Origin of the sequence: Streptomyces sp. NPDC002742, assembly GCF_042888885.1 — a bacterium.
In the GTDB taxonomy this organism is placed as follows: Bacteria; Actinomycetota; Actinomycetes; order Streptomycetales; family Streptomycetaceae; genus Streptomyces.
Map to the genome: position 1 here is coordinate 289,258 of NZ_JBIAQF010000007.1, position 114,784 is coordinate 404,041.

The 114,784-nt window shown below is 69.6% G+C and carries 100 protein-coding genes and 5 pseudogenes (2 of these 105 running past the window's edge); 48 read left to right on the forward strand and 57 right to left on the reverse strand.

Going from position 1 to position 114,784, the window contains the following annotated elements:
- The 5 genes from ACFYW8_RS15065 to ACFYW8_RS15085 form a co-directional block, all read right to left on the reverse strand.
- Positions 1-59 carry the beginning of a hypothetical protein gene (locus ACFYW8_RS15065; RefSeq protein ID WP_389073441.1) on the reverse strand. The gene continues 262 nt to the left of window position 1, outside the view, so the window shows 59 of its 321 coding nt (coding positions 1-59); its start codon is at positions 57-59; its stop codon lies off the left edge, out of view.
- Positions 60-82: 23 nt separating this feature from the next.
- Positions 83-661 carry a hypothetical protein gene (locus ACFYW8_RS15070; RefSeq protein ID WP_389073445.1) on the reverse strand — a complete coding sequence of 193 codons (579 nt, stop codon included), beginning with the start codon at positions 659-661 and terminating at the stop codon, positions 83-85.
- Positions 662-680: 19 nt separating this feature from the next.
- Entirely contained in the window at positions 681-1,100 is a 420-nt protein-coding gene (locus ACFYW8_RS15075) for a hypothetical protein (protein WP_389073449.1), read from the reverse strand.
- Between the two features lie 123 nt (positions 1,101-1,223).
- A complete protein-coding gene (locus ACFYW8_RS15080) occupies positions 1,224-7,715 on the reverse strand; it encodes an RHS repeat-associated core domain-containing protein (RefSeq protein WP_389074000.1) in 6,492 nt (2,163 codons plus the stop codon).
- 150 nt (positions 7,716-7,865) lie between these two features.
- Positions 7,866-11,459, reverse strand: coding sequence for a LamG-like jellyroll fold domain-containing protein (locus ACFYW8_RS15085; protein WP_389074005.1), 3,594 nt, complete (start codon positions 11,457-11,459; stop codon positions 7,866-7,868).
- A 651-nt stretch (positions 11,460-12,110) separates the two neighbouring features.
- Between ACFYW8_RS15085 and ACFYW8_RS15090 the strand changes: the two are divergent.
- Positions 12,111-13,145: pseudogene (locus tag ACFYW8_RS15090) on the forward strand (IS701 family transposase); the annotation flags it as partial.
- 124 nt (positions 13,146-13,269) lie between these two features.
- Here ACFYW8_RS15090 and ACFYW8_RS15095 read toward each other — a convergent pair.
- Together ACFYW8_RS15095 and ACFYW8_RS15100 are read right to left on the reverse strand one after the other, a co-directional pair.
- Entirely contained in the window at positions 13,270-13,599 is a 330-nt protein-coding gene (locus ACFYW8_RS15095) for a hypothetical protein (RefSeq protein ID WP_389073454.1), read from the reverse strand.
- Positions 13,600-14,007: 408 nt separating this feature from the next.
- A complete protein-coding gene (locus ACFYW8_RS15100; protein WP_389073458.1) occupies positions 14,008-14,703 on the reverse strand; it encodes a DUF5753 domain-containing protein in 696 nt (231 codons plus the stop codon).
- Positions 14,704-14,822: 119 nt separating this feature from the next.
- Between ACFYW8_RS15100 and ACFYW8_RS15105 the strand changes: the two genes are divergently transcribed.
- The 6 genes from ACFYW8_RS15105 to ACFYW8_RS15130 all read left to right on the forward strand — a co-directional run bounded on the left by ACFYW8_RS15105 (position 14,823) and on the right by ACFYW8_RS15130 (position 17,800).
- Positions 14,823-15,014 carry a hypothetical protein gene (locus tag ACFYW8_RS15105; RefSeq protein WP_389073463.1) on the forward strand — a complete coding sequence of 64 codons (192 nt, stop codon included), beginning with the start codon at positions 14,823-14,825 and terminating at the stop codon, positions 15,012-15,014.
- Between the two features lie 152 nt (positions 15,015-15,166).
- Positions 15,167-15,505 carry an Lsr2 family protein gene (locus ACFYW8_RS15110; RefSeq protein WP_389073467.1) on the forward strand — a complete coding sequence of 113 codons (339 nt, stop codon included), beginning with the start codon at positions 15,167-15,169 and terminating at the stop codon, positions 15,503-15,505.
- 24 nt (positions 15,506-15,529) lie between these two features.
- Positions 15,530-15,820 (forward strand): hypothetical protein, encoded by a 291-nt coding sequence (locus ACFYW8_RS15115; RefSeq protein WP_389073472.1) that lies wholly within the window; start codon positions 15,530-15,532, stop codon positions 15,818-15,820.
- 639 nt (positions 15,821-16,459) lie between these two features.
- The gene (locus tag ACFYW8_RS15120; protein WP_101400446.1) at positions 16,460-17,002 is read left to right on the forward strand and encodes a hypothetical protein; all 543 of its coding nucleotides are present in this window, start codon (positions 16,460-16,462) and stop codon (positions 17,000-17,002) included.
- Between the two features lie 272 nt (positions 17,003-17,274).
- Positions 17,275-17,544, forward strand: a complete 270-nt coding sequence (locus ACFYW8_RS15125; RefSeq protein ID WP_389073479.1) for a type II toxin-antitoxin system Phd/YefM family antitoxin — start codon at positions 17,275-17,277, stop codon at positions 17,542-17,544.
- On the forward strand, positions 17,537-17,800 hold the full coding sequence (locus ACFYW8_RS15130) for a type II toxin-antitoxin system RelE/ParE family toxin (protein ID WP_356781123.1): 264 nt from the start codon (positions 17,537-17,539) through the stop codon (positions 17,798-17,800). Before ACFYW8_RS15125 ends, ACFYW8_RS15130 begins: the two co-directional genes overlap by 8 nt.
- Before the next feature lie 201 nt (positions 17,801-18,001).
- On the opposite strand, the gene ACFYW8_RS15135 is transcribed toward ACFYW8_RS15130, so the two are convergent.
- Both ACFYW8_RS15135 and ACFYW8_RS15140 read right to left on the reverse strand, forming a co-directional pair.
- Positions 18,002-19,210: a tyrosine-type recombinase/integrase gene (locus tag ACFYW8_RS15135; RefSeq protein ID WP_389073484.1), complete on the reverse strand. Its 1,209-nt coding sequence runs from the start codon at positions 19,208-19,210 to the stop codon at positions 18,002-18,004.
- A 96-nt stretch (positions 19,211-19,306) separates the two neighbouring features.
- A complete protein-coding gene (locus ACFYW8_RS15140; RefSeq protein ID WP_389073488.1) occupies positions 19,307-19,492 on the reverse strand; it encodes a helix-turn-helix domain-containing protein in 186 nt (61 codons plus the stop codon).
- A 259-nt stretch (positions 19,493-19,751) separates the two neighbouring features.
- Here ACFYW8_RS15140 and ACFYW8_RS15145 point away from each other — a divergent pair, with 259 nt between their 5' ends.
- The 6 genes from ACFYW8_RS15145 to ACFYW8_RS15170 all read left to right on the forward strand — a co-directional run bounded on the left by ACFYW8_RS15145 (position 19,752) and on the right by ACFYW8_RS15170 (position 25,266).
- Positions 19,752-20,105, forward strand: a complete 354-nt coding sequence (locus ACFYW8_RS15145; RefSeq protein ID WP_389073493.1) for a hypothetical protein — start codon at positions 19,752-19,754, stop codon at positions 20,103-20,105.
- 276 nt (positions 20,106-20,381) lie between these two features.
- Entirely contained in the window at positions 20,382-20,618 is a 237-nt protein-coding gene (locus ACFYW8_RS15150; RefSeq protein ID WP_389073497.1) for a hypothetical protein, read from the forward strand.
- 527 nt (positions 20,619-21,145) lie between these two features.
- Positions 21,146-21,451, forward strand: coding sequence for a hypothetical protein (locus tag ACFYW8_RS15155; protein WP_389073502.1), 306 nt, complete (start codon positions 21,146-21,148; stop codon positions 21,449-21,451).
- A gap of 743 nt (positions 21,452-22,194) precedes the next feature.
- Entirely contained in the window at positions 22,195-23,427 is a 1,233-nt protein-coding gene (locus tag ACFYW8_RS15160) for a phage major capsid protein (protein WP_389073507.1), read from the forward strand.
- A 651-nt stretch (positions 23,428-24,078) separates the two neighbouring features.
- Complete coding sequence (locus ACFYW8_RS15165; protein WP_389074010.1) at positions 24,079-24,795, forward strand: helix-turn-helix domain-containing protein; 717 nt, start codon at positions 24,079-24,081, stop codon at positions 24,793-24,795.
- Positions 24,796-25,266: an NUDIX hydrolase gene (locus ACFYW8_RS15170; protein ID WP_389073512.1), complete on the forward strand. Its 471-nt coding sequence runs from the start codon at positions 24,796-24,798 to the stop codon at positions 25,264-25,266.
- A 286-nt stretch (positions 25,267-25,552) separates the two neighbouring features.
- On the opposite strand, the gene ACFYW8_RS15175 is transcribed toward ACFYW8_RS15170, so the two are convergent.
- Together ACFYW8_RS15175 and ychF are read right to left on the reverse strand one after the other, a co-directional pair.
- Complete coding sequence (locus ACFYW8_RS15175) at positions 25,553-26,491, reverse strand: hypothetical protein (protein WP_389073517.1); 939 nt, start codon at positions 26,489-26,491, stop codon at positions 25,553-25,555.
- Between the two features lie 403 nt (positions 26,492-26,894).
- The gene (ychF, locus tag ACFYW8_RS15180) at positions 26,895-27,983 is read right to left on the reverse strand and encodes a redox-regulated ATPase YchF (protein ID WP_365877997.1); all 1,089 of its coding nucleotides are present in this window, start codon (positions 27,981-27,983) and stop codon (positions 26,895-26,897) included.
- A gap of 305 nt (positions 27,984-28,288) precedes the next feature.
- On the opposite strand from ychF, the gene ACFYW8_RS15185 reads away from it, so the two are divergent.
- On the forward strand, positions 28,289-28,759 hold the full coding sequence (locus ACFYW8_RS15185) for a DUF6542 domain-containing protein (RefSeq protein ID WP_389073524.1): 471 nt from the start codon (positions 28,289-28,291) through the stop codon (positions 28,757-28,759).
- Between the two features lie 57 nt (positions 28,760-28,816).
- Here ACFYW8_RS15185 and ppgK read toward each other — a convergent pair whose 3' ends face one another.
- Together ppgK and ACFYW8_RS15195 are read right to left on the reverse strand one after the other, a co-directional pair.
- Positions 28,817-29,566 carry a polyphosphate--glucose phosphotransferase gene (ppgK, locus tag ACFYW8_RS15190; protein ID WP_389073528.1) on the reverse strand — a complete coding sequence of 250 codons (750 nt, stop codon included), beginning with the start codon at positions 29,564-29,566 and terminating at the stop codon, positions 28,817-28,819.
- Positions 29,567-29,595: 29 nt separating this feature from the next.
- Positions 29,596-30,609, reverse strand: a complete 1,014-nt coding sequence (locus tag ACFYW8_RS15195) for a 4-hydroxy-3-methylbut-2-enyl diphosphate reductase (protein WP_365877991.1) — start codon at positions 30,607-30,609, stop codon at positions 29,596-29,598.
- Positions 30,610-30,717: 108 nt separating this feature from the next.
- Here ACFYW8_RS15195 and xseA point away from each other — a divergent pair, with 108 nt between their 5' ends.
- The 3 genes from xseA to ACFYW8_RS15210 all read left to right on the forward strand — a co-directional run bounded on the left by xseA (position 30,718) and on the right by ACFYW8_RS15210 (position 33,038).
- Positions 30,718-31,926, forward strand: a complete 1,209-nt coding sequence (gene xseA, locus ACFYW8_RS15200) for an exodeoxyribonuclease VII large subunit (RefSeq protein ID WP_365877989.1) — start codon at positions 30,718-30,720, stop codon at positions 31,924-31,926.
- Positions 31,927-31,935: 9 nt separating this feature from the next.
- Complete coding sequence (locus tag ACFYW8_RS15205; RefSeq protein ID WP_365877987.1) at positions 31,936-32,175, forward strand: exodeoxyribonuclease VII small subunit; 240 nt, start codon at positions 31,936-31,938, stop codon at positions 32,173-32,175.
- Positions 32,176-32,447: 272 nt separating this feature from the next.
- Positions 32,448-33,038 (forward strand): malonic semialdehyde reductase, encoded by a 591-nt coding sequence (locus ACFYW8_RS15210; RefSeq protein WP_365877985.1) that lies wholly within the window; start codon positions 32,448-32,450, stop codon positions 33,036-33,038.
- A 188-nt stretch (positions 33,039-33,226) separates the two neighbouring features.
- Here the strand turns inward: ACFYW8_RS15210 and ACFYW8_RS15215 are convergent, their stop codons facing one another.
- Positions 33,227-33,745: a DUF4245 domain-containing protein gene (locus ACFYW8_RS15215; RefSeq protein WP_365877983.1), complete on the reverse strand. Its 519-nt coding sequence runs from the start codon at positions 33,743-33,745 to the stop codon at positions 33,227-33,229.
- 126 nt (positions 33,746-33,871) lie between these two features.
- Between ACFYW8_RS15215 and glpX the strand changes: the two genes are divergently transcribed.
- Entirely contained in the window at positions 33,872-34,903 is a 1,032-nt protein-coding gene (gene glpX, locus ACFYW8_RS15220; RefSeq protein ID WP_365877981.1) for a class II fructose-bisphosphatase, read from the forward strand.
- A gap of 423 nt (positions 34,904-35,326) precedes the next feature.
- Here glpX and ACFYW8_RS15225 read toward each other — a convergent pair whose 3' ends face one another.
- Entirely contained in the window at positions 35,327-35,698 is a 372-nt protein-coding gene (locus ACFYW8_RS15225) for a WhiB family transcriptional regulator (RefSeq protein WP_355847696.1), read from the reverse strand.
- 258 nt (positions 35,699-35,956) lie between these two features.
- Positions 35,957-36,685, reverse strand: coding sequence for a DUF1707 domain-containing protein (locus ACFYW8_RS15230; RefSeq protein ID WP_389073550.1), 729 nt, complete (start codon positions 36,683-36,685; stop codon positions 35,957-35,959).
- A 248-nt stretch (positions 36,686-36,933) separates the two neighbouring features.
- Between ACFYW8_RS15230 and ACFYW8_RS15235 the strand changes: the two genes are divergently transcribed.
- The 5 genes from ACFYW8_RS15235 (at position 36,934) to ACFYW8_RS15255 (ending at position 45,394) form a co-directional block, all read left to right on the forward strand.
- Positions 36,934-38,601 (forward strand): fumarate hydratase, encoded by a 1,668-nt coding sequence (locus ACFYW8_RS15235; protein ID WP_389073555.1) that lies wholly within the window; start codon positions 36,934-36,936, stop codon positions 38,599-38,601.
- Between the two features lie 270 nt (positions 38,602-38,871).
- Complete coding sequence (locus tag ACFYW8_RS15240; protein ID WP_389073558.1) at positions 38,872-40,275, forward strand: class II fumarate hydratase; 1,404 nt, start codon at positions 38,872-38,874, stop codon at positions 40,273-40,275.
- 115 nt (positions 40,276-40,390) lie between these two features.
- The gene (locus ACFYW8_RS15245; protein ID WP_389073563.1) at positions 40,391-41,083 is read left to right on the forward strand and encodes a DUF402 domain-containing protein; all 693 of its coding nucleotides are present in this window, start codon (positions 40,391-40,393) and stop codon (positions 41,081-41,083) included.
- Positions 41,084-41,480: 397 nt separating this feature from the next.
- The gene (locus ACFYW8_RS15250; protein WP_365877971.1) at positions 41,481-43,652 is read left to right on the forward strand and encodes a SpoIIE family protein phosphatase; all 2,172 of its coding nucleotides are present in this window, start codon (positions 41,481-41,483) and stop codon (positions 43,650-43,652) included.
- 278 nt (positions 43,653-43,930) lie between these two features.
- Positions 43,931-45,394 carry a catalase gene (locus ACFYW8_RS15255; protein ID WP_389073569.1) on the forward strand — a complete coding sequence of 488 codons (1,464 nt, stop codon included), beginning with the start codon at positions 43,931-43,933 and terminating at the stop codon, positions 45,392-45,394.
- 126 nt (positions 45,395-45,520) lie between these two features.
- Here the strand turns inward: ACFYW8_RS15255 and ACFYW8_RS15260 are convergent, their stop codons facing one another.
- Positions 45,521-47,842, reverse strand: coding sequence for a transglycosylase domain-containing protein (locus tag ACFYW8_RS15260; RefSeq protein ID WP_389073573.1), 2,322 nt, complete (start codon positions 47,840-47,842; stop codon positions 45,521-45,523).
- A gap of 250 nt (positions 47,843-48,092) precedes the next feature.
- Here ACFYW8_RS15260 and ACFYW8_RS15265 point away from each other — a divergent pair, with 250 nt between their 5' ends.
- The 5 genes from ACFYW8_RS15265 to ACFYW8_RS15285 all read left to right on the forward strand — a co-directional run bounded on the left by ACFYW8_RS15265 (position 48,093) and on the right by ACFYW8_RS15285 (position 52,413).
- On the forward strand, positions 48,093-48,320 hold the full coding sequence (locus tag ACFYW8_RS15265; RefSeq protein ID WP_389073576.1) for a hypothetical protein: 228 nt from the start codon (positions 48,093-48,095) through the stop codon (positions 48,318-48,320).
- Positions 48,317-48,595 carry a hypothetical protein gene (locus ACFYW8_RS15270; RefSeq protein WP_389073580.1) on the forward strand — a complete coding sequence of 93 codons (279 nt, stop codon included), beginning with the start codon at positions 48,317-48,319 and terminating at the stop codon, positions 48,593-48,595. The genes ACFYW8_RS15265 and ACFYW8_RS15270 overlap by 4 nt, the downstream gene beginning before the upstream one ends.
- A gap of 265 nt (positions 48,596-48,860) precedes the next feature.
- Positions 48,861-49,388: a PadR family transcriptional regulator gene (locus ACFYW8_RS15275; protein WP_389073583.1), complete on the forward strand. Its 528-nt coding sequence runs from the start codon at positions 48,861-48,863 to the stop codon at positions 49,386-49,388.
- Entirely contained in the window at positions 49,385-50,083 is a 699-nt protein-coding gene (locus ACFYW8_RS15280) for an ABC transporter ATP-binding protein (protein ID WP_389073587.1), read from the forward strand. Before ACFYW8_RS15275 ends, ACFYW8_RS15280 begins: the two co-directional genes overlap by 4 nt.
- A complete protein-coding gene (locus ACFYW8_RS15285) occupies positions 50,080-52,413 on the forward strand; it encodes an ABC transporter permease (RefSeq protein ID WP_389073592.1) in 2,334 nt (777 codons plus the stop codon). Before ACFYW8_RS15280 ends, ACFYW8_RS15285 begins: the two co-directional genes overlap by 4 nt.
- 93 nt (positions 52,414-52,506) lie before the next feature.
- On the opposite strand, the gene ACFYW8_RS15290 is transcribed toward ACFYW8_RS15285, so the two are convergent.
- The 4 genes from ACFYW8_RS15290 to ACFYW8_RS15305 form a co-directional block, all read right to left on the reverse strand.
- Positions 52,507-52,935 (reverse strand): hypothetical protein, encoded by a 429-nt coding sequence (locus ACFYW8_RS15290; RefSeq protein ID WP_365877957.1) that lies wholly within the window; start codon positions 52,933-52,935, stop codon positions 52,507-52,509.
- 4 nt (positions 52,936-52,939) lie between these two features.
- On the reverse strand, positions 52,940-53,392 hold the full coding sequence (locus ACFYW8_RS15295; protein ID WP_389073600.1) for a roadblock/LC7 domain-containing protein: 453 nt from the start codon (positions 53,390-53,392) through the stop codon (positions 52,940-52,942).
- Positions 53,393-53,445: 53 nt separating this feature from the next.
- Positions 53,446-54,510, reverse strand: coding sequence for a MarR family transcriptional regulator (locus ACFYW8_RS15300; RefSeq protein ID WP_365877953.1), 1,065 nt, complete (start codon positions 54,508-54,510; stop codon positions 53,446-53,448).
- A 178-nt stretch (positions 54,511-54,688) separates the two neighbouring features.
- The gene (locus tag ACFYW8_RS15305; protein WP_389073608.1) at positions 54,689-55,663 is read right to left on the reverse strand and encodes a LysR substrate-binding domain-containing protein; all 975 of its coding nucleotides are present in this window, start codon (positions 55,661-55,663) and stop codon (positions 54,689-54,691) included.
- 210 nt (positions 55,664-55,873) lie between these two features.
- Here ACFYW8_RS15305 and ACFYW8_RS15310 point away from each other — a divergent pair, with 210 nt between their 5' ends.
- Both ACFYW8_RS15310 and ACFYW8_RS15315 read left to right on the forward strand, forming a co-directional pair.
- A complete protein-coding gene (locus tag ACFYW8_RS15310) occupies positions 55,874-56,428 on the forward strand; it encodes a peroxiredoxin (protein WP_365877949.1) in 555 nt (184 codons plus the stop codon).
- Positions 56,429-56,434: 6 nt separating this feature from the next.
- A complete protein-coding gene (locus tag ACFYW8_RS15315; protein ID WP_365877947.1) occupies positions 56,435-56,968 on the forward strand; it encodes an alkyl hydroperoxide reductase in 534 nt (177 codons plus the stop codon).
- Between the two features lie 156 nt (positions 56,969-57,124).
- Here the strand turns inward: ACFYW8_RS15315 and ACFYW8_RS15320 are convergent, their stop codons facing one another.
- The 4 genes from ACFYW8_RS15320 to ACFYW8_RS15335 all read right to left on the reverse strand — a co-directional run bounded on the left by ACFYW8_RS15320 (position 57,125) and on the right by ACFYW8_RS15335 (position 62,223).
- Positions 57,125-58,540 carry an AI-2E family transporter gene (locus ACFYW8_RS15320; RefSeq protein WP_365877945.1) on the reverse strand — a complete coding sequence of 472 codons (1,416 nt, stop codon included), beginning with the start codon at positions 58,538-58,540 and terminating at the stop codon, positions 57,125-57,127.
- 136 nt (positions 58,541-58,676) lie between these two features.
- A complete protein-coding gene (locus tag ACFYW8_RS15325) occupies positions 58,677-59,375 on the reverse strand; it encodes a lytic transglycosylase domain-containing protein (protein WP_389073621.1) in 699 nt (232 codons plus the stop codon).
- A gap of 428 nt (positions 59,376-59,803) precedes the next feature.
- Positions 59,804-61,129, reverse strand: a complete 1,326-nt coding sequence (locus ACFYW8_RS15330; RefSeq protein WP_365877941.1) for a PhoH family protein — start codon at positions 61,127-61,129, stop codon at positions 59,804-59,806.
- A gap of 320 nt (positions 61,130-61,449) precedes the next feature.
- Positions 61,450-62,223, reverse strand: coding sequence for an isoprenyl transferase (locus ACFYW8_RS15335; RefSeq protein WP_261702254.1), 774 nt, complete (start codon positions 62,221-62,223; stop codon positions 61,450-61,452).
- 143 nt (positions 62,224-62,366) lie between these two features.
- Between ACFYW8_RS15335 and mgrA the strand changes: the two genes are divergently transcribed.
- The 3 genes from mgrA to ACFYW8_RS15350 all read left to right on the forward strand — a co-directional run bounded on the left by mgrA (position 62,367) and on the right by ACFYW8_RS15350 (position 65,291).
- Positions 62,367-63,404 (forward strand): L-glyceraldehyde 3-phosphate reductase, encoded by a 1,038-nt coding sequence (gene mgrA / locus ACFYW8_RS15340; protein ID WP_389073628.1) that lies wholly within the window; start codon positions 62,367-62,369, stop codon positions 63,402-63,404.
- A gap of 409 nt (positions 63,405-63,813) precedes the next feature.
- Positions 63,814-64,158, forward strand: a complete 345-nt coding sequence (locus ACFYW8_RS15345) for a DUF192 domain-containing protein (protein WP_389073632.1) — start codon at positions 63,814-63,816, stop codon at positions 64,156-64,158.
- A gap of 359 nt (positions 64,159-64,517) precedes the next feature.
- Positions 64,518-65,291 (forward strand): DNA glycosylase AlkZ-like family protein, encoded by a 774-nt coding sequence (locus ACFYW8_RS15350; protein WP_389073636.1) that lies wholly within the window; start codon positions 64,518-64,520, stop codon positions 65,289-65,291.
- 280 nt (positions 65,292-65,571) lie between these two features.
- Here ACFYW8_RS15350 and ACFYW8_RS15355 read toward each other — a convergent pair whose 3' ends face one another.
- Complete coding sequence (locus ACFYW8_RS15355; RefSeq protein ID WP_389073641.1) at positions 65,572-66,360, reverse strand: class I SAM-dependent methyltransferase; 789 nt, start codon at positions 66,358-66,360, stop codon at positions 65,572-65,574.
- 85 nt (positions 66,361-66,445) lie between these two features.
- Here ACFYW8_RS15355 and ACFYW8_RS15360 point away from each other — a divergent pair, with 85 nt between their 5' ends.
- Positions 66,446-66,958, forward strand: a complete 513-nt coding sequence (locus tag ACFYW8_RS15360; RefSeq protein WP_389073645.1) for a DinB family protein — start codon at positions 66,446-66,448, stop codon at positions 66,956-66,958.
- Positions 66,959-66,984: 26 nt separating this feature from the next.
- Here the strand turns inward: ACFYW8_RS15360 and ACFYW8_RS15365 are convergent.
- The 14 genes and pseudogenes from ACFYW8_RS15365 to ACFYW8_RS15430 form a co-directional block, all read right to left on the reverse strand.
- Positions 66,985-67,650, reverse strand: a pseudogene (locus tag ACFYW8_RS15365) (LLM class flavin-dependent oxidoreductase); the annotation flags it as partial.
- A gap of 81 nt (positions 67,651-67,731) precedes the next feature.
- Positions 67,732-68,379 (reverse strand): OmpA family protein, encoded by a 648-nt coding sequence (locus tag ACFYW8_RS15370; protein WP_389073650.1) that lies wholly within the window; start codon positions 68,377-68,379, stop codon positions 67,732-67,734.
- Positions 68,380-68,382: 3 nt separating this feature from the next.
- A complete protein-coding gene (locus ACFYW8_RS15375; protein ID WP_389073655.1) occupies positions 68,383-68,976 on the reverse strand; it encodes a hypothetical protein in 594 nt (197 codons plus the stop codon).
- A gap of 15 nt (positions 68,977-68,991) precedes the next feature.
- Entirely contained in the window at positions 68,992-69,597 is a 606-nt protein-coding gene (locus tag ACFYW8_RS15380; RefSeq protein WP_389074015.1) for a pilus assembly protein TadG-related protein, read from the reverse strand.
- Positions 69,594-69,797 carry a hypothetical protein gene (locus ACFYW8_RS15385; RefSeq protein WP_389073660.1) on the reverse strand — a complete coding sequence of 68 codons (204 nt, stop codon included), beginning with the start codon at positions 69,795-69,797 and terminating at the stop codon, positions 69,594-69,596. The genes ACFYW8_RS15380 and ACFYW8_RS15385 overlap by 4 nt, the downstream gene beginning before the upstream one ends.
- Before the next feature lie 102 nt (positions 69,798-69,899).
- Positions 69,900-70,631: a response regulator gene (locus ACFYW8_RS15390; protein ID WP_389073665.1), complete on the reverse strand. Its 732-nt coding sequence runs from the start codon at positions 70,629-70,631 to the stop codon at positions 69,900-69,902.
- Positions 70,624-72,006: a sensor histidine kinase gene (locus ACFYW8_RS15395; protein WP_389073669.1), complete on the reverse strand. Its 1,383-nt coding sequence runs from the start codon at positions 72,004-72,006 to the stop codon at positions 70,624-70,626. The genes ACFYW8_RS15390 and ACFYW8_RS15395 overlap by 8 nt, the downstream gene beginning before the upstream one ends.
- Complete coding sequence (locus ACFYW8_RS15400; RefSeq protein ID WP_261702241.1) at positions 72,006-72,896, reverse strand: type II secretion system F family protein; 891 nt, start codon at positions 72,894-72,896, stop codon at positions 72,006-72,008. The genes ACFYW8_RS15395 and ACFYW8_RS15400 overlap by 1 nt, the downstream gene beginning before the upstream one ends.
- Before the next feature lie 13 nt (positions 72,897-72,909).
- Entirely contained in the window at positions 72,910-73,851 is a 942-nt protein-coding gene (locus tag ACFYW8_RS15405; protein WP_389073674.1) for a type II secretion system F family protein, read from the reverse strand.
- Between the two features lie 178 nt (positions 73,852-74,029).
- Entirely contained in the window at positions 74,030-75,367 is a 1,338-nt protein-coding gene (locus ACFYW8_RS15410) for a CpaF family protein (RefSeq protein ID WP_365877918.1), read from the reverse strand.
- 18 nt (positions 75,368-75,385) lie between these two features.
- Entirely contained in the window at positions 75,386-75,949 is a 564-nt protein-coding gene (locus ACFYW8_RS15415; protein WP_389073682.1) for a TadE/TadG family type IV pilus assembly protein, read from the reverse strand.
- On the reverse strand, positions 75,946-77,565 hold the full coding sequence (locus ACFYW8_RS15420) for a CpaE family protein (RefSeq protein ID WP_389073687.1): 1,620 nt from the start codon (positions 77,563-77,565) through the stop codon (positions 75,946-75,948). Before ACFYW8_RS15420 ends, ACFYW8_RS15415 begins: the two co-directional genes overlap by 4 nt.
- A gap of 363 nt (positions 77,566-77,928) precedes the next feature.
- Positions 77,929-78,642 (reverse strand): Flp pilus assembly protein CpaB, encoded by a 714-nt coding sequence (cpaB, locus tag ACFYW8_RS15425; RefSeq protein ID WP_389073691.1) that lies wholly within the window; start codon positions 78,640-78,642, stop codon positions 77,929-77,931.
- 169 nt (positions 78,643-78,811) lie between these two features.
- Complete coding sequence (locus tag ACFYW8_RS15430) at positions 78,812-79,693, reverse strand: hypothetical protein (RefSeq protein ID WP_365877910.1); 882 nt, start codon at positions 79,691-79,693, stop codon at positions 78,812-78,814.
- Positions 79,694-80,071: 378 nt separating this feature from the next.
- On the opposite strand from ACFYW8_RS15430, the gene ACFYW8_RS15435 reads away from it, so the two are divergent.
- Together ACFYW8_RS15435 and ACFYW8_RS15440 are read left to right on the forward strand one after the other, a co-directional pair.
- On the forward strand, positions 80,072-81,757 hold the full coding sequence (locus tag ACFYW8_RS15435) for a chitinase (RefSeq protein ID WP_389074024.1): 1,686 nt from the start codon (positions 80,072-80,074) through the stop codon (positions 81,755-81,757).
- A gap of 254 nt (positions 81,758-82,011) precedes the next feature.
- Entirely contained in the window at positions 82,012-83,382 is a 1,371-nt protein-coding gene (locus tag ACFYW8_RS15440) for a M14 family metallopeptidase (RefSeq protein ID WP_365877908.1), read from the forward strand.
- Positions 83,383-83,463: 81 nt separating this feature from the next.
- Here ACFYW8_RS15440 and ACFYW8_RS15445 read toward each other — a convergent pair whose 3' ends face one another.
- The 5 genes from ACFYW8_RS15445 to ACFYW8_RS15465 form a co-directional block, all read right to left on the reverse strand.
- A complete protein-coding gene (locus ACFYW8_RS15445) occupies positions 83,464-84,315 on the reverse strand; it encodes a hypothetical protein (RefSeq protein WP_389073699.1) in 852 nt (283 codons plus the stop codon).
- Positions 84,316-84,481: 166 nt separating this feature from the next.
- Entirely contained in the window at positions 84,482-86,005 is a 1,524-nt protein-coding gene (locus ACFYW8_RS15450) for an SLC13 family permease (RefSeq protein WP_365877904.1), read from the reverse strand.
- Between the two features lie 223 nt (positions 86,006-86,228).
- Positions 86,229-86,639, reverse strand: coding sequence for a RidA family protein (locus ACFYW8_RS15455; protein ID WP_389073706.1), 411 nt, complete (start codon positions 86,637-86,639; stop codon positions 86,229-86,231).
- 7 nt (positions 86,640-86,646) lie between these two features.
- Positions 86,647-87,414: an IclR family transcriptional regulator gene (locus ACFYW8_RS15460; protein WP_389073711.1), complete on the reverse strand. Its 768-nt coding sequence runs from the start codon at positions 87,412-87,414 to the stop codon at positions 86,647-86,649.
- On the reverse strand, positions 87,411-88,421 hold the full coding sequence (locus ACFYW8_RS15465) for a sugar kinase (protein WP_389074029.1): 1,011 nt from the start codon (positions 88,419-88,421) through the stop codon (positions 87,411-87,413). Before ACFYW8_RS15465 ends, ACFYW8_RS15460 begins: the two co-directional genes overlap by 4 nt.
- Positions 88,422-88,778: 357 nt before the next feature.
- Between ACFYW8_RS15465 and ACFYW8_RS15470 the strand changes: the two genes are divergently transcribed.
- Together ACFYW8_RS15470 and ACFYW8_RS15475 are read left to right on the forward strand one after the other, a co-directional pair.
- Positions 88,779-90,056, forward strand: coding sequence for an amino acid deaminase (locus ACFYW8_RS15470; protein WP_389073716.1), 1,278 nt, complete (start codon positions 88,779-88,781; stop codon positions 90,054-90,056).
- Positions 90,057-90,123: 67 nt separating this feature from the next.
- Complete coding sequence (locus ACFYW8_RS15475; RefSeq protein WP_389073719.1) at positions 90,124-91,752, forward strand: amidohydrolase family protein; 1,629 nt, start codon at positions 90,124-90,126, stop codon at positions 91,750-91,752.
- Between the two features lie 20 nt (positions 91,753-91,772).
- On the opposite strand, the gene ACFYW8_RS15480 is transcribed toward ACFYW8_RS15475, so the two are convergent.
- From ACFYW8_RS15480 to ACFYW8_RS15490, 3 genes are all read right to left on the reverse strand, one after another.
- Positions 91,773-92,660, reverse strand: coding sequence for a serine protease (locus ACFYW8_RS15480; RefSeq protein ID WP_389073723.1), 888 nt, complete (start codon positions 92,658-92,660; stop codon positions 91,773-91,775).
- 136 nt (positions 92,661-92,796) lie between these two features.
- Positions 92,797-94,575 carry a P-loop NTPase fold protein gene (locus ACFYW8_RS15485; protein ID WP_389073728.1) on the reverse strand — a complete coding sequence of 593 codons (1,779 nt, stop codon included), beginning with the start codon at positions 94,573-94,575 and terminating at the stop codon, positions 92,797-92,799.
- Positions 94,576-94,621: 46 nt separating this feature from the next.
- Positions 94,622-95,278, reverse strand: a complete 657-nt coding sequence (locus tag ACFYW8_RS15490; protein ID WP_389073732.1) for a hypothetical protein — start codon at positions 95,276-95,278, stop codon at positions 94,622-94,624.
- A gap of 126 nt (positions 95,279-95,404) precedes the next feature.
- Here ACFYW8_RS15490 and ACFYW8_RS15495 point away from each other — a divergent pair, with 126 nt between their 5' ends.
- The 6 genes and pseudogenes from ACFYW8_RS15495 (at position 95,405) to ACFYW8_RS15520 (ending at position 99,243) form a co-directional block, all read left to right on the forward strand.
- A complete protein-coding gene (locus tag ACFYW8_RS15495) occupies positions 95,405-96,616 on the forward strand; it encodes a pyridoxal phosphate-dependent aminotransferase (protein WP_365877888.1) in 1,212 nt (403 codons plus the stop codon).
- 123 nt (positions 96,617-96,739) lie between these two features.
- The gene (locus ACFYW8_RS15500) at positions 96,740-97,168 is read left to right on the forward strand and encodes a hypothetical protein (RefSeq protein ID WP_389073739.1); all 429 of its coding nucleotides are present in this window, start codon (positions 96,740-96,742) and stop codon (positions 97,166-97,168) included.
- 235 nt (positions 97,169-97,403) lie between these two features.
- Positions 97,404-97,595, forward strand: a pseudogene (locus tag ACFYW8_RS15505) (hypothetical protein); the annotation flags it as partial.
- Positions 97,595-97,864, forward strand: a pseudogene (locus tag ACFYW8_RS15510) (toxic anion resistance protein); the annotation flags it as partial. The pseudogenes ACFYW8_RS15505 and ACFYW8_RS15510, both read left to right, overlap by 1 nt.
- Positions 97,839-98,591, forward strand: a pseudogene (locus ACFYW8_RS15515) (VWA domain-containing protein); the annotation flags it as partial. The pseudogenes ACFYW8_RS15510 and ACFYW8_RS15515, both read left to right, overlap by 26 nt.
- Positions 98,578-99,243 carry a hypothetical protein gene (locus tag ACFYW8_RS15520; RefSeq protein WP_389073743.1) on the forward strand — a complete coding sequence of 222 codons (666 nt, stop codon included), beginning with the start codon at positions 98,578-98,580 and terminating at the stop codon, positions 99,241-99,243. The pseudogene ACFYW8_RS15515 and the gene ACFYW8_RS15520, both read left to right, overlap by 14 nt.
- 59 nt (positions 99,244-99,302) lie before the next feature.
- Here the strand turns inward: ACFYW8_RS15520 and ACFYW8_RS15525 are convergent, their stop codons facing one another.
- The 7 genes from ACFYW8_RS15525 to ACFYW8_RS15555 form a co-directional block, all read right to left on the reverse strand.
- Positions 99,303-100,463: a hypothetical protein gene (locus ACFYW8_RS15525; protein WP_365877884.1), complete on the reverse strand. Its 1,161-nt coding sequence runs from the start codon at positions 100,461-100,463 to the stop codon at positions 99,303-99,305.
- Positions 100,460-101,266: a PP2C family serine/threonine-protein phosphatase gene (locus ACFYW8_RS15530; RefSeq protein ID WP_389073749.1), complete on the reverse strand. Its 807-nt coding sequence runs from the start codon at positions 101,264-101,266 to the stop codon at positions 100,460-100,462. Before ACFYW8_RS15530 ends, ACFYW8_RS15525 begins: the two co-directional genes overlap by 4 nt.
- Before the next feature lie 27 nt (positions 101,267-101,293).
- Positions 101,294-102,055, reverse strand: coding sequence for a hypothetical protein (locus ACFYW8_RS15535; RefSeq protein ID WP_365877880.1), 762 nt, complete (start codon positions 102,053-102,055; stop codon positions 101,294-101,296).
- 17 nt (positions 102,056-102,072) lie between these two features.
- On the reverse strand, positions 102,073-103,263 hold the full coding sequence (locus ACFYW8_RS15540; protein ID WP_389073754.1) for a hypothetical protein: 1,191 nt from the start codon (positions 103,261-103,263) through the stop codon (positions 102,073-102,075).
- Positions 103,264-103,377: 114 nt separating this feature from the next.
- Positions 103,378-103,842: a hypothetical protein gene (locus ACFYW8_RS15545; RefSeq protein ID WP_365877876.1), complete on the reverse strand. Its 465-nt coding sequence runs from the start codon at positions 103,840-103,842 to the stop codon at positions 103,378-103,380.
- Complete coding sequence (locus ACFYW8_RS15550) at positions 103,829-104,791, reverse strand: serine/threonine-protein kinase (protein WP_365877874.1); 963 nt, start codon at positions 104,789-104,791, stop codon at positions 103,829-103,831. The genes ACFYW8_RS15545 and ACFYW8_RS15550 overlap by 14 nt, the downstream gene beginning before the upstream one ends.
- 246 nt (positions 104,792-105,037) lie before the next feature.
- The gene (locus ACFYW8_RS15555; protein ID WP_389073763.1) at positions 105,038-106,876 is read right to left on the reverse strand and encodes a phosphoenolpyruvate carboxykinase (GTP); all 1,839 of its coding nucleotides are present in this window, start codon (positions 106,874-106,876) and stop codon (positions 105,038-105,040) included.
- 322 nt (positions 106,877-107,198) lie between these two features.
- Between ACFYW8_RS15555 and ACFYW8_RS15560 the strand changes: the two genes are divergently transcribed.
- The 4 genes from ACFYW8_RS15560 (at position 107,199) to ACFYW8_RS15575 (ending at position 111,062) form a co-directional block, all read left to right on the forward strand.
- Positions 107,199-107,912: a hemolysin III family protein gene (locus ACFYW8_RS15560; protein WP_355847522.1), complete on the forward strand. Its 714-nt coding sequence runs from the start codon at positions 107,199-107,201 to the stop codon at positions 107,910-107,912.
- Between the two features lie 186 nt (positions 107,913-108,098).
- Positions 108,099-109,664, forward strand: a complete 1,566-nt coding sequence (locus ACFYW8_RS15565; protein ID WP_389073769.1) for an MFS transporter — start codon at positions 108,099-108,101, stop codon at positions 109,662-109,664.
- A 5-nt stretch (positions 109,665-109,669) separates the two neighbouring features.
- Positions 109,670-110,332 carry a TetR family transcriptional regulator gene (locus ACFYW8_RS15570; RefSeq protein WP_365877867.1) on the forward strand — a complete coding sequence of 221 codons (663 nt, stop codon included), beginning with the start codon at positions 109,670-109,672 and terminating at the stop codon, positions 110,330-110,332.
- Positions 110,333-110,336: 4 nt separating this feature from the next.
- Entirely contained in the window at positions 110,337-111,062 is a 726-nt protein-coding gene (locus ACFYW8_RS15575) for a Mut7-C RNAse domain-containing protein (protein WP_389073775.1), read from the forward strand.
- 151 nt (positions 111,063-111,213) lie between these two features.
- On the opposite strand, the gene ACFYW8_RS15580 is transcribed toward ACFYW8_RS15575, so the two are convergent.
- Positions 111,214-113,478 (reverse strand): galactose oxidase-like domain-containing protein, encoded by a 2,265-nt coding sequence (locus ACFYW8_RS15580; RefSeq protein WP_389074034.1) that lies wholly within the window; start codon positions 113,476-113,478, stop codon positions 111,214-111,216.
- A 143-nt stretch (positions 113,479-113,621) separates the two neighbouring features.
- On the reverse strand, positions 113,622-114,784 hold the 3' portion of the coding sequence (locus ACFYW8_RS15585; protein ID WP_365877863.1) for a glycosyltransferase family 2 protein. The gene runs 43 nt beyond the window's last position; 1,163 of the gene's 1,206 nt are visible here — the last part of the coding sequence; the start codon falls outside the window, past its right edge; it ends in the stop codon at positions 113,622-113,624.

The following is a 114,784-nucleotide window of genomic DNA, read 5'->3' on the forward strand; positions in this document are numbered from 1 at the left end:
GCCTGCGCGGACAGGGCTTTCGGCAGGCGCAGGGCCCCGGTCGACGTCATCGAGTGCACGCGGGCTCGTGATCGCTCAAGGATCACGCGAGCTTGACGACGATCCCGATGTAGAGGGAAACGGAGATCGTCAGCGAGAGAAAGGCGGTCACGGTGTGGACTGTGCGATGCCATCCTTCCCCGAGACCGAGATGAGCGCGGGCGGCCGCGGTGACGTGCGGGCCGCCCCGCGCTTCACCGCCCGCGCTGTGCAGGGCGCGTACCAGAGCCCGTTGGCTCTTGGCCGAGGTGAGGCCGAGGCGCACACCGTCGCTGTCGCGCACCACGACTGCGCGAGAGGGACCGTTGTAGCTGAAGGTGGTGAGCAGCCGGACATCTTCGATGCGCTTGAGATCCACCGACCGCTCACCGATCAGCGTCCGGGCGGTCACGCGGGACATCGAACAGCGGACCAGACTGGTTTCCCGGCACAGCTCCGATATCAGCAGGAAACCGGCGGGTCCGCCGATCAGGGCGCAGATCACCGACGCACCGCCCGGAATCAGACCCGCCAGCGCCATCAGCCGCGCCACGAAAGGCGAAAGGATGAGGAAGACGGCCGCGGAGGCCGCGATCCGCGCGCGTAAACGGGCCGCAGCCGGGGCTGTCTCGGTGGAGTTCACGGGCACAGCGTAGAGCGGGTCAGGTCCTGGTCCGCCGTGAGCCCCCTGCCCGCTTCGCCCGGTGGGCCGCCAGCACCCCGAGGTCGGAGCGCATGTGCGGCGGTACGACGAACTTGGGGGCGTTGAACAGGACGACACTCACTTCGCACAGCAAGCAGAGAAGCACCGTGACCAGCGCCACGGCGAAGAGGGCGATCAGGGGGCCGGACAAGTCGACGTCCAGGAGGCCCAGGAAGAACAGGACCGTGACCCCCCAGAGGGAGACGACGGTGAGGGCGAGGGATCGTACCTCTCCTCGCTTGACCTCCGTGCCGAACGGCATGAAGGAAAAGGTCGCCATGAAGTGCTCGACCAGGTCGGCGTTGCCCCACAGTTGGGTGACCTTCCAGGTCATGAACGCGGACCCGGTCACGAAGAAGAGTCCGATGAAGTAATACATTGCGCGGTCCTTCCATGAGTCGCTGATACTCGGCTCCCTGCCGGGAGGGAGCCGCCGGGCGGGCTCGGAGGTAGGTCCTCGTCCTCCGAGCCCGCCCGGCGCCTGCTCACTCCGGTCCAGCGGTCAGTCGAAGAAGCCCTTGAACCTACCCCAGTTGTTCTTCATGGCGTTGTTGATCGGGCCCGATGCCATGACGCCGAAGAGGGCTCCCGCACCCGCCCCGATGATTCCGCCGACGAGCGTGCCCCCACCGGGCCCCCCGAGGAAGGTCCCGATCGTCCCTCCGATCGTGGCGCCCAGCTTGGTGCTCCCCAGGACCACGGCCGTGTCGACCGTGGTCTCGGCTGCCGTCAGGGGGACGTCACCGCCGGTGCCCTGGTAGTTGGAATAGGCGGTGAACGCGATACCGCCCACCAGCAACCCCTTGCCGGCGACCCCCATCCACTTGCTGCTCCCGATGGCTCCTATGCGCGCGAGACCGGGCCTGTCCCGCATCGCTTGCAGGATCTGGGAGGACTGCCTGGTGGACCGCATCGCGGCCTTGGCACCGGTGGTCATCTGGCCCGCCTGGGTGAAGGCCGACTGGAGGTACGAGCCCGAGGTCATGAGTCCGTTGCCCGTGTTGCAGACGAAGTTCTGCACCTTCGACGAGATCGAGCAGTTGGCCGAGAAGGTCCACACCGGAACCGGGTCGGGGCCCATGAGCAGCGGCGGCTGGGAGGGCGGCCCGTATACCGGACCGCTGCAGGCCGCCATCGGAGGCGCACCGCAGGTGGGCGGGCCGTAGACCCCGCCACCGCCCGTGCCGCCACCGCCGTTGCCACCGCCACCGCCGCCACCGCCACCGCCACCGCCGTTACTGTTGCCGCCGCCACCGCCGTATTCCGGGCACTGCGGATTGGTCAGGCTGGGGCAGGGTGCCGGCTGGTTCCCACCGGTGCTGATGGGGACGCCGTTGCGGCACGGGATGGAGCCGTCCCTGCATTCGGGGACGCCTTCACCGGTCGGGTCGGCGAACGTGGCGGGATTGTTGTTGGAGTAGGAGTACCCGTTCAGGGACTGACCCTGATCCTCGCTGAGTTTCGGGTCGACGCTGATGAACTGGCCGATCTTGGGATCGTACTCCCGTGCCTCGACGTGCGTGAGGCCCGTGTTGGCGTCGTTGGTCTTGCCCAGGAAGCCCTTGTCGTTCGGCCAGGCGCCGCCGGTGGTCGCGTTGCGGTCCGCGCCGAACACCGTCATCCGGCGCTTGGTGACCGTCTGGGCGCTGTCCGCGGACACCGCCAGGTTCTGGGTCCCCTGATCGTCTCCGGCGAGATAGCTGAGCTTGTTGGTCCCGGACTCGTTGCTCCGGATCGCGAGGGTCATGCTGCCCGAGGAGTAGGTGCGCTGGGCCCAGGTGCTGCCGTTCGCCCTCACATGGAGTTCGGTGTTGCCCGTGTACAGGACGCGTTCGCCGCCTTCCGTGCTCCGGATCAGGAGCTTGCCGTCGGCGTCGTAGACGTAGTCGGTCTTCTTGCCGTTCTCGGTGAGCTGGGAGAGCCGCCCCTCCGGCGACCAGACCAGGTCCTGCTTGGCCGTCGGGCCGGGCCGGGAGGTGGTGTTGCCCGAGGTGTCGTAGCCGTACGCGGTGTCGGGCGCGGTGCAGTTCGCCGTCTTGCTGGTGCCCGACAGGACGTGCGGCCTTCCCTCCTTGTAGCAGTACGTGTTCGTGGTGTCGCCGGTCGTCTTGTGCTGGATCTCGGCGGTGCGCTGCCCGCCCTGGTTGTACTGGTAGTCGGTCCAGTAGGGCGCGGGGCCGGAGAGGCTCGACGCGCTGGGCGCGTCGGAGCACTTCTGCGAGGAGGGCGTCCAGGCGCTCTTCAGCCGGCGGTTGCCGTCGTAGCCGAGGCACTGCGTCTCGGCCGCGCTCGTGCCCCCGACGGTGGTCGGGTCGGAGATGGACGTGATGTTGCCGGACTGGTCGAAGGTGTAGTTGAGGTCCATCAGCATGTACGGGTGGGTCTGGTCCGTGACATGCGTGTCGGTGAGCCGGTCGGTGCCCTCCTCGAAGGTGTTGGTGACATAGACCTTCTTGGCGGCTTCGGTGTTCTCCGTGCCCAGCGTGTACTGCTGGGCGAGACCGAGGGCCGAGTAGTCGGCAGCCAGCAGATAACCCGTGCTGCCGGTGATCGAGGTGACCTGGCCGAGCGGGGTGTAGCCGTAGTCGATGCTCTCGGCCGCCAGCCCGCCCAGCGCGGGCTCCTGGTTGTTGCCGAGCGTGCCGTCGAGGCGGTACGCGCTGGAGAACGAGATCGTGGTCGGCGCGCCCGCGGCGACCAGCGGATCGCCGGAAGGCAGCGTGAGGGTGGTGGCCGTCGGACGGTCGAGGGTGTCGTAGCCGGTGACCGTCTTGGTGTACGCCTTCCCGGCCCTGCCGCCCACGAAGCGGGTGTTGGAGGTCGGCTGGCCCTTGAGCACGGTGTCGTAGACGTACTCGGTGAGCTGGTGGGCGTCGTCCTTGACGCCGTCCCAGGTGCCGGTCGTCCGCCCGAGCTCGTCGTACCCGGTCAGGACGCTCTTGCCCCGCGAGTCCGTGCTCCTGATGACCCGGTCGAGGTCGTCGTAGGCCATCGTGGACGTGCCCTTGTCGGGGTCACCGACACTGGTCTGCCGGCCGAGGAGATCGAACCCGTAGGTCCACTGGGCTCCGTCGGGGCCGGTGATGCCGCTCTCCTTGTCGTCCAGCGTGTGCTGGTACTTCGTGGCGCTGTAGGCGGCTCCGACACCGCCGCCGAACTGGCTGTCGGCCGGGTCCGGCCCCGCGTACTCGCGCTTCTCCACGTCCCGTCCCCGTGCGTCGGTGAGGGTCCGGATCGCGGTGCCGCCCTGCTGACCGGTGACCGCGGTCGAATCGCCGGTGTACGAGGTGGTGGTGGTCCACTTCTCCACGCCGTAGACGAGGAGTTCGCTGGACGTGAGGCGCTCGGCCCCGTCGTAGACCGACTCGGTCTGCTTGGGCGCCTCGCCGTACTCGGCCCTGGTGTAGGTCGGGTTCGGCGCGGAAGTGGTGTCGAAGATCTGCTCGAACTTCTCGTAGGCCAGGCCCCGGGTGTCGTAGCGGGTGTCGGTGAGGATCCGGCCGCCCTTGGGGCTGGGCGACTGCTCCTGGAGGGGGCGCAGCAGCGAGTCGTAGAGGGTGTAGGTGGTGTTGTACGTTTCGCCGTCCGCCTTGAGCGATGCGGAGGACACCCAGGACTGCTTGGCGGCGCTGAGGTCGTAGCCGAACTTCTGTGTCGGGCTGTAGCCGCCGGCCCGGTTGCGGTTGGGCCGCCACACGTCGGTCAGCCGGCCGAGGGCGTCGTACGCGAGCTCGGTCTTCTTCAGATTCGCGTCGTAGATCCGCAGGTCGAGGCCGCGGCGCGGGTCGATGAAGGAAGTGGTGGCCTGCGTCTTGGGGTTGGTGACGACCTTCTTGGTCAGCGGGCCCGCCGCGGTCGGCGTGTAGGCGGTGGTGGTGGTCTTCTCCAGCGCGTCCGTCACGGAGGTGACGCGTCCGAGGGTGTCGTAGCCGGTGCTCTCGACCTTCTGCCAGCTCGGAACGGTGGAGCTGTAGCTCTTGGCCCTGCCCGTCCAGGTCTTCAGGCCCTTCGTCGGCTTCATGGTCGTGGACCAGGTGGCGCCGTCGTAGGCGGTGGCGGTGTCGGACAGCACATCGCCTCGGGTGTCCGAGGAGGTGGGCAGGTTCAGGCCGGTGTCGGCCACCGAGCAGGGCTTCGCGACCACGCGCTCACGGGAGACCTGGCTGATCAGGCCGAGGCTGTCGTCGCGTGCGTACCAGGTGCGGGTGCAGGTCTCGTCGCCGGTCTTGGCGTCGTCTCCGCTGTCGTCGGCCTGGTAGACCATGCCGTAGCTGTCGTAGCTCTTCTGGATCGTGCGGGAGCGCCAGATGCCCGGCACCGTGAGATAGGTGTGGGTGATCTCCTTCTTGGGCTGCACGAAGTAGGCGACGGTGTCCCCGGCTCCGGGCACCGCCTGCCGGGCGGTCTCCACCGACAAGGGCTCACTCGAGGTGGCGCTGACGGCGGTGGACCCGCTGTAGGTGACCTTCTCCCGCAGATGGCCGGCGTACGGATCGCCGTCCTTCAGCGTGGCGAGGCCCAGGTCGGGTGCGGGGAGCGGGACGAGGTTCACCGAACGGGTGGTGCCGTCCTTCAGTCTGGCGCCGTCCATGCCCTGCATGTACTGGGAGACCGTCTTCGAGCGGGTGGTGTTCAGCGCGCCCTTGTACTCGGTGACCTCGCGGTAGCCGCGCCAGTCGGACCAGGTCCGCTCGTCCTTCGGCACGAAGGGGTCGTCGCTGTAGTTCCACGCGGCGCCGCTGTAGCTGTAGGCGTGCTCGACGGATTCGTTCTGGCCCGCCGGGTCGGACACCGTGACGGCGAGGACCCGGTACTTCTGGAACCAGTCCACGGACGCGTCCGCGGCGCCGTTGATATGCCAGTACAGGGGGTAGCAGGAGCGGGTGTTGGTGTCCTCGGCGGCGCCGAGCACCTCACCGCGCGCGCACTCCGGGGAGGACAGGGTCACCGTGGTGATCGCGCCGGTCTCCGAGGTGACGGTCGAGACGCGCGGGCGGGTCAGCGGCAGGATGTCGTCGGTGCCGTCCACCCGGTTGGGACGCATCTGATAGGTGAACGCGACCGGGTTCATCGCGATGTCGTCGCCGGCCTTGCCGGTCCGCTTGATGGACTTCAGGGTGAGCACCTGGTCGGAGGTGTCGCCGATGTCCCCGCCGTCCAGGTACTGCTGCTCCAGCGCCCAGGAGTCCACCGGGTCGTAGGCGCTCGTCGAGGCGTTCCAGGACGAGGTGTCGATGGAGGTCATCCGCTTGCGGGAGAAGAACGAAGGGCCCAGGGCCAGACAGTCCTTGTCGCCGCTGGAGCAGATCGCGTCGAAGGGGACGTCCGGCCATTTGTCGGCGGTGTCCTCGGTCAGCGAGGAGCAGTCGTCGGCCGTGCACCGCTCGGCGTATCCGAAGGCGACCTTGGCGTCGGCGTCGTCCGTGAAGAGCGCGCCCTTGCGCAGCCCGTACTTGATCTCCTTCAGGTAACCGCCGCGTGTGTAGGCGGCGTTGGCGGACGACGCCTTGTTCTTCTTGTAGTAGTCGCCTTCCTTGGCGTACCAGTAGGTGGCCGCGTTCCCGGAGGTGTCCTCCACGTAGTCGAGGTTCCAGCGCCAGGCCTGGTCCAGCGACCGGTCCGCGAACTCGGTGCCGCCGGAGTAGCCGGGCTCGCCCTCGTCGTCGCCGAAGACCGGCACGGTCCAGGTGGAATTGGTGCGCTCGGTGGTGGCGCCGTCGAGCTTGTCGAGGCCGAAGACGTACTTGGTGCCGTCGCCGGTGACGACGGTCCAGTACTCGCCGTTGTCGTCCCCGTTGTCGGCGCCGGTGGAGCGGGTCACCGTGGAGGCGTCGTCGTTCTCCAGCCGCCACTTGCCGGTCGTCCCGTCCTTGACCAGCCGGGACGACGAGCCGTTGAGGACCAGCCGGGCGTTGTCGTACTTCCAGCACTCGTCGTGGACGCCGTCGTGGCCGTCGTCGTCGCAGCTGCCGTAGGCGCGCTCGATGTAGGACTCGCTGAGCGCGAAGCCCTCACCGACCGAGGTCCCCTGGTTGTTGGTGGTCGCGTTCTGGCCGTCGACACTCCCCGAGCTGTACGCGAGGGAGAGCTGCGGGGCGGGTCCGGCGGCCGCCGGCGGCACACTGAAGTCGTACTTCCAGGTGAAGGAGCCGGAGCTGCCGCCCGCCTCCCAGGACGACGACGGGGACAGGGGGGTGGCCGAGTAGTCGCCATGGCCGTTGGGGGCCTGGCCCGTGCCCGTTCCGGTGGCGGTGAGGGCGAGGACGGTCGCCGTCGTGGCGACGGTGGCGGCCGCACCCTGGGTGCGGCTCGCGGGAAGGTCGAGCGGCGCGGTGACCGTCTGCTCGCCGGTGCTGTTGCGGGAGGGCAGCGGCGTCTGCTTGCGGCACTCGGCCTTCTCGGGGGTGGTCAGTGCGCAGCCGGGCAGCCGGACCAGCCGCAGTCGCTGCGCCCAGCCGCCGCCGATCGCACCGGCCAGGTCCCGGTAGTCCACGGAGACTTCCGCACGCCCGGCCGCGTCGGCCTCGGCCTTGAACAGCACACCGGTGACACCGGCGGCGTCAGCGGCGGCGGTGTCCAGAACCGATAACCGCATCCGGGTCCCGGCCGGGGCGGCGGCCTTGCCGCCCGTGGCGCGGACCGTGAGCGGCAGCCCGCCGGGCGCCGCCGAGACGGGAGCCGAGCCGTTCATCCGGACGGTCGAGGAGCCCTTCTTGGGCCAGGCGGAACGCTGCTCCTTCAGCGCCCGGGCGGCCTGCCTCGTGTTCGTCCTCCGGTCCTCGGCGACCCGGGCCCGCGCCTTCTTGGCTCCCAGGCCCTCGACCCGCTTGACCTTGCTGACCCGCTGCTCCGGCAGCTCGGGCCGGCCGAGGCCGCCGCCCGCCGCGTGCGCGACCGGCGCCAGCCCGACCGGGACGGAGATGGCCAGCGACACCACGGCGACCGTGGAACGGACGCGGTGTCTCCGTATCCCGTCCCGGACGGAACGCACCATACTCATTGATCTTGATCTGACTCTGCGCCAGGACATGCCTGTCCTTCCCCACTTGCGTAATTGAGGGACCGGATCACCCGACGGGGGCCGGCCATGTGCTTGTGAGCCAAGGGGCGGGCCGCGGCGAACGCCGCGGCCCACCCTGGATTCTCAGTCCCCGATGACGGTGTCGATCTGGTCCGAGCTCGCGACCGCGCCGGCGAACAGGCGCACCTCGCCGATGCGAGCAGGCAGGTAGTGGCCCCATGCGGAGTCCACGTATCCCTTGCCGACGGCGAAGGTTCCCGAACCGATGACCGCGGTGAACGCCTTCGCGTCACCGTTCTGGTTGTGTCCCAGATAGAGGCTGATGGCCCCGGACAGCGGATCGTAGGCACCGGTCAGCCGCACCGGGCTGTCGACCGCGGCCACCTCGTCGGAGACCACGGAGCTGAAGGTGCCGTCCTTGTTGAGGGTGCCGAAGTGCCACTTGCCGACCGGGACCGTGTGCTCCTCGAGGGTGACGTCGTCGAGCACGGTGTCCTTGCCGGTCAGCTCATACCAGAAGCCCCAGGACACCCCGTCGGAGTTCTGCTGGCCTAGCACCCCGCCGGTGTAGCCGATGTCCTTCGTCGCCAGCTTGGCGCCGTCCAGGGCCACGGTCGTGGTCACCGTGTACGCGCCACTGCCGTCCACCAGCGGCCCGTTGACCGTGGCGGCGGCGTCGACACCGTCGAGGACGATGTCGCCGTCGGTCAGGGCGGCCCCGCCCTCCAGCGTCATGCTCTTGCCGTAGCCGGAGGTGGTGTCGGGGATCGCGGTGCCGCTGCCCTGGGCTCCCTCCCAGTCGCCGACGAGCTCCAGACCCGCGTAGCTCTCGGAGGTCAGCAGCCGTGATTCGTCGCCCACCTCCTTGGGCGTCAGGGCGCGCTGCCACACGGCGACTTCGTCGATGGAGCCCTTGAAGCTGTCCCCGTAGCTGTCCCCGTACATCACCCGGCCGATCTCCATGTTGCCGTCGGCCGACCAGGGTGTGCCGGCGTCCGTCGAGGCCACCTGCTTGCCGTTCACATACAGGTAGACCTTCTTGGCGGTCGCGTCGTACACGCCCGCCACATGGGTCCAGACGCCCTTCGGCGACGCGAACGGCGCTTCGGCCCCCCGTGAGAAGGCGCCTTCCGTGGAGAAGACCCGCACGCTCCACTTGCCGCCGTAGGAGATGACGAACGGACTGTACTTCTGGGTCCACGGGCTGGACGTGGACGGAGTCTGGCTGAGGACCGACACCGTCTTCGTCGAGGACGGGTCCACCCAGACCCAGGCCGAGACCGTGTACGAGGACCGGGTCTCCAGGACCGGTCCCGTCGTGGACGCGGAGCCGGTGCTGCCGTCGAGGGTCAGCCCCTTGTCTGTGACCGGGGTGTCCAGCGGCTGCCCGGTGGCGTCATGGGTGATCAGGCCCCGGCGTCCGCGGTCGTCGCGCGCCGCCCCGGTGGCGGAGAGCGTCGCGGGGTGCCGGGTCGTGCCCGCCGTGGCGGTGTCGGCCGCCGCCCCGCCGGCCTCGTCGAAGTGGTACCGGGCCACCGGTCCGATGCCGGCGGCGACCAGGAAGTCCACCCCGCTCCACGCCCCGTAGCGGCCGACATTGTCCTTCGCCCGTACGAACAGCGTGTAGGTGCCGGACGCGTCGGGGGTGATGGACACCGACGGGCTCGCGCCGCTCGCGGTGGGCCAGGTGCTCCAGTTGGACAGGGTGTACTGGTACGAGACGTTGTTGGTGTCACCGGAAGCCGGGGCGAAGGTCCAGGTGCCCTTGACGCCGGGACCGCCGGCCGCCGCACAGGCGTTGGCGGTGCAGCTGCTGTACGGGCTGCCGAAGGTGATCTTGGGCGCCTTCGGCGCGGTCGGGTCGACCTTGAAGTAGCACCAGCCGGTCGTCGAGGCGTTCGAGGGACCGGCGAGATAGCTCTTGCCGCTGTCGTAGTACGAGCGCACCCAGGCCCGGTATCGGTACAACTTGCCCTCGGTCAGCGTCGACCAGGACAGCGACTGCTTCACCCCGTCCCCGACGTAGCCGGTGGAGGGCCGCTCGTCGCCGTTGCCCGGGGACGTGTCGGCCCAGGTGCCGTCGGTGTTCTTCTGGTCGAGGTCGAAGGCGACCCGCAGCTGGGCGCCGCTCTCACCGCCCGACTTGGTCTGCGGGGTGGCCGTCAGCGAGGGCGTCGGGTCCGAGACGACCGCCGGGTCGGACTCGGTCCTCGCGCACACCGTGCCGGTGCCGGTCACCAGTCCGATCGAGGTCGGGGTGTCGGGCAGCCCGACGAAGTCCACGGCCAGCACCGCGTCGTTGCGGAAGCGCTTCCAGGCGGCGGTGTCGGACTCGTCGTGTGCCCGGATCTCCAGGGTCAGCCGGGAGAACTTGCCCGCGGCGAAGTCCTTCACCGTCGGTGTCAGGTTCTCGTTCGTCTCCTCCGGATTGTCGTTGAACTCGATCGGGGCGTCCGGGGAGTCCGGGTCGCACAGCGAGCCGCGGCCCGCCGAGACATTCCGGTCCCCCATCCAGTCCAGCTCCTTGGGCCGCGAGGACCAGGTGGTGGACGAGGAGATGTTGTTCGTCCGTACGAGGTCGACCCAGCGCGGGTCGCACTGGAAGGCCCAGGGCTCGGTGACCCGGAACGTCGCGTCCAGGACCTGCTTGCCCTTCAGGCTGCTCGGCGAGAACTCGAAGTACAGCCGCTGGGTGTAGCCGGGCCCGCAGTAGTACCCGCCCCAGGAGGAGCAGTGTCCGGCGCCCTTGCCGAGGCCGTCGTCACTGTTGCCCCAGGCGTAGTCCTCGTAGCCGTCGCTGCGCAGCAGGGTGCGCTCCGACTCTCCCCAGGTCACGGTCGGGTCGATGAAGAGCGGGAAGTCCGCCGCTGGGGTGGTGGTGAGCAGGGAGGCATCCGGCACCACCGAGACGGCGTTCCTGGAGACCCGCACCTGCATCAGGGCGACCTTGTCACCCTGGCCGGGCTCGAGGCCGGAGCCCGAGGGGGCCGCCTCCGCCGGGTCGGCAGGTACCGGTACCTGCGCGGAGTCCGCGAGCCGCTGGGCCGCGCGGTGCTCGGCGGCGACGGCACGGCCCGCCGAGTTCCACATCTGCGCCGTGGGCGCGCGGAACACGGTCTGGCCGGCCTCATCGACTGCAGCCAGCGCGCCGGACGGGGTCCTGCGGACCGTCAGCCCGGTGCTGTGCATGCCGAAGTCGAGCTGCTTCAGTGCCTTGTTGGCCGCCGCCTCGGGCGTCTTGACGACCAGGACATGCTGGAAACCCTCGACGGTGGCGGTCACCTTCAGGTCCACATCCGGGAACACATCGGCGTACAGCGCACTCGACCCGTTGAGCTGGGGCTCGGGGAGTTTCCCGGGCCAGTCGAGGGAGAGCGACCTGCCGTGCTCGCTGATCGAGACGAGCGGGTCGCTGCTGCCACCGCCGGAGAAGTTCATGCGTACCGCGGCGGCCTTCGGGCCCACCGACCCGTCCGCGCGCCGTAACAGGGTCGCGTCGGGCTGCTGCCATCCTCCGCCCGGCTTCGCCACCCGTACCGGAATTGCGGATTCCTCCAGGGTTAACGTATATCCGTCGGGATTGGCGAAGACCGTCGTGCGCTCCGTGCGCTCGCTGACCACCTCCACCCGGCGGCCGGACTCCTTCGCCTCGGCCAGCGCCCGCTGCCCTGCGGAGGGGCTGGCGGCCGGTTCCGCCGCGGCCGCCTGGGCAGTCATGGAGGGCAGCGCGGTCAGTAAGGCCGTCGCCGTGGCGACCACTGCAGCCAGTAGACCCCGTACTGATCCCGTAGCCGTGCGTCTGACGCGATGTCCATGTCTCAACTTCCCCACCCCAGCATCGCTTGTTAATCACTTAAGCGCACCATCTATATGGAGAGTGGAAGTTTTTGCACTAGTTACTTCAATATTTCGTCGAATCTTGACGCGGAAAGTTGCAACAACATTCCGAATAGGACCGCTTCCTCCGCTTACGCACGCGCGCACGTCGGACGCCCCCGGACAGAGGGAGGCAGCCCTGCGCGGAAGTCCATCGGCACGTCGTCGGCGGGCCTCACGATCTCGGCGACCAGACACTGCCGGCACGGCTGAGCGTGGGGCTGAGCGGGCGGTCCCGCCTGGGCGGGCCGGACCGGGTCCGGTCGACCTCGGCCTTGCACTCGACCTGGACGATCGCGGTCCGCCGGGCGCACTCGCCCCAGGAGCATCCTGAAGTTTTTGAAATCACGCCCGAATTTCACCAGTTCATACTGATCGGCATTTATGGGCAATCCATGGTGAGCCGGGCGATCGAAGCAAGAATTTCAGCGGTCTCCTAGTAGGACTCCGTTACGTCTTCCTCTCGGTCCTGTTTGGGGGCATGTTGGGGGTATGGACGCACATGAAGTGGGACGCGCCCGGGTGAAGTTGGGGTTATTCGTGGCCGATGCATTCGCGTCGGTGCCGCGCAAGGACCAGCGGGCGAAGGGTGACTGCCATCTGCGGGGGCTGATGCTCGACGGGCGGCGCAAGTCCATCCAGGCCATGGCGGAGCGGCTGCCGGACGGCAACGAGCAGAACCTGCAGCAGTTCGTGAACCAGTCGACCTGGGATCCGGTGCCGATGCGGCGGCGGATCGCCGAGCGGATGGTTGCGCAGATCGGCCCGGATGCGTGGGCGGTCGACGACGTGTCGTTCCCCAAGGACGGGAGGATGTCGGTAGCAGTCGCCCCTCAGTACTGCGGGGCCTTGGGCAAGCAGGCCAACTGCCAGGTCGCGGTGAGCGTCCACGCGGTCTCCGACACGGCGTCCTGTCCGCTGCAGTGGCGGTTGTTCGTGCCGGAGGAATGGGCGCATGATGCCGGGCGGCGCGAGAAGACCGGCATGCCGCCGGAGGTAGGGCACCGGGAGAAGTGGCGCCTGGCCCTGGACACCCTCGACGAGCTGGCCGGGTGGGGCATGATTCCGCCTGTGGTCGTGGCCGACGCCGGCTACGGACAGAACGCCGACTTCAGGGCCGGCCTGAGCGAGCGTGCCCTCGACTACGCGGTGGCGGTCCGCTCCGACATGACCGTCCACCCGCACGAGGCACAGCCCTCCGTCCCGCCGTGGTCTGGCACCGGCCGCAGGCCGCAGCCCCGCTACCGGGACAAGCCCTCCCCTCTGGCCGCGCTCGCGGCCGTCCACGGGCGGCGGGCATGTAAAGAGATCACCTGGCGCCAGGGCTCCCGCGGGCCGATGCGCTCGCACTTCCTGGTCGTGCGGGTGCGACCCGCCGGCGTCAGGGCCCGCCACTTGGCCCGGACCGCCGCCGTCGCGAAGGAAGGCTGCTGGGACGGCGTCCTGCCCGAGGTGACGCTGCTGACCGAATGGCCCGCCGGAGCCGGGGCCCCCACCGACTACTGGCTGTCCAGCCTGCCCGCCACCAGCCCCTCCCCGCCAGAACACGCCTGACACCAAGAGCCAGACAGATCTAACGGAGTCCTACTAGTACTCCAGCAGGATTTTGCTGTCTGACCTGCGGGTTTCGCTGGCGAGAGCGCAGTCGGCTTCAGGCCGGCGTGGAGCCGCCCCGGGAATAAGACTGAACAGTCTGAGTCCCGTATCTGGTCGTCCTCTGGTACCCGGACACCTCGTGCCTACAAGGGGATTGGCGTTTCTGGTCCTCGGCTACGGGCTCGGAGAACGGCTCGAAGTCCTCGCTGTCCTCGGTGTCGTCCTGCCCCCCGTCGAGGCTGGTGAGCACAGCGGCCAGGCCCACGACGCCGACGACGCCGAGCGTCGTCTTCCAGTGCTTCCGGCACCAGTTCTTCGCGGTCTCAGCGAAGGAGGTGGGGTCACCGTCCTCGGGGGTGGGCTCGCTGAGCGTGGATGCATTCACCCGCACAGATCTACCGGACCCATCCCTCACCTGTCAGACAATCACCCGACATCGCCCAATCAAGTTCAGTGATCGTTCCGTACCACCAGGGCGAAGGACGTACAGAGGCGCCGGAAGCCGCCGTGCCCGGTCCGGCCGGTATGGCTCATGCACTCGACATCGACGGCGCCCCGTCCGTCGACGGGGTGGCCTGCCAGCCACACTCGTATGTCAGACACTCGGCCTCGAAGGTTACGTCGGTGTCCGGGTAGGGTCCCGGACCGGAACGGCCAGGTGCGCCGGTTCGCCTTGAGTTGTCTGGGTCACGCTCATTCCGTAATGGCCTCCCCGCGGCTTCCTGTCCTGCTCTATGCATGATCCCGTGAGACACGTCAACCTCTCCGATTTATGCACGTGTTGGACTTAAGATCATGAACGGTAGGCGTTCGACCATTCCGAGAGCTTCCCTCGGACTTCCCCTCCGAAGAGGGCCAGTTCCTCATAGGCCGCGAACTCTTCGAGGTAGGCCCGTACGTCTCCAGGGTCCCTGAACACCATTGCTTCGGTGGACAGTTCAGCCGTGACCAGGCGGTCGTCATAGACAGTGAAGGTGTTCAACGGGTTACCCGGCATTCGCATGTTCAGCGGGATCACCCCAAGGCGAACATTCGGCAGACGGGTAAGTGATGCGAGCCGGTCAAGCTGTACGGCCATGGCGTCCGGTGGCAGAAACAGGGATCGTGCTGCCTGTTCGGTGAGAATGAAGGTGAACCTCCTCGAACGGTCGTAGAGGACTTCCTGTCGCTCCAACTTCTCCACTATGGCCCGACTGTGGCCACCGGGCACGTGGGCGAGACTAGCCCTGATGTATTCCGGGGTGGACAGTAGGCCGGTAATCATGGAGAGCAGGAAGAAGCGGAACTCTGTTGAGGCACCTTCTAGGCCAGCCAGCTCGAATTGCTTTGTGTGCAACCCTTTGCGGCCTCTCTTACCTCTCAGATTCACCGGGCTCCACTCGACGCCCCTGAGATCGAGCCGGTGAAGGAAGAGCCTGCGGAGCAGCCCTCGGTACGAGGTGCCGGCCAACTTCCTGGAGCTGGCCCCAGAGGGGGACACCGAGGCCACTAGGCGTTACTGGAAGCACCGGTACGACGAGTACAGGCGTACGGGGAAGTGACATAATCTCAATAGCTCAGAGAGTTGGGAGACTCGCTTTGTCGCTAAACCTGATAAGCCCGGTCGACGTGAGTCCTTCCGCCAGCATGGCGGAGTTCGCGTTCTTCAAGTGCCGCGCGTGCGGTGCTGAGCCGATGGTTCTCGCCGAGAACGAGCGGGGCCAGTTCTTCCACTACCGGCATGACGACCCCGAGGGACTGGACCCACACACCGACGCCATACCCCTCGGGTATGTCGACGGGGTCCTGACGAGGTTCTGAGTAAGCAGCACGGCCCTGGGGTAGTCAAAGTGCCCAGGGCCGCTCTCGCATCTTATGGCACAGCAGTACGTACCGGTGTTCGATGAAGTGTCGGGCGCCTCTCCTTTGTGATTTCATACACTTCCCGCGGACGAAGGAGGCAGAATCTAAATATGGCTCAGCAGACAGTTGTAATCCTCACCGACGACCTCACCGGCGGAGACGCCGACGAGACGATGACGTTCGGGCTCGACGGCAAGACCTTCGAGATCGACCTGAACGACAAGAACGCGGCGAAGCTGAGGAAACTCCTCGCCCCGTACGTCGAGGCGGGCCGCAAACTGAGCGGGAAGGCTTCTGGCGGTGCCCGTGGGCGAGGCGGCCCCGCCAAGACCAACGGTGAAGACACCGTCGCTATCCGGGCATGGGCCCGGGAGAACGGTTACGACGTCAACGACCGCGGCCGCGTCCCCGCAACCATCCGCGAGGCGTACCACAAGGCCAACGGCTGAGAACGAGTCCAGATGGGGGGCGAGATGGGAAATCTCGGCGCGTATGAGGCATTTTCAACTGCGGCAAAGAAGGCGGGCGGCGTTGACGCCCTCCTCGACCTCATCAAGAAGGCCGCGTTCGACAAGGGTGCCTCAGCGGGATTCGCGAAGGGTGCCGCAGTGGGGGCTGTAGGCGGTGGGTTGGTCGTTAGTGGAGTTGTCGCCGTGACCACCCGTGTCCGAAGTGCGCAGAAGGCTCGTGAGGTGAGAGCCGAAGAGGCGGAAGAGCAGTTGAAGGACCTGGTTCGAGAGTCCACGGATCTGAAGGACTCCTGATCTGAAGGACTGCTGAAACAAAGAAACGCCCCCAAGTCGAAGCCGGGGGCAGTTCCATATCCCACCGACCCCGGACAAAGCGTCCGGGGTCATTCATTTGCCACCTCGTGCCGGGCCCCGTCTTCACGAGGACCCCTCTCCTTGTTCACATCTCAAACGCATGTCCTCACGCAGCCACGACACCACGCTCGGGGCCAGGCGGGAGATCTCCCTATCGCTGAGGAACAGACGCTCGGGCAGCCGCTCAAGGATGCTGCGGGCCTCACGGGCCATCTGCTGAGTGATCTTGTCGAGGAAGGCACTCTCCTCCGAGTCCCCAGACGGCTCCTGTGCCGCTTCCTCGGCAGGCTCCTGGGGACCAACTCGTTCATGGCGGCGGAAACGGAGCGCCGCCCATCGGGGACGAGATCCGTGATCCTCTCGACCGTTGCGCCTGAACCATCAGGGAGGGAGAGGAGGCGAACCAGGAGGCCGACCGCTTCGAGGCTCAGGGAGCCATGCCGGGCGATGGCGTCAGAGACTTGCACGTAGGCAGAAGCCTGCCGCGTACGATGGACGCGCATAGCTGAAGCTGACCCTTCAGTTATGTCAGCGCCCGATTGCCCCCGGGCGCATGCCCTCAGGGCTTAGGTTCCACCCATGACCGCACCAGACGATCTACTCCTTCGGATCGAGCAGGAGCCTTCCCTTGCTGCCGCGCTCGCCTGGCCTGGAGATTTCGACGTCGAACGCCGGGACCCCATTGAGGACCTTGCCCTTCCCACCGGTATCCCCCTACACCCGATAGCCGGCTGCGGCGCCGGCGGCACGTACTTCCTGTGCGGGGAAGCCGGGGCCGAGGAGAGGCCCGTCCTGTACGCCGACTCGGAGGGCCAAGCCACACTGATCGGCGCCGACCTCGTCGAGGCCATCACTTTCATCGTGGTGCTGCCCTGTTGGCGCGACCTGGCGAAGGGCTTCGCGATCAGCGAGCTCGGCTCGGACCTTCGGGCCGACCACCCGGACTTCGACGCCGAGCGCGACCGCCTTCTGCACGCCCTCGGGCTTGCCTCCATCTCCGAGGAGGAGGCTGCCGCTCGCCTGCTGGCGGTGGCTGCACGGACGGCCCCGGACTACGTGCCGCGCGTGCCGGACGACGATTACCTGCCTTACGAGCCTCTGTTTCCGAGCGGCCCTGCATAGCGAAGCCACCGCTTGACGTCAGTACCGGGCGATGAACTGTCGCCGGTCCGTGCCCAGGAGGTCCTCCAGCGCCTGGACGCCAGCCGGCGGTAACGGTGGCTCGCATTCTGGATCTGTGGTTACGAGGCTGTACCTGGCGAAACCCGCAGCCTCGACGTAGTCGAGGTCCCGGCCGCTCTCGCTATGTCCCCGCATACTGCCACCGCTGCCCCCGGCACCGGCCGGGGCCCGCCGACATTGTGTACACATGGCACACTCGGTACCCTTGAAGCATGACTCAGCCGCTGCCCATAGAGTCCATCCGCGACGTACGCGCTCACTTGGCCGAAGTCGTCGAACGGGCCGACCGTGACGACGTGCCCACTGTCATCACCCGTCGCGGCAAGCAGGTCGCCGCCGTGGTCTCGATCGACGTGCTGCGCAAGTACCAGGAGTGGGAGGAGCGCGAGATCAACCGCATCATCGACGAGCGCATGGCGAGCCCGGCCGTCGGCGTCACGATCGAGGACGTGATGAGGGAGACGCTGGCACGCAGTGAGTGACTACCGCACGGTGTTCCGGCCCGAGGCCCAGGCCGAGCTGCGCAAGGTCCCGCGTGACATGGCGCTTCGCATCCTGGCCAAACTGACAGAGCTGGAGAGCGATCCCTTCGGCTTCAACACCACACCACTCGTATCCCAGCCTGAGCGCCGCCGCCTTCGGGTCGGCGACTACCGTGTCGTCTACACGATCGACAACGGGGAGCTGGTGGTGTGGGTCGTACACGTCGGACACCGCTCCAAGGTCTACGACACGTAGCTGCTCCAGGTTCTGCGGACAGCTGCGGACTACACAACGGCCTGACCTGCTTTCTCGCAGGTCAGGCCGTTTGTCCACGTCCAATCAGACGTTGAAGCGGAACTTTCAACGAGGGCCATGCTGCCCAGTGTTCCCAAGGGCTCTGCCTCCTCTTGGGGCCCCAAGTCACCACCCAGTCACCACCGTTCGCTGAATCGCCGCTCAGGCGGCTGGCGCCAGGGATACCGGCGAAGTAGGACGAAGCGCACTCTGGATCACGTCCCGGCATCGGTCCCAAGCCTCGGGGACGATGTGACCGTACGTGTTCGCCGTGACGTTGATGGACCTGTGCCCGAGCCACCGGGAGACCTCCAGAAGGCTGACGCCGTTCGCCAGAGCGGTCGAGGCAAAGAAGTGCCGCAGTGAGTGCGGGGTGAACCGTGCCTCGCCCCGGCCGTCCACCAGGCCAGCCTCCTTGCACGCCTTCTTGAAGTGGTAGCCGTAGGTCGACGCCGTGGGCATGGTGCCCTTGCCCCGCTCGCGGGGCGAGAAGAGCACTTCCAAGCCGTCCACCTCGACCGTCCCCCACCGCTCCAGGTGAGCGTCAATCTCCTCTTCCAGGAAGGGGGCCGTGGGCACGTCCCTGTACTCCTCGGCGGTGCGGTGCTTCAGGGGCACCAGTCGGGTCACGCAGTCTCCGCGGTTGGCCTTGGCGCTGACCTGGCGACGCAGCCGCAGAAAGCCTTCACGCTGACAGTCTCTGGAGAAGCCCAGGGCCTCACTGATCCGGAGGCCGGCACCGGCCATCAACCAAATGGTGAGCCGGTACTGAGGCGAGATTGCATCTGCCAGAGCGTTCACCTCAGCCAGGGTCGGAATCTCGTCCTGGTCCACTGCGACCGTCCCAGTCTTGAGCGGGGGCACGTCATCGCAGGGGTTGAACGGGATACGTCGTTCTTTCACGGCTGCCGACGTCATGGAGCGGAGGACGTTCATGCGGTCGTTGACCGTGGCGGCCGCAAGGCCACCCTTCACCATCTCGGCCTGAAGCGTCTTGACGTCCGCAGACGTGAGGCCAGCTATCGTCTTTCGCCCAAGGTTCGGCACCAGGTGGTTGGTAATGAACCCTTGATAGTTCCGGCGCGTAGATTCGTGAACGATGTGTCGAGAGAGCCATTCCTCAGCCCAGACACGGACAGGGACCTTCCCTCGGTCCGGGTCCACGTAGACGCCCTGATTCTTGTCACTTTCCGTCTTGGCCGCGAATATCTCGGCCTCACGCTTGAGCTTGAACGAGCGTTCCCGCTTCCTTCCCTGTCTACCTCCAGGCTCTCGATATGAAACAGTCCAGGAGTGACCGCACCGCGTCTTCTCGCACGGGAAATCTCTGCTTTGCGTATCGGTCTTGCACTTCTGGAAAATGCTCGCCACGGTCCGTGGTCCCCTCTGCCGACGAACAGCGAAGGAAGATTCCTTCGCTGCATCGAATAACTACACCAGGCGCCACAGTCGACACAACCCGCTTTGTCACTCGGTTCTGTGTTGCCCTAGCCAATGCTCAACATCCCGGACGCGAAACCTCAAGTGCCGACCGACACGATGCGCCGGAATGCCCCACTCTCGATAACATCCCAGAAGAGAACGCTTAGATATGGCAAGGTAATCGGCCAGCTCTTCCGGAGCCATAAGACGGTTCGAACCGCCAGCGGACATGCTTCCATCTCCCTCTACTCGACGTGTTCTGTTGCTATCGGCCTGTGCGCTGAAGTTTGCGTCCCAATGGGTGGCGGATGCAAACGCCACCCGCAACGCTCACGCTCGCATCGTTTAAACGCTCGTCCTTGCATCCGCCAGGGGGTTGATGTTATGCCGCAACGCATCGTTGATTCCGCCACCCTTGCCGACATAGAACTGATCCCAGTGAACGGCCGAGGCGCTTCGGCCCCGACGAAATAGACGTAAGGATCAGTAGATGAACAAGAGGCCCGATCTGGTCGACAAGGCTAAGACGCTCCCCCCGTTCGACCCGCACACGGCCGAGTTCGGGCACTTCTATCTCTGGCCTGAGATGAGCGGTGACTATCGATCCGTCCTCCTTTCTCTTGAGGACAGGAACGAGTACGGCGTGAAGGCCGCGATAGTCGCTATCTACTATGACGGGTCTATGGAAGTTCGAGCTTTCCGATATTTCCTCGCTGATGGAGCGGGCGGATATCAGGAACCCAAGTACGTGAGGCTTCTTCCCGAGACGGCTCATGAGGTTGAGGCTGTCGCGGACGAGTGTTCCCGTGCCAGCGCGTTCCTAGCATCCATAGCAAAGGATTAACCCGCAGCACAACAACAATCGCCCCGGCAATTGCCGGGGCTTTTTTTGTGCCCAAACCGAAAGAGAAACTGATCGATGACCATTCTTTTCCAGTACGCCGAGGCTATCGAGGTGCGTAGGGTGAAGCTTCGGAAGCGCGGGTTCGCTCTCGCGGCCGAAACGATCCCCCCGACCGGACAGGCCGCGCTTTGGTATGGCGACACGATCCACTGTGTGCCGCGCAGCGGCCAGGCCGTGGCTCGACAGATAGCCCGCCTGTGTGGAGACGATTCCGAGGTGACCATTCCCTGGCGTTCGCTCGCCGATGCTGTCGGCATCCGGGACCGGGCCGGCAACCTTCGCCGCTACACGGAACGCGGCGTAAGGACCCTGGTCGACGCTGGGTGGCTCGACGTCGAGACGGTCGGCAGCAAGCGCGGAGCGAAGACGACGTTCCGCCTACTACCTGGCGACCAGGCCGCGGAGCGGTTCAGGTGGATCGATGACGAGGACTGGTTCGCCGAGGCGGCCTGAAGGGACCCACGAACTTATGGCCTTAGTAAGGCACCGCCTGTGAGGGCGGATGCCTCTAGCTGCTCGCTCGCTCCGCTCACTCTCAGGCCATGGCCGATCAAGGCCGATGGCTGAAGAACTTATGGCCTAAGTAAGGGCCCCTGTCCGGGGCCCGTTAGCTACTCGCTTCGCTCGTATCTATGCCCTGGCCGATCAAGGCCAGAGGCAACGGCAGTAGCAATACAGCGCCCTGGCGGTCGAGCCAGGGCGGTTCTGAGTAGTTCAGTAGAGAAGCACTCCAAGGCACCCCGAGGCGCCATTGAATGAATGTAGCTTTCATAGCCTCGGCTCTCAATCAGCCGAGGCTTTCTGTTCGCTCGCTTCGCTTACAAGCCGAGGCTAGATAGGTAGGCCGGCACCGACGGCCGAGGCAACAGAACGGCCTAGGCGCCGTTCTGAAGCGTCATTAGTAGCTGTATGCTCGAAGGCTTGAAGGGGCCGCTCACGCGCCCCTTCTCTGCTTCTAGAAGGTATAGGGGGTTTAAACGGTGCCGAAATATCAGGCCATCGTGCGAGTGGCCCATGACGGTCGCAACCTGGCCGAGGATAGCGCGCGTGACGCGCTGGACACGGTGACTGGTGACCTACTGGAGTACGCGGCCACGGGCCGCTTCTGGGACGGGCGTACCGAGTTCACCATGACGGTTCAGGTTCCTTCGCTCCGGAACGTGAGCGGCGTTGCTATCCGGATTGTGCTCGCCGCGTTCGCGCACGCCGGATGGAGCGTGAGCGTGCTCCGCGTCGACACCTGGGATGTAGTCGAGTGGGATCAGGCTCAGGGAGTCTCCGCGTAGCCGAGGCGAAAGAGTCTGTCTGTAGGGGCCGGAGAACTCTTCTCCGGCCATTGTGCGTTCCTCCGGGCACTTTCGCACCCTGCCCCGACCGACAAGCGGGGAAGGGGATTCTGAAACTCCAATGGGATCCTTCCCTGCACCCGCCGCCTTCCCTTCGCGTGAGCGCGCGGGGGTTAGCCCGAGTTCGTGGGAACCTGTAACGACTCGCAACAATGCGTAGCGGAGAATGCTGGAAGTGACGTAACCCGGTTTCTAACCGGTCTATAACCAATGCAGGAACCTCTTCGGGGGGTTGCTGCGACTCCCGCACGCCGTGAGGCGTTCGGGGCCGAGGGATGGTCACTCCTTCAAATGCTGGTTCCGGGTCCGAGTAGGGCGCGGCTTCTTGGCTTTCATCTGCCAAGGGGTCGCGCCCTTTCTCATGCCCTCGCATAATCGTGGCCTTTCCTCAGAAAGGAAGTAATGACTGTTGATTTGACTTGCTGGCAATGCGCTGAAGTCTTCACCCGTGATCTCGGTCCGGGGGCTCCACCTAAATTCTGCGGCGCAACATGCCGCGATGCGGCGAAGCGCACTCGGCAGCGGCTCGCCTATGAGCAGCGAGCCGAACTGAGAAGGATGCAGTACGGATTTCCGAACTGAACGTCAGTAACTAATAACCAAACCAATTGGGTCGCACGGCATTCGCCGGAGCGGCCCTTTTTCATGCCCGGTGACCACCTGGCCCCGACGTAGGAGAAGAATTGAAGCCTGAGCTTCGTAAGATTTTTGATGCTGCCGAATCCGAGGATCGCGGCCTGACGGCCCGCGAAGTGGCGGCCGTTATCAACTCCATTCCGGCTGAAGAGCGCATGGCGCGTACCGAGATCCTGGCCGCCGTGAACGGCGAGAACGGTCCGTCTGCGGCCGAGACTCGCGACTCCATCGCCGAAACGCTGAAGTACATGGAGATGCGCGCCGTTGATGCGCGCGAGGACCGGGCGACGGTTGACCGAGAGGCCGAGATTCGCGCCCTGGTCGAGAAGGCCGGCACTGTTGTTGTGCCGAACGGAGGTTCCGGATTCCCCGATGAGTCGAGCGCCTGGCGCTCGATCCTGCCGAGCGGAAACGAGTTCCGAACTCTGCTGAATACGGGCTCTCCTGGCTCTGGCGGGTACGCGGTTCCCGCGAAGACTGCCGACACCTATGTTGAGCACCTGCGGGCTGCGAGTGTCTTCCTTCGCGTTCCGGGCATCAACGTTCACCGGTTCGAGGGTGGCGTGTTCACGCTGCCGAACCTGACTAGCTCGACCACTCCGGGCGTTGTCGCCGAGGGTGCGGCCATTCCCGAGGGAACCGCGACCTTCGCTGGCCTGTCCTTCCCTCCGATCAAGTACGCAGACCTGTACCGAGCAAGTAACGAAGTGCTCGATGATGCTGCCTTTGAGATGCGGAATCTGATCAGTGGCGTGATGATCCGCAACATTGCGACGCAGGTCGACAAGGACGCGTTCCAGGGGACGGGAACGGCTTCTCTCGCCGGTCTGACGAAGGCTGGCATGGGCACGGCCGTGAACCTCTCCGTGGGCAACACCGTCGTTAAGTGGGACCACATCATCGATGCGTTCTCGGATATCGAAGCGGCGGGTGCGGTCCCGGCGGTTATCTGGGCTTCGCCTGACATGGGTAAGGCGCTCCGCAAGGAACGCGAGAACGGCAGCAACGGCGGCTACCTTGCCGGGCAGGTTACCGACCGAGTGACCGAGAAGGGCCTCGGTCTCCCGATCTATGTTTCGGCGAATCTGCCCGCTAAGACGGTGATCGTCGCTGACCCGACCCGTCTTCACATCGGTGTGCGTTCCGATGTGCGGGTTGCCGTTTCGGAAGACTTCGGATTCGACAAGGATCTGACCGCGTTCCGCGCTACTTACCGAGTGGCCGGTCTCGCGGTTGACGCGCCCTCGGCACTCCAGGTCATCAAGGCTTCGGCTACCTGATTCATGTAGACAGACCCTCTTGCTTCGGCGAGAGGGTCTTTTCTGCGTTGTGACTTGGCCGGCACAAGCATGTTGAGGCTCCACCAGCGTCGGCGCACTGGTGGAGCCAGACCGACCCGCTAGGCGAGAGGAGATTCGCCGTCCCTGGCGTGCCGGAGTTCTTCCTCTTGCTCTTCCTGAGCTTCGGACTCGGAAGCCTTCTCTTGCTGCCTACGCCGCCATGCCTCGGTCATGGTGATGGGCATTATGGGGGCAGGGCTACACAGCATCGTCGGGTCACCCCTTCCGGCACTCGACGTGCCGGTAAACGACAACAGGCGCCCCGGACTGCCTTTCGAGGCATCCCCGCCGTACGCGTTCAAGGGGCTTGATCGGCTTCAGGCACGCGGGGCACGTCTCGCCCCTGGGGGCGTATGTGGAGTACTCCCACTGCTTCGCGTCCGTTGTATCTGTCGTTTGGCTAGCCATTTCCCCGGCCTCTCCGATGCTCCCTCTCAGAAGCCCCATGCTCGGCCTGGTCGCCCGGACGTAGGAACCTCGTACGTTTCCCACTTCGGGACGTCCCACGGGGTGTAGAACGTCCCAAGAGGAGCTGGGCCACCTCGGGGAGGATGCGACCGCATGGCGGGCAACGAACGGTTACGCACCACCATGGCGGCGGGAGGGTGGACTCACGCCAGTCTCGCAACCGAAGTGGGCATAGATCCCAAGTCAGTTGAGCGATGGGTGAACCTAGGCAGAGTCCCGCGTCGGGCAACCGCCGTGAAGGCCGCTGAAGCCCTGGGCGAGGACATACACGCACTCTGGCCGGCACTTCGCCAGGCCCGTTCCGCACGGGCTGTGAGTCCTGAGCTAGTGGCCCTGTACGAGCAACGGGCAGACCTGCCCGTGTCCGTGTTCGTCGACCTGTTGTCGTCGGCGCGCGAGCGCGTCGACGTGCTCGTCTACGCGGCAGTGTTCTTGCATGAGGCGTACCCGCGGCTCAATGACCTACTGCGGGAGAAAGCCGGTGCGGGTTGCTCGGTGCGTATCGCCCTGGGGGACGCGGACAGCCTGAACGTGAAGGCTCGGGGGCTTGAAGAGCGGTACGGCCACGGCATCGAGTCACGGTGTCGTCTGGCCTTGATGCACTACCGACCGTTGGTCGACGTTCCCGGCATCGAGCTTCGGACGCACGGAACGACGCTCTACAACAGCTTGTACCGGGTCGATGATCAGATGTTGGTCAACGGTCATCTGTGGGGCGTGAACGCGTACGCGGCCCCGGTGTGGCACCTGCGACAGGTCGAGGGCGGCCGCATGTTCACCGGCTATGAAGAGAGCTTCGATGCCGTCTGGGAGACGGCCCAAGCTGTGGAGGCTTCCTAGATGGCCCGTACGGAGTTCTACGACGATCCTGCGGCCCCGGAGCCGAACAGTCTGGTCGTGGCAGCGTCAGCGGTCGTCACGGACGGCCAGGGGCGCATCCTGCTTCAACGCCGCTCCGACTCGGGGAAGTGGGCATTGCCCGGTGGCGGTATGGAGATGACCGACAGCCTTCCCGGCACGGCCGTACGAGAGGTCAAGGAAGAGACCGGGCTCGACGTCGAGGTCACGGGCCTGGTCGGCACCTACACCGACCCCCGGCACGTCATCGCGTACAGCGATGGGGAGGTGCGTCGACAGTTCAACGTGTGCTTCCGGGCTCGCGTCCTCGGCGGCGACCTGACGATCTCGGATGAGTCGACGGAGCTTCGATGGGTTGCCTCGGAGGAATTGAACAGCTTGGACATGCACCACACGCAGCGACTCAGGATCGGGCACTTCCTCGAAGACCGCTCGACGCCCTACCTGGGATGACATCCCCGCCCGACGGACAGCGTGTAAACGCTCCATCGAGCGGGGTGGGTTCGTCGTGCGATGTCACGTACGACGACGTGTGTGACCAGTAACCGCAACGGTTGTACCGGGCGACGTACGCAACCACGTCCGGTACAAGTCCAACGCCCGGTGAACAACCTCGGTCGCGGTCTCGGCCGTGGATAGTTCCAGGATCTCGGCTAGGGCCGCCTCGACGGCGGCCGTCTTGCGGACGGAAAGTACGCGACTAGGCATGGCTGTCTCCAGAGTCTTCGGCGGTTGAGGCTCAGGCGCGCATGAGGGCGCGCAGCTCGGACGCGCGAGCGGCAACGTTCGGCATCTCGGGGAAGTCGCCGTGGTCGGTGATTTCGCCCGTGGTGCAGTCGATTTCGAAGACCGTCGAGCCCGTACCTAGGGCGCACTCGGCGCAGATGCCCGAGTCCTGACCAGCGGGCAGGAGGTTGCCGCAAGGGCACTCGGCGTACGCCTTCCACTGCCGCTTGCGTTCGGGCCGCTTGCGGTCGAGACGATCCGAGATCAGGTGGCCAGCCGAGTAGACCTTCGCGGGCAGACCCTGAGTCACGGCGTCGGTGATGGCGCCGATGGTGGCACCACGGTCTAGCCAGTCAGCAACCTGGGGTATGAGCTTCTTCACCTGTCGGTCGTTGAGCTTCAAGCGGCTGTCGATGGCAGCGAAGCGGCGCAGGATGCGGGCCGCCTCGACGGCCTGCGGGCCGTTCTCGGTCTTCTGCTCGCTAGAGCCCTCCCTCGGCGCTTCAGGCGCCGTCTGCGGCTCGACGGGAGGGTTGGGAGGGTTGTTCTTCTTCCCGTCCTTTACTACGTCCTTTTCCCCGTTAGGGGACGTGCCCGTGTTCCGGGTGGCCACAGGAGTGGTGACCGGACGGGTGGGAACCGGGACGGTGGCCAGGCTCGGCAGCTCGTACACGTCGACGGTGGAGACGATTCGGTTCGTCTCACTGTCACGACCGGTCTTGGTCACCCAGTACCCGAGCTTGCGCAGCTCCTCGACGGCCTTCGCCACGGCCGACCGGCCCTGTGGGTAGTCGTCGGAGAGGGTGCGGACGTTCGTCCGGTGTCCGTCGGGCAGCGACAGGACCAGGGCGAGAATGCCGCGCGCCGTGTGGCTGATACGCGGGTCTTGGATCGCACGGTTCGCGATGATCAAGAACTCGCGGTCGTGCTTGGGGATAGCATGGCGGCGCATCTGAAGCTGAACCCTTCAGGTGTGTAGTAGCGCCCGGCTGTAACCGGGCCTGCTGTTGCCCCTCAGGGATTGGCGTCCCTGGGGGGTCTTGTTTTGCGCGGTGAACTTACAGGACGTTACGACAAACGTCCAACATCGTGACTTTCAGTAACAATGCTCGGGGGCTTCGAAGGTGCGCTGACACCGAGGAGGACGCCCCATCCCACGCCTCGACAGCCATCGAAAGAAATGCCTGGTCAGAGCGATCGAGGCACGCCCCATGAGTCACCACCCAGTCACCACGGGAACGCGCAACAACGGGTTGCAACGGGGCTGAACGAGTAGAGGCCAGATCCGAAGATCTGGCCTCTGACCTGGTGTTATGCGCCTTGACCAGCGTTCTCAGTGATCAAGGGAAATCGCCCTACACGTTGAAGCGGAACTCCACCACGTCCCCGTCCTGCATGACGTACTCCTTGCCCTCCATGCGGGCCTTGCCCTTGGCGCGGGCCTCGGCGACCGAGCCCGTCTCGACCAGGTCGGCGAAGGAGATGACCTCGGCCTTGATGAAGCCCTTCTGGAAGTCGGTGTGGATGACACCGGCGGCCTCGGGGGCGGTCGCGCCCTTCTTGATCGTCCAGGCGCGGGATTCCTTGGGGCCTGCCGTCAGGTAGGTCTGCAGGCCGAGGGTGTTGAAGCCGACGCGGGCCAGGGTCGCCATGCCGGGCTCCTCGACGCCGACCGACTCCAGGAGTTCCTTCGCGTCCTCCTCGTCGAGCTCGGCGAGGTCCGCCTCCAGCTTGGCGTTGAGGAAGATCGCCTCGGCGGGGGCGACCAGGGCGCTCTGCTCGGCCTTGAAGGCGTCGTCGACCAGCTCGTCCTCATCGACGTTGAAGACGTACAGGAACGGCTTGGTGGTGAGCAGGTGCAGGTCGTGCAGCAGTTCCTCGTTGCCGGAGCCCTGGACGATGCCCGCGGAGAAGAGGGTGTCGCCCCGCTCCAGGATCGCCTGGGCCGCCTCGACCGCCGCGACCTTCGGGCCGATGTCCTTCTTGATGCGCGACTCCCGCTGGAGGCGCGGCAGGACCTTCTCGATCGTCTGGAGGTCGGCGAGGATCAGCTCGGTGTTGATCGTCTCGATGTCGTCCTTGGGCGAGACCTTGCCGTCGACGTGCACGACGTTCTCGTCCTTGAAGGCACGGATGACCTGGCAGATCGCGTCCGACTCACGGATGTTCGCGAGGAACTTGTTGCCCAGGCCCTCGCCCTCGGATGCGCCCTTCACGATGCCCGCGATGTCGACGAAGTCGACGGTCGCCGGGAGGATCTTCTGCGAGGAGAAGATCTCGGCCAGTTTGGTGAGGCGGGCGTCGGGGACGCCGACCACGCCGACGTTCGGCTCGATCGTGGCGAACGGGTAGTTGGCCGCGAGCACGTCGTTCTTGGTCAGGGCGTTGAACATGGTCGACTTGCCGACATTGGGCAGACCGACGATTCCGATCGTGAGCGACACGTTGCGACTTCCCGTACGAGAGGATGGGCGAAAGGCCCTCCAGGAGAGCGGGCCGATCCACCAGTCTACGGCGTGACCCGGCCCGGACCCGCGAGGTATCGAACGCATGGCCAAGCTCTTTCCACGGCCTCGCCTTCGGCCGGTCTCCGGCGTGTCCGATGAGCCATTCCACACATAAAACGACCTAAGTTGGTCCAGTGGAGCAACACAGGACGCGTCCCCCTCAGTACAGACCGCGACGCGGCGCACCCGTTCCGGCACAGGCCGGGCGGGCCGCGGGCGGCGGTGTCCGACGGGACGCCCAGGTGGCGCGGCGGCCGGTACCCGCGGGCGTCCCGGGGACGCGCCGCACCTCGCGTCCCCGGCTGACCGGGCTCGGCGGCGGGCTGTTCTGCGGCGCGTCGATGTTCACGCTCGCCTGCCTCGACCACCTGCTGTTCGGCGGGTCCCCGACCGTCTACGGGGTGCTGTTCCTGCCGGTGTGCGTGCTGACCGCGCTGTGGGTGCGGCCCGGCGATCTGATGGCCGCCCCCGTGGTCGTACCGATCGCCTTCACCCTCGGGCTGCTGTCGATCACCGACGACAGCGGAGGCGGCGTGGGCGGCCACTTCATGGGCCTGGTCACCGGCCTCGCCCTCCAGGCGGGCTGGCTGTACGGCGGAACGCTGGCCGCGGTCCTCGTCGTGACCGTCCGCAGGGTCCGCCTGATGAACCGCCGGGCCGCCCAGCGGCGGGCGGCGGCGCGCGGCCTGCCGCCCGCCAGGCAGGCCCGCTGACCCTCGTACCACCGCCGGCCGCGGTCTCGCGGGCGGCGGCGTGACCGCTGCCGCCCGCTACTGGGCGAGCTGCGCCGCTCGCATCGCGGCGCCCACGATCCCCGCGTTGTTCTGGAGCTGCGCCGGGACGATCTCCGCCTTGATGCCCTCGATCAGCGGCAGGAACTTGTCGGCCTTGCGGCTGACGCCGCCGCCGATGATGAAGAGTTCCGGGGAGAAGAGCATCTCGACATGGGCGAGGTACTTGGTGACCCGGCGCGCCCAGTGTTCCCAGGTCAGCTCGTTGTCGTCCTTGGCCTTGGTGGACGCGCGCGTCTCCGCGTCGTGGCCGTTCAGCTCCAGGTGCCCCAGCTCGGTGTTCGGGACCAGTTCGCCGTCGATGAACAGGGCGCTGCCGATGCCGGTGCCGAAGGTGAGCAGGATGACCGTGCCCCGGCGGCCCTTCCCGGCGCCGAACTCCATCTCGGCGACGCCGGCCGCGTCCGCGTCGTTCAGCACGGTCACGGGCAGGCCGCCCAGCCGGTCGCCGAGCAACGCGCGCGCGTCGGTGTCGATCCAGGCCTTGTCGACGTTGGCCGCCGTACGGATGGTGGAACCGCCGGTCACCACGCCCGGGAAGGTGATGCCCACCGGGCCGGTCCAGCCGAAGTGGCTGATGACGTCCTTCACACCGTCGGCCACCGCGTCGGGCGTCGCAGGTTGCGGAGTGAGCAGCTTGAAGCGCTCCTCCGCCAGGTCCCCGCGATCAAGGTCCACAGGGGCACCCTTGATCCCGGATCCGCCGATGTCCACACCAAAGATCTTCATGGACCCACGTTACGTCGTACGCCTGACCGTCACTTCCCGGGCGTACCACCGGTGCGCTCCGCCACCAGCGCGGCCGCCTCGGCGCGCAGATCGCGGCGCAGCTCCTTGGGGAGCGAGAAGGTGATGGACTCCTCGGCGGCCTTGACGATCTCCACGTCCTCGAAGCCTCGCTCGGACAGGAACTCCAGGACCTGCTCGACGAGGATCTCGGGGACGGAGGCGCCGGAGGTGACGCCGACCGTGCTCACGCCCTCCAGCCACGACTCGTCGATCTCGTCGGCGAAGTCCACGAGGTACGCGGCGCGGGAGCCGGCGAGCTTGGCCACCTCGACCAGCCGCACGGAGTTGGAGGAGTTGCGCGACCCGACCACGATGACCAGCTCGGCCTCCGCGCCCATCTGCTTCACGGCGAGCTGGCGGTTCTGCGTGGCGTAGCAGATGTCGTCGCTCGGCGGGGAGATGAGCAGCGGGAACTTCTCCTTGAGGGCGTCGACCGTCTCCATGGTCTCGTCGACCGAGAGGGTGGTCTGGGAGAGCCAGACGACCCTGGAGGGGTCGCGGACCTCGACCTTGGCGACATCCCCGGGGCCGTCGACCAGGGTGATGTGGTCAGGTGCCTCTCCGGAGGTGCCGATGACCTCCTCGTGGCCCTCGTGCCCGATGAGGAGGATGTCGAAGTCCTCGCCCGCGAAGCGGACGGCTTCCTTGTGGACCTTGGTGACCAGCGGGCACGTCGCGTCGATGGTGGCGAGCTTGCCGGCGGCGGCCTCGTCGTGGACGACGGGGGACACGCCGTGCGCCGAGAACATGACGATGGACCCCTCGGGGACCTCCGCCGTCCGCTCGACGAAGATCGCGCCCTTCTTCTCCAGGGTCTGCACGACGTACTTGTTGTGCACGATCTCGTGACGGACATAGATCGGGGCCCCGTACTGCTCAAGGGCCTTCTCGACGGCGATCACGGCGCGGTCCACGCCCGCGCAGTAGCCACGGGGGGCGGCGAGCAGGACACGGCGGCCAGGCGAAGCAGTCATGCCCACCATCGTAAGGCCGCGCCAGGCGGGTCGAGGATCGCCTCCTCGGAGAGCCCCGGGGCTCCGGCCCGCGGCGGGCGCGCGGCCTTGTCGGTGGTGGCCACTACGCTCGGGCCCATGGCTCTCAACACGTCCGCGGACGCTCCGCTGCCCGTCGGCGAGGTGTCACGGCTCATCGGGGGATGGATCGACCGGCTCGGCGCGGTGTGGGTCGAGGGGCAGATCACCCAGCTGTCGCGGCGACCGGGCGCGGGCGTCGTCTTCCTGACGCTGCGCGACCCGTCGCACGACATCTCGGTGGGCGTGACCTGCTACCGGCAGGTCTTCGACGCGGTCGCCGACGTGGTGAGCGAGGGCGCCCGGGTGGTGGTCCACGCGAAGCCGGAGTGGTACGCGCCGCGCGGGCAGCTGTCCCTGCGCGCCGTCGAGATCAAACCGGTGGGCGTGGGCGAGCTCCTCGCCCGCCTCGAACAGCTCAAGAAGTCCCTGGCGGCCGAGGGGCTGTTCGCGGCCGACCGCAAGAAGGCGCTGCCGTTCCTGCCGCAGCTCATCGGGCTGGTGTGCGGGCGCGCGTCCGCGGCCGAACGGGACGTGCTGGAGAACGCGCGGCACCGCTGGCCCGCCGTCCGCTTCGAGGTGCGCAACGTCGCCGTGCAGGGCGTTCACGCCGTAACGCAGGTCGTGCGGGCGGTGAAGGAGCTGGACGCGCTCGACGAGGTCGACGTGATCGTCGTGGCGCGCGGTGGCGGCAGCGTGGAGGACCTGCTGCCGTTCTCCGACGAGCAGCTCGTCCGGGCGGTCGCGGCCTGCCGTACGCCCGTGGTGTCGGCCATCGGGCACGAGCCCGACAATCCGCTTCTCGACCATGTGGCCGACCTGCGGGCGTCCACCCCGACCGACGCCGCCAAGAAGGTCGTGCCGGACGTCGGCGAGGAGTACGAGCGGGTGCGGTTCCTGCGGGACCGCGCGCGGCGCTGCGTCCAGTCGTTCCTCGACCGCGAGGAGCGCGGCCTCGCGCACACCCTGGCCCGGCCCTCGATGGAGGATCCGCACCGGATGATCGACGAGCGGGCGGACCAGGTCGCCGCCCTGCTCGACCGGGGCCGGCGCACGCTCGGGCACCTCCTGGACCGCGCGGACTCGGAGCTGACGCACACCCACGCGCGCGTGGTGGCCCTCTCCCCCGCGGCGACCCTCCAGCGGGGGTACGCGGTGCTGCAGAAGGGCGACGGCTCCGTGGTCCGGGACGCGGCCGGGGTCGCGGCGGACGAGACGCTGCGGGCGCGGGTGGCCGAGGGTGAATTCACTGTCCGAGTCGATGCATAGGGTGGCCGCATGACCAGCAAGGTGGACGAGGCGCTCGGCTACGAGCAGGCACGGGACGAGCTGATCGACGTCGTACGCCGTCTGGAGGCGGGCGGTACGACCCTGGAGGAGTCCCTGGCGCTGTGGGAGCGGGGCGAGGAGCTGGCCAAGGTGTGCCGGCGCTGGCTGGAGGGCGCGCGGGCCCGTCTGGACGCGGCCCTGGCCGAGGAGGAGTCCCAGGAAGAGGACACCGGCTCCGGTTCCGAGTGACGGGCCACTCCGGTTGACGGCCTGCAGCCGCCGCGGCCGGCTCCGGTGGGGGCGGGCCTCCGTCGTGAAGCGGGGCGGCTCCGATGCGAGGCGACTGCGCGGTGAGGGCTGCGCGATGGCCGGCCGCGCGGTGAGGCGACCTTTTCGATCCCTTCATCTGTGAAGCGGATCACGACACCCCGGTTTTGGTTGAACTTTAAACCTCTTCGTCGTACTGTCGTACTCGCCAACAGATCCCCCGGGACCCACCGCACGCACCGAGAAGGTTCTTCATGTCTCTCGTCCTCGACCCCACCGCTCAGGACCTGCTGTTCCGCGAGGCCCGCACCGCGAACACGTTCACCGACGAGCCGGTGACCGACGAGCAGGTGCAGGCGATCTACGACCTGGTCAAGTACGGCCCGACCGCCTTCAACCAGTCGCCGCTGCGCATCACCCTGGTCCGCTCCCCCGAGGCCCGTGAGCGCCTGGTGGGGCACCTCGCCGAGGGCAACCGGGCGAAGACCGCCGCCGCCCCGCTGGTCGCGATCCTCGCCGCGGACAACGAGTTCCACGAGGAGCTGCCGACGCTGCTCCCCCACTTCCCCGCCGCCAAGGACCTCTTCTTCTCCGAGCGCCCGGTCCGCGAGGGTGCCGCCGCGATGAACGCCGCCCTCCAGGCCGCGTACTTCATCATCGGCGTCCGTGCCGCCGGTCTCGCCGCGGGCCCGATGACCGGTGCCGACCTCGCCGGCATCCAGAAGGAGTTCCTGGACGACGACCACACCCCGCTGATGATCGTCAACATCGGCAAGCCGGGCGAGGACGCCTGGTTCCCGCGCGGCCCGCGCCTGGACGCCGACCAGGTCATCACGACCGTCTGACCAGTGGCTCCACCGGTACCACCGGTACCACCGGTACCACTGTTCGACCCCGCACACGCATGAGAAGGGCCCCCGGCGCCATCGCCGGGGGCCCTTCTCATATGCGTGCGGGACCAACGGCCACGGTTCCACGACCGCGGTTCCGCGACCTCGGTTCCGCGACCTCGCGGGATCGACGGTCGCGGGGTCTACGACGTCTTCAGGGCCTGCGCCATCTTCACCAGCGTGCCGAGCGACCCCGTGCCGGTCACCACGGTCGTGGAGCCCTTGCCCTCCAGGACGAGGGCGTCGTAGTGATCGCCCTCGTAACGCCGCCAGGTCCGGTCGCCGATGCGCTCGGTGGCCTTCGTCTGCCGTGCGCCCTGGCTCGCCGTGTCCACGAACACGGCGGGCCGCTGAGTGGACTGCTCGACCGCCACGTACTGACCGTCGGGAGCCTGGAAGCCCAGATGCCAGGCGTCGAACTCGCTGCCGTCGTAGCGCACCGAGGTCGCCTTCCACGCCGAGGGCAGCCCTTCGGGCGCCGCCACGGGATAGCTCGCCGCGCGGCGAGCCGTCAGCAGCTCGACCCGGTAGTCGACACGCTGGAGATCGGGCTTGGAGTCGTCATGCGGGATGAAGATGTAGATAACGCCCGCCATGAGCCCGATGAGGCCCAGGGAAAGAATCATGTCCCGGACCGACTGCTTGCCTTTCATACCTGCCACGGACCTATCGTCGCAGGTGCCCTGGCCTGCTCATCCGTGGGCCCCCCTGCTCATTTTGTAAGCCTGGCGATAGAGTCGGGACAACACCCTCATCCGGCCGTCGTCGTATCAGAAAGGTGCGTGTCGATGACCGAGCATCATCTGCCCTCCGAACTCGAAGTCCCGTCGGAAGCCCCCGACCGGAACCTCGCCCTCGAACTCGTCCGCGTCACCGAGGCCGCCGCGATGGCCGCGGGCCGCTGGGTCGGCCGCGGCGACAAGAACGGCGCCGACGGCGCCGCCGTCCGGGCCATGCGCACCCTCGTCTCCACCGTCTCGATGAACGGCGTCGTCGTCATCGGCGAGGGGGAGAAGGACGAGGCCCCGATGCTCTACAACGGGGAGCGCGTGGGCGACGGGACCGGCCCCGAGTGCGACATCGCCGTCGACCCGATCGACGGAACCACGCTCACCGCCAAGGGCATGACGAACGCGATCGCCGTGCTCGCCGCCGCCGACCGCGGCACCATGTTCGACCCGTCCGCGGTCTTCTACATGGACAAGCTGGTCACCGGCCCGGAGGCCGCCGACTTCGTCGACATCAACGCGCCCGTGTCGGTGAACATCCGGCGCGTCGCCAAGGCCAAGCGGGTCACACCCGAGGACGTCACCGTCGTCATCCTCGACCGGCCGCGCCACGACGGGATCATCAAGGAGATCCGGGAGACCGGCGCGCGCATCAAACTGATCTCCGACGGCGATGTCGCGGGCTCCATCCTCGCGCTGCGCGAGGGCACCGGCATCGACCTGCTGCTCGGCATCGGCGGCACCCCCGAGGGCATCATCTCGGCCTGCGCCGTCAAGTGCCTCGGCGGCACCATCCAGGGCAAGCTGTGGCCCAAGGACGACGAGGAGCGGCAGCGGGCGGTCGACGCCGGGCACGACCTCGACCGCGTCCTGACCACGAGCGACCTGGTCTCCGGCGAGAACGTCTTCTTCGTCGCGACCGGCATCACGGACGGCGAGCTGCTGCGCGGAGTGCGCTACCGCTCCGAGACCGCGACGACCGAGTCGATCGTGATGCGGTCGAAGTCCGGGACGGTCCGCCAGATCACGTCGGAGCACCGGCTGAGCAAGCTGCGTGCGTACAGCGCGATCGACTTCGACCGCGCCAAGTAGGACCGCCGGCCGAACGGGGCCGGGCGCCGCGAGGCGTGGAAGAAGGGGCGCCCCTTGTGCGGAGGGGCGCCCCTTTTCCGCACTCGCGCCGGTCGGCCTTCCCCACGCTCAGCCCGGCCGGCGCCAACACCCGTCCGCCGGCCCGGCTCACGCGTGCGCGCGGGCCCCGCTTCCTTGGTCGTGGGAGCGGCCGGCTCCCACATGTGCGGGCGAGCCCGGCACCCATCCGCGTGCGAGCCGGCCGGCGTCGAGGCCCGCCGGGCGGCCCGGCTTCGCCGCGCGTGAGCCGACCGGCTCACGCGTGCGGGCGAGCCCGGCGGCCGCGGGCCTGGCCGGTGGGTCCCCGTCGCGGGAGCCGGCCCGGCAGCCGCGCCTGTGACAGTGGTCCCTGTGCGCGGGGCGGGCCGGCTCTCCGGCGGTGGGTCAGCCGGCCGCGGCTATCGTGCCGCGGGCGGCCTTCTGGAGCTCCAGGTCGCGACGGCGGCGCCGCGCGAGCACGACGCGGCGCTCGGCGGCGGTGAGGCCGCCCCAGACGCCGTACGGCTCGGGTTGCAGCAACGCGTGTTCGCGGCACTCGACCATGACCGGACAGCGGCCGCAGACGCGCTTGGCGGCCTCCTCACGGGAGAGCCGGGAAGCGGTCGGTTCCTTGGAGGGGGCGAAGAACAGGCCGGCTTCGTCACGTCGGCACACCGCCTCCGTGTGCCATGGCGCTTCCTGATCCCTGTCCCGCACTGGCGCCCGCTGGGCCGGAACGGCAGCTACCTGCAGGGACTGATGCGGCGGTTGCAGCACGGTCTACTCCTGACGACGGCTTCGCGAGCGTGCCGGGCACCGCGGAAAGTTCCGCAGCGCCCTCCAAGAGACGATGCAGCAAGCCCTACCCGCTGTGCGCGCGCCTATGCACTGCGTTCCGAAGCCGGGCCGTTCTGGCGCGTGATCGATCGTTCGGCACCGGAGCATCCCGCGCCGGAACACCCGCGCAGGAACACCCCGCGTCGGGACACCCCGCGCCGGACGACCCCGCGTCCGCCGTCCGCGCCTTCGCGGGCGTCAACGGTCCAGGTGCTTGCGCAAACTCCGGTCCAGCCGGTCCGCCACCCGCTCGTTCACCCGGCTCGTGACCCGGTCGAGGATGTCCGCGATCAGCTTGCCGCGCTTGGGCCTCGCCTCGACGTTCCCCAGGACGGCCAGGCCGTCGACGTAGACCACGGGTGCGTCGGGGTCACCCGAATCCAGCGTGTCCACCTCGAAGTTGCCCAGCACGCCCCCGCCGCTGCCCCGCAGCGACACGTTCTCCGGGACGAAGATCTCGACGTTGCCGAAGACCGAGATCGCCTTGATGACGACCTGCTGGTACTCGAAGATCGCCTCGCTCAGGTCGATCTCCACGTTGCCGAAGACCGAGTACGCGTGGATGCGCCGGCCCGCCCGCCAGCGGCCCTTGCGGACGGCGGAGCTGAAGACCGCCACCACGTTCTCGTCGGCCTCCACCGGGATCGCGCCCTGGGCGGGGCGATTGGGCGCGGAGACGTACGCGGAGGTCGCGCGGCCGGTGTGGGCGGCGGGCAGGTCCCGGACGAACTGATCGAGCTCGCCCACCGTCTTCGTGGCCAGCACGCCCTCCACCCGCTCGGCATGCTCCTCCGCGGTCAGACGCCCCTCGGCGACGGCCTCGCGCAGGATGTCGGTGATCCGGTCGCGGTCGGCGTCGGAGGCACGCAGCTCGGCCGGCTTCGCCGCCGTGGCGGGGGTCGCGTCGGGGCTCTTTTGAAGGTCCACGGCAACAGGGTACCCAAACGCGATAGATCGCGACTACCCCTCTCCCGCCGTCCGCTGAAAACCCGCCGCCCGTCCGGCCCGTCGGTCCGGTGCCCGAACTGAGCCCTACCTCACAGCATCCGCACCCGCGGCAGGTCCTACGCTGGTGGATGCTGCCGATGACGGCCGGCCTCCGGCGAGCGAGCCGAAGGGGCGCGCCCGAGGCGAACGAGCCCCAAAAGCTGTCTGTCGAGTGAGGAATGGGCGAGATGCCTGAGTTCGCGTACACCGATCTGCTCCCCCAGGGAGAGGACACCACCCCGTACCGGCTGGTGACCTCCGAGGGTGTCTCCACCTTCGAGGCCGACGGGCGCACGTTCCTCAAGGTGGAGCCGGAGGCGCTGCGCAAGCTCGCCACGGAGGCCGTCCACGACATCCAGCACTACCTGCGGCCCGCGCACCTCGCCCAGCTGCGCCGCATCATCGACGACCCGGAGGCCTCGGCGAACGACAAGTTCGTGGCCCTGGACCTGCTGAAGAACGCGAACATCGCGGCCGCGGGCGTCCTGCCCATGTGCCAGGACACCGGCACCGCGATCGTCATGGGCAAGCGCGGCCAGAACGTGCTCACCGAGGGCGGCGACGAGGCGGCCCTCTCGCGCGGCATCTACGACGCGTACAAGAACCTGAACCTGCGCTATTCGCAGATGGCCCCGCTGACCATGTGGGACGAGAAGAACACCGGCTCGAACCTGCCGGCGCAGATCGAGCTGTACGCGACCGACGGCGGCGCCTACAAGTTCCTGTTCATGGCGAAGGGCGGCGGCTCCGCCAACAAGTCGTTCCTCTACCAGGAGACCAAGGCGGTCCTCAACGAGGGCTCCATGATGAAGTTCCTGGAGGAGAAGATCCGTTCCCTCGGGACGGCCGCCTGCCCGCCGTACCACCTGGCGATCGTCGTCGGCGGCACGAGCGCCGAGTACGCGCTGAAGACCGCGAAGTACGCCTCCGCGCACTACCTGGACGAGATCCCGTCGGAGGGCTCCGAGCTCGGGCACGGCTTCCGGGACAAGGAGCTGGAGGAGAAGGTCTTCGAGCTGACCCAGAAGATCGGCATCGGCGCGCAGTTCGGCGGCAAGTACTTCTGCCACGACGTACGGGTGGTGCGCCTGCCCCGGCACGGCGCGTCCTGCCCGGTCGCCATCGCCGTCTCCTGCTCGGCCGACCGCCAGGCCGTCGCGAAGATCACCGCCGAGGGCGTCTTCCTGGAGCAGTTGGAGACCGACCCCGCGCGCTTCCTGCCGGAGACCACGGACGAGCATCTCGACGAGGCCGGCGACGTCGTGAAGATCGACCTCAACCAGCCGATGGACGACATCCTCGCCGCGCTGACGAAGTACCCGGTCAAGACCCGCCTCTCGCTCTCCGGCCCGCTCGTCGTGGCGCGCGACATCGCGCACGCCAAGATCAAGGAGCGGCTGGACGCGGGCGAGGAGATGCCGCAGTACCTGAAGGACCACCCCGTGTACTACGCGGGCCCGGCCAAGACGCCCGAGGGCTACGCGTCCGGCTCCTTCGGCCCGACGACCGCCGGCCGCATGGACTCCTACGTCGAGCAGTTCCAGGCCGCCGGCGGCTCGAAGGTGATGCTGGCCAAGGGCAACCGCAGCAAGCAGGTCACGGACGCCTGCGAAACGCACGGCGGCTTCTACCTCGGCTCCATCGGCGGGCCCGCCGCCCGCCTCGCCCAGGACTGCATCAAGAAGGTCGAGGTCGTCGAGTACGAGGAGCTCGGCATGGAGGCCGTCTGGAGGATCGAGGTCGAGGACTTCCCGGCCTTCGTCGTCGTCGACGACAAGGGAAACGACTTCTTCCAGGATCCCGCCCCCGCCCCGACCTTCACGACGATCCCGGTGCGGGGCCCCGGTCTCGCGTAGCGCGGGCCCGTACGGTGTACGGCCTTCCAGGTGACGCCGTACGGGTGACGCGCGCGTGAAGCCGTACGGGGTGCCCGTACGTGACGCCTGTACGAGCCGGGTGAACGGCCGCCGACCGGGCGGCCGTTCGTGCGTCCCGCGTCGTACGGGCGCCGGCCCGCCCGGACGTCGCGGGCCGTACCCGGCGCCGGCCGCCGGGCGAACGCTCACGTGTGCCGGGCGGGAACACCCGTGGGCTCCGGGACGCTGTCCCGTACGGAGGTGTCACCGATGGCAGACGGCCAGGGCGAACGCGCGTACCGGATCGAGCACGACTCCATGGGCGAGGTCCGGGTGCCCGCGGAGGCGAAGTGGCGGGCGCAGACGCAGCGCGCCGTGGAGAACTTCCCGGTCTCGGGGCAGCGCATCGAGCGCGCGCACATCGAGGCCCTCGCCCGGATCAAGGCGGCCGCCGCGAAGGTGAACGGCGGACTGGGCGTGATCGACAAGGATGTCGCGGAGGCGATCCAGGAGGTGGCCGCGGAGGTCGCCGACGGGCGCTGGGACGCGGAGTTCCCCGTCGACGTCTTCCAGACGGGCTCGGGGACGTCCTCCAACATGAACGCCAACGAGGTCATCGCCACGCTCGCGACCGAGCGGCTGGGCCGGGAGGTCCATCCCAATGACCAGGTGAACGCCTCGCAGTCGAGCAACGACGTGTTCCCGTCCTCCATCCACATCGCCGCGACCGCCGCCGTGACCGGTGATCTCGTGCCCGCGCTGGAGCATCTCGCCGCCTCGCTGGAGCGCAAGTCGCGGGAGTTCGCCGATGTGGTGAAGTCGGGGCGCACGCACCTCATGGACGCGACGCCGGTGACGCTCGGCCAGGAGTTCGGGGGGTACGCGGCCCAGGTGCGGTACGGGGTCGAGCGGCTCCGTGCCTCGCTGCCGCGGCTGGCCGAACTCCCCCTCGGAGGCACGGCCGTGGGCACGGGGATCAACACGCCGCCCGGCTTCTCCGCCGCGGTGATCGCGGAGGTGGCGCGGGCGACCGGGCTGCCGCTCACCGAGGCCCGCGACCACTTCGAGGCGCAGGGGGCGCGCGACGGGATCGTTGAGACGAGCGGGCAGCTGAGGACCATCGCCGTCGGGCTGACCAAGATCGCGAACGATCTGCGGTGGATGGCCTCCGGACCGCGCACCGGACTGGCCGAGATCAGCCTCCCCGACCTCCAGCCCGGGTCCTCGATCATGCCGGGCAAGGTGAACCCCGTCATTCCCGAGGCGGTGCTGATGGTCGCCGCCCAGGTGACGGGGAACGACGCGACCGTCGCCGTCGCGGGCGCGGCCGGGAACTTCGAGCTCAACGTGATGCTGCCGGTGATCGCCAAGAACCTCCTGGAGTCGGTCCGGCTGCTCGCGAACGTCTCGCGGCTGCTCGCCGACCGCACGGTCGACGGGATCGTCGCGCACCGCGAGCGGGCCCGTGAGTACGCCGAGTCGTCGCCGTCCGTGGTGACACCGCTGAACAAGTACATCGGCTACGAGGAGGCCGCCAAGGTCGCCAAGAAGGCGCTGGCGGAGCGCAAGACGATTCGCCGGGTGGTGGTGGAGTCGGGGTACGTGGAGCGCGGGGACCTGACCCTTGAGCAGTTGGACGAGGCGTTGGATGTCCTGCGGATGACGCACCCGTAACAGCCCGTCTCCGCGGAGAAACGCCTGATGACAGCTCCGTAACAGGAGTTCGCCGATGGCGCGAACCGTGACGGGTGCCGCAGCGTCGTATGCGTGGGACACCTAATATCTGGTCATGGCAGAGGGTGGAGCGGTGAGACGAGCGGAAACGGGCGGGCCGGCGGGGTACTGGGAGCCCGGGAGCCAGATCCTGTGGCGGTACCGGGAGAACGCCGGCGAGCGGGTCCACATCTGCCGCCCCGTGACGGTCGCACGGGACGACGCCGACCTGCTCGCTGTGTGGATGGCGCCGGGCACCGAGTGTGTGAAGCCGGTGCTCGCCGACGGGTCGCCGGTGCACGGAGAGCCGCTGGAGTCGCGCTACACGAAGCCTCGCGCGGTGCGGCGCGACCGCTGGTTCGGGTCCGGGGTGCTCAAGCTCGCGCGGCCCGGCGACGCGTGGTCGGTCTGGCTGTTCTGGGACCAGGGCTGGCGTTTCAAGAACTGGTACGTGAATCTGGAGGCCCCACTGACCCGTTGGGCGGGCGGAGTGGACTCGGAGGATCACTTCCTCGACATCTCGGTCCACCCGGACCGGAGTTGGCGCTGGCTGGACGAGGACGAGTTCGCCATGGCGCAGCGGGCCGGACTGATGGATGTTCAACTGGCGCAACGGGTGCGGGAAGCGGGGTGGTCTGCGGTGGAGGTGATCCGCGCCTGGGGCGCGCCGTTCTCTGACGGCTGGCAGCACTGGAGGCCCGATCCGGGCTGGCCGGTTCCCGTTCTGCCGGATGACTGGGACCGTACGCCCGCGCGCGTGTCCTCATGAGACCCTTGATGCGCCCCCGTGGTACAACCGTAGGATCGTCTTCCGCAAGGGCGCATGGCAGCAACAACTCCCGCAGGATGAGCCGGGCTTGACCATATGTCACCGAGGGGCGGCAGGACGTGAGCGAGGGGTACGAGGCGTACGGCGGCGTGGCCGGCCAGGGACCGGCCGCACCGCGCGGGCTCGCCACTACGGCCGTGCGGGCGGGGGCTTCGGCCACCGGCCCGCTGTCGGCACCGGCCGTTTCCGGCCGCCCGCGGGCCGTACCGCGCCGGGTGACGGCGGTTCCCGCCGTCGGGCCCGGACCTGACGACACGCAGAATCCGTTCCTGGGGCACACATTCCGGGTATCGGGGCTGCGGGACGAACTGCGCGCACGGCGTGCAGCCCCGGACGGATGGATTCGACACGCGTGACGGAGCACCCCACCTCGCACGAGCGCCGGCAGAGCGGCGCCGGCCGGCCGCCCGCCCCCGCGGACCCTCGCGGGGCGCTCCTGCGTACCTCGGAGCAGCCGTCCCAGCTGCCGGGTTCCGGCGCGTTACCGGTACAGGCCCGCACGGGCGACGCACCGAGGAGTTCGGGTACGGCCACGCCGCGCGGCAAGCGCGGCAAGGCCGGCGGCAAGGTGCCCGGCGACGCCGGCATGTCCGCGTCCTCGGGAACGGACGCGCCGACACCCGCCTCCTCCGGGCGCGGCCCGGAACACTCGCAGCCCTCGGCCACCGAGCCCGATCCGCACCGCCCCCGGCCCGCGCCCGAGGGCATCCCGATCCAGCCGGACGCCGAGCAGGGCCGGGCCCTGCGGACCTCCGGCGGCAAGGAGCGCCGTACCGGTCAGGGCGTGCCGCAGGGCGGCCCGATGCCGATGCGGAGGGACGGGGACCGGCTGCGTTTCGTGGGCGCCGCGACCCGGCGGATCGCCCGGGGCATCGACCTCGACGAGATCGTGATGGGGCTGTGCCGGGCCACCGTGCCGACCTTCTCGGACGCGATCCTCGTCTATCTGCGCGACCCGCTGCCGGTCGGCGACGAGCGGCCGACGGGTCCTCTCGTGCTGCGGCTGCGGCGCACCGACCGGATTCCCGAGGAGCGGGACACCGAGAGCGGTTTCCTGTCCGTGCTGCGGCCGGAGCCCAGTGAGCTGTCGGCGATGACGGCCGAGCTGTGCGAGGTGCGTCCCGGCGGCGCGCTCGCCGAGGTGCTGCGGGGGGTGCGGCCGGTGTTCGCGGACGCGCCCGCCGCGCGGGCCGCGTTGCCCGAACTGCTCGGTGACGATCTGCCGGTGCCGAGCGGGCAGCGGGCGATCCTCGCGCCGCTGCGCGGCCGTCGCCGGGTGATCGGGGCGGCGCTGTTCCTGCGCCGGCCGGAGCGTCTCGCCTTCGAGGCGGACGACCTGCTGGTCGCGGCGCAGCTCGCCACGCACAGCGCGCTCGGCATCGACAAGGCGGTGCTGTACGGCCGTGAGGCGTACATCGCCGACGAGCTCCAGCGCACGATGCTGCCCGAGACGCTGCCGCGGCCCACGGGCGTACGGCTCGCGTCCCGCTATCTGCCGGCCGCGGAGACGGCGCGGGTGGGCGGCGACTGGTACGACGCGATCCCGCTGCCGGGCAGCCGGGTCGCCCTGGTCGTCGGTGACGTGATGGGCCACTCCATGACGTCGGCGGCGATCATGGGCCAGCTCCGGACGACGGCGCAGACCCTCGCGGGGCTCGATCTGCCGCCGCAGGAGGTGCTGCACCACCTGGACGAGCAGGCGCAGCGGCTCGGCACCGACCGCATGGCGACCTGCCTGTACGCCGTCTACGACCCGGTGTCGCACCGGATCACCATCGCCAACGCGGGCCATCCGCCGCCGGTGCTGCTGCATCTGGGCGGGCGGGCCGAGGTGCTGCGGGTGCCGCCGGGCGCCCCGATCGGTGTGGGCGGGGTCGATTTCGAGGCGGTCGAGCTGGACGCGCCGGCCGGGGCGACGCTGCTGCTGTACACGGACGGTCTGGTCGAGTCGCGGCTTCGCGACGTCTGGACCGGGATAGAGCAGCTGCGGGAGAAGCTCGCGGCGGTCGCGGCACTGACCGGGCCCGATCATCCGCCGCCGCTGGAAGCGCTGTGCGACGAGGTGCTGGACATGCTCGGACCGGGTGACCGGGACGACGACATCGCGCTGCTCGCCGCCCGGTTCGACGGGATCGCGCCGAGCGATGTCGCGTACTGGTTCCTGGAGCCGGAGGACGCGGCGCCTGGCCGGGCCCGGCGCCTGGCCAGGCGGGCGCTGGCCCGTTGGGGCATGGAGGACATGACCGACTCCGTGGAGCTGCTGGTCAGCGAGGTCGTGACGAACGCGGTGCGGTACGCGTCACGGCCGGTGACGCTGCGGCTGCTGCGGACGGACGTGCTGCGCTGCGAGGTCGGCGACGACGTGCCGCAGCTGCCGAGGCTGCGGCAGGCACGGGCCACGGACGAGGACGGCCGCGGGCTGTTCCTGGTGAACCGGCTGGCGCGGCGGTGGGGGGCGACCCGGCTGAGTACCGGAAAGGTCGTCTGGTTCGAGTTGAACCGGAACTGACCGGGTACCCGTCCGGCCTCGCCCCGGCGGGCCGGGCCTGAACCGTGCCGGACCTGCCGGTGGGATCCGGTACGGGCACTGGACCGTGCCGGTGCCGGACCCCATCGGCGCCGAACCGGTGCCGGGCCTCCCGGCGCCGGACGGAACCCGGACCTTTCCGGTTCCGGACCGTACCGGTGCCGGGCTCCGTCCCCATGTTGCCGACATGGTGTCGGCGGCGTTGACTGCTGGGGTGAGCGAAGCGACCTGACGACCTCATCTCCGACGGGAGGACGCTCGTGACACAGGCATCCCGGAAGGCTCCGTACACCACGAACAACGTAGGGATTCCGGTGGAGAGCGACGAACACTCGCTCACTGTCGGGCCCGACGGCCCCATCCTGCTCCAGGACCACTACCTCATCGAGAAGATGGCGCAGTTCAACCGGGAGCGGGTGCCCGAGCGGGTGGTGCACGCCAAGGGCAGTGGCGCGTACGGATTCTTCGAAGTGACCAACGACGTCAGCCAGTTCACCCGGGCCGATCTCTTCCAGCCGGGCAGGCGCACCGAGATGCTGGCCCGCTTCTCGACCGTCGCCGGGGAGCAGGGCTCGCCCGACACCTGGCGCGACCCCCGCGGCTTCGCGCTGAAGTTCTACACCGAGCACGGCAATTACGACATGGTGGGCAACAACACCCCTGTCTTCTTCGTCCGTGACACGATCAAGTTCCAGGACTTCATCCGCTCGCAGAAGCGCCACCCGGTGACGGGACTGCGCGACCACGACATGCAGTGGGACTTCTGGACCCTCTCGCCCGAGTCGGCGCACCAGGTGACCTGGCTGATGGGCGACCGGGGCATCCCGAAGACGTACCGCAACATGAACGGCTACAGCTCCCACACCTATATGTGGATCAACGGCGGTGGTGAGCGGTTCTGGGTGAAGTACCACTTCAAGACCGACCAGGGCATCGAGTTCCTCACCCAGGCCGAGGCCGACGAGCTGGCCGGGACCGACCCCGACGTCCACCGCCGGGATCTGTACGAGTCGATCACGTCCGGGAACGCGCCGAGCTGGACGCTGAAGGTCCAGATCATGCCGTTCGAGGACGCGGCGGACTACCGGTTCAACCCGTTCGACCTGACGAAGGTCTGGCCGCACGGGGACTACCCGCTGATCGACGTGGGCCGCATGGTGCTGGACAGGAATCCCGAGGACTACTTCGTCCACATCGAGCAGGCCGCCTTCGAGCCCTCGAACCTGGTGCCGGGCATCGGGCCCTCACCGGACAAGATGCTGCTGGGCCGGCTGTTCTCGTACCCGGACACCCACCGGTACCGGATCGGCCCCAACTATGCCCAGCTGCCGCCCAACCGGCCGCACGCCCCGGTGAACTCGTACGCCAAGGACGGTCCGATGCGCTACGAGCCGTCGCACGCGGCCCGTCCCTACGCGCCCAACTCCTACGGCGGCCCGGCGGCCGACCACGGGCGGTTCGGTGACCCCGCTAGCTGGCAGACCGCCGGCGAGCTGGTGCGCGAGGCGTACAAGCCGCACAGCGCGGACGACGACTGGGGCCAGGCGGGCACGATGGTCCGCCAGGTCCTCGACGACGCGGCCCGGGACCGGCTGGTGGACAACGTGAGCGGCCACCTCTTGGACGGTGTGACCCGCCCGGTGCTGGACCGCGCCGTCCAGTACTGGCGCAACATGGACAAGGAGACGGGCGACCGGATCGCGCACAGCGTCGACGGTGGCTGAACCCGCTCCGCGCCGCGCGCTTCGGGCGTGAGGAGCCCGCGAACCCCGGGCGCGCGAAGAGGGCACGCGGGGCACGCAAGGAGGGGGCACCCGGAACCCGGGTGCCCCCTCCTGCTCGCTCGGGCCCTACTGGCTTGTCTGGTCGAACGGATTGGCCGGGATGCCCGCGGTGCTGGGCGAACCGGTCGGGGTGGACGGGCTGGTCGTCGTCGGCTCGGTCGTCGTCGGCTCGGTCGTGGGGGTCGGCGGAGCGCTCGTGGTGGGCGGCTCCGACGACGGCGCCTCGGTGGTCGGGGTCGACGACGGTGTGCTGGACGGCGTCTGGGTGAAGGTGGGCAGATCGGTCGGCGCCACCGCCGCGCCCGAGGTGGTGTCCAGGTCGAACTTGGTGACCTTCCCCGCCATCGCCTCGAACGTGTAGGCCGCCCAGATCTTCGCCGGGTAGCCGCCGCCGTTGACACGGCCGCCCTCCAGGACGAGGCCGGTGGCGCCCTTCATGGAGACGTGGTTCTGGGACTTCGCGTCTTCGCCGAACAGGCCGACCGAGGTGACCAGGTTCGGCGTGTAGCCGGTGAACCAGGCCGACCTGTTGCCGTCGGACGTACCGGTCTTCCCGGCGACCTGCTGGCCGTCACGGGACGGGTTGTTCCGCACCGAGACCCGGGCCGTACCGTCGTCGACCACGCCGGTCAGCACCGAGGTGACCGTGTCGGCGGCCTCCCCGCTGATGACCTGCTCGCCGATCGGGTCAGGCATCGTGACCGTACGGTCCTTGTGCTCGGCCGAGGCGACGAGCGCCGGGGTGACCTTCTTGCCGTGGTTGTCGAGCGTGGCGTACGCGCCCGCCATCTCCAGCGGGCTCGCGCCCATGGAGCCGAGGGTCTGCGCGGGCACCGCCTGGAGTCCCTTGGTGTCCATGCCGAGCTTGCCCGCGGTCTTCAGCACCTCGTCCATGCCGACGTCGACGCCCATCTGCGCGAACACGGAGTTGATGGACTTGTTCATCGCGGTCTGCACGGTGACGGGGCCGTAGCTGTGCTCGTCCTCGTTCGGCGGCGCGAAGCCGATGTCGCTGCCCACGACGGGACGGCGGTTGGTGCCGTCGTAGACCGTGTTCGCGGTGATCGGCTGGCCTGAGTGCGTCTTGGCCTCCTCGGCCAGGGCGGCCGCGAAGATCATCGGCTTGAACGTCGACGCGGCCTGGTAGTCACGGCGCGTCGCGTTGTTGAAGTAGTGCTTGAAGTAGTCCTTGCCGCCGTACATCGCGAGGACCTTGCCGGTCTTGGGGTCGACCGACGCGGCACCGGCCTGGATGTTGGCGTCGACCTTGCGCTTCTTCGGGTCCAGCTTGCTGGTGAGCTGCTGCTTGACCGTCTTCTCCAGCAGGGCCTGCTTCTTCTTGTCCACGTTGAGCGTGATGGTCCAGCCACCCCGGTCGATGATGGCGTGGGCGTCGCTCAGGTCCCCGGCGGTGCCCTGGGCGACGAGCTGCTTGGCCAGCTCGTTGTTGGCCGTCTCCACCAGATAGCCGGTCTGGCCCTCCATGCCCGGGGCGCCCGTGGGGTCCTTGGGGACCGGGAACTTCATGGCCGCGCGCTTGCCCGCGTCGAGCCAGTTCTGCTGGACCATGTTGTCGAGGGTGTAGTTCCAGCGGGCCTGGACCAGCTTCTTGCCGGTCTTCGAGGCGACCGCCCAGTCGTACTGGCTCGGGGCCTGGAGCAGCGAGGCCAGGTAGGCGCCCTGCGCGACCGAGAGCCGCTGGGCGTCGACGCGGTAGTACGCCTGCGCCGCCGCCTGGATGCCGTAGGCGTTGCGGCCGTAGTAGCTGGTGTTGATGTAGCCCGCGAGGATGTCGTCCTTGGACTGCTGGCGGTCCAGCTTCAGCGAGATGACCATTTCCTTCAGCTTGCGCGTGACGGTCTGGTCCTGGCTGAGGTAGTAGTTCTTGACGTACTGCTGGGTGATTGTCGAGCCACCCTGCTTGCCCTTGCCGGAGAGGGTGTTGATCAGACCTCGGGCGGTGCCCTTGAGGTCGATTCCCGAGTCCTGGTAGAAGGTCTTGTTCTCGGCGGCGACGAAGGTCTTCTGAACGCTCTTGGGCACCTTGGACAGGTCGACGATCTCGCGGTTGACCTTGCCGGTGCGCGCGAGCATCGAGCCGTCGCCGTACTTGTAGATGTTGCTCTGCCGCTTCGCGGCCGCGTTGCCCTCGGGCACGGAAACGACCATGTAGAGCACGATGAAGGCGCCCATGCCGAGCAGACAGAAGCCGAAGAACGTCCCGAGGACCGACTTCCAGTTCACGTACCTGCGTATGCCGGTACGGCGGGTCTTGCCGGCCGTCTTCGCACCGGCCCCGGGGCTCGCCGACTCGTGCCCCGACGAGCTCTGGGGCGCCGCGCGGCGGCCCTGTGCCTGCCGCGCTCGTCTCTCTTCAGCTCGTCCCATGGGTCGATCCGCTCCGCTTCATTCTCGTGTGGCACACAAGTTCGTCGGTCAGGTCAGCTCAGAAAGCTAACACCGCGCGCTATGACAAAGGGCAGCCGATCCGGTCTTTTCCGGACGTGACAATCAGCACGCCTTACGCCCCTGCCTCTACTGAATCCGACGAGCGGGAGGGGCAGAAGGTTGCTGTGGCCGGTAAAGTGATATCACTCAGATATACAGAAGCCGTGCCATGGGAAAGGAGGGGCCCTCCATGTCGTCACACGCCACCCAAGAGCCCTCACCCGTCCCGGGCGTATCCGCCGCCGGGACACCGGGCGACGCCCCCGGCACACCGGCGCACCGCGGGCGGGAGTCCGCCGCGCACGGCGTCGACGAGGGGCTCGCACCGCCTCCCGACCTCCTCATGCCACCCCTCGGCGCCGCCCGCCGCGCCGTCGGCACGGCGGGAGCCCGGCCGAACCCGGGGTTCCACCGGTGACGGATCCCACAGAGGGGGCCCCGCCGCCCCGGTCGCCGCAACCGCGCAAGCAGGTGCCGCTGCGACTCGATCCGCTGGTGTACGAGGCCCTCGCCCGATGGGCGGGCGACGAACTGCGCTCGGCCAACGCGCAGATCGAGTTCCTGCTGCGCCGCGCGCTCGCCGACTCCGGGCGCCTGCCCGGCGGCGCGGGACCGATCCCTCATCGCGGACGGCCGCCGGTTTCCGGGGAGCCACCGGTTTCCGGGGAGCCGCCGGAGGGCCGGAGGGACTAGGCGGGCGAGGTCTCCCACCCCCGGCCAGCTCCCTTGTTTCGCCATTCGCCGGCCCGCCCCCTGCCTCGACCCCGCACCCGGCCTGCTCCCGGTGCCACCACCGGCACCGGCCACCCGCCTCGCTGCCGCACCGCCGCACAGGTCGGTTCCAGAACCGTGACAATCGGCCGCGACCAGGCGGTTCACCCTCTCCCAGGCACCCTTCACCCGACCTGTACGCGCCGCGTATACACACGATGTATACGCCGTGTGTAGAGTGCTCGGCATGTCCATCGGTCACACTCTCCTAGGACTCCTGGAGTCCGGGCCGCGCCACGGTTACGACCTGAAGCGGACCTTCGACGAGAAGTTCGGTCACGACCGGCCACTGCACTACGGCCAGGTCTACTCGACGATGTCGCGGCTACTGAGGAACGGGCTCGTCGAGATCGACGGGATCGAGGCGGGCGACGGCCCCGAGCGCAAGCGGTACGCGATCACCGAAGCCGGGATCACCGACGTACAGCGCTGGCTCGCGACGCCGGAGAAGCCCGAGCCGTACCTCCAGTCGACCCTGTACACGAAGGTCGTCCTCGCCCTGCTGACCCACCGCGACGCGGGCGAGCTCCTCGACACCCAGCGTGCGGAGCATCTGCGGTTGATGCGCATGCTGACCGAACGCAAACGCAAGGGCGATCTGGCCGACCAGCTGATCTGCGACCACGCCCTCTTCCATCTGGAGGCCGATCTGCGATGGCTGGAACTGACGGCCGCGCGCCTCGACAAGCTCGCCGAGGCGGTGACGACCCGATGACCACGTCCGCCCCTCCTCCGGGTTCCCTGCTCATGGCGTCGGAGCTGCGCAAGACGTACGGCCCGACCGCCGCGCTGGACGGTGCCGCGTTCTCCATCCACCCCGGCGAGGTCGTCGCCGTGATGGGGCCCTCCGGCTCAGGCAAGTCCACCCTGCTCCACTGTCTCGCCGGGATCGTCACCCCCGACTCCGGCTCGATCACGTACGACGGCCGCGAGATGGCGACGATGAACGACACCCAGCGCAGTGCGCTGCGCCGCTCCGAGTTCGGGTTCGTCTTCCAGTTCGGCCAGCTCGTACCGGAGCTGACCTGCGTCGAGAACGTCGCGCTGCCGCTGCGGCTGAACGGCACGGCCCGCAAGGAGGCCGAGCGCACCGCGCTGTCGTGGATGGAGCGGCTGGAGGTCGACGACCTCTCGGGCAAGCGGCCCGGTGAGGTCTCCGGCGGTCAGGGACAGCGCGTGGCGGTCGCCCGTTCACTGGTCACCAGCCCGCGGGTGCTCTTCGCCGACGAGCCGACCGGCGCGCTCGACTCCCTCAACGGCGAGCGCGTGATGGAGCTGCTGACCGAAGCGGCCCGCTCGACGAACGCCGCCGTCGTGCTCGTCACGCACGAGGCGCGTGTGGCCGCGTACTCGGACCGCGAGGTCGTCGTACGCGACGGCAGGTCCAGGGACATGGAGCGGATCGTATGAGTGTCCGCCAGTGGGCCCGCGACCTCTCCATGGGCGCCAAGTTCGCGGTGACCGGGGGCCGTGAGGCCTGGGTACGGGTCCTGCTGACGGCGGTCGGGGTCGGCCTCGGCGTGGCGCTGCTGCTGCTCACCACGGCGATCCCGAGCGCGCTGGACGCCCGGCACCACCGGGAGAGCGCCCGCACCGACATCACGTACAGCTCGACGATCAAGAAGAAGTCCGACCGTACGCTGCTCGTCGCGAACGTGGACACCACCTTCCGCGACGAGGACGTGCGCGGCCGGCTGCTCGAACCCGAGGGGGCCCGGGCGCCGTTGCCGCCGGGCGTGTCCGCGTTCCCGGCGGTCGGTGACATGGTCGTCTCCCCCGCTCTCGACCGGCTGCTGAAGTCATCCGAGGGCAGGCTCCTGCGTGAGCGGCTCGACCGCCGTGTGAGCGGCACGATCGCCGACAGCGGGCTCGTCGATCCGCACGAACTCGCCTACTACACGGGCGCCGACGACCTGACGGCCAGCGCGACGAGCACCGGCCGGGTCGAGCGCATCGACGCGTTCGGCTCCGAGGACCGGTCCGAGGCGATGGACCCCGTCCTGCTGCTGCTCGTACTGATCGTCTTCGTGGTGCTGCTGATGCCGGTCGGCGTCTTCATCGCCGCGGCCGTACGGTTCGGCGGTGAGCGGCGCGACCGGCGGCTGGCGGCGCTGCGGCTGGTCGGCGCGGACGGGCGGATGACCCGGCGCATCGCGGCCGGCGAGGCGCTGGCCGGGGCGCTGGTCGGACTGTTCCTCGGCGCCGGGTTCTTCCTGGTCGGGCGTCAGCTCGCGGGTCTGATCATGCTCTTCAGGTTCAGTGTCTTCCCGGGCGACCTCAACCCGACGCCCGCCCTGGTGGTGCTGGTGGCCTTCGCGGTCCCGGCCGCCGCGGTCGTGGTGACGCTCCTCGCGCTGCGCGGCGTCGTCATCGAACCGCTCGGTGTGGTGCGGACGGCGCGGCCCTCGCGGCGCCGGCTGTGGTGGCGGCTGCTGCTGCCGCTGGGCGGCCTCGCGATGCTGTACCCGATGATCGGACAGGGGCGGTCCAACGGGAACTTCAACGAATACCTCGTCACCGGCGGCGTCCTGCTGCTGCTGGTCGGCATCACCGCGCTGCTGCCCTGGGTGGTCGAGGCGGTCGTGGCCCGGCTGAACTCCGGTGGCGTCGCCTGGCAACTGGCCATCCGCAGGCTCCAGTTGAGCAGCGGTTCGGCGGCCCGTCTGGTCAACGGCATCGCGGTGGCGGTGGCGGGCGCGATAGCCCTGCAGATGCTGTTCGCCGGGGTCGACAGCGACTACACGAAGGTCAACAAGAACGATCTCACGCGGGCTCAGATGTCCGTCAATGTGCCGGACGCGGTGCCGCTGGACAAGGCGGTCCGGGAGCTGTCGGGGACCAGGGGGGTCACGCGGACGACGGCCCTCGGTCGGGGCTATCTGGGCGACGGACGCGACGACCCCGAGCGCCAGTCGAGCGTGACGGTCGGCGACTGCGCGGCCCTGCGGGAGGCGGCCCGGCTGCCCTCCTGCGAGGACGGCGACATCTTCGCCGTGGAGAACACCGAGTGGGACGAGAACACCGCGGCGCTCGACAAGGCCGGTACCAAGCTCTACCTCGACCCGTCCAACGGCTCCTTCGCCAAGGGCAAGGAGGTCCCCTGGACGGTGCCGAAGGACATCAAGCGGGCGGACTCGCGCAAGGACCCCTCGGGCGACGAGCGCGGCGGCTTCCTGTTCACGCCCGGCGCGCTGCCCGAGCGGGCCGCGTCCACCGTGCACGGGACGGTCTATCTCCAGCTCGACGGGTCGGTGCCGGACGTCCGTGAACTCGTCCGCAACAGCGCGGCGCGGATCGACCCGCACACCGAGGCCCTCACCTGGACGGCGACGACCGAGACCGGGAAGTTCACGACCATCCGTACCGGGCTGCTCGTCGGTGCGGCCTGTGTTCTCCTGCTGATCGGCGCGAGCCTGCTGGTCTCCCAGCTGGAACAGCTGCGCGAGCGCAGGAAGCTCCTGTCGGCGCTGGTCGCGTTCGGCACCCGGCGCCGCACGCTGAGCATGTCGGTGCTGTGGCAGACCGCGATCCCGATCGCCCTGGGGCTCGGCCTCGCGATGATCGTGGGCCTCACCCTCGGCACGGTCCTGCTCAAGATGACGGGCACCTCGGTGAGCGTGGACTGGACGAGCGTGCTGTCGATGACCGGCATCGGCGCGGGGGTCGTGCTCCTGGTGACGCTGCTCAGTCTGCCGCCGCTCATCCGGTTGATGCGGCCGGACGGACTGCGTACGGAGTAACCGGACGGGCCGTCCTATACGGAGCGGGCCACCGTCCGCGTCCCGAGCCACCGCCGGTGGCCCTCCCCACCGGGGCGGGCCACCGGTTCGCGTTCAGATGCTGTACTCCCGCACCACGCGCCGGACCTGCGCGAAGAGCATGCCCACGTTGACCGCCTTGCGGCAGACGACCACGGCGACCACGTCCTGCTGGTCGTTCATGCGCACGAACAGATGGGTGAGGTTGTCGCTGTTGACCAGGATCTCCTGGAAGAAGTGCGAGTCGGACTCGATACCGCGGCGCTCCTTGAAGACGTCCTCGATCATCTGGACCGTGCGCCCCTGGAACAGGTCGAGGGTGGCGCCCGCGAGCAGGTCCAGGACCTCCGGCGGATGGTTGTCGACGGTCTCGTAGGACAGCAGCATTCCGGTCGACATGTCGACCGCCCCGGAGGCGAGGCAGTCCGGCGCGTCGGTGCGCAGTGATTTGACCAGGCCCATGATCTGGTCGGAGAACCCCGGTGTCATTCGCTTGCTGGCCATGTCGTCATACCCCTTCGGTCGCGGTTTCGGTCACGGCTCCGACGAGCGCGTCGGATCCGGTCGGGGTCCCGGCGAGCGGGTCGGGGTCGGTCCCGGTGAGAATCGACTCGATACGGCCGAGGGCCGGTCGGGTCCGCTCGTGGAGCCGTTCGAGGTCGATGCCCTCGTCGCCGAGGACGATCATCAGCGCGGTGTCGCCGACCGCGTAGAAGGCCGCGAGGCCCTGACTGCCGTAGGTCACGGTCTGCCGGAACGCGCCCCGGCCGGTCACGCCGGTCGCGCGGCGCGCGATGCCGAGGCCCGCGGCCGCGATCGCGGCGAGGCTCTCCGGGTCGATGGTGTCGGCGGTGTCGGCCGCGATGAGCATTCCGTCGGCCGCCGCCACCGCCGTATCGGTGATTCCGGGCACCTGTTCCCGGAGCCCTCTCATTTCGCCGGCCAGCGCGTCGTGATTCATGTATTGAACTCCCTGATGGTTGTGCGCATTCGATCGGTGACAGGCACGCGGTTTCACGTGCCGGAGTCCGGGGTCCAGATCCGGTGCCGGAGCCGGAAGAATCCTTTCCAGCTCGCCCCGTTCCTTTCGGGAGCGAGCGTTTCGGTGATTCCGCTCGCGCCGGGCTCGCGGCGCGGCAGGGACGGAGCGTTCGCGCCGGGCTCTCTGCGGGGCAGGGACGGAGCGCTCGCCCCGGGATGCGGGGCGGGGGCGGGCTCGGGGCCGGGCTCCGGGGCCGGGACTCGTCCGGCGGCCACCGCGGTGGAAAGGGCCGAGAACACCGTGGGGTCGATCGCGGGCGGGGCGCCGGACGGCCGTTGCCGGAGCGCTCCGGTCGGCAGTTCCCTGACGGTGACGGGGGCGACGGACCCTGGCTCGTCCGGCAGTTCCAGCAGACCCTCGCCGAGCATGCGGGCCATCCCCACGGTCACGGTGTAGGCGCCGAGGCCGGTCGCGAACGCGATGTCACGGGCGGTCCGGCGGCCGTCGGCGTGGGCCAGTAACTCCTTCTGAGGGGGCGGCAGCCGCTCGCGTATCTCGTCCGGTACCTGCGCGGGCACAGGGCGCTCGCGGTCCGGCCGTACGGGCTGCGGCAGGGCCGCGACGGCCGCGAGCTTCCTCGCCGCGTCCTGCAGCAACCTCCCCGGGGCCTCCCCGAGGGCGACCGGGGCGTACGGCTCGAAGGCGGCGTCCAGCGGGTCGCACGCCTCCACGTCACCGGCCACGACGGCGAACGCCGCGTCCTGCATCGCCATCATGCAGACGACCCGGAGCTGCGCGGCCCCCGCGTAACCGTGCGCGATCAGCCCGGCCTCCGGCCAGCGGGTGCCGCCGGCCTCGCGGAGCAGTTCGGCCCACTGCTCACCGCTGATCCGGCCGGAGCGCAGCAGCCGCGCCTCGGGGCCGGGGGCGCCCGGACTTTCGACGGCGACGACACAGCCGTCGCGGAGATGGAATACTCCCCCGGGCTTTCCGGACACCCGCAGTTTCCCCGTCGCCCGTGTGCCCTGGCATTCGCTCAGCGCGCGCGACAGCAGGTCGTATCCGACCCTGCCAAGGGAATCCCGAATGCCCGACATCACTCCCCTTGGAACTTCCGGCACTTCGCACAGACGCCTGACGAGTCACCCTGAGGGGGTATGTGTATCAGCCGGGGCGGATATCCCAGCGAGAGTCGCACTACCTGACGGAAGTTGAATTATCCCGCCTACCGAAAGGCCTCATCGGTCGTTCGAATGACCGACTATGTGCGGCAGTTCAGGCCTCCGCGCCCAACACCCTTACGGGCAGGGGGCGTAGCGCCTCGCGCAGGGCTTCCGCCAGTTCCCGGTACTCGGTTCCCCGCGCGGCGCCCGCCCGCATGGCGAGCGCGATCCGCCGGGTGGGCGCCGGATCCGCGAAGTACCCGGTGAGGAGCTGATTGCTGCGGGTCGTCTCCACCTTGACGGCGGTACGCGGCAGCAGGGTCACCCCGAGACCTCCGGCGACCAGTTGGACGAGGGTGGACAGGCCCGCGGCGGTGGTGGTGACGGGGGCATCGGCGCGTCCGGCCTCGCGGCAGATGTCCAGGGCCTGGTCGCGCAGGCAGTGGCCCTCGTCGAGCAGCAGCAGACGGAGTTCGCGCAGCGCCTCGCGCGAAATGCCCTCGCGGCCGCCGAGCCAGTGGTCGAGCGGGGTCACCAGCACGAAGTCCTCGTCGAACAGCGGGAGTTCGAGGACACCGGGCACGCCCAGGGGGACGGCGAGCAGCAGCAGGTCGAGCCGCCCGACCGCGAGTCCCTCCAGCAGGCTGGCCGTCTGCTCCTCGTGCACCTGGAGGTCGAGGTCGGGGTAGCGGTCGTGGACGAGCCGCAGGACGGTGGGCAGGAGGTAGGGGGCGACGGTGGGGATGACGCCGAGGCGCAGCGCTCCGGTGAACGGGGCGCGCACGGCCTGCGCCTCCTCCATGAGCGCGCCGACCTCGTCCAGCACCGCCTTGGCTCGTACGGCGAGACGCTCACCGGCGGGCGACAGCAGCACCTTGCGGGTCGTACGCTCCAGCAGGGTCACCCCGAGGATCTCCTCCAGGGCGGAGACCGCGCCGGACAGCGCGGGCTGGCTCATGCCGATCGCGGCGGCGGCGTCGCGGAAGTGCAGATGCTCGGCCACGGCGGTGAAGGCGCGCAGCTGCGCGAGGCTGGGGCTGCGGCGGCCGCCGCCCTTGGCGCCCGCCCTGCCGATGGGGCTCGTCATGGCCGTACCTCTCGCTCCGGACCGGCGCCGGGCTGGATCACCGGGCTGGATCACCGGGCTGGATCACCGGGTGTCACTGATAGTCGCATCCGATCAACACGACCGAGTGTAGCTATTTCCCGTATCAATGCAGCCTGTGTCAACATCAAGTACGTCCACCCCCAGGGAAATGCCCCCAAAAAGGGCTGCCCCGCGCTGCAAGGAGAGCACGTGCTCACTGTCGGTGACAAGTTCCCCCAGTTCGACCTGACCGCCTGCGTATCGCTGGAGAAGGGCCAGGAGTTCGAGCAGATCGACCACAAGACCTACGAGGGCAAGTGGAAGATCGTCTTCGCGTGGCCCAAGGACTTCACCTTCGTGTGCCCGACCGAGATCGCGGCCTTCGGCAAGCTGAACGACGAGTTCGCCGACCGTGACGCCCAGGTCCTCGGCTTCTCCGGCGACTCCGAGTTCGTGCACCACGCCTGGCGCAAGGACCACGACGACCTGCGTGACCTGCCCTTCCCGATGATGGCCGACTCGAAGCACGAGCTCATGCGTGACCTCGGCATCGAGGGCGAGGACGGCTTCGCCAAGCGCGCCGTCTTCATCGTCGACCAGAACAACGAGATCCAGTTCTCCATGGTGACCGCCGGCTCCGTCGGCCGTAACCCCAAGGAGGTCCTGCGGGTCCTGGACGCTCTCCAGACGGACGAGCTCTGCCCGTGCAACTGGACCAAGGGCGAGAACACCCTCGACGCGGCCTCCCTTCTGGCCGGTGAGTGACCTTCCATGGCTCTTGACGAACTGAAGTCCGCCGTACCGGACTACGCCAAGGATCTGCGTCTGAACCTCGGTTCGGTGATCGGCAACAGCGACCTCCCGCAGCAGCGGTTGTGGGGCACCGTGCTGGCCTGCGCCATCGCCTCGCGCTCCCCGCGCGTGCTGCGTGAGCTGGAGCCGGAGGCGAAGGACCGGCTGTCGCCCGAGGCGTACACGGCCGCCAAGTCGGCCGCCGCGATCATGGCGATGAACAACGTCTTCTACCGGACGCGGCACCTGCTCTCCGACCCGGAGTACGGCACGCTGCGGGCCGGCCTGCGGATGAACGTCATCGGCAACCCCGGTGTGGACAAGGTCGACTTCGAGCTGTGGTCGCTCGCCGTCTCCGCCGTCAACGGCTGCGGGCAGTGCCTCGACTCGCACGAGCAGGTGCTCCGCAAGGCGGGCGTCGACCGGGAGACGATCCAGGAGGCGTTCAAGATCGCGGCCGTCCTCCAGGCGGTCGGCGCCACGCTGGACGCCGAGGCCGTTCTCGCCGAGTAGTCCTCGCGCGCCGAGCAGGTCCCCTCGCCCCGGGCGGTCCGCGCCTGCTCAAGCTTTCAGGGCCCCGTTCACCTCTGTGGTGGGCGGGGCCCTGAGTGTTTGCCGTCCCCCGGATCCCGGGCGCCCACCGGCGCACGCGCGCGAGCGGGGGAGGCCCTACGGCGTCAGACGGTGGGCCGGGGACGCGTCCAGCGCGGTGGCGCCCCGGGGCTCCGGGGCGTGTCGCAGGTCCGCCTCACGGGCGTACGAACGCAGGTACACGACCACCGTGTTGGTCACCGCGACCAGCGGGACCGCGACGACCGCTCCGCCGATGCCGGCGACCATGCCGCCCGCGGCGACCGAGAGGACCACCGCGAGCGGGTGGACACGGACCGCGCGGCCCAGGATGAAGGGCTGCAGGATGTGGCCCTCGATCTGCTGGACGGCGAGGACCACGGCGAGGGTCATGACGGCGGTGAAGACGCCCTGGGTCACCAGCGCGACCACCACCGCCAGCGCCCCGGAGATCACCGCGCCCACCAGCGGGATGAACGCGCCGAGGAAGATGAAGACGGCGAGCGGCACGGCCATGGGGACCTTGAGGAAGTAGATGCCCAGGCCGATGAAGATCGCGTCGATCATGGCCACTATCACCGTGCCGCGGACGTAGGCCGTGAGCGTGCGCCACGCGCGCGGGCCCGCGCCCGCGACCCCGGTCCGGGCGGCGGCCGGGACGAGCTTGAGCGACCACTCCCAGATCCGCTTGCCGTCGTAGAGCAGGAAGAGGGTCGAGAACATCGTGAGCAGGATGCCCGTGAGGGCCTCGACGACCACCGTCACGCCCTGCAGGCCCGCCGTGGTGATCTGGTCCGTGTTCGCGCCGATCGCCTCGCGGAGATTCTTCGCGATCTTGTTGATCTGCTTGTCCGTCACATGGAACGGCCCCTTGAGGAGCCACTTGCGCAGCTCGTCGATGCCGTCCTGGATCTGGCTGGAGAGGTTGTCGATGTTCTCCTGGACCTGCCAGACCACGAACCAGCCGATCAGCCCCATGATGACGAAGCCGAGGATCGCGGTGAGCGCGGTGGCGAGCCCGCGCGGCAATTTCCAGCGCGTCAGCCGGGCCACCGTCGGCTGGAGCAGCGCGGTGATGAGCAGCGCGGCCACGAAGGCCAGCACCACCAGTTGCACGGCGCTGATGACCCGCATCAGCACCCAGACGGTGCCCGCGAGGATGAGCAGCCGCCAGCCGGCCTCGGCGGCGACGCGCACCCCCCACGGCACGGCGAGGGCGGGGTCGGGGCGCTGGGGCGTCACCGCGTACGCGGCTGTCGTGGCCGTCTCCTCGGAAGGCCGCTGGACCGGGAGCGCGGACGGCTCGGCGTCCGCCACCGGGTCCTTGAGAGGCTCGGGAGCCTCCGAGGGGATGCCGGGCGCGTCGACGGGAGTGCGCGCGTCGAGGACGACGCCCTCGCCGTCGAGGGGGCCCCGCGACTCCATCTCGACCTCGGCGCGGCGTTCGTCCAACCGCTCGTCCAGCTCGGTGAGTACGGCGCCGAGCCGGCCGAGCCATCCTGGTACACGCGACATGAAACGTCCTTTTCCCCCGCTGCTCCCCAGCACTCCCCCCTGGAGTCGTCGGGTCCGACCGTACATGGCCGAAGCCCCTCACCCTAGGACGGGGAGGGGCTTCGCGAGGTTGAGCGGCCGGTGGAAGGCGCGGAGCCTAGTACCAGCTGTTGGCCTGCCAGAACGACCAGGCCTCGCACGGGCTGCCGTACCGGCCGTTCATGTAGTTCAGGCCCCACTTGATCTGGGTGGCCGGATTGGTCTGCCAGTCGGACCCGGCGGACGCGTACTTGCCCGCGGGCAGGGCCTGGAAGAGGCCGTAGGCACCCGAGGAGGCGTTGACGGCGTGGTAGTTCCAGCTCGACTCGTGGTTCACGATGTTGCTGAAACACTGGAACTGACCGCTCGGCACCATCTGGGCCGCCATCGCCTGGATCTGGGCGACGCTGTACGAGGCCTGGACGGAGAACGTGGAGGCGTCACGCGTCGCGGAGCGGCTGGCCGCTTCCTTCGCCTCCTTGCGCTCCTTGGCTTCCTGCTCGGCCTTCGCCGCAGCCTTCTGCTTCGCGACGGCGTCGTCGGCCGCCTGCTTGCGGGCGGACTCCTCCGCGTCCTTCTTGGCGCTCGCGTCGGCGGCGATGGCCTGGGCGTCGGCCTGCTGCGTCAGTGACGCGGTCTGCACCTGGGCCTGCTGGCCAGCAGGTATGTCTGCGAGGAGAGTCGAGTCGCTCGCCGTCGCCTCGGCATCGTTCGAGGGCTGGGCGACGCTGCCCGAGGCAACTCCGACCACGCTTCCGACAGCGGTGACCGCCGTGGCCGAAGCCACTGCGAATCCCCGGACCGAAATCCGGCTCACACGGTTTCCTTCCAGCATCGCCCGTTTAGGTGACCCTCGCGGACGCAATCGTGCCCCTCGGCGCTGGCCTCCCAACTGCGGGGTCACGGGGAGACACGGGCCCGGTGGGCAACTCCCGCTCGGGGAGCGCCGCGTGGTGCGCGGGCGGCATACGACGGCTCTATGGAGTTCTGAGGTTCCGGTGTTGCCGTACCGCTGGGGGTACAGCTGTGTCGTATGCGGGGCCTGACAGGAGTGAGACTTTAGCCGCAACCCGTCACCGCGCGGCAATTCCGCGTCGCGTGTGAAAGCTCACACCCCGTTTGCCTCAGCTGTTTCCTGGAAACCTCAGCGCGGCAAGACGCCGCCCGGCTAGGCTTTTCACCTTTGCCGGACGGCGCCAACCAGCGTGTATCAACCACCCTTTGACCAGGCGGGGACACCTGGGATCAGATCTGCCCGTCCTCCAGCATTTCGGTCACGAGTGCCGCAATCTGGGACCTCTCGGAACGATTCAGCGTGACGTGCGCGAAGAGCGGATGGCCCTTCAACTTCTCTACGACGGCGACCACTCCGTCGTAACGCCCGACGCGCAGATTGTCCCTTTGTGCCACGTCATGGGTCAGAACGACCCGCGAATTGGCCCCGATACGGGACAGAACGGTCAACAGGACGTTCCGTTCCAGGGACTGGGCCTCGTCCACGATCACGAACGCGTCGTGGAGCGAGCGGCCGCGGATGTGCGTGAGCGGCAGGACCTCCAGCATGCCCCGCGCGGTGACCTCCTCGATGACCTCGCGGCTGGTGACCGCGGAGAGCGTGTCGAACACCGCCTGGGCCCAGGGGCTCATCTTCTCGGACTCGGAACCGGGCAGATAGCCGAGCTCCTGCCCGCCCACCGCGTACAGCGGCCGGAAGACCATCACCTTCTGGTGCTGACGGCGTTCGAGGACGGCCTCCAGGCCCGCGCAGAGCGCGAGCGCGGACTTGCCGGTGCCGGCCCGGCCGCCCATCGACACGATCCCGATGTCCGGGTCGAGCAGCAGATCGAGCGCGATGCGCTGCTCGGCACTGCGGCCCTTGATGCCGAACGCCTCGCGATCGCCGCGTACGAGCCGGACGTTGCCCTCCGCCGTGACACGGCCGAGGGCCTTGCCGCGCTCCGACTGGATCGTCAGGCCCGTGTGCACGGGCAGGCCGGCCGCTTCGGGGACGTAGACGTGCCCCTCCTCGAAGAGGATGTCCACCTGCTCGCCGGCCAGGCTCAGTTCGGACATTCCGGTCCAGCCGGAGGAGCCCGTGATGGCGAGCTCCGCGCGGTACTCCTCGGCGAGGAGACCCACGGAGGACGCCTTGATCCTGAGCGGCAGGTCCTTCGAGACGACGGTGACGTCATAACCCTCGGCCTGCAGGTTGCGGGCGACCGCGAGGATGCGGGAGTCGTTGTCCCCCAGGCGGTACCCGCTGGGCAGGACGCTGGGGTCCGAGTGGTTGAGCTCGACCCGAACCGTCCCGCCGAGCTCCCCGACGGGAATCGGGGAGTCGAGGCGGCCGTGCCGGACCCGGAACTCGTCGAGCAGACGCAGGGCCTGCCGGGCGAAGTAGCCGAGTTCGGGATGGTGCCGCTTGGCCTCCAGCTCCGTGACCACGACGATCGGAAGCACGACTTCATGCTCGTCGAAGCGGCTCAGGGCATTCGGGTCGGCCAGCAGGACGCTGGTGTCGAGAACATAGGTGCGCCGGTCTGGCTTGCGGCGCTTTGTGCTGGTCACCACGGAAGGACGTACCCCCTCGGATGAGGTCGGGGAGCGACGAAGGAGATCTGGACCGGTTACCGGCGCCGATGCACGGGCCGAAAACCGGCCCTCCGCTTCGTCCGTACTGACCGCACGGTCGGGCTGGTGCAAAGGGCCTCCCGGGCGGACGGCCCCGAGCCGTCCGCTGAGATACGACACCCGTGGTTCGGGTGTCGACCTGCAAGGCTTATGCCCTCGAACGAGCGAAGCCATGCCACGGCATATGACGGCGCGTTCGTTAACTCCCGATGACGTACGTCCCCGCGAGGTGTCCCGGGCACGGCGGGACACCTCGGGATTCAGCCTCCGTAACGGCGGTGTCGCGCCGCGTAGTCACGCAGGGCGCGCAGGAAGTCGACCTTGCGGAAGGCGGGCCAGAAGACTTCGCAGAAGTAGTACTCGGAGTGAGCGGTCTGCCAGAGCATGAACCCGGACAGCCGCTGTTCACCGCTGGTGCGGATCACCAGGTCGGGATCGGGCTGCGCGCCGGTGTAGAGGTGCTTGCCGATGAGGTCGACGTCGACGCGGTCCGCGAGGTCCTCCATCGAGGTGCCCTTGTCGGCGGCGTCGAGGATCATCGAGCGCACGGCGTCGGCGATCTCCTGGCGGCCGCCGTAGCCGATGGCGACGTTGACGACTATGCCCTCGACGTGCGCGGTGGCCTCCTCGGCCTCCTTGAGGGCCGACTGCATCGGGGAGGGCAGGATGTCCCGCGTCCCGACGTGGTGCACCCGCCAGCGGCCGTCGGCCGCCAGGGTGCGGACGACACCCTCGATGATGCCGAGGAGCGGACCGAGCTCCTCCTGGGGGCGGTCGAAGTTGTCGGTGGACAGCAGCCAGAGGGTGACGACCTCGACATCGGTCTCGGAGCACCAGCCGAGGAACTCCCCGATCTTGTCGGCTCCGGCCCGATGGCCCTGGGCGGTGGTGGAACCCGCCGCCTTCGCCCAGCGCCGGTTGCCGTCCATGATGACGCCGATGTGCTTGGGCACCTGGTCGTGGTCGAGGTGGCCTTCCACCCTGCGTGCATAGAACCTGACCAGCAGACGGCGCAGGTTGTCGCGCAAGGTCACGTGTTGTCAGCCCCTCCGTGCGGATCGGACAGTCGCGCCCGAGCACAGGCCTGTCCATATGACGATCCCCCAGGGCGAAGCCTACCCCCGCGAAACGCGGGAGCTGCCGAGGGGCCTGTGAGCCCTGACATAGGTTCGTCCCCATGAACGACCCCTCTCTGTACCGGGCCGCAACGGAGCGGTACGACTCGATGGAATACCGGCGTACGGGCCACAGCGGCCTCAGGCTGCCCGCGATCTCGCTCGGCCTGTGGCACAACTTCGGCGACGACCGCTCACTGGACTCCCAGCGCGCGATCCTGCGCCGCGCGTTCGATCTCGGCGTCACCCACTTCGACCTCGCCAACAACTACGGGCCGCCACCCGGCTCCGCGGAGATCAACTTCGGCAGGCTGCTGAAGGAGGACTTCGCCCCCTACCGGGACGAGCTGGTCATCTCGACCAAGGCGGGCTACCTCATGCACCCGGGACCCTACGGCGAGTGGGGCTCCCGCAAGTACCTGCTGTCCTCCCTCGACGCGTCGCTGCGGCGGATGGACGTGGACCACGTCGACATCTTCTACTCGCACCGCTTCGACCCGGACACCCCGCTGGAGGAGACGATGGGCGCCCTCGCGTCTGCCGTCCAGCAGGGCAAGGCGCTGTACGTCGGCGTCTCCTCGTACACCGGCGAGCAGACGGCGGAGGCGGCCCGGATCCTCACCGGGATGGGCGTCCGTCCGCTCATCCACCAGCCCTCGTACTCGATGATCAACCGCTGGACCGAGGACGACAGCCTGCTCGACACGCTGGAGGCGGCCGGCATGGGCTGCATCTCCTTCGCGCCCCTCGCGCAGGGCCTGCTGACGGGCAAGTACCTCAAGGGCATCCCGGAGGGCTCGCGCGCCACCCAGGGCAAGTCGCTGGACCCGGACCTGCTGAGCGAGGACGTCGTACGCCGGCTGAACGGGCTGAACGACATCGCGGCCCGGCGCGGCCAGTCCCTCGCCCAGCTCGCGCTCACCTGGGTACTGCGCGACGAGCGGATGACCTCCGCCCTCATCGGCGCGTCCAGCGTGCGGCAGCTGGAGGAGAACCTGGCGGCGCTGTCGGCCCCGAAGCTCACGGACGAGGAGCTGGAGGAGATCGACACGTTCGCGGTCTCGACACAGGGCGCGAACATCTGGGCCCAACGGCACTGAGTCACCGAAAGCCCCGCCGCGCGAGGCGGCCCGTCCGGGGGGCGCACGGGGGCGCCTGCCGGGCGGGCCGTCGCGGACACAAAAAAACGGGCCGGTCCGTGGGGGGGGAGACGGACCGGCCCGAGGGGGGGTTTCCACCATAACCCTTCGTAAGTGATGCTGCGTGCATCCGCGTGCCACAACTACTCTCCGAAGTCGCCCGGCAACGCCACAGTGAGCACGGAACCATCGATTCCGGGTGTGATCATGGCCGAATCATGGCTGATTCAAAGGGAATCGAGGAGGATCGGGAGAGATCCAATGGGTCTGCGCCCGCTTATGGGGCGTGGCGCCGACTTGTCCCCACGTACTCCGGGCGAGTGATCCGCGCGGCGTGCTCCCGCTTGACTCCACCGCTAACTTCGCACCCATGGCCACGTTCACGACGGACACGGCACGGGGGACATCCGAGCCGGTACCCCTGGAGCTCGCCACGACGGCGCGCGCCCGGCGGCGGGGACTGCTCGGGCGCTCGGGGATCGAGGGCGCGCTGCTGCTGACTCCGGCGAACTCGGTGCACACACTGGGGATGCGGTTCGCGATCGACGTCGCCTATCTGGACCGGTCGTCGCGCGTCCTGGCGGTGCGCACGATGCGTCCGGGCCGACTGGGGCTGCCACGGCCGCGAGCCCGGCAGATCCTGGAGGCGGAGGCCGGGGCGATGCGGCGATGGGGAGTGCGGCGCGGGGCGCGGATCACGGTCCAGGACGGCTGACAGCACGTCACCGGGCAAGGCGGCACCGCGCAGCCCCCTCCGCTGCGCGGTGCCACACGCGCAGCTTTGCTCACGCGAATTACCTTGGTCTGAACTTACGTGAGCCAAACATCCGGGGCGACACACGCTCGATAACGATGTGGAAAACCCGTGGGGATGCGGTGCGCGCCGCCCGGTGCACGACCGAGCCCGCATCCGCCATCCGGACGGACATCTCACTCCGAGCAGGCCTCAACGGGGTGTTTTCGGTCAATCTGCTCGGACCTGCGTGGATCACCCCGCTCGCCCGCGTTGCGCGCGTCGCCGGGGCTCCGCACAGCGGACAGGAACTGACCTCTTTCCCGTCTGGCGTCGGCCGTATGACCTTGAGGATCACATGGGACGAGGCGAACGCCCGACGCCTGGAACGACAGTTCCTGTCCGTTCCCGCGCGGGCCGGGACACCGGTCGCCGAGGTGGTCGGCTCGATGCTCGGCGCCCACGCGCAGGTGCTGTCGGCGGCAGAGGTGTCGGTGGGCGTACGGGCCGAGGGCGTGACCCGGGCGGACGTCCGCGCGGCACTTCGGGAGGAGCGCTCGCTGGTGAAGACGTACGGCCCGCGCGGCACCCTTCATCTGCTGCCGGCCACCGGGCTCTCCTTCTGGACCGCCGCTTTGACGGCGATTCCGACCGGTCCGAGCCCCTTCGCGCAAGATGCACGGATGACCGCGGCGCAGGCCGACGCCGGGGTGATCGAAGAGGTCGACTTCGTGGGCGGACCGGCGTGGGTGGCGGCGGGCGACACCGACTTTCCGGGTGAACCGGCGCGCGGAGTCCGGCTGTTGCCGTACTTCGACGCGTACGGCATCGGCTGCCGGCCGCGTGAACTGCTGTTCCCCGGGGCCGCCCACGAGCGGGCGCTGGCCGGCGGCCAGGCGGGGAACCATCCGGTGCTGCTCGTCGACGGCGTGGTGTCCGGGGTCTGGCACCAGCGGCGCAGCGGACGCCGCACGACGGTCACCGTGGAGCCGCTGGTACGGCTGACAGCGGCACAGGAGGGGGAGTTGGCACGACAGGCGGAACGGGTGGGCGAAATCCTGGAGGCGACGCCGGAGTTGGTGGTGGGGAAAGTGACGTCAGGGCCACATGCGTGACGGCACGGGTGGATGGGTGACGGCACGGGTGCGCCTGTGACGGCGGGGGTGCGCCTGTGACGGCGGGGCCGTTTTTGCCTGGCCGCGGGGTCGTGTGGCTGACGACGGACCGCGGGCGTGGTCGCGGAGTCGTAGGACCGACAGCAGGCCCGCGGCGTGGTCGCGGGACGCTCGCGCGGTGGCTGGGCTGCGGGTCTGCGGGTCTGCGGGTCTGCGGTCCTCCGGGGCCTGCGCGGCGGCTGGGCCTGCGGGTCTGCGTCCTTCGGGGCCCGCGTGGTGGCTAGTCCTGCGGGTCTGCGGTCCCCCGGGGTTTGCGTGCCTCGATCAGGAAGCGGGCGCTGTGTGCGACGAACGGGCCCTGCGTCTCGATCTGTTCGTGCAGGGCGCGGAGCCTTTGCCGGTAGGCGTCGACGGTGAAGCCCGGGACCATCCAGATCACCTTGCGCAGGAAGTGGACGACGGCGCCGACGTCGTGGAACTCCATGCGCAGCCGCTCCGAGCGCAGATCGACGACGTCGAGCCCGGCGGCCTCGGCGGCGGCGCGGGCGAGGCCCGGGTCGCGGCCGTTCCTGACCTCCTCAGGCTGCGGGCCGAGGAAGTACTCGACGAGCTCGAAGACGCTCGCGGGGCCGACCTGCTGGGAGAAATAGGTGCCGCCGGGGCACAGCACGCGAGCGATCTCGTCCCAGTACGTCGCCACCGGGTGCCGACTGGTGACCAGGTCGAAGGCCCCGGCCGCGAACGGCAGCGGCGCGTCCTCCGGGCAGGCGACCACCGCGGCGCCCCGGGGGTGGAGCAGGGCGGTGGCCTTCGCGACGTTCGGCGGCCAGCCCTCGGTGGCGACGGTGAGCGCGGGCAGCTTCGGGGCGGAGTTCAGGACCTCCCCGCCGCCCGTCTGGATGTCGAGGGCGCCGCGCGCGCGGGCCAGCCGCTCCCCCATCGCCCGCGCGTAGCCCCACGAGGGCCGCTCCTCGGTGGCCCGGCCCTCGAACCAGGAGAAGTCCCAGCCGTCGACGGACGCCGTCTCGGCTTCGGCGACGAGGTCTTCGAAGGTGCGCGCGGTGCTCATGGGACGATTCTCGCAACGGACGCGGTCGCGGGGCGACGTGATTTCCCGGGCGGGTGATGTCAGTGGCCGCTGCTACGTTCCGGGCATGCCTACGAATCCGGGAGCCACGCCGACGCCGTACACCGGCGGCGAGAAGGAAACCCTGCACGCCAGTCTCGACCGGCATCGGGACGCCGTGCTGTGGAAGCTCCAGGGCCTGGACGACGAACAGGTCAGACGGGTGATGACCCCGTCCGGCACCAATCTGCTGGGGCTGGTGAAACACCTCGCGTCCGTCGAGTACGGCTGGTTCTGCTCGGCCTTCGGCCGCGAGGTCGAGCCGCTGTGGTTCGACCCCTTCTCCGACGAGGACATGAGCGCGGGCCAGGACGAGACGACGGAGCGGATCGTCGAGTTCTACGGCCGCGCCCGCACCGCCGCCGACCGGACCGTCACCGAGCTGGCGCTCGACGACGTGGGCACGACGTGGAACGGCCGGACGGTCTCGTTGCGCTGGGTGCTGGTCCACATGATCGAGGAGACGGCACGGCACACGGGTCACATGGACATCGTGCGGGAGCTGATCGACGGGGGAACGGGGGATCACCGGCCTGGCTGACCGGCCGGACCGGTCGGTCTCCTCCGTCATGACCGGCCGGGCGGCGGGTCCTGGGGGAGCAGCGGGCGCACCTGCTCGGCCGCGAAGCGGACGAACCCCTCGGGGGCCGGCTCGTCGGCGGTGGGCTGGAGGACCACCGTGTCGGCGCCGGCGTCCGCGAGCCGCTGGACGGCCTTGGCGACGGTGTCCGCGTCGCCCGCGACACCGTGTTCCGGGACGGGGTCCTCGCCGTCGGCCTCGATCTCGGCGCGCAGCCGGGCGGCGGCGTCGGCCCCGGTGGCGGTGTGCAGATAGACGACCACCCGGTGGTGTCCGGCCGTCCGTCCGGCCGCCAGCCGTCCCTCGTCGATGAGCCGGCGGGCCCGCCGTACCCCGTCGACGGTGGTCGAGGCGGTGAGGACGGTGCCGTCCGCGACCTCACCGGCGAGGCGGAGCGTACGGGGCCCGGTGGCACCGGTGAGTACCTCGGGCGCCTCGGCGGGCGACCAGTCGAGGGCGACGCCGTCGAGCTTCACGTACCGCCCGTCGGTGGTCACGCGCTCGCCGCGCAACAGGGCGCCGAACTCCCTGATCTCCTCGTTGAAGTGCCGGAGCATCTCCGTGTTGACCCGATGCCAGTCGATCTCGCGATTCGGGCCCTCGATGAATCCGTCGAGGGACACCGACATCATCGACACGATCTTCCTCATGGCGGACTCCATCGACCTCGTGCGCGACCCGTTCGTCGGGGCATGCTGCCAGGAGGCGGAACGCCGGAGAAGGTGACGCGCGCGTCAGGCGCTGTTCCCGTTGGCCGGGCCCCTCGGGAAGGTCACCTCCACGCGGCGGTTCTTGCGGCGGCCCTGTTCCGAGGTGTTGTCGGCGATCGGGTAGTCCTCGCTGTAGCCACGCACCTCGAAGGTGATGTCCGACTCCGCGGAACCGAGCGCGGCGGCCAGCCGGTCGTGCACCTGCTCCGCGCGGTTCTTGGACAGGGTCAGACCGTGCGCGTACGAGCCGAGGTTGTCGGTGAATCCGAAGACCCGGACGGTCGTCGCGTGCTGGGCCTTGATCTCGTCCGCGATCGCCTGGATGCGGGACTGGGAGTCCGCGTTCAGTTTCGAGCTGTCCTTGGGGAAGAGGACCTCCGCCTGGAGCGCGAACGTCACATCCGAGTTGGTGTCCGTCCGGCGCTCCTCACCTCCCAGGTCCTCCACGACCGACTTGATGTCCAGCACCTTGGCGGGCGCCAGCGTCGCCCCGTCGGCGAGCTTGAGCCCCGGACTGGTGGCGTCGACTTCGGGGGGCGAAGGAGTGGTGACGCTGCCGGGCGGGGCGCTGGGGTCGCCGTCGTCCGCGTACGCGGGACCCGGGAGACCGAGGGTGATCAGCACGGCGAGGGCCGTGAACGTCGTCGCGGCGCCGCGGGGCGGGAGGGCCATGGCTCAGCCCTCGGAGATCTCGATGGAGGCGGGTGGCATGGAGCCGACCTGGAAGTCGACGGCGGTGGTGTCGGCGGGGGGTGCGGGGAACTGGGCGAACCATTCGGCCGACTTGCCGGCGTCCACTCCACCGCCGTCGAACTTGGTGCACAGGCAACGCCCTTGGGTGTCCCGCAGAACCAGGTACTTTTTCTTGCCCTTGCTGTCGGTCAAGGAGGCCCCGGCCATTGAGGCGCCGTTCCGGCTCAACTCGCGCTCGTCGCCCCGCCAGTTCGCGGCGACCCAGAACTGGCCGCCCCCGTTGGTCACCGTCCCGCTCACGGTCACGAATCCACCCTGGTCCCGCACGGCCGAGGTGATCGTGAGCGTCACGTCGTTACCCTTGACCTCGGCCAGGATCTGGTCCTGGCTCGCTGTCGGTGACGCCTGCTCCGCGCCGTCGCCGCCGCCCTTGCCCGACTGCGCGGAGGACCTGGTCGCCTTCGGCGTGCCGCCGCCGTCTCCGCCTCCGCACCCGGACACCGTGAGGAACAATCCGGTCGTGATCGCCACCGCGGCCATGGCCCTGCGGCCCTTCATGGTGTGCCGGAGATCCATCGGTACGGCTTCCTCTCACTCGGCCAGATGCACAGAGAACAGCACGGACGCGTCGGGAAGGTCGTCCGAATTGAAATGTTCGGGATCGATGTCCACAATGCGCCCGCCGCAGTCCAGCTGCATGAGCTTCTTGGGATCCGCGTCGGTGGCGAAGGTGCAGCGAGGCTGTATGACTGCCGTCGCCTGGGCTGTGGCGTGGCGGTTCTCCGTGCCCGGGATGATCGAGTCGCCCACCGTGTAACGGGTCTCGATCGCCACGCGATAGCCAGGGAATCCGTTCACGAAGGCGGGCTGGGCCCCGCCCTGCACCGTCGAGTCGTTCTCGGCGGCCAGCCGGTCGGCGGCGGCCGATGCCCCCGCGCCCTGGAACTTGTCGCCGTTGAGCCAGTCCAGCCAGTGGTCGTCCGTGCCGACGGCTCCCGTCAACCCGGCCATCAGCTCGTCGCGGGAATCCTGCGCGGCCGCCAACGCAGCAGCGTCCGCCGCGGATTGAGCTCCGTTGCGGGCGGACGCTGCTTGAGCGAAGGCGAAGAAGGCGAATGCGGCGAAGAGCAGAATCCCCGTCAGCCAGATGTAGATGGGGAGGGTCTGACCCCGGTCGCCGCGAACCGGTCGGGTCAGCCGCCGCCGGTGACCTGGGTGACCGCGGTCCTGATCGCTGTGGAGATCAACCCGTCCAGGCCTATCTGGTCGATCAACGTGAAGATCCCCGCAATGATGATCATCAGGCCCGCGTACTCCACGAACCCCGCTCCCGCGTCCCGGTTCGTGCCCCGTGTCCGGGAGATCACCGTTCGCGTCCACATGGTGAACCTGTTCATCAGGACTGCCCTCCCGGCCGACTCCACTAACGACCCGAGCACCGTACGTGAGAAGTCGCCTACTCCGGGTGGGCCCAGGGGCCCAACTTCTCGGCTGGGGAGTCATCGGCTCCACCCCTCATGGGCGGTGCCCAGCCAGTGGGCGATCGCTTCGCTGCGCGAAGAACTGTGCAGCTTCGCGAAGATGCGATTGATGTGATTCTTGACGGTCTTCTCTGCGATGAAGCAGGTGGCGGCGATCTGGCGGTTGTTCATGCCGGCCGCGATGAGGTCCATCACCTCCACCTCCCTTGAACTCAGGCCGAAGTCGGGCTGATGGACGGCGTGACGGTGAAGTCCCGCCGTTGGTACGGGCCGAGCCTCCGACGACTGTGCCACAGTTGATTGCAGATGCGAAGAGAAAGAGGGCGGTTGGTGCGAAAGTCCGATTGAATCCGGGACAGTCGGGGGTCGGTGGCGAACATCCCGTACGGCGGCGATCAGTTCGGCCGCCGTGAACTCGCCATGGACGAGATAGCCGGACGCGCCTCTGCGCAGGGCTTCCGCCACGACCTCCGGTTCGCGGCTGTATGTCAGCATCATCACCGGGGCGATCCGGCACAGTTCGGGCAGCGCGGTGAGGCCGTCCGTGCCGGGCATGCGCACGTCGAGCAGGACCACGTCCGGGATGAGGCGGGCGGCGCGGGCCAGTGCCTCCGCGCCGTCCCGGGCCGCCGCGACGACGGCGATGTCGGGGTGCGCGTCCAGCAGCGCGGTCAGGCCGGCCCGTACGACCGGGTTGTCGTCGGCGACGAGGACACGCAGGGGCGGGCCGGAAAGTGCCTGGTCAGGCATGTGCGGCCTCCTCTTGGGGAGTGGGGGAAGAGGGAAGGGCGGCCGACGGGAGCGGGAGGGTCAGCCGGACCTCGGTGCCCCCTCGCGGGGATCGGTCCAGTGCGAGGTGGCCGCCGACGCAGGCGGCCCGTTCGGTCATGCCGAGCAGACCGAAATGGCCGGATCTCGTCCAGGCGGCGAGTGCCGCGGGGGTCGCGGGCGTCGGCAGTCCCGCTCCGTCGTCCCGTACGCACAGCGAGAACTCGTGTGCCGACACGTCGAGTTCGACCGTCACCGCGCTCGCGCCCGCGTGGCGGTGGGCGTTCTCCAGGGCTTCGGACACGACCGCGAGGGCGTGGTGGGCGGCGGTGCTGGGAAGGACCGGGTCCGCGCCTCGGTGCCGTACGGCGGCGGCGAGGCGGGTGCGGGCCTCGAAGTCGGCCGTCATGGAGCGGAGTTCGGGGAGGAGATCGGTGTCCGGGTCGGTCAGGTCGGTGTGGCGCCGCAGGTCCGACAGGAGCGTGCGGGACTCCGCGGCGGCGAGGCGCGCCGCGTCGGCCACGACCGTCGCCTGGCGTTTGAGCGCCCCCGGGGCAGCGCCGTCCGCCGAGGCGGCCAGGGCCTCCGCAGCGAGTGCGAGGCCGTGCAGCGTCTTGGCGACCGAGTCGTGCATCTCGCGTGCCAGGCGGGCGCGTTCGGACTCCACGGCCTCCGCGACGGCGAGCCTGCTGGTCGCCTCGGACAGGGCCTGGCTCGCCGTGCCGAAGCGGAACATCAGATTGCGCAGGGTGACGCCGATGATGCCGGCGCCGACGCAGAAGCCCGCGATGAGGAGGGTGTTGGAGCCCGCGCCCGGCCGGTGCTCCCAGGCCCTGAACACCGTGAGCAGGACGACGAGCTGGAAGCCGGTGAAGACGCCCGCGCCGCGCCAGCCGTACAGCAGGCCGGAGAGCAGCGGGGTGCAGACCGTGGCGTAGGCGAGCGGGGAGGCCGGGGACGCGGTCAGGAGCAGGACCGCGCCGAAGGTGAGGTCGAGGCCCATCAGGGTCGGGTGGGCCAGGAGGCGGGGGCCGAAGCGGTCCCAGTCCCGGAGCATGGCGTAGGAGCCCATGACGCCGAGGACGGCCGCGGCCAGGACCGCGTAGCGCGGGAGGCCGTCGGTGGCGTTCGACATCGCGAAGGGGGCGCCGATCGCGATGGCCGCCAGGCGGACCGCGAAGGCCTGCCGGCACAGGGCCTGGAGGGCGTTGAGCTGGAGGCGGATGCCGCCGGGGGCGGGGACGTCGTCCGCGAGGTAGCCGGTGCCCCGTTCGCGGCTGCGCGCGGACAGGGAGGACCAGGACCACCGTCGGCTCCCCCGGCCCGCGTGACCTCGACTGCTCGGGAAGGCGTTCATCAGCGCCCCAGGATCGAGCCGAAGTTCGTCCCCGAGCCCAGGAACATGCCTGTCGCGATGAGGATCATCGTGGCCGGGAGCATGAAGACGAGGGTGACCATCGTGGCCTTGGGGATGGTCTTGGCGGCGCGGCGGCGGGCGTTCTGGGCGTCTGTGCGGCGCATGTCCGTGGCGAGCTGGATGAGGGTCTCGGCGATCGGGGAGCCGAGTTCCTCGCCCTGCTGGAGGGCCGACACGAACTGGGCCACCTGCTCGGAGGAGTTGCGCCTGCGGAGCTCGTCGAAGGCCTGGCGGCGGCTGACGCCCATGTCCATCTGGCGCAGGGTGATGCGCAGTTCGTCGGCCCAGGGCCCCTCGTACTTCTCCGCGACGCGGTCCAGGGCCTGGCGGAAGCCGAGGCCCGCCGAGACGACGACCGCGAGGACGTCGAGGAAGTCGGGCAGGGTGCGGTCGATGACCTCCTTGCGTTCGCGGACGGCCTGCCAGATGAGGGCGTCCGCGGCGACCAGGCCGAAGGCGAGGGTGAGCACGGCGAAGAGGAGCTGGCCGTTGGAGAGGAAGACCAGGCCGAGGACTACGCCGAAGACGCCGTAGACCGCGCGGCGGGCCGCGTAGCGGTTCAGCGTCATGCCGCCGGGGTTGCCCGCCATGTCGATGCGGCGGCGTTTGGCGTCCACGCGCCGGGGGCCCATCAGGCGCAGGACGGTCGGCGCGAAGCGCATGCCGAGGCGGTCGACGGCCGAGTCCGCGGCGGAGACACGGGTGCCGCCGACCTCCAGGGCGAGCTGGAGATCGCTGGGGAGTTTGACGTCGGCGCGGATCATCCGGACGCCCAGGAGGACGCCCGCGACGGCCGCACCCATCAGGACGGCGAGCAGCAGCGGCAGCAACGTGACCCCTCCCTCACACTTCGATCTTGCCGAGCCGGCGGATGACGAAGAAGCCCACGGTGTAGAGGCCGAGGGCCAGCAGCACCAGGCCCTGGCCCAGCGGGGAGCCGGTGACGCGGGCGAGGGCGCCCTCGTTCGAGGAGTTGATCAGGACCAGCGAGCCGATGCCGAGGAAGGGGACCGTGAAGGCGGTCGCGTTGACCTCGGAGAGCATCGTGCGGACCTCGCGGCGGGTCTCCTTCCTGTCCTCCAGGGTCTGGGTGAGGTTGCGCAGGGAGCTGACGACGGAGCCGCCCGCCTTGTTGGCGAGGACGAGGGTCGTGACGAGGACGATCAGCTCACGGGAGGGCAGGCGCTCGGAAAGCTCGCCGAGGGCGTCGTCGATGGTGCGGCCCAGCATCAACTGATCCGCCACGTGCGCGAGTTCCTCGCCCGCCGGGGCCTCCAGCTCCTCCGCCGCCATGGCGAGCGCCGTCCGCAGGGCGAGGCCCGCCGCCGTCGCGTTGGCCAGCAGGCGTGCCACGTCGGGGAGTTGGTTGATGAACGCCTCGATGCGCTTCTGGCGCTGCCAGTTGAGGAAGACGGCCGCGCTCCACACGCCGAGGACGGCGGCGATCGGGCCGAAGAACGGGGCGAGCGTGGCGGCCGCGATCAGCCACAGGGCGACGACCACGGTGGCGACGTAGGTGAAGAACTCCCCCGCCGTGACGTCGAGTCCGGTGGCCGTCAGGCGCAGGTGGATCGTGCGGCCGAGGCGGGTGCGGCGCAGCCGGCGGTCGATGCCCGCGAAGCGGCGGACACGGCGGCCCGCCATGTGCGACGGGTCGCCGCCGGAGAGGCGGTCGACCAGATCCCGTCGCTGGGCGCGGCCCGAGGCGTAGGAGTGCACGCCCGCGACGGCGAGTGTGCCGCCGAGGAGCGTCCCGCCGAGGGCGAGGAGAGCGGGGTCGTTCACGGCTGCCTCCCTTCGGGGGTGGGGGGCTCGGGGGTGGAGGACCCCGAGGTGGGGAACCCGGGGGCGGACGGCCCGGAGACGGACGGCACAGAGGTGCGGAATCCGGAGGTGCGGAACCCGGGGGCGGACGGCCCGGAAGTGGACGGCCCGGAGGTGGGGAACCCGGAAGTGGGGGAGGTCATCCGATCGCCTGCCTGGTGTTCAGTACGTCGATGGCCTCGGCGACCCCGAAGGCGGCCGGCAGCGGCTCGTTGGCGACGTACAGCTTCTCCGCGACCGAGCGCGGGAGCGGGAGGTGCTCGAAGTGGCCCCGGACGACGCGGTCGGGACCGACCGGGCGGGGCACGAACCGGGTGACGGGGGTGACGCGGAACTGTTCGCGGCCGTGCGAGACGAGCAGCGCGACCTCCGTGACCTTGCGGGAGCCGTCGGCGTGCCGGGACAACTGGACGACGACCTCGACGGCGGAGTTGATCTGGTCCTTGAGCGCCTCGAAGGGGATCTGGACCTCTGACATCGAGCCGAGGGTCTGAAGCCGCATGAGGGCGTCCTCGGCGGAGTTCGCGTGGACGGTGGCGAGGGAGCCGTCGTGGCCGGTCGACATGGCCTGGAGCATGTCGAGGGTCTCGCCGCCGCGGACCTCGCCGACGATGATGCGGTCGGGGCGCATGCGCAGCGAGTTGCGGACCAGGTCGCGGATGGTGATCTGGCCCTTGCCCTCCACGTTCGGGGGACGTGATTCGAGGCGGATGACGTGCTCCTGCTGGAGCTGGAGTTCGGCGGAGTCCTCGATCGTGATGATGCGCTCGTGGGCCGGGATCAGGCCGGAGAGCGCGTTCAGCAGGGTCGTCTTGCCGCTGCCGGTGCCGCCGCTGACGATCACGTTGAAGCGGGCCCTGACGAACGCCGCGAGCAGCATGAGCGTCTGTTCGTCGAGGGAGCCGAGGCCGATGAGCTCGGGGAGCGTGTACGCGCGGGGGAAGCGGCGGATGGTCAGGGTGGGGCCCGTCAGGGCGAGCGGCGGGATGATGACGTTGACGCGTTCGCCGGTGGGCAGGCGGGCGTCGACCATCGGGTTGGACTCGTCGACGCGGCGGTTGACCGTCGAGACGATGCGTTCGATGGTCTGCATGAGCTGCTCGTTGGACGCGAAGCGCAGCGGCAGTTGTTCGACGCGGCCGGCTCGCTCCACGAAGATCGAGTCCGGGCCGTTGACCATGATCTCGGTGATGGACGCGTCGGCGAGGAGCGGTTCGAGGACGCCGAGCCCGAGGGCCTCGTCGACCACCCGGCGGATCAGCTGGGAGCGCTCGGAGGTGGAGAGGACCGGGCCCTCGCGGCTGATGATGTGGCCGAGGACGCGTTCGAGCCGGACGCGGCGTTCGGCCGCCGCCAGGCTGGACATCTCGGCGAGGTCGATCTCTTCGAGGAGTTTCGCGCGGTAGACGGCGACGAGGTGTCCGTCCTCACGGGCGGGTCCCCCCTCGTCGGGGGCGATGCGGGAACGCAGGCTCATGGTGTCGGCTCCTCCCGGTCAGTCGTCGGTGGGCATGGTGGCGTGACGGGTGACGGGGTAACGGTCGAAGAGGGGGATGACGTTGGGGACCGTGACCGTGACCGTGGCCGTGGTGAGGTCGGCCCCGGGCCCTCCCTCCAACGACACGTTCGGGTTGAGCCATCCGCTCACGGCGGCGTGTCCCGCCGCCCCGCCGTCGCCGCCCTGCGAGGCGACCCGCGCGGCGGCCCGCGCCCCGGAACCGGCCTGGTTGATGCCGTACCCGATGAGACCGAGCTGGATGGTCGCCATCCCGATCATCAGCAGGATGGGCAGGAACCCCACGAACTCCAGGATGGAGACACCCCGGTCCCCCCGGAGCCGGCGCGCCGCACGGAACCCGCCCGCCGGGCGGAGCCGGGCCGCGGCACGGAGCCCGGCCATGGCGCCCGGCCGGTGCGCGGAGCCCGGCCGATACGCGGAGCCCGGCCGGTGCGCGGAGCCCGGCCGGTGCGCGGCGCGAAGCCCGTGCGCGGCGCGAAGCCCGTGCGCGGCGCGAAGCCCGTGCGGGGTGTGTGGGCCGCGTCGGAGGTGCGTCTTCATCCGGTGTCCCCCTCCAGTGCCGCGCCCGCGCTGCCCCGTACGCGGAAGCCCGCGTCGAAGCCCGGGAAGAACAGCGGGACGTCGACCTGGACGGTGGCCCGCATGACGGGGCCCGCAACGCCGCAGCGGATGTCCGCGCCCTTCCAGGAACCCGGCAGATGCCTGCTCCCGGCCGCCGCGCAGGCGCCCGGGACGTCGCCGTTCACCGCGTACGCAGCGGTGGCGGCCCGTGCCGCCTCGTCCGCCGCGTTCCCGGCCAGCGAGTACGAGTAGCCGTACAGCACGCACTGCCACAGGATCGTCATGACGACGAGCAGCAGCGGGAACATCCCGGCGAATTCGAGGGTGACCGCTCCCCGGTCACCGTCCCGGCGGCGGAGCGACAGCGCGCCCCGGTCCGACGCGGACGCCTTGCGCCGCCTGCCGCCGCCCCCGCCCTCCTGGGGGGCCGCGAGTCCCAGCTCGGCGGCGAGTGCCCACAGTGCCTGTTTGACGGTCGAGCGGGCGTCCAGGTCCTGCAGCCGCCCCGCGTCGACGACCGACTGGAGCTCCTTGAAGGCGGCGGGGACCGCGGAGCGGGCGACCTTGGTGCCGGTGACGCGTTCGACGAGGGACGGCTGGATCTCCGTACCGCGGGCGAAGCGGTTCACGACCGTCGTGGTCTCCTCCGCCTTGCGGATCTGGAGGCGGTCCCACATACGGACCATGCGTTTGGCGGCGCGTACGGCGATGACGTCGGGGGTGACGAGGAGCAGGGCCCGGTCGGCCATCTCGACGGCCGCCGCGGTGGCCGAGTTCATCTGGGAGCCGCAGTCGACGATCACCACGTCGTGGCGGGAGCGGAGTGCGCCGATGACCTGGCGGGCCACGCGGTCGGTGACCTCCTCGCCCCGTTCGCCCTCGGCGGGGGCCAGGAGCAGGGCGATGCCGCTGTCGTGGGTGTAGACGGCGTCCTGGAGGACGCGCGGGTTGATGTCGGTGATGGCCGCCAGGTCGGCCACCGACCGGCGGAACTGCACGTCGAGGTACGAGGCCACGTCCCCGGACTGGAGGTCCAGGTCGAGCAGCGCCACGTCGTGGCCGGACGCCCGTGCGGCGAGGGCGAGTTGGACCGCGGTGACGGTCGCGCCGACGCCGCCCTTCGCGCCGGTCACCGTGATGACGGTGCCGCCGGGGCCCGCGTACAGCTCGGGCGCGCCGCTGTGCAGGTGGCGGCGCATGCCGGCGGACCAGGCGGCGGCGGCCTGGACGCGTTCGGCGAGGGCGTCGTAGCCGAGGGGCAGGCCGATGATGCCGCGGGCGCCGCAGTCCATGGCGGCGGTGAGGACGCTGTTGCCGGTGTCGGCGGTGATGAGGACGACGCCGACCGCGGGGAAGCGCATCACGAGGTCGCGGATGAGGTCCAACGCCGGTACGGGGCCTATGCGTTCATGGACCAGGACCACTTCGGGGAGCTCGTCGAGGGACTCGGCCGCGAGGCGCGCGAGGGTGTCGAGGAGGGCCGTCGAGTCGGGTACGGGCGGGGCGGGTTCGGTGTCGGCGAGCTGGCTCAGCAGGGTGGTGAGCGCGCGGGCCGAGTCGATGTCGCCGACGGCGGGAAGGATACGGACGGTCATCGGCGCAGCCCCTCACTCGCGTACCGCGCGCCGGTCCCCCGGGGCGGCGCGCTGTGAACCCGCCGCCACGGCCGGGACCACAGGCCCGGCAACCCCCCGACCTGCCGCGCACCCGGGCCTCGGTCCGGCATTCCGCGGACTCGCCGCGCACCGGACCCTGAGCCCAGCACCCCACGAACCTCCCGCCGCATCCCGCACCACCGGTCCGGCACCCCGGGGCGGCGAGGCGCGGCCGGTGGCCGGCTCCGTCCGGCGCGCGTCCGGTGCGGCGACGCCGCCTGCGGTCGGTCCGGACCCGTGCGCGTCGGCCTCGTACGCGACCTTCCGCACCGCCCCGTGGGCATGGACCTCATGCGCGGCCTCCTACTTGTCCTCGTCGAGGGTGTACGTACGGTCGCCGGGTGCCACGATCGTGTCGGAGCCGCCGGCGACCAGGGCGAGCCGGACGTGTTCGGCGAACGACTCGGCGTACGCGACGCGTTGGGCGTCGACGGTGTCGAGCGCGAAGGTGATGGGGACGGCCTGGGTGGCGCTGTTGCGCCGGTCGGAGCTGGACTGCGCGGGATCGAGGGCGGTGAGTTTGCCGACGTCGATGACGCGGGCGTTCTCGACGATCACCTTGGACTGGTCCTTGCCCTTGTCGTTCGGGGCCTTGAAGGTGGCGTAGATGTTGACCCGCGAGCCGGGGTCGATCTTGCCCGCGACACCGGTCGACGCGTCGATCATGATGGCGATCTCCTGCTGACCGGCTTCCAGCCGGGGCTTGTCGACGATCATGTCGGCCTGCAGCAGGGAGCCCTTCTCCAGCTTGGTGACGGCGATCTTGCCGCGGACCCGGGAGAGGTCGGTGACGGCGGTGGACGACAGCCACCGCTCGGGCATCGAGACCTTCTCGAACTGGTCGGCCGACAGCTCCTTGTAGGGCGGGATGTCGTCCTTCAGGCGGTACGCCGTGACCTCCGGGCCGACCTTGGAGTTCACGTCGCGGATCACCGAGAGGACTCCGGCGAAGGCGCCGAGGGCGCACAGGACCGAGAGGACCAGCAGGATGACGCCGCGGCGCTGGCGCGAGTTCACTGAATCTCACCTCGTGGGGCGGTACCGGGGAGTGGACCGAGCTGTCGTTCCTGCCGGGGATCCGGGGGGTGACCTCCGGGGTGATGCAGCATGTTCCGGACAACCTCGATCTACGGGGACGGCGGGTCGAGCGGTCGTGCCTGGTGCTGTTCAGATGTGACCGAGGGGCCTATGTGGCGCCTCGGGGCAGAGCGCGTACCGAAGAGGCTGCCCGGACGACGGCGGCCGGAAGCTCCTGTGGTGAAGGCGGCGGCAGGGGTGCGGCGCAGAACCCGCAGCGGTCACCGATGAGTTCGAGGCCGCACCAGCGGCACTCGTCCCGCCGGACGGACGAGACGAGCTGATAGAGGACGGAGACGTCGTGGAGTCCGGCGGCGAATTCGACGAGCCGCGACGTCCCCCACCAGCGGACCGACTCCTCGGGCAGCGGTACGGTCGCGACGCCCTGGACCTTCCAGGCGGGTGCCAGGGTCGAGGTGACCCAGTCGGAGGGCGGCTGGCCCGCGGCCGAGAGGAGCCGGGTGCCGAACTCCGGTCCGGGCAGCTCGTCCTGGCCGATTCTGACCAGCTCGGGCCGCGGATTGGCGAGTACGGCGAACTGGGCTCCCGGCACCCATGACTTGGCGTGCGACTTCAGCGAGACCGGGACGCGGTCGAGCTTGGCGACCGAGCCGAGCAGAGCGCCGGCGTAGATGTAGTGGGCGAGCAGCCGGGCGGCACAGGCGAGCACGCCGGGGCTGAAGTCGCAGACGGAGAGCTGGCGCAACTGCTGGGCCAGCAGGGCGATTCCGAGCGGCGGCAGGTCGATCCCGAGCAGCGCGATCCGGTCGCTCTCCAGGACGGAGCGGACGGTGTGCAGCCGCTGGGTGACGGCGCTCTCGGCGCTGGACGGATACAGGGAGATGACATACCCGTGCTGTTCGATGAGCGCGTGCATACCGGTGAGGGAGTTCTCCAGGGTGCCGAGCGGCTGGACGACCGCGGGCGGGGTCTGCCGGTCGTGCGGCGGGAGCACCAGATCGGGACTGGTGACGGCTATCGCGGTCGGCACGCTGCACACACCCCGTTCGCTGCGGCGGGGTGGTCAACCACCGCCTCAGATCGCCCCTTTTGTCGCCATGGAGCATCACGGACGACCACATACGGCCGCAGATCGTCACTGTGACGTCCTCTTGCATCAGCACCATATCCACGGCATGGCCCGCTCAACACCGAATCTCCGAGATCATCTCACCGAAGGTGCGGACGTGATCAACGGAGAGTAAGCCGGGTCGGCCAACTGGAAGCACCAGTAAGGGCGTTGAGGGCTCCCCGGGACTTGACAACCGGATTGGTCTGGACCAACTTGTATCCACCGGCGGTGGCCACCGTTCCGTTCCCCCTCCCCTCCCCCACCTCCCTGGAGGCCCCAGTGGACCGCGTCACCCGTATGCCCGGACGGAGATGGGCGGGAGCCCTCGCCGCCGCCGTCACCGCGTCCGTCCTCTCGCTCACCGGTCTGGCCGGCCAGGCCCAGGCCGCCGACATCAACAACGTCAAGAACGGCGGCTTCGAGGCCGGCCTGAGCAACTGGACCTGTTCGGCGGGCAGCGGCACGACCGTCTCCTCGCCCGTGCACGGCGGCTCGGCCGCGCTGAAGGCCACGCCCGCGGGGCAGGACTACGCCCAGTGCTCCCAGTCCGTCGCCGTGAAGCCCAACTCGACGTACACACTGAGCGCCTGGGTCCAGGGGTCGTACACCTACCTCGGGGTGACCGGCACGGGGACGACGGACGTGTCGACCTGGACGCCCAACACCACCTGGACGCAGCTGACGACCACCTTCACCACCGGCGCCTCGACGACGTCGGTGGCGGTCTGGTCGCACGGCTGGTACGGACAGCCCGCCTACTTCGCGGACGACTTCTCGGTGTTCGGCCCCGACGGCGGCGGTGGCGGCGACCCGGCCCCGACGGTCCCGGCGACCCCGGCGGGCCTCGCCGTGTCCGGCACGACCTCCTCGTCCGTCTCCCTGGCCTGGAACACCGTGTCGGGCGCGACGGGCTACAACATCTACCAGGGCGGCTCCAAGGTCCAGGCGGTGACCGGAACCTCAGCGACCGTCTCGGGGCTCGCCGCGTCCACGGCGTACTCCTTCCAGGTCTCGGCGACCAACGCGGCCGGTGAGTCGGCGAAGTCGTCGGCCGTCACCGGGACGACGGCCGCGTCCGGCGGTGGCGGGGGCGGCGGGACCGTGCCCGCGCACGCCGTCACGGGCTACTGGCAGAACTTCAACAACGGCGCGACCGTCCAGAAGATCTCCGCCGTGCAGTCGCAGTACGACATCATCGCCGTCGCCTTCGCCGACGCCACCAGCACGCCGGGCGCGGTGAGCTTCACCCTCGACTCGGCCGGACTCGGCGGCTACACCGTCGACCAGTTCAAGGCCGACATCAAGGCCAAGCAGGCCGCCGGCAAGAAGGTCATCATCTCCATCGGCGGCCAGAACGGCACCATCTCGGTGAGCGACTCGACGTCGGCCACGAACTTCGCCAACTCCGTCTACTCCCTGATGCAGACGTACGGCTTCGACGGCGTCGACATCGACCTGGAGAACGGTCTCAACGCGACCTACATGTCGCAGGCGCTGCGTTCCCTGTCCGCGAAGGCGGGCTCGTCCCTGGTCATCACCATGGCCCCGCAGACGATCGACATGCAGTCCACGTCGAACTCGTACTTCCAGACCGCGCTGAACATCAAGGACATCCTCACCGTCGTCAACATGCAGTACTACAACAGTGGTTCGATGCTCGGCTGCGACGGCAAGGTCTACTCGCAGGGCTCGGTCGACTTCCTGACGGCGCTCGCCTGCATCCAGCTGGAGGGCGGTCTCGCCCCGTCCCAGGTCGGCCTCGGTCTCCCCGCCTCCACCAGTGGCGCGGGCAGCGGCTATGTCTCCCCGACCATCGTGAACAACGCCCTCGACTGCCTGACCAAGGCCACCAACTGCGGCTCCTTCAAGCCTTCCAGGACCTACCCGGGCCTGCGCGGCGCGATGACCTGGTCGACCAACTGGGACGCCTCGGCCGGCAACGCCTGGTCGAACGCGGTGGGCCCGCACGTGCACGCGCTGTAGTACCGCCCGCTCCCTTCAACCGTCCCCGGTAGCCCTTCGTCCGGCCCCGCCCGTCGCAGTCGCGACGGGCGGGGCCGGACGCGTTCCACGGCCGATTCCCGCCACCGGCCCTTTGTCGTCTCTTGACCTGCTCATGCCACGACCCTCACCATGAGCGCCACACCGGCACCAGCACGTCACCTTGCGCCACCCCCCAGCTCCGCTCCCCTACATTCCGGAGATCCCGGAATTTTCCGGAGAAACAAGGAGACTTCATGCGATTTCGCCCACGTGGCAGTGGCAGCGCCGACGGCAAGGGCAGAGGCGGCCGGCGCGGAGCCGCCCTCGCCGTCCTCGCGGCACTCGCTCTCGCGGCTCCCCTGACCGCCACCGCCACCGACGCCACGGCGAGCGGGGCCAGGGCCCTCGCGCCCTCGTCCGACGACATCAGGCAGTACGAGATCCACACGAGCTCGACCTCCGCGTCCCGAACACAGATCCAGCGGTCGGGCGTGACCGTGGACGAGGCCGACGAGGAGACCGTCGTCGTCTCGGGCCGCGCGGACCAGATCGCCACCTTGCGCCGACAGGGCTACGACGTCTCACTGTTGGGCTCCGCGCCCGACCGTGCCGCCTCCGCCGGCGACGTACGCCTCTTCGACTTCCCGACGGCGGACTCCAAGTACCACAACTACGCCGAGATGAACGCGGAGATCGACCAGCGGCTCGCGGCCTACCCGAGCATCATGAGCAAGAAGGTGATCGGCAAGTCGTACCAGGGCCGGGACATCGTCGCCATCAAGGTCAGCGACAACGTCGCGACAGACGAGAGCGAGCCCGAGGTCCTGCTCACCTTCCACCAGCACGCCCGCGAGCACCTCACGGTGGAGATGGCGCTGTATCTGCTGCGCGAACTCGGGGCCGGCTACGGCAGCGACTCCCGCGTGACCAACATGGTGAACAACCGGGAGATCTGGATCGTCCCGGACCTCAACCCGGACGGCGGCGAGTACGACATCGCGAGCGGCTCCTACCGCTCGTGGCGCAAGAACCGCCAGCCCAACTCCGGCTCCTCGTACGTCGGTACGGACCTGAACCGCAACTGGAACTACAAGTTCGGCTGCTGCGGCGGCTCTTCGGGTTCCACGTCGTCCGAGACCTACCGCGGCGCGTCGGCCGAGTCGGCGCCCGAGGTGAAGGTGGTCGCCGACTTCGTCCGCGGCCGGGTCGTCGGCGGCAAGCAGCAGATCACGGCGGGAATCGACTTCCACACCTACAGCGAGCTGGTGCTGTGGCCGTTCGGGTACACCACCGCCGACACCGCGACGGGGATGACGGCGGACGACGCGAACGCGTTCAAGACCGTCGGCCAGAAGATGGCCGCGAGCAACGGCTACACGGCCGAACAGTCCAGTGATCTGTACATCACGGACGGCTCGATCGACGACTATCTCTGGGGCACCCAGAAGATCTTCGACTTCACCTTCGAGATGTACCCGACGTCCAGCTCCGGTGGTGGCTTCTATCCGCCCGACGAGGTCATCGAGCGGGAGACCTCCCGCAACCGGGACGCGGTGCTCCAACTCCTGGAGAACGCCGACTGCATGTACCGGTCCATCGGCAAGGCGGCCCAGTACTGCTCCTAGGCGGCACCGCACCGGCCCGTCCGGCCGGTGACCGGGGATCCGCGCGCCCTTCGTGACCGGGCGCGCGGATCCCCGTACCGCTTACGGCTTTTCGACCTTGCTCTCGGCTGCGGTCTCGGCCCCGGCCTGGTCCGTGTCCGTGTCCTGGTCCTGGTCCTGGTCCTGGTCCTGGTCCGTGTCCTGGTCCGCCTTCTCGGCCGACTCGGACTCCTCGGTGGCGTCCGCCGCGTCCGCAACCTCGGTCGCGTCAGTCACCTCGGACTCCTCCGCCACCTCGGACGGGGCGACGGACGTGACGTCGTCGGCGTCCGTGGTGGACTCGTCGGCCTCGATGGCCGCGGTGTCGTCACCGTCCTCGAAGTAGGCGTCCAGAACCGCGTCGAGCTGCTCCTCCCACTCCTTGAAGCGTGCCCGGGCGTTCGCCTCGATCTCTATCGGATACCAGCGGCGGTCCGGCGTGTGCACCGTGATGGTGAACCGCTTGCCGAACCGCGGCGACTCCGTCTCGACTGCGCCGATCTCGTCCCAGCGGAACTCCGCCTCCTGGTCGTCCAGGCGCAGCAGGACGCCGCTGTGGTCGGCCTTGATCGAGGCACGCCGGTCGGAGGCCTCGAAGACGGGACCGTCGGCGGCGGGGCCGGATTCCGGTTCGGTCCCGGGCTCCGTCTCCGTCCCGGAATCGGTCTCGTCCTCGGAGTCGGTCTCCTCTTCGGCCACGGACTCCTTCGGGGTCTCGGCGGCGGGCGCCTCGTCGGACGCCGCGTCGTCGGGGACCGTCTCGCCGGAGACGGTCCCCTCGGCGGCGGCCTCCTCGGTCTCCACGACCGCGTCCTTCGGCTCCGCCGGCACGGGTGACGTAAGCCCGGGGATGTACGCCGGGTTCACCGCGGCGGCGTCCAGGGGCTGGCTCTTCGAACCTATGCGCTGCTCCACAGCGGGAAGTATGGTCGAAGATCCTGTGTCGGGCACAGCCAGCCCCTACTTAGCTATGCCTCTGTTACACGAAGAGACCCATCGCGGCCGTACGAAGCGGCCGACGACTGCCGTACGCGGCCGTACGAGGACGCCGGTCGCGGCCGTACGAGGACGCCTTCCACGACTACACGAAGACGCTGACCACGGCGGCCACCGCGAACCCCGCGACGGACAGCACCGACTCCAGGACGGTCCAGGTCCTGAGGGTGTCGCGCTCACTGATGCCGAAGTACTTGGCCACCATCCAGAAGCCGCCGTCGTTGACGTGCGACGCGAAGATGGAACCCGCCGAGATCGCCATGATGACCAGGGCGACGAAGGCCTGGGAGTGGTGGCCCTCGACGAGCAGCGGCGCGACGATGCCGGCCGTGGTGACGATCGCGACCGTCGCCGAACCCTGGGCGACCCGCAGGACCAGGGAGATCAGATAGGCCAGGACGATCACGGGGAGGCCCACGTCGTTGAAGGTGTCCGAGAGCGCCTGGGCGACTCCGCTCGCCTTGAGCACGGCGCCGAACACGCCGCCGGCGCCGACCACCAGCAGGATGTTGCCGACCGGCTTGAGGGACGAAGTCGACACCGTCTCCAGGGACTTGCGGGACCAGCCGCGCCGGATGCCGAGCAGGTAGTAGGCGAGGAGCAGGGCGATCGTGAGGGCGACGAAGGGGCTGCCGAAGAACTCGATGACCGAGCGCGGGGTGGAAGGGTCGAGGGCGATCGAGGAGAAGGTCGCCGCGAGGATCAGCACCAGGGGGGTACCGATGATGCCGAGGACCGTGCCGAGCGGCACGGGCTTCTCCTGCGGCTCGACGCCGTCCCCCGGGCTCCCGGCCTCACCCGGCAAGGAGGCACCCGCACCCCGCTGTTCGGCTACGACCGCCCGCTTGGCCTCGGCCGCCGCCTCGACCATGTCCTGCGGTACGGGGACGAAGATCCGCTTGCCGATCCAGGCCGCGTAGACCCAGGCGGCCAGCACGGCGGGGATGCCGCAGACGATGCCCATGAGGATGACCCAGCCGAGCTGGACGTGCAGCAGTCCCGCGGCGGCCACCGGGCCGGGGTGCGGCGGCAGGAAGGCGTGGGTCATCGACAGGCCGGCGAGCAGCGGCAGGCAGTAGAGCAGGATCGACTTGCCTGAGCGTTTGGCGGCGGCGTAGACGAGGGGCGCGAGGACGAAGATGCCGACGTCGAAGAAGACGGGGATGCCGAAGATCAGGCCGGTCAGGCCCATGGCGAGCGGGGCCCGCTTCTCCCCGAAGAGGTTGAGCAGCCGGGAGGCCAGCACCTCGGCGCCGCCGCTGACTTCGAGGATCGCCCCGAGCATCGTGCCGAGGCCGATGATGATCGCGACATGGCCGAGGATGCCGCCCATGCCCGTCTCGATGACGGACACGGCGGTCGACCGCTGGACCGTGCCGAACAGCTCGGTGACCGAGAGCCCGGCCGCGAGGCCGACGGCTATGGAGACGGCGAGCAGGGCGACGAACGGCTGGAGCCTGACCTTGATGATCAGGAGCAGGAGGAGCGCGATGCCGAGGGCGGCGACCGTGAGCAGTCCGGCCGTGCCGTCGAGGAGAAGCAGGAGACCACCGGTGTGAGGTGGTGTCTCCGGGACCGGGGCTGTCGCTGCGAGCGGATATGACGACATGTCGGGGGGCCTCGTTTTCGTGGGTCCATCGAGCTTTCGGGCAGGGCGGATCGCGGTGCGGCACCCCGGGGTCGGCGGGTGCCGCACCGTGACGTCGTACGCGGTGCGGGAGTTGCGCGGGCGTGGGCCCGGAGGAGCGTTGCGCGGGCGGGGGCCCCGAAGAGCGTTGCGCGGGCGGGGGCCCCGAAGAGCGTTGCGCGGGCGGGAGCCCGCACGGGCGACGTCAGCCGAGAACGGCGAGCACGTCGATCTCGACGAGGAGTCCGGCCGGCAGTCCGACGTAGACCGTCGTGCGGGCGGCGGGGGGCGCGGTGAGGCCCTGGTCCTCGAAGTACTGGTTGTAGATCTCGTTCATCTCGACGAAGTGGCCGGTGTCCGTGAGGTAGACGCGGATCATCATCGCGTCGTCCCAGCCGGCTCCGCCCTCTTCGAGGATGGCCTTGACGTTGGCGAGCGTCTGGAGGGTCTGCTCGCGCAGGGTCGGGCCGGCGGGCGTCGGGGGCCTGCCCTCCTCGGCGGGCAGGAAGCCGACCTGGCCGGCGACCTGGAGGATGTTCCCCTTCCGCACACCGTGCGAGAACTTGGCGGGCGGGGTGGTGTGGGTCGCGGGGGTGAGGGCGATCTTGTCCGTCATGCGGTGATCATTCCTTTGGTTCTTCCTTCGTGGAGGCTCTGCCGGAGTAGTCGCGGCTGATGGCGTCCGCCGTACGGCGCACCAGCGGGAGCAGGGTGAGGAGTTCCTCGGCGGTGACGACGACGTTGGGCGCGGAGACCGACATGGCTGCGGCGACGCGTCCGTCGGCGCCGCGGACGGGGGCGGCGACGCAGTTGATGGATTCCTCGTGGCCGCCGAGGTCCGTGGCCCAGCCCTGTTCGCGTACCGTCGCCAGTTCCTTCAGGAAGGCGGGGGCGTTGGGGGTCGAACGGGCCGTGTACATGGGGTAGTCGAGCTTGTCGGCGACGGCGCGGCGCTCGACCTCGGGCAGGTCGGCGAGGAGCAGCTTGGCCACCGCCGCGACGGTGATGGCGACGGGCTTTCCGATGCGCGAGTACATGCGGACCGGGTAGCGGCTCTCCACCTTGTCGATGTAGAGCACCTCGTTCTCCTCGTACACGGCGAGGTGGACGGTGTGCCCGCAGCTCTCGTTGAGGCGGACGAGGTGGGGATGGGCGATCTCGCGGACGTCGAGGTTCTCGACGGCCTCCTGGGCGAGGGCGAAGAGCCGGGCGCCGAGGCGGTAGCGCTGATCGGACTGGCGGTAGACCAGGCCGTGTTCGTGCAGGGTGCGCAACAGGCGGAGCGCCGTGGACTTGTGGACGCCGAGGCGGTCGGCGACCTGTCCGAGGTCGGCGGGGCCCTCGGCGAGCAGCGGCAGGATGCTCAGCGCTCGGTCGACGGTCTGGCTCATGGCGTACGTTCCTCCTCGGCGGCCCGTGCGTCGGCTGCGGTCCAGCCGGGGCCGAGACGAAGTGTCTCCCAGGCACGGTCGTCGAGAGCGGCCAGCCGGTCGGCGTGCCCCCGGGCGGGCGGCTCGGCGAGGTCGCCGGGCACGGTGAGGGCGGCGGCGGCCATCAGGTGGCCGTGCCGCAGCCGGTCGCGGACGGAGAGGCCGCGCAGGGTGGCGGAGAGGAACCCGGCGGCGAAGGCGTCACCGGCGCCGACGGCCGCGACGACGTCGACCCGCAGGGCGCGGACGAGGGTGGCGGTGCCGGTGACGTCCTCGGTCCCCTCGGGGACGTCCTTGTCGAACACGACGGCGCCGCCCTTGCCGTACTTGACGACCAGGACGTCCGGTTCGGGGAGGGCGTCACGGATCGCCGCCGCCCCGCGCAGTCCCCAGGCCTCGCCGGCCTCGTCGGCCCCGACGAAGACGATGTCGGCGCCGCGCGCGAGGTCGAGCAGGACGCGGGGTCCTTCGGGGTCGCGCCACAGTCCCGGGCGGTGGTTGACGTCGAAGGAGACGAGGGGGCGGCCGGGCCGCGGGGCGGTCAGTTCGCGCATCAGGGCCAGGCAGTCGCCGGAGAGCGCGGCGGTGATACCGGACAGGTGCAGCACGCGGCCGGACCGGGCGGCGGCCAGGTCCACGTTGTCCGCGGTCATCGCGGAGGCGGCGGATCCGGCGCGGTAGTAGGCGACTTCGTGGGCGTCGGTCGCCCGGTCGCCCGCGGTGCGGAAGTAGACGCCGGTCGGGCGGTCGGGGTCCCGGCGTACGGCGGAGGTGTCGACGCCGTACGCGGTGATCGCCTCGACGAGGTGGTCGCCGAACCCGTCGGCGCCGACCCTGCCGACCCAGCGCGCGGAGTGACCGGCGCGGGCCAGCACGCACGCCACGTTCGACTCGGCGCCGCCGATGCCCCGCTCGAAGGAGGGCACGTCGGCGAGGCGTCCGGCCCGGGTGGGCAGAAAGGTGACCATGGACTCGCCGAGCGCCACCACGTCGACGGTGCCGGTGCCGGTGCCGGTGCCGGTGCCGGTGCCGGTGCCGGTGCCGGTGCCGGTGCCGGTGCCGGTGCCGGTGCCGGTGCCGCTCTCGACATCGATGTCGGCCTCGGGGGACTCGGCACCTGCGGGTCCGTTGCTGGTCACGGTGGTCGGGGCTCCTCGCTCTGGCGGCCGACGGCGGCGAACGGCACCGTTGACCCTGCGTTGGCTGGGATGTTAGACAGCAGTAAGCGCCATACGCAATGAGCGTTGCGCATGATGCAACGTCACACGCACCGCACCGCACAACAGGCAACAGGCAACAGGCAACAGGCAGACCAAGGAGGCCCCATGAGCGCCGACACCGCCGCCGCACCACTGGCCGCTCTCGCGGCGGAGCGCGTCGACCACCGTTTCAAGGGCCTTCCTCCGGACGCGGACGGCCTGAGCGTCGGCGAGCTGGCCGCCCAGCGCCGCAACCTCTTCACGGACGGCTTCACCACCCCCGTCCTCGCCCTCTCCGCCGAGCGTCTGACCCACAACCTCGAACTCATGGAGACGTACGCCACCCGGCACGGCCTCGCCTTCGCGCCGCACGGCAAGACGTCCATGGCGCCTCAGCTGTTCTGGCGGCAGATCGAGCACGGTGCCTGGGGCATCACCCTCGCGGTCCCCCACCAGGTCCGGGTGGCCCGGGAGTTCGGCATCGACCGGATCTTCCTCGCCAACGAACTCGTCGACCCGGCGGCCCTGCGCTGGATCGCCGCCGAGCTGGCCGGGGACCCCGACCTCCGGTTCGTCTGCTACGTCGACTCGGTGCGCGGAGTCGAGCTGATGGACGCCGCGCTGCGCGGGAGCGCCCGCCCGGTGGACGTCGTCGTCGAACTCGCCGCCGGTGAGGGCGCCCGTACCGGCGTGCGTACGGAAGCGGAGTGCGAGGCCGTGGCGGACGCGGTGGCCGCGACGGCGACGCTCCGGCTGGCCGGTGTCGCGGGGTACGAGGGCGAGGTCCCGGACGCGAACCCCGAGCGGGTGCACGCCTGGCTGCGGCGGCTGACCGCGCTCGCGGCGGCCTTCGACGGCGCCGGGCGGTTCAAGGGCCTGGAGACGATCATCGTCAGCGCGGGCGGCAGCGCCTGGTTCGACGCGGTCGCCGACGTCTTCGCGGAGATCCCCGAACTCTCGCTCCCCGTTCTGAAGTTGCTGCGTTCGGGCGCGTACGTCTCGCACGACGACGGCCACTACCGGAAGCTGACCCCCTTCACCCGCGTCCCGGAGGAGGGCGCCCTGCACCCGGCGTTCCGCCTCTGGTCGCAGGTCGTCTCCCGGCCGTCGCCCGAGCAGGCCTTCACCAACGCGGGCAAGCGGGACGCGGCCTACGACCTCGGCCTGCCCTTCGCCCAGGTGGTGCGCCGGGACGGCGAGGAGCGCCCCGCGACCGGCATCGAGGTCAGCGGGCTCTCCGACCAGCACGCGTGGCTGCGGACGGCCCCCGAGGCGGATCTGGAGGTCGGCGACTGGTTCGGCACGGGCCTCTCCCATCCGTGCACGTCCTTCGACAAGTGGCAGCTCATCCCGCTGGTCGAGGCGGACGGCACGGTCGTCGACTACATCCGCACGTTCTTCTAGTCGACCACACCCGCACGTTCCTCCAGTCGACTGCATCCGCACGTTCCTCCAGGGCCGGGAGACACCCATGGATCACGCCGATCTCGTCATCCAGGACGTGGACGTCGCCGACGGCAGTGGCGCCCCCACGTACCGCGCCGATGTGGCCGTCAAGGGCGGCCGGATCGTCGCGATCGTCCAGGAGGCCGCGGCGGCGGGCTGCCAACGGCCGCGCGGCACACGGGAGCTGGACGCCGAGGGCCTCGTCCTCGCCCCCGGTTTCATCGACATGCACGCGCACAGCGACCTCGCGCTGCTGCGGGACCCGGACCACAGCGCGAAGGCCGCCCAGGGGGTGACCCTCGAAGTCATCGGCCAGGACGGCCTGTCGTACGCGCCGGTGGACGACCGTACGCTCGCGGAGGTCCGCCGGACGATCACCGGCTGGAACGGACACGGCGACGACATCGACTTCACCTGGCGCTCCGTCGGCGAGTACCTGGACCGTCTCGACCACGGCTTCGACGGCGAGGGCATCGCGGTGAACGCCGCCTACCTCGTCCCGCAGGGCACCGTCCGGATGCTCGCCGTCGGCTGGGAGGACCGCGAGGCGACCCCCCAGGAGCTGGCCCGGATGCGGCAGTTGGTGGCGGACGGACTGCGCGAGGGCGCCGTCGGGATGTCCTCCGGACTGACGTACACCCCCGGGATGTACGCCCGGGACGCCGAACTCACCGCCCTGTGCCGGGTGGTGGCGGAGCACGGCGGCTACTACTGTCCGCATCACCGCTCCTACGGGGCGGGCGCCCTGGAGGCGTACGAGGAGATGGTGACCCTCGCGCGCGAGGCCGGCTGTCCGCTCCATCTCGCCCACGCCACCATGAACTTCGGCGTGAACGAGGGGAAGGCGCCGGACCTCCTCGCCCTGCTGGACAAGGCGCTGGCGGAGGGCGCGGACATCACCCTGGACACCTATCCGTACACCCCCGGGTGCACCACCCTGGTGGCGATGCTGCCGAGCTGGGCGGGCGAGGGCGGGCCCGAGGCGGTTCTCGCCCGGCTGCGGGACGACGCGACGGCCGAGCGCGTCCGGCACCACATGGAGGTCGTGGGCGCGGACGGCTGCCACGGCGTGCCCATCGCGTGGGACACGATCGAGATCTCGGGAGTGAGCGAACCCGGCCTCGGCTCGTACGTGGGCCGGACCGTCCAGGAATCCGCCGACCTGCGCGGCGAGGCCCCCTGGACCACCGCCCGACGGCTGCTGGTGGAGGACCGGCTCGGCCCGACGATCCTGCAGCACGTCGGCCACGAGGAGAACGTCCGGGCGATCATGCGGCACCGCGTGCACACCGGCGGCTCCGACGGCATCCTGCACGGCAGCAAACCGCACCCGCGCGCCTACGGCGCCTTCCCGCACTATCTCGGCCGGTACGTACGGGAGCTGGGTGTCCTCTCCCTGGAGGAGTGCGTCGCCCGTCTCACCGGCCGCCCCGCCGCCCGGCTGCGACTGCCCGACCGCGGTCTCGTCCGCGAGGGGTACCGCGCCGACCTGGTCCTCTTCGACCCGGCGACGGTCGCGGCGGGTTCGACCTTCGCGGCGCCGCGCACCCTGCCGACCGGCATCCCGCACGTCCTGATCGACGGCCGGTTCGTCGTCGAGGACGGGCGCCGGACGGACGTCCTGGCGGGACGGGCGGTCCGCCGCACGGCGTGACCGCCCGCCCTCCCGCCGTCCTACGGCTTGGGCAGGACGCAGCCGCTCGCGCTCAGGTTCAGCTTGTTGCCGGTCGTGAAGCAGGCCGGGATCAGGTAGGTCTCCTCGGCGTAATTGATGCCCGGGTGAATGGTGACGTTGCCGTTCGCGTCGACCTCGCACGGGTTGTTCACCGTGCAGGTCTCGCCGTCCTCGTTGCCGGTGTTGTTGACGGCGACGACCTTGCCGGTCGACTGGTCGATGACGGGCGAGCCCGAGGTGCCGCCGATGGTGTTGCAGGCGGAGGTGTAGCGGACCGAGTCCTTCCAGGTCCAGCTGCCCTCCTTCAGGCGGTACACGAACCCGTCGATGCTGCAGTTGTAGAGACGCTTCCAGTAGCCGGAGGCCACCGTGATGGCGGTACCGGCGGTCGGGTGCGTGTCCTGCACGGTCAGCGCGCTGATGCCGTACGAGCTCTTGATGGTCGCGTAGGTGCTGGTGAGCTGGTAGATCGTGATGTCCGTGTCGGTCATCGTCGAGTACGCGACCTTGCTCGCGCGCAGGGTCGCGACCTTGGTGCCCGCCGAGTTCAGCAGACCGAAGGTCCGGCTGGACGACTGACCGACGATCACCTCACCGGGGTCCGGGAAGCCGGTCTCCAGGCAGTGGCCGTTGGAGAGCACGAGCGCCGGGTCGGTGTCCGCCGAGTTGGGGAAGCGGATGACCGAGCCGGAGCAGTTGCTGAGCGCGACGGTCCCGGCGAGGCTGACGGCCTGGAGCGTGGGCGCCGCCGCCTTGGTGTCCGCCGGGCCGGCCGTGGCCGACACGTGCGCGGGGGCGGACCGGGGAGCGGGTGCCGCGACCGCGGGTGCCGCGCCCGCCCCGGCGATCACCAGGGCGAACAGAGCGGCGACGAGAGGCTTTCTCATGTGGGGGTCCCCTCTTGCGACGTGGGCGACCGAAGGTCATCCGGTCACCTCCTGTTGACCGGAGGTCTTCCGGCCATCTGTTTGTCATGTGCATTGTGAGGGGGGAGGGAAAGGCGGACAAGGAGACGTTTTCGGCCTAAGAGGCGGAAACCGCGTGGGCCTCCTCCGCGTAGCGGAAGAGCAGGGCGCCGCTCGTGGCGACCTTCGCGTCGAGGGCCGCGGCGCGGGCCTCGCGGTTCGGGGTGGTGCGACTGGTGAAGAAGACGGCGGGCCCGGGGTACCGGCCGCTCTCCCGCCAGCGGCCCAGATCGGTGAGCCCCGCCTCCCGGTCCAGTCCGCGCTGCACATCGGAGATGAGCAGGTCGATCCGGGTGGTGTCGAGGACGAACTCGGCACGGTCCCGGTCCGTGGCCACCCGGACGCGAGCGCCCTGCGCCTCCAGCAGGTCGACGAACTGGGTGTTGCGCTCGGGATGGTCGTCGATCCACAGGACCTGCATGCCGGAGTACGGCATCCCGGCGTACGACGGGCCGGCACCGCCCGGCCGCACGGACGAACCGGGTTCCGGGGTCCCGTCCGCGGGATCCGCCGCGAGCCGGGGCGCCCCCCGCTGCAACTGCCCCACCATGTCCTCCACCTCGGTCAGCGCCATCAGCTCCTCGATGAGCCGGACGAAGTTCGGATCGAGCGCCAACTCCGGGAATCCGGTGGGAAGGTGCTCCTCCAGCCGGGCGAGCAGCGTGCCCCAGTCCCCGGGCCGGTCCGGCTCCGGCGCGACCAGGTCGTACGCGAGCAGGCAGCTCACCGCGACCGGCCAGGTCCCCTCCGCGGGCTGGGCGAACGGCTGGCTCAGCACCCGCCGGGTCACGCGGTAACGGAGGAACTCACGGGCCGCGTGCACGTCGGCGCCGTCGCGGGCGAGCAGCACCCGGTAGAAGTCGGGGTACAACTGCTGGAGCAGCAGGACCCGGATCACCGCCTCCGAACTGAACGACTCCCAGACGGGGTTGAGCGCGCACTCCAGGCCGAAGCCGTTGATGAGCCGCTTGATCCGGCGCGGGTTGCGGGCGGAGCGCACGGCGATCAGCTCGGCGAGGTGGTCGCCGAGCAGATCCTGGATGCCGGAGCGCTGCGCGCACCGGTCGACGTAACCACGGACCTCGGCGGCAGCCGGGATCGGCACCCGGTAGCTCGTCTGGAAGATCTTCTCCATGAACGCCGACCCGGCCGGCGACAGGTCCCGCAGCAGCCCGCTCGGTCCCAGCGCGGAGCGGTCGCACCCGATGACGAAGGCGAGCCCCGGCACGTCCAGGTACACCTTCACCGCCTCGCACACCGCGAGCACGGTCTCCTCGGAACAGCGGTCGAGGTCGTCGACGAAGACGACGAGCAGACGCCGGGTGTCGAACGACGTGGACCCGGCCCAGTCCGCCGTGACTCGGCGCAGCGCGTCCCGCATGGCGTTGCGGGACCGGGCGTCGACGGAGAGGTCCCGCCAGAGCCGGTCGACCAGGGCGGCGGCCCCGAAGAACGCGGCCCCGAACGTCAGCACCACCCGGATCCAGCTGATGAGCGCCCGCTGCCCCGAGACCCGGCGCACCGCCCGCAACAGCACCCGTCTGTCGAACCGCATCAGGACGGACTTGATCAGGCCTTCGAGGGCGTCGGCGCCCGTCGAGGTCCAGGCGTTGTACCAGACGGTGTGGACACCCTCCCGGGCCTGCAACTCGGCGTCCACGAGCCGCATCAGGCTGCTCTTGCCCATGCCCCACCCGGCGTCCACCGCGAGGGTGAGCGGGGTCGCGGCCCGCGAGTCGTGGAGCAGTCTGGCGAGTTCGCGGGCGGCCCGTCCGGTACCCAGCAGATCGTCACCCGGCCCGGCCACCGGCTCGTCGTTCAACAGCGAGAATTCCATGCCCTGCCTCCCCCTTGCGGCAGGGCCAACCTACTGGGGCCGGCGGCTAACCGAACCCGCCTCCGCCGTGACCGTGCCCGTGCCCGCGGCCGCCGCCGGTGCCGGCCGTCGCCGAGGCGGTCGGGGTGGCCGGGCCGGTCGGGGTGGGTACCCCGGAGGCCGTGGGCGCGGTGGAGGCGGAGGGCGCGGGGCCCGTGGAAGCACCCGCGGGCGTGGAAGCACCCGCCGTCGCGGACGCGCCGGGGGAGACGGCGCCCGCGCTGCCCGAGGGGGCGCCCGAGGCGGTGTCCGGCGGGGCGGCCGACGGCTGCGCGGAGGAGGCCCCGGTGGACCCGTCGTCCGGCTGCGCGGGCCCGGTGGCGAGGTGCACGGGACCGGTCGTCCGCAGGGGCGTGCCGCCGGATCCGTCGGGGGCCCCGGAGTCGAACGCCCCCAGGACGACGACGCCCGCCGCACCCCCGGCCACGGCCAGCCGCCGGGTCAGCCGGGCACGGCGGCGGCGCAGCAGCCGCTCCTGCCGTGCCGTGGAGCCGCCGGGCACCACGGCCAGGACGCTGGTGTCGTCGCCGTCCGTGTAAGCCTTGCGCCAGCCGTGCGCCTCGGCCGGATCGGCGTACGTCTCATAGGCCAAAGGCGTGACCCCGTCGCTCTGCGGGAGGTACACCGTCGGCCGGGGTTCGGGATCTCCGGACTGCCAGGACATGATCGCGCATTGTAGGGACCACCAGCACTTTCGGCGCAGCCGACGGACAAAGAGGTTCGAACCGCCACGTCTCACGTGGTGAAGAACACGCCCCGGCGCGCGTTACGCGGCCGTAAGCTCACGGACATGCAGGTGATCCAGTCCACGAAGCTCGCCAACGTCTGCTACGAGATCCGGGGCCCGGTTCTTGAGGAGGCGATGCGGCTCGAAGCGGCCGGTCACCGCATCCTCAAGCTCAACACGGGCAACCCGGCCGCCTTCGGGTTCGAGTGTCCGCCCGAGATCCTCGAGGACATCCTCCGCAACGTCTCCTCGGCGCACGGCTACGGCGACGCCAAGGGTCTGCTCGCCGCCCGCCGCGCGGTCGTGATGCACAACCAGACCCTCGGCATCGAGACGGACGTCGACCACGTCTTCATCGGCAACGGCGTCTCCGAGCTCATCGTGATGGCGATGCAGGGACTGCTGGACGACGGCGACGAGGTCCTCGTACCGGCACCGGACTACCCCCTGTGGACCGCGGCGGTCTCCCTGTCCGGCGGCACCGCCGTGCACTACCGCTGCGACGAGCAGTCCGACTGGATGCCGGACCTCGCGGACGTGGAGCGGAAGGTCACCGACCGCACCAAGGCGATCGTCATCATCAACCCGAACAACCCGACCGGCGCGGTCTACGACGACGAGATGCTCCGGGGGCTCACGGACATCGCCCGGCGGCACAACCTGCTGGTCTGCTCCGACGAGATCTACGACAAGATCCTCTACGACGGCGCCACGCACACCGCGACCGCCAAGATCGCCCCGGATCTGCTCACCCTCACCTTCAACGGCATGTCGAAGGCGTACCGGGTGGCGGGCTACCGCGTCGGATGGATGTCGGTCTCGGGGCCGCGCGCGCACGCCGCCTCCTACATCGAGGGTCTGACGATCCTCGCGAACATGCGCCTGTGCGCGAACATGCCGGGACAGCACGGAGTGGTGGCGGCGCTCAGCGGGCGGCAGACGATCAACGAGCTGGTCCTGCCGGGCGGGCGCCTGAAGGAGCAGCGGGACGTCGCGCACGAGCTGCTGACGCAGATCCCGGGCGTGACCTGCGTGAAGCCGAAGGGAGCGCTGTATCTCTTCCCGCGCCTCGACCCGAAGGTCTTCAAGATCAAGGACGACCGGCAGATGGTGCTCGACCTGCTGCGCCGCGAGAAGATCATGGTCGTCCAGGGGACGGGCTTCAACTGGCCCGAGGCGGACCACTTCCGGGTGGTCACCCTGCCGACGGTCGCCGATCTGACGGACGCGGTGACCCGGATCGGCACGTTCCTGGACGGCTACGGCCAGCCGTGACGCCCGCGGGGACACCCGGTGCGCTCACCCTGCGTACGCACCGTGTCCCGTTGTGCGAACCGGCTCAACTTTAGACGAAATCCAAGCTAGGATGGCTTCCTGTCAGGCACAGGAGGCCATCCCATGTACGAACCGATCCGCACGAAGTCGGTCCACACGATGGCCGGCACCCCCGCCCCCTCCCCCGACTTTCCCCACCGGTCGCGCGAGGAGGAGCTGGACATCCAGCTCGCCGGTCACCTCGCGGCCCTGCTCGCCGTCACGGACGAGATCCGCGCGCTCGCGCCGTCCGCCGACCTGGACACCGGCGCCGAGCGGCTCACCGAGCAGGTGACCCGGCTGCGCGGCGGCACCGCCCCGGTCCGCGCCCCGGCCGCCGACGCGTCCACCGCGTCCCGTCTCGCGACACTCCACCGGCGTGCCCACGCCCTCGCGGGCCGCGCCCTGGTCGTGGCGGCCTCCCGCGCCGACACGGCCGCGGCGATCCTGTCCGCCGAGCGCATGGACGCCCACGCGCGGGCCGTCGAACCCCGCGAGCTGGCCGCCCACTGAGCCTCGGGCTCCCCGAGCCCGAGGCCCCCGCACGGCCCCGGTCCGCGCGCTCCCGAGCGACGCGCGGACCGGGTGCCACACACCCCGGCTCCACCCCGGACCCGACCCCGAACACGGCCGCCCGCTCCGGTGTAGCGGCGCTCTCCCCTCCGGTTGCGTACCGGGACCCGGTGGTCACCCCGCGTTCACCCCCCGAGACGGGGGAACGTTGGATTCCGAGGTGCACGCTCCAGACGTGAGACGCATCGCGGGAATCGTCCTGGCGGTCCTGTTGATCGGCGGAGTGGCAGCAGCCGTCGTCGCAGGCCGCGATGATCAGGACAAGGGCACGGCAACGAAGACCGTGCAAGGAATGACCGGTTCGGAGAAGGCGGAGTTCTTCGCCGATCCCGACGTGGTGAAGGCCCTCGCCGCCAAGGGCTACACGAGATGGCGCGCCGGGCCGCGGAGTACATCGACGGACTCGCCGTCCTGGACGCCCACTCACCCGAATTCGCGGGCAAGGTCGAGGAGATCGCGGTTCCGGGGGCGAGCGAGATGCGCGGTGCCGCCGCCCAGTCCAACCGCATGGTGGAGCGGACGATCTGCAGCCTGCCCTCCGAGAGCGAGGACGCCCAGTCGCACGTCGAGGGCTCGCTCGTCGAACTCCGGCGCGTGGTCGAGGACCTGGACCCGCGAGACCGTGCGGCGCCTCGCCGAGGCCCTGCGCGCGCCGGCCACCCAGAAGCGGATCACCGAGGAGACGCACCGCCGCCCGGTCGTCGCCTCCGTCGCCCCGGCGGCCGGACTCGACACCGGACGACGGCGCGAACTCCCCTTCCCCGGAAGCCGGTCCACGGCCGACCGGCTCCTCGACTCCTACGAGAACAAGCTGCGCCGGCCGTCCAGGACCGTATACGTGCTCGACACCTCGGGCTCGATGGACGGCGACCGCCTCGACCGGCTGAAGAAGTCGCTCGGCGATCTCACCGGCGACTTCCACGAGCGCGAGGAGGTGACGCTGATGCCGTTCGGCTCGCGGGTCAAGAGCGTCCGCACGCACGTGGTCCGCCCCGAGAACCCGAAGGCCGGACTCGACGCCATCCGCTCGGACACCCGCGCGCTGAGCGCCGACGGGGACACCGCGATCTACACCTCGCTGGAGAAGGCGTACGAGCATCTGGGCGCAGGCGACGACACGTTCACCTCGATCGTGCTGATGACGGACGGCGAGAACACCAAGGGCGCGAGCCCCTCCGACTTCGACGCCTTCTACCGACGGCTGCCCGGCGCACAGCGGGAGATCCCGGTCTTCCCCATCCTGTTCGGTGACTCCGACCGCGGCGAACTCCAGCACATCGCCGACCTGACCGGCGGCCGTCTCTTCGACGCCCGGAAGGGCTCGCTCGACGGCGCCTTCGAGGAGATCCGTGGCTACCAATAAGCTCGTCGGCTTCCTGGAGTCCCGCAAGAACCTCACCGGCAGCGCCTGCGGGATAGCCGGACTCGCGCTGACCTTCGCCGGGGTGGCGGGCCCGTACTGGCCGGTCGTCGTCGCGGGACTGTACGGCGCGGGCGCCCTGATCGCCCCGCCGGAGCGCCCCGCCCTGCCCGACTTCCCTTCTCCCTCCGCCCAACTCGCCGAGCTGCGAACCGACTTCGACAAGCTGCGGGAGTACCTGGACGGCGTCGAGCTGCCCCCGGCCGCCGCCGGCCGGCTCACCGAGCTGACCGAGGTCCTCACCGCCCTGCTCGACCCCGGCTGGGTCGCCGAGGTCCTCGCCCAGGACCCGGAAGGCGTGCACGCCCTGTCGCGCGCCGTACGGCAGGACATCCCCGAGGCGGTCGACACCTTCGTCCGCACCCGGTGGTGGACCCGGCTGGCCCCCGGCACCGAACCGCCGGAGCGCCATCTGGAACGCCAACTCGGCCTGCTGCACGAGGAGTCGGAGCGGCTCGCGGCGGCACTGCGGGAGACGGAGGCACGGCGCCAGGAGTCGCACACGCGCTACCTGGAGGACCGTGGCCGCTCGCAGTCACCGCGCTCGCTCGCGGTGACCAGGGCCACTCGCGGTGACCAGGGGGTCTCGCACTGACCAGGGGGTCTCGCAGTCCGGAGTCGTCGGCCCTCCGGGCCGCTCACCGTGACCGCGGCTCACGCGTTCGCCGCGATCACCACCAGGATCACGACCACCAGGACCAGCAGCGCCACCTTCAGCGCGGTGGGCCACGGCTCGCCCGGCGCCGACGGCTGCGGCGCCGCGCCGGGCACCGGGACCGCCGCCGGCCGGTTGAACACGTCATGCCCGGTGAGCGCCGCCCGGGCGCACCAGGGGCACGCGGTCAGATGCGAGCCGAACGCGTGCAGCGGGCGGCTCGGGCAGACCCGTACCAGCGCCCGCTCCTTGTCCAGGGCGCGGAGCCAGGCCTCCGCCGGGGGCCGGGTGGCGGGATCGTGCACACCGGGGCCGAAGGCGGAGCGGGCCAGCGCGAGGAGTTCGGGCGGGAGCACGGAGGGGTCGATGGTGCCGCGCGGGATGACGACCCGCTCGGGGCGCACGACGTAGGAGCAGCTCGCGGCGATGTTGTCCTTGACGGTCGACTCCGAGGCGCTGTCGTGCGGGACGCCGCCGAAGGGGTGGTTGCCCGCGGTCAGCAGCTGGTAGACGAGGACCGCGAGGGCGAACTCGTCGGTGGCGCGGGTGGCGGGGCCGCCGGCCTGCCGCTCGGGGGACGAGTAGTCGGTGGTGTGCATCAGGCAGGGGAAGAGTTCCCCGGTCACCGGGTCGTTGAAGGCGATGGAGTCGCAGTCGAGGAAGGTGACGAAGCCGTTGGCGTCGACGACGACGTTGCTGCTGGAGAAGTCGCCGATGACGAGGTTGTCGTAGTGCATGCGGGCGGTCATGAAGGCGAGGTTCCAGGCGACGCCGACCAGAAAGCGCCAGTCGGCCCGGTCGGCGAAGAGCTTGAGGCGCTGGGCGCGGGTGAACAGGCCGATGAGCTGCACGTGCTGGGGTTCGCCGAAGCGGCGCATGGCGTAGCCGAGGAACTCGCCCCGCGCGCCGCGGGCGAGGGCGGTCGGCCAGGCCAGCTCGGGCGGCTGGGAGGCGTCGGTGGGGCGGGTCACGAGCGGGGACATGGTCAGCATCCGCGTCAGCCGCCGCTCCTGTTCGGGGCCCGGCGGTTCGCGGTACAGCTTGACGACGATGCCGTCGTCGCCGACGACCGGGAAGACGGCCGCCTGGCCGCCGCCCTTCAGGGGCAGCTCGGCGAGGGTGACCGGCTTGCCGTCGAGGAACACGGTGAGGCCGCTCATGGCCGCGCCTTGAGCACGGCCCGCAGCAGGGTCTTGTCGTCGGCGTTCAGGGCGGTGAGCCGGTCCGAGCGGAGCAGCGTCCCGAGTCCTTCGTGGGCGCTCGCGGTCACCGGACCGGGAACGTCGAGGGAGCGGAAGACGGCCTCGGCGAACGACGTGTTCGGGGACAGGGCGCCGCCACCGGAGCGGTTGAGCGCGGCCTGCGCGAGTCCGTCGGTGGACAGCAGCACCCCGTCGATCCCGTCGTCGGACACGCAGTCGGTGTGCACCCAGCGGGCCGCGTCCGGCGACGTGAGGAAGACCGTCTCGTTGCTGTACTCGCTGGCCGCCGCGGGCTGCGGCAGCAGATGGAACTGCCGCTCACCGTCCTCCGTACCGGCCCGCAGGACGACGAAGCCGTCGCCCAGGGACAGATGACCGAGCCAGCCCCGCGCGAGCACGACCACAGTGAGCGTGGTCGCGAAGTCCGCCGCGTCGGCGCCCGTGCGGTCCAGGAACACCTTGCAGACGTCGTGGAAGGCGTCCTCCAGCAGCTCGTGCACGGCTTGGCCGGGACGGCGGTCCGCCGCGGTGGCGGCCCGGCGCGCGAAGTGCTCGGTGGCCAGCTCCACCGCGAGCCGCGAACCCTCCTCGGAGCGTGGTCTGCTGCCCGCGCCGTCCGCGACCGCGAGGACCGCCACGGACGCCGACACCGTGTAGGCGCAGGCGTCCTGGCAGGGCAGCCCCTGGCGGCGGTGCCGGTAACCCTCGACGCTCATTCCGTGGATCCGCCACGGCGTCTGCCGCTCGTCGACTCCGGTCATCAGTCAGCGATCCCATCCGGTCGTCGGTCACGATTCCCAGGCCGGGCGCTGCGTCTTGAACTGGCTGAAGATCTTCTCGAAGACCTCGTCACCCGCGCCCTTCTGTTCGGCGTTGGCACTGGCGGACATCATCTGGAGCAGCTCGCGGAACGGGAATCCCTGCAACCGGGCGTTGAACTTCGGGGCGAACGACTGGAGCACCTGCTCACCCCGGTCCGTGATGCCTCCGACGCCGATCGCGTACAGCCGGAAGCGGCGGGCACGTTGTTCGTCGGCGAGCACCGGGATCAACCGGTGCCAGGAATCGGTGAGATGCCCCGTCGCGTCGGTCGGCAGCCCGTCGGTGACCAGGCAGATCTGCGGCCGGTAGTACTGGAGTCCGGAGGCGCGCAGCTCGGCCTTGCGGGCGGCGACGATGTGCATCGACAGTTCGAGGGCTTCGGTCATCAGGGTGACCCCGGCGGCGGCGAGTCGCGGCGGCTGGAACATGTGGGCGGGCACGAAGGGGCTCACCGGGGCGCGCGGGGCGAGGAGTTGGGGCCCGCGCCAGGCCGCGACGCCGTTGCCGCCGAAGGTGACCACGGCGACCTCGACGCTGTAGCTGAGGCTGACGTCGTCGTGCAGTTCCCGGGTCCACTCCGCGAGCGCGTTGTTGAGCGTCTGGATGGGCTGACCCGCCATGGAGCTGGAGATGTCGAGACAGAGCACGAGCGGCAGCCGCTGCGCGTTGTTCTCGAACTCGATGTCGGCGTACTCCGCCGGCAGGGTGGGCGGGTAGTCGCTGTGCATGGGGATCTCTCCTGGTCTCAGGGCCGGCCGGCTTTGGCGTGCCGTCCGGCCGTCGGCGGGAAGGCGTAGAGGACGTCGGAGTCCCGCTCCCCCGCCTCGGTGACATCGACGAGTCCGCCGGGCGCGGGCGGTGGGCGGCCCGGCTCGGCCCACACCGCCCGGTACAGCACGTGGTCGATCTCGACGTAGCCCTGCGGGTGCAGTTCGGTGCGGACGACGGCGGGCCGGGCGGGGCCCGGTACGTTGCCGACCCGCCGTCCGTGGCTGCGGGTTGTCGGTGTGACCCGGAGCCGGGTGGTGGCCTCGTCGGGGGCCCGGGTGCGCGGGCGGGGCGCCGCGGCGGCCGGCACGGCGCCGACGCCCGGCACGGCGAGCGATCGCCGGGACAGGGTGCCGACGGCGACGGCGCGGGCGGAACGGCGGATCAGGAAGAGGAGCAGGCCGAGGAGGAGGACGAGCACGGCGCAGAGGACGGCGAGCACCTGGGTGGCGGTGTCCCAGCCGGAACCGGCGCCCGCGTCGGAACCGGCGTCGGATCCCGGGCCGAGGTTGCCGGGGACACCGGCGTTCCCGGTCTCCTGCCCCTGTCCTTGCCCCTGTCCCTGTCCCTGTCCCTGTCCTTGTCCCTGCCCTTGGCTCGCCTTGCCGGAGTCGGTCTCGGTGGGGGTCGAGGTGGCGGACGGCTCGCCCGGGGTGCCGTCGACGCCGTACGCGTGCCGGGACAGGTCGACGGCCATGCCCAGGTCGACGAACTCACCGCCGCTCAGCGACTCGCCCTTGCCGAGCCGGGCGCACGGGTCCTTCTCGTTCCCGGGGTCGCAGGCACCGAGGGCGGCCAGCTCGTCCACGGCCTGCCGGGGCAGCGGGTCTATCGTGGCGTCCCTCGCGACGAGCCTGGCCCTCCGGTCCGCCAGCACGAGGAGTGCCGTTCCGCCCCGTCCGGTGTGGACGCCCTTCGGTACCTCGACCACGAGTCTCGCGCGCCCGCCCAACAGGGCCTTCTCGAAGTCCTTGTGGCTCTCGGCGCTGCCGTCGAACAGCAGCGGCCGGTCGAGGGTGACGTGAACCGTCCCCTCACCGATCGACCGCGACCAGCACTTGAGGTGTTCCCCGAAAGTCGCGCCGCACGACCCGGCGACCGCCCGCGCCGCCGGAGCGAGCACGACCAGGAGTCCGCACAGCATGAAGAAGGAAAGCCGACGCCGCATGAAGACCCCCCGTGGCCCTAAGAAACACCCCCGTGGCCGTGAAAGGCACTCGCCCATAGTGGCGGAAAACGGCGGGCGCCCGAAAGGGTTTGAGGAACACGGCGGGCATCACTTCTACAACTCGAACACCTGATGGCATCGGGTGAACATTTGTCTCGCCCGCTCCACCCAATCACTGGCCAAAGCATCGAAATCTGTTTGCGTGATACGACAGGTCAGGGGAAGGTCGCACACTCCCGCGAGACAGGGACGCGGTCCCCGCACGTCCCAGACGGACAGCATGGGGTGCAGTTGTTCGGTATTCCACGCGTTCGACGCGGCCGCGGCGACGGCCAGTTGGTCCTGGCGCAGGAAATGCCCGTCGGTCGCGAAAGCGACCAGCAGCCTCTTGGTCGTCATGAATCGCACGGTTACCGTGCGGCCTGTTTCCTCGAGGTCGAATCGCATGGAGACGGAAACGGTGTCGGTGGCCGTGTGGAAATTCCGTCTGGTCACCCAGTTCTGCACCAACCGCCGCCAGTGCGTGCCGATTTCGAGGATCTCGTGACCGCGGCCGGGAAAGGACTCAGGCGTCGCCACGGCCCACCGCCTCGGCGACCATCGCGTCGGTCAGCCCGGCGTCGAGCAGCGCCTGGGCGTGCGACAGCAGACAGGAGGGTACGGACACGCTGGTGCTCTCCTTGCGGCGCTTCATCAGATCCCGGGTGCGCACCTTGATGCTGTGGGCCACCGTGGGCGGCGGCCAGACGGCCTGCCGGGGCTCCTCCTCCAGCAACCCCGCGAGGAGTTCCTCCAGCCGGGGCCGGTCCTCGGGCCGCTTCGCCAGACAGCGCGCGACCAGCTCCCGCATCGGCCCCGCCAAGCCGTCGAGTTCGGGCTCGGCGAGGACGACCCGGTAGCGCACCGCCTCTCCGCTGCCGTGCGGCGGCCGTCCGGTGAGCGCGTACACGAGAACCCCGCCGAGGGAGAAGACATCGCTCGGCGGGCCCACCGCGGCCCCCTTGATCTGCTCGGGCGACATGAAGGGCGGGGTGCCGACGACGACGCCGACCTGGGTGAGGCCCGGGGCGCCGTCCACCCGGGAGATCCCGAAGTCGATGACGCGCGGCCCGTCGGAGGCGAGGAGCACGTTCGCCGGTTTGAGGTCCCGGTGCACGACGCGGGCCGCGTGGATGGCCTGGAGCGCCTCGACCAGGCCCGCGCCGAGCCGTCGTACCTGCGGCTCGGGCAGCGGGCCGTCGGTCTGGACCGCCTCGGCGAGCGAGGGGCCGGGCACGTACAGCGTGGCCAGCCAGGGGAGTTCGGCCTCGGTGTCGGCGTCGACGACGGCGGCGGTGTACGCGCCGCTGACCACGCGTGCCGCCGCGACCTCGCGCGCGAAGCGCTCCCGGAACTCGCTCTCCGCGGCCAGTTCGGGCCGCACCACCTTCACCGCGACCTCGCGCCCGGCGGGCGAGCGGCCGAGGTACACCCATCCCATGCCACCGGAGCCGAGCCGGCCCACGATGCGGTACGGACCGATCTTCATGGGGTCACTGACAGGCGTACGCACCCCGCCCACCTCATTTCGGGGTCCACGGCTGGATGTCAGGAGTGTCCCCCGAAATCGGCGCTTTTTCAGCCGTTCCGGCACGGGCGGGGCGCAGTGGACGAAAAAAGCCGGGGCTCCGCGCGGCTGTGCGCGAAGCCCCGGCGGGGTGCTGTCACCGCGGCCGACCGCGGCAACGGTCGCAGGTCAGGGCAACTCGGGTCGGCCGCGGAGTCACGGGGGGCGTCAGCCCAGGCGCTGCACCAGGGCGCGGTACTCGTCCCACAGCTCCGTCGGCGTGTGCTCGCCGAAGGTGTTGAGGTGCTCGGGGACCAGGGCGGCCTCCTCGCGCCAGACCTCCTTGTCGACCGTGAGCAGGAAGTCGAGGTCGGCGTCGGCCAGTTCGAGACCGTCGGTGTCGAGGGCCTCGCGGGTCGGCAGGATGCCGATCGGGGTCTCGACGCCCTCGGCCTTGCCGTCGAGGCGCTCGACGATCCACTTCAGGACACGGCTGTTCTCGCCGAAGCCGGGCCACACGAACTTGCCCGCGTCGTTCTTGCGGAACCAGTTCACGTAGTAGATCTTCGGGAGCTTCGCCTGGTCCTTGTCCTTGGCGACGTCGACCCAGTGGCCCATGTAGTCGCCCATGTTGTAGCCGCAGAACGGCAGCATGGCGAAGGGGTCGCGGCGCAGCTCGCCGACCTTGCCCTCGGCGGCGGCGGTCTTCTCGGAGGCGACGTTCGCGCCGAGGAAGACACCGTGGTTCCAGTCGAAGGACTCCGTCACCAGCGGCACGGCCGAGGCGCGGCGGCCGCCGAAGAGGATCGCCGAGATCGGCACGCCCTTGGGGTCCTCCCACTCGGGCGCGATGATCGGGCACTGCGCGGCGGGCGTCGTGAAGCGGGCGTTGGGGTGCGCGGCGGGCGTGGCGGACTCCGGCGTCCAGTCGTTGCCCTTCCAGTCGGTCAGGTGTGCCGGAGTCTCCTCCGTCATGCCCTCCCACCAGATGTCGTTGTCGTCGGTGAGCGCGACGTTGGTGAAGACGGAGTTGCCCCACAGCGTCTTCATCGCGTTGGCGTTGGTGTGCTCACCGGTACCGGGGGCGACACCGAAGAAGCCGGCCTCGGGGTTGATCGCGTACAGCTGGCCGTCCTCGCCGAAGCGCATCCAGGCGATGTCGTCACCGATGGTCTCGACCGTCCAGCCGGAGATCGTGGGCTCCAGCATGGCGAGGTTGGTCTTGCCGCAGGCGCTCGGGAAGGCGGCGGCGACGTACTTCGACTCGCCGTGCGGCGGGGTCAGCTTGAGGATCAGCATGTGCTCGGCGAGCCAGCCCTCGTCGCGCGCCATCACGGACGCTATGCGCAGGGCGTAGCACTTCTTGCCGAGCAGCGCGTTGCCGCCGTAGCCGGAGCCGTACGACCAGATCTCGCGGGTCTCGGGGAAGTGCGAGATGTACTTCGTGGAGTTGCAGGGCCACGGCACGTCCGCCTCGCCCTCGGCCAGCGGCGCTCCGAGCGTGTGCACTGCACGCACGAAGAATCCGTCGGTGCCGAGTTCGTCCAGGACGGGCTGTCCCATGCGGGTCATGGTGCGCATGGACACGGCGACGTAGGCGGAGTCGGTGATCTCGACGCCGATCGCGGAGAGGTCCGAGCCGAGGGGGCCCATGCAGAACGGGACGACGTACATCGTCCGGCCCCGCATCGAGCCGCGGAAGACGCCCTGCTCACCGGAGAAGCTGTTTCCTTCTCCGGTAAAGATGGCCCGCATCTCGGCGGGGGCCTTCCAGTGGTTGGTCGGGCCCGCGTCCTCCTCCTTCTCGGAGCAGATGAACGTCCGGTCCTCGACCCGCGCGACATCGGTCGGGTCGGAAGCGGCGTAGTAGGAGTTGGGGCGCTTGATCGGGTCGAGCTTCTTGAAGGTGCCCTTGCGGACGAGCTCCTCGCTCAGTCGCTCGTACTCGGCCTCGGATCCGTCACACCAGACCACACTGTCCGGCTCGGTCAGTTCGGCGATCTCGTTGACCCACGAGATCAGTTCTTTGTGGTTGGTCGGGACGGGAGCCGCGATGTCGCGCGCCACGATTGCTCCTAAATGAGGGGTTTGTTGTCATGCCCCATGGGGGCTGCGACCCGGATGCGTCACGGTGATGGAACCCCTCGCGCTCATCCGGTGCCGACCGCACTCATTTGATGATCCGACCGAGTCGCGCATATGTCCAGAGGGCCTCACACCTGAGCGGAGTGAGGATCGCCACTCGCCGGAGGGTTTCCCCCCGCTCGCCCCGGGTTCACCGCGAGTACCCCGACGACACCCGCCGACCGCGTGAGATCATGGCCACTATTGCGGTTCGCTTACGCTGGATTGACACGTAACTTACGGTTCCGTAGGTACGATTCGCCCCATGACTGCGCCCGTCCCCGACGCGCCCACGGACACGCCGGCCGCCGGCCACGTCTCCGTCGCGCACTCCCTGTCGGAAGAGATCAAGCCCAAGCTCCGCGGCTGGCTACACCTCGGCATGTTCCCGGCCGCCCTCGTCTCCGGACTGGTCCTCACCGCCCTGGCGGACTCGACCCGCGGCCGTATCGCCTGCGGAGTCTTCGCCCTGACGGCCTGCCTTCTGTTCGGGGTGAGCGCCCTCTACCACCGCGGCGACTGGAGTCCGCGGATGGACGGCATCCTGCGCAGACTCGACCACGCGAACATCTTCCTGATCATCGCGGGCACCTACACCCCGCTGACGATGCTGCTGCTGCCGGAGGCCAAGGGGCAGTGGCTCCTGTGGAGCATCTGGGCCGCCGCGGCGGCGGGCATCGTCTTCCGGGTCTTCTGGGTCGGCGCGCCACGCTGGCTCTACACGCCCTGCTACATCGCGATGGGCTGGGCGGCCGTCTTCTTCCTTCCCGACTTCATGCGCACGGGCGGCATCGCCGTCCTCGTCCTGGTCATCGTCGGCGGCCTGCTCTACAGCGCGGGCGGCGTGATCTACGGAATCAAGCGGCCCAACCCGTCACCGCGCTGGTTCGGATTCCACGAGGTCTTCCACTCCCTGACCCTCGCCGCGTTCATCGTGCACTACGTCGGCATCTCGCTGGTGGCCTACCAGCACGGCTGACCGTCCCTCCCGACTCGACTCCCCCTTCTGCAGTGGCCGCGGCTTCCGAGCCGCGGCCACTGCGCGTTTCCGGCCGCCATGCGTTCGGCGCGACGACACCCCCTCCCTCGCGACGACACGCGCTCCCCCTAGCTGAAAGCCTCACTTGATTGACTGTAACCATCTTTTGAGAGTTACTCTCATTTCATGGTGACTCTCACGCAAGACAGCGCCGTTCGGCGCGACCCCCGCCGTTGGTGGGCCCTCGGGGCCCTGGTCGCGAGCATGCTCGTGCTCGGCTTCGACATGACGATCCTGAACGTGGCGCTGCCGACGATGGCCCGGGACCTCGGCGCGTCCACCGGTCAGCAGCAGTGGATGGCGGACGCCTACGTCGTCGTCTTCGCCTCGCTGATGCTCCCGGCCGGCCTGCTCGGCGACCGCTTCGGACGGCGCCGGATGCTCATCACGGGCCTCGGCGTCTTCCTCGCCGGCTCACTGGCCGGCTCCCTCGTCGACGACGTCACCTGGGTGATCGTCGCCCGGGCCCTGATGGGTGTCGGCGGCGCGCTGGTGATGCCGCTCGCGCTCGCCGTGCTGCCCTCGCTGTTCGGACCCGACGAGCGCACCAAGGCGGTCGGGGCCGTCGCCGCCGCCTCGGCCCTCGGCCTGCCGCTCGGCCCGATCATCGGCGGCTGGCTGCTGAACCACTTCTGGTGGGGTTCGGTCTTCCTGGTCAACGTGCCGATGGCCGCCATCGGCATCACCGCCTGCGTCTTCCTGCTCCCCGAGACCCGGGACCCCGCCTCGCCCAGGGTCGACGCCGTCTCCACCGGGCTCACCGCGGTCGGCCTCAGCGTCCTGGTCTACGGCATCATCAAGGCCCCGGCCCGCGGCTGGGGCGACCCGCTCGTCCTCGGCTGCTTCGCCCTCTCCGTCGTCCTGATCGCGCTGCTCGTCGTCCGCGAACGCCGCAGTCCCCGCCCGATGCTGGATCTCTCCCTGCTCGGCCGGCGCGGCTTCCTGCTCAACACGCTCGCCGCGACGCTCGTCATGTTCGTCCTGTCCGGCCTGATGTTCGTGCTGCCGCAGTACCTCCAGGCGGTGCTCGGCCACGACGCGCTCGCGACCGGGGTGCGGATGCTGCCGATGATGGGCGGACTGCTGATCGCCTCCCGGGGAGCGCAGCCGCTGGTCACCCGCTTCGGGGCGCGCGCGGTGATCAGCGCGGGTCTCGTCCTCCTCGCCTTCGCCGCGTTCCTGGGCAGCCGTACGAGCGTCCACGACGGGTACGGCGCCACCGCCCTGTGGCTGTCCGTCACCGGGCTCGGCTTCGGCTTCGCCGTGGTGCCCGCGATGTCCACCGCCCTCGGCGCCCTCCCCGGCGACCGGGCCGGCAGCGGCTCCGGGCTGCTGATGACGGTGCGCCAGGTGGGCAGCGCGATCGGTATCGCCCTGCTCGGCTCCCTGCTGGCGACCACGTACACCGACCGGCTCGACACCTCCGCGCTGCCGCGTGCCGCCGCCGAGGTCGCCGGCGACTCGGTGGTCGGCGCCCACGTGGTCGCCGACCGGCTCGGCGACCCCGCGCTCGCCGCCTCCGCGAACGCCGCGTACATCCACGGCATGGACCTGGTCCTGCTCGTCAGCGGGGTCGCGGCGCTGGTCACCGCGCTGCTGGCGGCGGCCCTGCTGCCCGGCCCCCGACAGCCCGCCCCGGCGCCGAAGGAGGACACCGCCATGGCCCCGGCCCCGGCGGATGCCGGACAATAGGACCCATGGCCGCCACCGCACAGAGTTCCCCTCCCGCCGCGGAGCCCCAGCCGGGGCTCCGCGAGCGGAAGAAGATCAAGACCCGCATCGCGATCCGCGAGGCGACGTACCGGCTGATCGCGGAACAGGGATACGACGCGACGACGATCGAGCAGATCGCGGAGGCGGCCGAGGTCTCCCCGTCCACGGTGTTCCGCTACTTCCCGACCAAGGAGGACATCGTCCTCACGGACGAGTACGACCCGCTGCTGGAACAGGAACTGCGCGAGCGCCCCGCGGACGAGCCGTGGTTCGAGTCCCTGCGCCATGTGATCAGGAAGGCCATCGGTGTCAGCAGCTCCGAGGACCCCGAGATCACCCGGCTCCGGACGCGCCTGATGGTCGAGGTCCCCGCGGTGCGTTCCCGGATGATGGAGAGCATGTCCGTCACCGGGCGGCTGCTGAGCCGGGCCATCGGCGAGCGCTCCGGCCGGGACCCGGACAGCCTGGAGGTCCGGGTCTTCGCGATGTCCCTGATCGGCGGTCTCGTGGAGACCTCCCTGTACTGGGCCGAGACCGGCCAGGGGGACGACTTCGCCGACCTCGTCGAGCGCGCCGTGAACGTCATGGAGCACGGTCTGCCGCCGCGAAACCCGGAGGCCGGGGGCACACCCCGCATGACATCCTGACCGCGTGAACGGACCGGAGATCCACATCGAATTCGCCCCCGAACTGGGGCTGTTCGTCCCGCACGCCCGCCGCGCCGGAGTCACCCCCGTCGGCACCGACGGCTCCTCCACCCTCGGTCATGTCGTCGAGTCGCTCGGCGTCCCGCTGACGGAGGTCGGCGCCCTGGTCGTGGACGGGCGCGAGGTGCCCTTCTCGCACATCCCGGTGGCGGACGAATCCGTGCGGGTCCGCGCGGTCGAACGCCCGCAGCGGGTCCCGGGCGCCCCGCTCCGCTTCCTCCTCGACGTGCACCTCGGCACCCTCGCCCGCCGGATGCGCCTGCTCGGCGTCGACACGGCGTACGAGTCCACCGACATCGGCGACCCCGCTCTCGCCGCCCGTTCGGCGGCCGAGCGGCGGGTGCTCCTCAGCCGCGACCGCGGCCTGCTGCGGCGCCGCGAGCTGTGGGCGGGCGGCTTCGTCTACAGCACCCAGCCCGACGACCAACTCCGTGACATCCTTGGCCGGTTCGCGCCCGAGCTGAAGCCCTGGACGCGCTGCACCGCGTGCAACGGCCTGCTCCGCGAGGCCACCAAGGAGCAGGTCGCGGACCAGTTGGAGAGCGGCACCGAGCGGTCGTACGACGTCTTCGCACAGTGCGCCGAGTGCGGGCGCGCCTACTGGAGGGGCGCGCACCACGACCGGCTGGAGACCGTCGTGGAGCGCGCCCTGGCGGAGTTCGGCGGCTGAGAATCCGGTGGTCGCGACGTCCGGCGGCTGATTCCGGAGGCCGGCGGGTCGCCGTCGGACGGCTGACGAGTCGCCGTCGGACGGCTGACAGGTCGGAGTCGGACGGCTGACAGATCAGGCCCGGACGGTGTCCGGGCCCGACCGCGTCGGCCTAACGCCTGATCAGATCCTTCGCCCCGCAGGCCAGTCCGTCCCCGCTGGGGTCGAGCCCGAGGGGATCGTCCTCGCCGTTGATCCTGAGGCGCCCGTAGTCGTTCTTCTTCAGCCACGCGCAGCGGGAGACCGCCGTCTTCTTCACCCCGTCCGGGAAGACCGTCGGCACGCAGACGTTGATCGTGCCGTAGTGGCGGTCGCAGCCGGAGATGGTGGTGGACACCTTCTGCGAGGTCCGCTTCTTTCCCGGCTCCGTGACAGTGCCCGTCAGGGAGTCGGCGAAGGAGTGGACGTGCGCCGAGGCGGTGTCGGTGGCGAGCGCTGACGGGCCCTGGAGATGCACCCACTTGGCCACCGAGGGAACGCCGTTGGCGTCCACGGCGAAGAGCATGTACCAGCCGGGCGGCGCCATATTGGGGTTGCTCGTCACATTGAGGTCGACGTTGTTGCCGTCCACGCTCAGCGGCAGGTCCACGAACCGCTGGTTGGGATCGGACGAGTGCGTCACCGCGGCGGGCCGGATCAACTCCGCCTTCACGATGGGCCGGTCGACCGTGATGCGCTGGGTGTCCCCGTACACCCACTCGTTGTCGATCACCGAAGTGATCGCCGGGCGCGCGCCCTTGAGGAGGTACGGCGGGGTGTAGACGGACACGTCGTGGTTCCAGGTGCCGTTGCCCGGGTTGTCGCCGGTGGCCATCACCCGGCCGTCGGGCAGCAGGAACGCCGAGGAGTGGTAGCCGCGGGCCTCCGGGTCGGCGGCCACCGGGTCGAAGGTGGTGGTCGCGGGGTCGAAGATCGACGCCTCGTAGACCGGGTTGGCGCGGTTGTGCAGTCCGCCGCCCGTCTCCAGGACCTTGCCGTCGGGCAGCAGGACGGCGGAGACGTACATCTTGCCCTGGGCGCCGGTCTCGGCCACCTTGCCGTTGCCGAGGTCCACCGTGCCCTGCGGGATCTGCGGGCCCACCGTGTAGGCCGGGCTGGCGGCCTTGAGATCGATGATGTCGGTGAGCCGGCCCGCGTCCGGGTTCGAGTCGATGTTGCCGCCGCCGACGGTCAGGACCTTCTGGTCCTGCGCGGGAGGCAGCAGCACGCTCGCGGACTGGTCGCGCTGGTCCTTGTTCTGCAGGCCGGGGACCGCGGTCGTGGTGTTGGCGTCGTAGTCGTAGACCGCCGAGCCGGTGCCCGGGGTGCCGTTGCCGAAGACATGGCTGCCCGAGTAGAAGAGCCGGCCGTCCTGCATCAGGATCATCGACGGGTACAGACCCCAGAACGACCACGTCTGGTTGACCTGCCACAGCGGCAGCCACTGCTGCTGGGCGTTCGAGAAGCGCTCCGCGGTCACCGAACCGGACGAGTCCTCGCGCAGCCCGCCGAACGAGATGATGTCGCCGTTGCCCAGCTCGGTGGCGGACGGATACCAGTGGCCGTCGTTCAGGTCGTTCGTCTTGCTGTACGTCTCGGTGACCGGGTCGAAGATGTACGAGTCCTTGTACCCCTCGTACCCGTGCCCGCCCGCGACCGGGAAGGCCTTGTTGCCGCTCATCACCAGCACCCGCCCGTCGGCGAGCTGGACGTGCCCGGCGCAGAACATGTCCTTGGGCGTGGGGATCACCTTGTACGAGCCGGTCGCCGGGTCGTACACCGCCGACGTGAACGTGCCGGCGTCGAAGTTCTCCTCGCTGTTCCCGGAGCCCGCGATCAGCAGCACCTTGCCGTTGTTGAGCACGACGGAGTGCATGGAACGGACCGGGTTCTGGGTGGGCAGGACCGTCCACTTCCCGTTCGCGCACTCGTCGGCCGTGCCCGTACAGGTGGCCGGCGGAACGGGATCGGAGACCTGTTCCATCGTGTAGTCGTCGGTGGTCGCCGAACCCGTGCCGTACACCGAGACGCCCCAGGTGATGCGGTCTGTGCCCGCCGGGACGGCCGGGGTGCGCACCGTCGCCTGCGTCCAGGCCGCCGCCATGTCCAGGGTCTTGAGGTCGGTCCAGTACTGCCAGCCCGCCGTCGTGTCGTGCCGGAACAGCGTGATCGCCGCGTCGGGGGTCGTCGTCTTGTAGTACAGCCCGAGGTCGTACTGCTTGCCCGCGGTGACCACCGGCGCGCACGCGGTGGACTCGGTGATCAGCGCCTTGCGGTCGCCGTCGACCCGGCGGGTCACCGTGACCTTCATGGCCTTGGAGCCGGAATGGGCGTCGGTCACGGTCGCGAAGCTGAAGTCGTTGTCGCCCCAGCCGGACTTCTCCCAGCAGGACGGCATGCCGTCCGTACCGGCGGTCTCGAAGCCCGGGTTCGTGACGAGGTTGACGGCGGACGCGGGCTGCGGTGACACGAGCAGCAGCCCGGCGGCGAGGCCCGTCACGGCCAGCAGGGTGGTTCTCCGTCGTGGTCTCACCCGGAATTTCACCTGATACTCCTCGCTGTGCGGCTCTCGCGCCCGCTCCGGCTGCCGCGACGCGGCAGATAGACCAGCGCCTCGGTCCCCGCGAAGCGCAGAACGAACGTCGTCACCAGGGCCAGTGCCGTGGCGGACAGGGCCCCCATGCCGAACCGGTGGACGAAGAACGCGATCAGCGGGATGCGCAGCACCAGATCGGCGTTGGCGAGCAGCGCGAACCGGCCCGTCCGGTCCCACCGGCCCCGGTGCTTGCGGCGCTCGCGGAACAGCAGATGCTCGATGAGCAGGAAGTTCCAGGCCACGCCGAGCTGGTTGGCGAGGATCTCCGCCGGCAGGTAGTGCAGTCCGGCGGCCGTGAGCGCGTACAGGCCGAGCAGGTTCGGCACGAAGCCGGTGGCGCCGATCAGCCCGAAGACCACCATGCGGGCGACCGGTGAGGCGGTGCGCAGCCCGACGAGGTGGCGCAGGAACCTGAAGCCCTCCCGCGCGCTCGACTTGGACTCGCCCGCGAAGCGGTCCTGGAAGACGAAGGGCACCTCGGTGACCTGGCGGGGCCTGCTGCGCACGGCGAGTTCGAGCAGGATCTTGTAGCCGAGCGGCCGCAGGACCTCGGCGGTGACCGCGCTGCGGCGGATCGCGAAGAACCCGCTCATCGGGTCGCTGATGCCCCGCAGCCTGCGCGGGAACAGCGTCTTGGTCAGCCAGGTCGCGCCGCGCGACACCGCGATCCGGTAGCCGCCCGCGAGTCCCTCCCGGCTGCCGCCCTTGATGTACCGGCTGGCGACCACGAGGCCCGCGTTCGCGCGCTCTCCGGACGCGACCAACTCCGGTATCAGGGACGGCGGATGCTGGCAGTCGCCGTCCATGACGACGATCCACTGGGAGGTCGCCGCCTTCAGCCCCTCGACGACCGCGCCGCCGAGCCCGCCCTCGGGCACCTCGCGGTGCAGCAGGGTCACCGGGAACGGGCAGTCCCGCGCGACCTCGGAGATCACCTCGGGGGTGTCGTCCGTGGAGTCGTCCACGAAGACGACCTCGCAGGGCAGCCGGGCCGGCACGGACTCGGTTATCTGGTGCAGCAACTGCCGTATGTTCGCCGACTCGTTGAAGGTCGGTACGACGATGGTGACGGCACCGGGTTCCGGGACCTCGGCGCCGCGTACCGCCG

Bases quoted from the DNA above. Each gene is read 5' to 3' on its own strand.
- ACFYW8_RS15075 (WP_389073449.1), bottom strand. From the start codon at position 1,100: ATGTATTACTTCATCGGACTCTTCTTCGTGACCGGGTCCGCGTTCATG.
- ACFYW8_RS15080 (WP_389074000.1), bottom strand. From the start codon at position 7,715: ATGGTGCGTTCCGTCCGGGACGGGATACGGAGACACCGCGTCCGTTCC.
- ACFYW8_RS15085 (WP_389074005.1), bottom strand. From the start codon at position 11,459: ATGACTGCCCAGGCGGCCGCGGCGGAACCGGCCGCCAGCCCCTCCGCA.
- ACFYW8_RS15110 (WP_389073467.1), top strand. From the start codon at position 15,167: ATGGCTCAGCAGACAGTTGTAATCCTCACCGACGACCTCACCGGCGGA.
- ACFYW8_RS15115 (WP_389073472.1), top strand. From the start codon at position 15,530: ATGGGAAATCTCGGCGCGTATGAGGCATTTTCAACTGCGGCAAAGAAG.
- ACFYW8_RS15120 (WP_101400446.1), top strand. From the start codon at position 16,460: ATGACCGCACCAGACGATCTACTCCTTCGGATCGAGCAGGAGCCTTCC.
- ACFYW8_RS15125 (WP_389073479.1), top strand. From the start codon at position 17,275: ATGACTCAGCCGCTGCCCATAGAGTCCATCCGCGACGTACGCGCTCAC.
- ACFYW8_RS15140 (WP_389073488.1), bottom strand. From the start codon at position 19,492: ATGTCCGCTGGCGGTTCGAACCGTCTTATGGCTCCGGAAGAGCTGGCC.
- ACFYW8_RS15145 (WP_389073493.1), top strand. From the start codon at position 19,752: ATGAACAAGAGGCCCGATCTGGTCGACAAGGCTAAGACGCTCCCCCCG.
- ACFYW8_RS15165 (WP_389074010.1), top strand. From the start codon at position 24,079: ATGGCGGCGGGAGGGTGGACTCACGCCAGTCTCGCAACCGAAGTGGGC.
- ACFYW8_RS15170 (WP_389073512.1), top strand. From the start codon at position 24,796: ATGGCCCGTACGGAGTTCTACGACGATCCTGCGGCCCCGGAGCCGAAC.
- ACFYW8_RS15175 (WP_389073517.1), bottom strand. From the start codon at position 26,491: ATGCGCCGCCATGCTATCCCCAAGCACGACCGCGAGTTCTTGATCATC.
- ppgK (WP_389073528.1), bottom strand. From the start codon at position 29,566: ATGAAGATCTTTGGTGTGGACATCGGCGGATCCGGGATCAAGGGTGCC.
- ACFYW8_RS15195 (WP_365877991.1), bottom strand. From the start codon at position 30,609: ATGGTGGGCATGACTGCTTCGCCTGGCCGCCGTGTCCTGCTCGCCGCC.
- xseA (WP_365877989.1), top strand. From the start codon at position 30,718: ATGGCTCTCAACACGTCCGCGGACGCTCCGCTGCCCGTCGGCGAGGTG.
- ACFYW8_RS15205 (WP_365877987.1), top strand. From the start codon at position 31,936: ATGACCAGCAAGGTGGACGAGGCGCTCGGCTACGAGCAGGCACGGGAC.
- ACFYW8_RS15210 (WP_365877985.1), top strand. From the start codon at position 32,448: ATGTCTCTCGTCCTCGACCCCACCGCTCAGGACCTGCTGTTCCGCGAG.
- glpX (WP_365877981.1), top strand. From the start codon at position 33,872: ATGACCGAGCATCATCTGCCCTCCGAACTCGAAGTCCCGTCGGAAGCC.
- ACFYW8_RS15235 (WP_389073555.1), top strand. From the start codon at position 36,934: ATGCCTGAGTTCGCGTACACCGATCTGCTCCCCCAGGGAGAGGACACC.
- ACFYW8_RS15240 (WP_389073558.1), top strand. From the start codon at position 38,872: ATGGCAGACGGCCAGGGCGAACGCGCGTACCGGATCGAGCACGACTCC.
- ACFYW8_RS15245 (WP_389073563.1), top strand. From the start codon at position 40,391: ATGGCAGAGGGTGGAGCGGTGAGACGAGCGGAAACGGGCGGGCCGGCG.
- ACFYW8_RS15250 (WP_365877971.1), top strand. From the start codon at position 41,481: ATGGATTCGACACGCGTGACGGAGCACCCCACCTCGCACGAGCGCCGG.
- ACFYW8_RS15260 (WP_389073573.1), bottom strand. From the start codon at position 47,842: ATGGGACGAGCTGAAGAGAGACGAGCGCGGCAGGCACAGGGCCGCCGC.
- ACFYW8_RS15265 (WP_389073576.1), top strand. From the start codon at position 48,093: ATGTCGTCACACGCCACCCAAGAGCCCTCACCCGTCCCGGGCGTATCC.
- ACFYW8_RS15275 (WP_389073583.1), top strand. From the start codon at position 48,861: ATGTCCATCGGTCACACTCTCCTAGGACTCCTGGAGTCCGGGCCGCGC.
- ACFYW8_RS15280 (WP_389073587.1), top strand. From the start codon at position 49,385: ATGACCACGTCCGCCCCTCCTCCGGGTTCCCTGCTCATGGCGTCGGAG.
- ACFYW8_RS15285 (WP_389073592.1), top strand. From the start codon at position 50,080: ATGAGTGTCCGCCAGTGGGCCCGCGACCTCTCCATGGGCGCCAAGTTC.
- ACFYW8_RS15290 (WP_365877957.1), bottom strand. From the start codon at position 52,935: ATGGCCAGCAAGCGAATGACACCGGGGTTCTCCGACCAGATCATGGGC.
- ACFYW8_RS15295 (WP_389073600.1), bottom strand. From the start codon at position 53,392: ATGAATCACGACGCGCTGGCCGGCGAAATGAGAGGGCTCCGGGAACAG.
- ACFYW8_RS15300 (WP_365877953.1), bottom strand. From the start codon at position 54,510: ATGTCGGGCATTCGGGATTCCCTTGGCAGGGTCGGATACGACCTGCTG.
- ACFYW8_RS15305 (WP_389073608.1), bottom strand. From the start codon at position 55,663: ATGACGAGCCCCATCGGCAGGGCGGGCGCCAAGGGCGGCGGCCGCCGC.
- ACFYW8_RS15315 (WP_365877947.1), top strand. From the start codon at position 56,435: ATGGCTCTTGACGAACTGAAGTCCGCCGTACCGGACTACGCCAAGGAT.
- ACFYW8_RS15320 (WP_365877945.1), bottom strand. From the start codon at position 58,540: ATGTCGCGTGTACCAGGATGGCTCGGCCGGCTCGGCGCCGTACTCACC.
- mgrA (WP_389073628.1), top strand. From the start codon at position 62,367: ATGAACGACCCCTCTCTGTACCGGGCCGCAACGGAGCGGTACGACTCG.
- ACFYW8_RS15345 (WP_389073632.1), top strand. From the start codon at position 63,814: ATGGCCACGTTCACGACGGACACGGCACGGGGGACATCCGAGCCGGTA.
- ACFYW8_RS15350 (WP_389073636.1), top strand. From the start codon at position 64,518: ATGACCTTGAGGATCACATGGGACGAGGCGAACGCCCGACGCCTGGAA.
- ACFYW8_RS15355 (WP_389073641.1), bottom strand. From the start codon at position 66,360: ATGAGCACCGCGCGCACCTTCGAAGACCTCGTCGCCGAAGCCGAGACG.
- ACFYW8_RS15360 (WP_389073645.1), top strand. From the start codon at position 66,446: ATGCCTACGAATCCGGGAGCCACGCCGACGCCGTACACCGGCGGCGAG.
- ACFYW8_RS15370 (WP_389073650.1), bottom strand. From the start codon at position 68,379: ATGGCCCTCCCGCCCCGCGGCGCCGCGACGACGTTCACGGCCCTCGCC.
- ACFYW8_RS15375 (WP_389073655.1), bottom strand. From the start codon at position 68,976: ATGGATCTCCGGCACACCATGAAGGGCCGCAGGGCCATGGCCGCGGTG.
- ACFYW8_RS15385 (WP_389073660.1), bottom strand. From the start codon at position 69,797: ATGAACAGGTTCACCATGTGGACGCGAACGGTGATCTCCCGGACACGG.
- ACFYW8_RS15390 (WP_389073665.1), bottom strand. From the start codon at position 70,631: ATGCCTGACCAGGCACTTTCCGGCCCGCCCCTGCGTGTCCTCGTCGCC.
- ACFYW8_RS15395 (WP_389073669.1), bottom strand. From the start codon at position 72,006: ATGAACGCCTTCCCGAGCAGTCGAGGTCACGCGGGCCGGGGGAGCCGA.
- ACFYW8_RS15410 (WP_365877918.1), bottom strand. From the start codon at position 75,367: ATGAGCCTGCGTTCCCGCATCGCCCCCGACGAGGGGGGACCCGCCCGT.
- ACFYW8_RS15415 (WP_389073682.1), bottom strand. From the start codon at position 75,949: ATGAAGACGCACCTCCGACGCGGCCCACACACCCCGCACGGGCTTCGC.
- ACFYW8_RS15420 (WP_389073687.1), bottom strand. From the start codon at position 77,565: ATGACCGTCCGTATCCTTCCCGCCGTCGGCGACATCGACTCGGCCCGC.
- ACFYW8_RS15435 (WP_389074024.1), top strand. From the start codon at position 80,072: ATGCCCGGACGGAGATGGGCGGGAGCCCTCGCCGCCGCCGTCACCGCG.
- ACFYW8_RS15440 (WP_365877908.1), top strand. From the start codon at position 82,012: ATGCGATTTCGCCCACGTGGCAGTGGCAGCGCCGACGGCAAGGGCAGA.
- ACFYW8_RS15450 (WP_365877904.1), bottom strand. From the start codon at position 86,005: ATGTCGTCATATCCGCTCGCAGCGACAGCCCCGGTCCCGGAGACACCA.
- ACFYW8_RS15455 (WP_389073706.1), bottom strand. From the start codon at position 86,639: ATGACGGACAAGATCGCCCTCACCCCCGCGACCCACACCACCCCGCCC.
- ACFYW8_RS15460 (WP_389073711.1), bottom strand. From the start codon at position 87,414: ATGAGCCAGACCGTCGACCGAGCGCTGAGCATCCTGCCGCTGCTCGCC.
- ACFYW8_RS15465 (WP_389074029.1), bottom strand. From the start codon at position 88,421: ATGGTCACCTTTCTGCCCACCCGGGCCGGACGCCTCGCCGACGTGCCC.
- ACFYW8_RS15470 (WP_389073716.1), top strand. From the start codon at position 88,779: ATGAGCGCCGACACCGCCGCCGCACCACTGGCCGCTCTCGCGGCGGAG.
- ACFYW8_RS15475 (WP_389073719.1), top strand. From the start codon at position 90,124: ATGGATCACGCCGATCTCGTCATCCAGGACGTGGACGTCGCCGACGGC.
- ACFYW8_RS15480 (WP_389073723.1), bottom strand. From the start codon at position 92,660: ATGAGAAAGCCTCTCGTCGCCGCTCTGTTCGCCCTGGTGATCGCCGGG.
- ACFYW8_RS15485 (WP_389073728.1), bottom strand. From the start codon at position 94,575: ATGGAATTCTCGCTGTTGAACGACGAGCCGGTGGCCGGGCCGGGTGAC.
- ACFYW8_RS15490 (WP_389073732.1), bottom strand. From the start codon at position 95,278: ATGTCCTGGCAGTCCGGAGATCCCGAACCCCGGCCGACGGTGTACCTC.
- ACFYW8_RS15495 (WP_365877888.1), top strand. From the start codon at position 95,405: ATGCAGGTGATCCAGTCCACGAAGCTCGCCAACGTCTGCTACGAGATC.
- ACFYW8_RS15500 (WP_389073739.1), top strand. From the start codon at position 96,740: ATGTACGAACCGATCCGCACGAAGTCGGTCCACACGATGGCCGGCACC.
- ACFYW8_RS15525 (WP_365877884.1), bottom strand. From the start codon at position 100,463: ATGAGCGGCCTCACCGTGTTCCTCGACGGCAAGCCGGTCACCCTCGCC.
- ACFYW8_RS15530 (WP_389073749.1), bottom strand. From the start codon at position 101,266: ATGACCGGAGTCGACGAGCGGCAGACGCCGTGGCGGATCCACGGAATG.
- ACFYW8_RS15535 (WP_365877880.1), bottom strand. From the start codon at position 102,055: ATGCACAGCGACTACCCGCCCACCCTGCCGGCGGAGTACGCCGACATC.
- ACFYW8_RS15540 (WP_389073754.1), bottom strand. From the start codon at position 103,263: ATGCGGCGTCGGCTTTCCTTCTTCATGCTGTGCGGACTCCTGGTCGTG.
- ACFYW8_RS15550 (WP_365877874.1), bottom strand. From the start codon at position 104,791: ATGAAGATCGGTCCGTACCGCATCGTGGGCCGGCTCGGCTCCGGTGGC.
- ACFYW8_RS15560 (WP_355847522.1), top strand. From the start codon at position 107,199: ATGACTGCGCCCGTCCCCGACGCGCCCACGGACACGCCGGCCGCCGGC.
- ACFYW8_RS15565 (WP_389073769.1), top strand. From the start codon at position 108,099: ATGGTGACTCTCACGCAAGACAGCGCCGTTCGGCGCGACCCCCGCCGT.
- ACFYW8_RS15570 (WP_365877867.1), top strand. From the start codon at position 109,670: ATGGCCGCCACCGCACAGAGTTCCCCTCCCGCCGCGGAGCCCCAGCCG.
- ACFYW8_RS15580 (WP_389074034.1), bottom strand. From the start codon at position 113,478: ATGCCGTCCTGCTGGGAGAAGTCCGGCTGGGGCGACAACGACTTCAGC.